This is a genomic window from Paenibacillus urinalis (genome assembly GCF_028747985.1).
GTDB classification, from domain to species: Bacteria; Bacillota; Bacilli; order Paenibacillales; family Paenibacillaceae; genus Paenibacillus; species Paenibacillus urinalis.
This window is the reverse complement of sequence record NZ_CP118108.1, coordinates 3,974,772-4,090,114: the sequence shown is the minus strand read 5'-3', so window position 1 is coordinate 4,090,114 and position 115,343 is coordinate 3,974,772. Positions and strand designations below refer to the sequence as shown.

Below are 115,343 nucleotides of genomic sequence, written 5' to 3'. Positions count from 1 at the left end.
CGGTCTTCTTTTTTTGCTATTTTCCGGTTCTACTTCTTCTTGAGAGTTCATAGTTTTGAAATATGAGAGATTACAAGACTCAAGCTGAATGGCTCGCGGAGGTGGAATAATCCCATTATGAATAAGATCCAAACCTGGAATGTTTCGAGAATGAGAGCACGAGTTCTTCGTATTTTGGCGACAGGGCGTGCACTATTGCTGCTTATACTGGTGTCTGCTTTATTTTTTGTTCTGCTTGGTTTGTCAGGGATGGCAGAGAGAAGACTGAATACTTCACCAGTCTCCTCCATGCAGGGCTTTGCCGGATCGATATCAAGCGGAATATTTATGGATGTGCTGGGTATGGAGATTCCGCATTTGGCCCAGGGCAAGCAGCAATCAACCTTAACTTCTGAACAGGTAACGTCCTTTGTGTTTGAACTGCTGACAGGTGTAGATCCGTTGAACCCCAAGAGCCTGATTGCAAGTCAGATTCCCGGTATGGCAAGCAATAAGCCGGTATTGCTGAGAAGCGGATCAGGTAATGAGATGGCGGAAGCTCCGCAGGATTATCAGCCGGACCCCGGTTTTGTCGCTTCTTCCGTTGAAGGAAGGGATGAAGAGACAGCCCCTGAACCAACAGAGAACGATACAGAGGAAGAATTGCCATCAGCAGAAGAAGATCCTCCGACGGAGGTGCCTGGTGAAGTCATTGATGAGCAAGATCCGGAGGAAGCTCTCAAAAAAACAGTACTCATCTATCATTCGCATCCACATGAAGCTTATAATCCCCTGCTCGGCACGGACAGCACGAATCCTTCGTCCGGTAAAGCCAGTGCTAATGTGTTCAGGGTAGGTTCCTTTGTCAGCAAACAGCTTGAGAAGCAGGGGGTAGGTGCGGTTCACGCACAGGAAGACTATGTAACCACTCAGGAGGACTATAACTGGAACTATTCCTATAAATATTCAAGAGAAACCGTGAAGTCTGCAATGGCGGAGAATGATGAGCTGACGTATCTGATTGACATTCATCGCGACTCTCAGCGTAAGAGCAAGACAACGGCGAAGATTGATGGAGTCACTTATGCCAAAGTGTATTTCATCATCGGTCATGACAACCCTAACTGGGAGAAAAATGAGGCTTACGCTGCACAGCTGCACAAGAAAATGGAGAAGAGGTATCCCGGAGTATCGAGAGGCGTATGGGGCAAGGACGGCGGGGGAGGAAATAACGGCGAGTATAACCAGTCCTTGTCGGATAACAGTATTTTGGTTGAAATCGGCGGCATCGATAACACGGAAGAGGAGCTGAAGCGCACATCGGAAGCTCTGGCAGATATCATTGCTGAAGTGTACATGGAAGATCAGAATGTGGAGAAGGCGAGCACCGACGATTCCTCATCGGCAAATAAAGGATAAGTGAGCTATGAATGGATTCAGGCAAATAGGCTCCAAGGGGCAAATTTGATATTGGGGGAAGAATAATGGCCGCATTTGGAAAAAGGCTGATTATATTCGCAATTCTGCTCATTCTGGGAATGCTGATGGGAATGCAGATCGCGGGTAGTGGGTTTTCAATTGAGGAGCAGCAAGGTCAGGGTGTGGCCCTGCAGCAGCAACTGCAGCAGGAATATCAGCAGGAACAGGCTGCACAGTCCGGTGATTTGGAGCAGACGGTATCTGCTTCCCTGCCTGAAGCACAGCCTCAGATTGTCACCCCGAGGGATGTACTTACTACAGAGCCTGCTAAAGCTTCTGCCGTTGATGTCCTTGCCGAAAAAACAGCCGGTCTGCTCCAGCAGGTATCGCAGAGCGGCATCCGCTGGGTCGTTTCCCTTTTTAACGGTGTAACGGAATAGCTGATCCAAATATTGAAGGCTGTACCTCTAACTGCTATAATGAGATGATTGACATTAGGCTGTTTGTGGGGGTAAGGCATGACAGACATTCAGGCAAGACAAAAGAAAATTAGAAATTTCAGTATCATTGCACATATAGACCACGGTAAGTCTACATTGGCAGACCGTATTCTGGAGTATACCGGTGCGCTGACATCACGCGAGATGCAGGAGCAGGTGCTTGACCAAATGGAGCTGGAGCGTGAGCGCGGAATTACGATCAAGCTTCAGGCCGTACGTTTGACGTACAAGGCTGATAACGGTGAAGAGTACATCCTGAACCTGATTGATACGCCGGGACACGTCGATTTTACGTATGAGGTATCCCGAAGTCTGGCCGCCTGTGAAGGTGCGCTGCTGGTGGTGGATGCTGCTCAGGGGATCGAAGCTCAGACGCTTGCGAACGTGTACCTTGCGCTCGATAACGATCTTGAGATTTTGCCGGTTATTAACAAAATCGATCTCCCAAGCGCAGATCCTGAACGTGTGAAGCAGGAGATTGAGGATGTTATCGGTCTGGATGCCAGTGAAGCTGTACTTGCTTCCGCCAAAGCAGGCATCGGGATTAAAGAAATTTTGGAGCAGGTTGTAACAGGCGTGCCTGCACCTACAGGTGATCCGGACAATCCGCTGAAGGCACTTATTTTTGATTCACACTATGACCCTTATAAAGGAGTTATTGTATACATTCGTGTTGTCGACGGGAAGATCAAGGCCGGCTCGAAGATCAAGATGATGGCAACGAACAAATCGTTTGAAGTTATCGAGGTCGGTGCGTTCATGCCGCGAATGACGATTGTGGACGAGCTGAACGTCGGCGATGTAGGCTTTGTCGTAGCCGGGATCAAGCATGTCGGCGACACCCGGGTCGGGGATACGATTACCGATGCGAAGAATCCGACTCTGGAACCGCTGCCGGGTTATCGTAAGATTAATCCAATGGTATACTGCGGACTCTATCCGATTGATACGTCCGATTACAATGACCTGCGTGAGGCGCTTGAGAAGCTGCAGCTGAACGATGCTTCACTGAGCTTTGAGCCGGAGACATCCAGTGCGCTTGGCTTTGGATTCCGCTGCGGATTCCTTGGACTTCTGCACATGGATGTTATTCAGGAACGGATTGAACGTGAATTTAATATCCCGCTCATTACTACAGCGCCAAGCGTTATCTACCGTGTTAACCTGACGAACGGAGAAGTTCTGGAGATCGACAACCCGTCGAACTACCCGGAGGTTGGACGGATTGATAACGTAGAGGAGCCATACGTCAAAGCTGACATCATCGTACCGAATGATTATGTTGGAACGGTAATGGAGCTGTGTCAGACCAAGCGCGGAGAATATTTGAATATGGAATATATTGATTCCAACCGGGTAACGATTACCTATGAAATTCCACTTGCAGAGATCGTGTACGACTTCTTTGACCAGCTGAAGTCCAGTACTAAGGGCTATGCGTCTTATGACTATGAGATTTCCGGCTATCGCCAGTCTAATTTGGTGAAGATGGATATTTTGCTGAATGGTGAGCAGGTCGATGCACTCTCCTTCATCGTACACCGCGAGCGTGCGTATCATCGCGGCCGAATCATTTGCGAGAAGCTGCGTGAGCTCATTCCACGCCAAATGTTCGAGGTGCCGATTCAAGCGTCTGTCGGAACGAAGGTGGTTGCCCGTGAAACGATTAAGGCGATGCGTAAGAACGTACTCTCCAAATGCTACGGCGGTGACATCTCACGTAAGCGGAAGCTGCTGGAGAAGCAAAAAGAAGGTAAGAAGCGGATGAAGCAGGTTGGTAATGTAGAAGTGCCGCAGGAAGCGTTTATGGCGGTACTGAAGATTGACGATAATTAATGTACAGAATAAGGGAAGCCGTGTCGGCTTTCCTTTTTTCTTCATTAACGATACAATGGCTTCTTGTAAGCGATGAATGATCATGCATATTTTTGCAGGTTGAATCAATTTCATAGCATCTAAAGGTATTATGAAATTGATTCTATCAACTTATATTAGAGGGGGTATACCCGCATGGCAGCAGAGATGCCGAAATTGATTAACAACGCACCCGAAGCGGTGTATATTCATATTCCCTTTTGCACCAATAAATGTTTCTACTGTGATTTTAATTCCTATGTGCTGAAGGATCAGCCGGTCATGAAATATTTAGAAGCGCTGGAGCGGGAAATGGAGTACACCGTCAAGAAGACACCTCCAGGTAAAATTAAGACCATTTTCGTTGGCGGAGGCACACCTACCGTATTGAAGCCGGATGAGATGGATTACTTTCTGAGATCGGTTCGGACTTACTTCCCAGACTGGGCAGATGATATCGAATTCTCCATGGAGGCGAATCCAGGGACAACGGATCTGGAGAAGCTGTCCGTAATGAAAGAGGGAGGCGTCAACCGGGTCAGCTTCGGGGTACAGGCTTTTCAGAATGAGCTGCTGACCGGCATCGGCCGTATTCATAATACAGATGATGTATATCGCAGCCTGGAAAACGCGCGCAAAGCGGGCCTGACCAATCTATCTATTGATTTGATGTTTGGTTTGCCAAACCAGACGGTTGATATGCTCTCGGAGAGTGTGAATAGAGCGCTGGAGCTTGATCTGCCTCACTACTCGATCTATGGACTTAAGGTAGAAGAGAATACACTCTTCCATACGCTGTTCCAGAAGAATCAGCTGCCTCTCCCGGATGAGGACCATGAGCTGGAGATGTATAAGCATCTGATGCAGAGAATGAAGGATGCTGGATATATCCAATATGAGATCAGCAATTTTGCGAAGCCTGGAATGCAAAGCCGTCACAATATGACGTATTGGAGAAATGAAGATTATTACGGCCTCGGTGCCGGAGCGCATGGATATGTGGGACGTGAACGCCACATGAATGTCAAAGGTGTGAATCCTTATATAGAGAAGGCAGAACAAGGTCTTCCGAGACTCGAAACGGCTCAGATCACAAGAGAAGAGGCGATGGAAGACTTCATGATGGTGGGGCTGCGCATGCTGGATGGGGTATCGAGCAGCCGCTTTGAAGCACAATTCGGTGAAAAAATCGAAGACATATTTGCTGGACCGCTGCATAAAATGGTGCATGCAGGTCTCCTTGATGCCACAGGTGACGGATACCGTTTGAGCAGTCAGGGAGTCCTGTACGGGAATGAAGTTTTTGCTGAATTTATTGGTGCGCTGACCGTTAAATAATCGCTTGAACTTTTATACGCTCTGATGTATATTTATACACATGTTACTTTTTGTCAGGGCGTAAGGAGGAGAGGCGGTCATGGCTGCGGTTTGCAGAAAGGCATCTCATGAGGATGTCGAGACATTGTACGAGATGATCAAGGGTTATGCAGAGAGAGGGATTATGCTCCCTCGTTCAAGAGACGTACTGTATAGGCAGATTGATCTCTTCGTCGTCGCAGAAGTCGATGGAAATGTAGTGGGATGCGGTTCTTTATGCAAGCTGGGCAAGGATCTGGTCGAGATCCGGTCTCTAGGCATATCCGATGGTCATAAAGGACAGGGGATCGGGTCGCTGCTTCTGGACAAGCTGGTTGAAGAGGCAAGAGAACAGGAAATTCCGAAGGTCATGGCACTAACCTACGAAGTATCCTTCTTTGTGAAGAATGGATTCTCCGTTGTAAATAAAGAGATTTTTCCGGAAAAAGTATGGACCGATTGCGTGAACTGCAGTAAGCAGCATGCATGTGATGAAATCGCCGTTCTTAAGATACTGAACTGACTTGACAATGCTCAGGTCAGTTTGGTATTTTTGTATTACTGGTTAGCACTCGTCTGTTGTGAGTGCTAATGATGAAAACATCTTTTAGGGAGGGAGACACGTATGTTAACCGAGCGTCAAAGACTGATACTGAATGCTATTGTTGATGATTATATCCGTTCGGCAGAACCCGTTGGATCCCGCAGCATTTCGAAGAGAGGTGATGTCGGCTATAGTCCGGCAACGATTCGTAACGAGATGGCCGACCTGGAGGACATGGGATATTTGGAACAGCCGCATACCTCGGCAGGCCGAATCCCTTCACATAAAGGGTACAGGTATTATGTAGACCATCTGGTTCCTTTCAAGTTTACCGAGACATCGGAGCTCAAGGAGCTCAAATTGCTGCTCGCTGAGAAATTAAACGCGATGGAGCAGGTTATACAGCATACCTCTACCATTTTGTCGCATATGACGAACTATACTTCCATCCTGCTTGGACCTGAAGTTTTTCATACGTCGCTCCGTCATTTTCAACTGCTCCCGCTTGGAGAGAATATGGCCGTGGCGATCATAGTAACGAGCACAGGTCAGGTAGAGAATAAGACGGTCAGCTTGCCGGCAAATGTCTCGTTGTCTGAGATGGAGAGAGTCGTTAATCTGCTGAATACGAGGCTCGTAGGAGTACCTCTCTATAAGCTGAAGGCCAGACTATATTCAGAGATCGCCAAGGAAATGGAGCGAAATGTTTCTGAGTACGAGGCGTTCATGAAAATATTGGATACTGCCTTTGATGGGGAGCCTGATCATCGATTGTATCTCAGCGGTACGACGAATATGCTGTCCCAGCCGGAATTCAAGGATGTCGACAAGGTCAAGGATATTTTTGATTTACTTGAAGAGACATCGACCATAATGAAGATTATGACACCTTCTATTGGAGGTACCGGAGTACAGGTGAAGATCGGAACCGAGAACGATCATGAGGCTTTTGCTAATTGCAGTCTTATTACCGCCTCCTATTCAGTTGAAGGAGAAGCACTGGGTACAATTGGAATCTTGGGGCCAACAAGAATGGAATATGGCAAAGTGATCAGCATCTTGAACATGCTGTCTAAGAATTTGACCACCATGCTGACACATCGTTACAAATAAATAAGATTTATCCGTATAATCCACTGCCCATCAAGGACAAGGATCATGTTAAAGTTTAAGATGGGCGGTTTAAGCTTAATAATGAATTCCAGGTGCAACAAAGGGCTGGACCTTATGAATGTTGAATGATACTTAAGGGAACGTTGGGAACAGGAAGCTTTGGCTAAGTATAAGTTCTGTTTAAGGAGGTGAACATCTTGAAAGATGAACAAACAATAGAGAATACAGAAGAGAACACTCCGCAGGAGGACATGGTGAATGAGGCTGCACAAGCCGAGTCCACTGAAGCGCAGGAAGCAGCCGTGAACGATACGGAAACTGCCGGTGCTGAGACTCTTGCTTCTACTGATGAATTAGACAGACTGAAGGCACTTGCTGAAGAGAATGAGAAGCGCTACTTGCGTGCCCAGGCTGATTTTGATAACTTCCGCCGCCGTACTCAGAAGGAGAAGGAAGATCTGGCGAAATATGCATCGATGAAGCTGATTACAGAGCTAGTGCCTGTAATTGATAACTTCGAGCGTGCCATTGCGACAGCTCCGGCGAACACCGAATCCGATTCCTTTGCCAAGGGCGTAGGGATGATCTTCCGTCAGCTGGAAAGCGTGCTTCAGGCTGAAGGTCTTACAGCGATGCAAACCGTTGGTGAGGCGTTTAACCCTGAATTCCATCAAGCGATCATGCAAGTTGAGAGCGACGAGCATGAAGAAGGCGTTGTTGTGGAAGAGGTACAGAAAGGGTACATGCTGAAAGACAAGGTACTCCGTCCTGCGATGGTTAAGGTAAGTATGTAACGTAAGGATTTTGCATAATAACTCGAAGAACTTTTTGTTCATACCGAATTGTGCATAAATTCCGAACATAAGGAACACTACGTTTTTTCTACATGATATCAGATGAATTTAGAACAGGCCTTGTGCCTTGCATAGATTAAGAAGGAGGAAATTTTCCATGAGTAAAGTTATCGGTATTGACCTTGGTACTACAAACTCTTGCGTTGCCGTAATGGAAGGCGGCGAAGCAGTGGTTATTCCGAATCCGGAAGGTGCGCGTACAACCCCTTCGGTTGTCGGCTTCAAAAAAGACGGTGAGCGTATCGTAGGTGAAACAGCAAAACGCCAAGCGATCACGAACCCTGACCGTACTATTATCTCTATCAAACGTCATATGGGTACGAACCATAAAGAAAACATTGACGGGAAGGATTATTCTGCACAAGAAATTTCAGCTATGATTCTGCAAAAGCTGAAATCCGATGCAGAGGCTTATCTCGGACAAACTGTCACTCAAGCTGTTATTACGGTTCCGGCTTACTTCAATGACAGTCAGCGTCAAGCAACGAAGGATGCGGGTAAAATCGCAGGCCTGGAAGTGCTGCGTATCGTCAACGAGCCGACTGCAGCAGCTCTTGCCTATGGTCTTGAGAAATCCGAAGATCAAACGATCCTCGTATATGACCTTGGCGGCGGTACTTTTGACGTATCTATCCTTGAGCTTGGCGACGGCTTCTTCGAAGTAAAAGCGACAAGCGGAGACAACAGCCTTGGTGGAGACGATTTTGACCAAGTTATTATTGATTACCTTGTAAATGAATTCAAGAAAGAGCAAGGCATTGACCTCAGCAAAGACAAAGCCGCTGTTCAGCGTCTGAAGGATGCAGCGGAAAAAGCGAAAAAAGAATTGTCCGGCGTACTGACTACGACAATCTCTCTTCCGTTTATCACGGTTGCTGATGGCGTTCCACAGCACTTGGAAGTGAACCTGACTCGTGCGAAATTCGAAGAGATCTCTGCTCAGCTGGTTGAGCGCACATTGGGTCCTACTCGTCAAGCGCTTAGCGATTCTGGTCTGACAGCAAACGATATCGACAAGATTGTTCTGGTCGGTGGTTCTACTCGTATTCCTGCCGTTCAGGAAGCGATCAAGAAATTGACTGGCAAAGAACCTCATAAAGGCGTTAACCCAGATGAAGTAGTAGCACTTGGTGCTGCAGTACAAGCGGGTGTCTTGACAGGTGATGTGAAAGACGTCGTTCTTCTTGACGTAACGCCATTGTCCCTGGGTATTGAAACTGCAGGCGGCGTATTCACGAAGATGATCGATCGCAATACAACGATCCCTACAAGCAAGTCTCAAGTATTCTCGACTTATGCGGATAACCAGCCTAGCGTTGAGATCCACGTACTGCAAGGGGAGCGCGAGATGGCTGCGGGCAACAAAACGCTTGGACGTTTCATGCTTGGTGATATTCCTCCAGCTCCACGCGGCGTACCGCAAATCGAAGTTACATTTGACATCGATGCTAACGGTATCGTTAACGTATCTGCAACGGATAAAGGGACGAACAAATCCCAAAAAATCACGATTACTTCTTCAAGCGGTTTAAGCGAAGAGGAAATCGAGAAAATGATGAAGGATGCAGAGCTGCATGCGGAGGAAGATAAGAAACGCAAAGAGCTTGTTGAAGTGAGAAATGCAGCTGACCAGTTGATCTACACTGTGGATAAGACAGTTAAAGATCTTGGCGACAAGGTCGATGCAGGTGAAGTAGAGAAAGCGAATGCTGCAAAAGAAAAATTGCAAAAAACGCTGGAATCTGACAACGTGGAAGACATCAAGTCTGCTACGGAAGAGCTTACCGAAATCGTTCAACAGCTGTCTGTTAAACTGTATGAGCAGGCTGCACAGGATGCACAGGCGCAAGGCGGAGACGATGCGAACGCAGGTGCGGGTGCAGGCGGACGCGACAATGTCGTAGATGCCGACTACGAAGTGGTTGACGAGGACAAAAAAGATAAATAAGCCTTGAAGTCCTTAATAAAGGATGACAGGATGTTATAAGCCTTACAAGTGACAAGCATGGGAAGGTCAGAGCCGGAGTTCTTCGCGCTTTGATCCTTCCTTTTGTCACGTATATGCGGTATTGTTATAAAGTTATGGGGGTGGAAGAGTGGCAGATAAGCGCGATTATTATGAGGTGCTTGGTGTTGGCAAAAGTGCCGGCGAAGATGAGATCAAGAAGGCTTACCGTAAGCTTGCGCGGCAATATCATCCGGACGTCAACAAGGAAGCAGATGCGGAAGCCAAGTTCAAAGAGGTTAAAGAGGCATATGACGTTCTGAGTGATGGGCAGAAGCGTGCCCGCTACGATCAATATGGTCATGTGGATCCGAACCAAGGAATGGGCGGCGGCTTTGGCGGTCAGGATTTCGGCGGCTTCGGCGACATTTTCGATATGTTCTTCGGCGGTGGCGGAGGTCGGCGTGATCCCAATGCTCCGCAGCGGGGGAATGACCTTCAATATACGATGACCATTGAATTCAAGGAAGCGGTATTCGGCAAAGAGACGGATATCACCATTCCACGCACAGAGAGCTGTGATACTTGCCATGGTTCAGGAGCGAAACCAGGAACTCATCCGGAAACCTGTACTGTCTGCCGTGGCAGCGGTCAGGAAGAAGTGGTGCAGAATACCCCGTTTGGCCGTATGGTTAACCGTCGTGCCTGCTCCAACTGCGGTGGTTCAGGCAAGACGATTAAGGATAAGTGCAGAACTTGTCAAGGCAGCGGCAAAGTTCGTAAACAGCGTAAGATCAATGTCCGGATTCCGGCAGGAGTGGATGATGGTGCACAGCTGCGTATGAGCGGTGAAGGCGAAGGCGGACTCCGCGGAGGACCAGCAGGGGACTTGTTCATTGTTATCCGTGTGAAATCGCATGATTTCTTTGACCGGGAAGGCAATGACATTTATTGTGAAGTACCGCTTACTTTTGCACAAGCAGCACTTGGTGATGAGATTGAGATCCCGACGCTTCGCGAGAAAGTAAAGCTTAAAATCCCGGCAGGTACCCAGACAGGAACCTATTTCCGTCTGAAGGGCAAGGGAGTTCCGCATTTAAGAGGCACTGGTCAGGGAGACCAGCATGTTAAAGTGGTCGTCGTTACACCGACCAAATTAAACGATGAGCAGAAGGATCTGCTTCGGGAGTTTGCTGCGCTCGGCGGAGAACAGATGGATGAGCACGAGCAATCATTCTTTGATCGGGTTAAACGTGCTTTTAGAGGTGACTGATATAAGCAAGAAGGATTGTCCATGGTTCATGGGCAGTCCTTTTTTTTGCGTTGTCTTCTGTATAGCTCTCATCCATTTGCGGCACTCTATATTATGGCTCGAACATCAGCTTCGAGCTGCGGCGATTTCATTTAATGTGAAGTGACTAAAGGCGGTGTTTTCTTATGGATAAAAACATTCTTGCATATTTCAATACCCCGGAGCAGGCACAGCAGGTTGCAGCCAAGCTGAGCAGCTTGAAGCTGGAGAGTATGTCAATTGATCGTTTCAGCCGCTATCCAGGCGAAGGAAGCAATGAGCCCATATTAAACAGTGCAATGGACAGTTTGTCCTCTGCGACACTGCACGGCTCCTTTACAAGTGCATCTTCCGGAATACTGGCTGCTGCAGACCCATCGGCCAGCGGTATGAGTGATGGAGGTGCAGGTGGTCCGACAGGCAAGGACATTCTGCTCACTGTCGTTGTAGATGAATCCGTGCATCATGAGGCGCTGCGAATTATTGAGGAATACGGTGGTCTTATTTAATTCAGTAATTAAGGAGGAATAAAGAAATGTCTTCTAATCGCAGAAAAGATAGAGTGTTAAAAAAATCCGAGAAGATCAGTGAGCTTGCTTCCGCAAAGAATGAGGATGTTGAATTCAGTAGTGCAGAGGCCGATCAAGAGGATATAGAAGCTCTTCGCCGCAGTGAGGCGGCAGATCAGCGGCAGACAAAAAAGCTGGACGATTACAGATATGAATAATGCATGAAAGCATCGGAGTCTCGGGTAGAGAGCTCCGATGCTTTTTTGTGTGCTTTTGCGCAGAGGAGCACTATATTTTCGTTGGAAAATGGAAATAACTGTGGAGAAATAAGGATGAGTGTACTCTCGTTCTTTGTGCTCGCTATTGTTTGTATAGTACAATAGAGGGTATGAATACAGGGGAGGAAGCAGCAAATTATGATATGGAATGAAATAACAATACATACAACGGAAATAGCGCAGGAGATGATCTCGAACTTCTTGCATGAAGCAGGTGCAGGCGGAGTAGCCATTGAAGAATCAGGCACGCTGGACAAGATCAGAACGACAAAGTATGGGGAATGGTATGAATACCCTCTAAATGATATTCCCAAGGGCGAAGCCATTATCCAAGGGTATTTTGCCGATACGACGGATATGAATGCCGTGATTGCTGAGATTGAGCCGAGAATCAAAGAGCTTGCGGATTATGGAATTGATGCAGGCAAGGCTGAGATTACCGTGAAGCAAGTGGATGAAGAGAGCTGGGCTACAGCGTGGAAGCAGTATTTTAAACCGCTTAGAGTATCTGAGACGCTTACGATCAAACCGTCCTGGGAAGAGTATACGCCCGAAAGCGCTGCGGAGAAATTAATTGAAATTGACCCTGGGATGGCATTTGGTACTGGAACGCATCCTACCACCTCTCTATGCCTTCGTACACTGGAAAAATATGTGCAAGGCGGAGAAGAGATCATTGATGTAGGAACAGGCTCGGGTATTCTGGCCATCGGCGCCATGAAGCTGGGGGCGAAGCACGTGCTTGCACTTGATCTCGATCCTGTGGCGGTGTCTAGCGCGAGAGAGAATAGTGCTCTAAATGGTCTATCTGATCACATTACGGTATACGAGAGTGACCTTCTGTCCATTTTGAACAAGCAGGATGGTTCCCTTGGTGTTACATTACCTGTTCATATCGTTGTCGCGAATATCTTGGCAGAGGTTATCCTTCTCTTCATTAATGATGTTTACGAAGCGCTTCAGCCGGGCGGCCTGTATATTGCTTCAGGCATCTGGAAGAACAAAGAAGAAGCTGTTCTTACCGCACTGCGGGAAGCAGACTTTGAGATTATTGATATTCAGCGCGACGAAGACTGGCTAGCGATTGTTTCGAGGAAATAAGGGATGAGTATGGATCAGTTTTTCTTTTATCCGCTAGAACAGCTGCCCTTTTTTATTCTGACGATTCTTATTGCGTTTACGGTGCATGAATTTGCTCATGCTTACTTTGCCAATAAATTCGGTGATCCTACAGCGAAAATGCTGGGGAGAATGACCTTGAATCCGGCGGTGCATTTCGATTTCTTCGGCTTGCTGCTGCTTGTAATCGCCGGCTTCGGCTGGGCAAGGCCGATTCCGGTGAACCGGGATAATTTTGACCGAAGACGGATGATGAGTGTGGTCGTCTCTGCGGCAGGGCCCGTGAGCAATTTGCTGCTTGCCGTGATCGGTACCATTATTTATGCGCTCTTGATCCAGTTCGGAGTCATGGATTCCATTGAGAATCAGCGTTTAGTGTTTGCCATCTCGACCTTCTTTTCTATTTTTAACGTAACGAACTTTTTCTTATTTTTCTTTAATCTCGTACCTTTGCCACCACTCGACGGATATCGAATTGTAGAGGAGCTTGTGCCGACACGTATTCGAATCAAGCTGCAGTCGCTGGAGCAATGGTCAATTCTTATATTTCTCATTATCGTCATTACGCCGCTGAACCGATGGACCATAACGCCTCTATATGAATTGTCGATGAGCTGGTATACAGGTATAGCCCAGATGGTGATGACCTTGTTTGGCGGGTAGTCAGCGACGATAAAAAGTTGTAAGATGTTATGTGGTTATTTTCTAGTTTTTGAGAATGATAGTTGGTTAAGCAGGGGGCCTAACGATCCATGCAGCGTTATTTTATTGAACAGGATCAATTCGACGGACAGACAGTCACCATTCAGGGAGATGATGCCCGTCATATTACCAAGGTGATGCGGGGCAAAGCCGGGGACAAGCTCATTGTGAGTGACGGAGTTTCCCGTGAAGCTATGGTCCAGATCACACACATAGAGGCTTCAGAGGTGCAGGCAGAGGTCGTGGAGTGGCTCCCTATGGACCACGAACCGCGAGTATCAGTCACCATTGCACAAAGCTTGCCGAAGGGCGACAAGATGGAGCTCGTTATTCAAAAATGTACGGAAATCGGTGCAGTCAGTTTTATCCCTTTCTTATCCGAACGGACCATCGTCCAATACGACGCTAAAAAAGAAGGGAAACGCCTGGAGCGCTGGCGCAAAATAGCGAAGGAAGCGGCTGAACAGAGCCACCGCAATCGCATCCCGGCCGTATACGAATCGAGGTCGTGGAAAGAGCTGCTTGCTTCTTTTGACAGCTATGATCTCGTCTGCTATTGCTATGAGAAAGAAGACGGCTTGCAGCTGAGAGATGTAATTAAGCCGTTAGCAGCCGGATTGTCTGCGGATGAGAGTGCCTCTGTACTTGTTGTTGTGGGTCCGGAAGGTGGATTTACGACAGGGGAGGTACAGGCGGCAGAGACCGCAGGAGCGAGATCCGTCGGTCTTGGCAAACGTATTCTTCGTGCCGAAACAGCAGGCATGGTCGCTTTGACTTGTATTTTATATGAAACTGATGAAATGGGAGGAATGTAATTATGCCATCCGTGGCGTTTTACACCTTGGGATGTAAAGTAAACTTCTACGATACTGAAGCCATTTGGCAGCAATTTAAAGAACAAGGATATGAGCAGGTGGACTTTGATTCACAGACGGCTGATGTGTACCTGATCAACACCTGTACCGTTACCAATACGGGAGACAAGAAGAGTCGTCAAATTATACGGCGTGCGGTTCGCAAGAATCCGGATGCGATCGTGGCAGTAACAGGCTGCTATGCACAGACTTCACCGGCAGAGATTATGGACATTCCTGGTGTCGATCTCGTTGTAGGTAATCAGGATCGGGACAAAATCATTCCTTTTGTCAATCAGATCAAAGAAACACGCGAGCCGGTAAATGCAGTACGAAATATTATGAAGAACCGTGTATTTGAAGAGATGGACGTACCCGATTTTGCCGATCGCACGCGTGCTTTTCTTAAAATCCAGGACGGGTGCAACAATTTCTGTACCTTCTGCATCATTCCATGGGCGCGCGGACTGTCTCGCAGCCGGGATTCAAGAAGCATTATTACGCAGGCGCATCAGCTGGTAGAAGCAGGGTACAAGGAGATTGTCCTGACAGGAATTCATACCGGCGGCTACGGTGATGATCTGGATAACTATGATTTGTCGAGTCTTCTGTGGGATCTGGATAAAGTGGATGGGCTGGAGAGAATCCGCATCAGCTCCATCGAAGCCAGCCAAATTGATGAGCGGATGCTGGATGTGTTGAACCGTTCCTCGAAGATGTGCCGTCACTTCCATATCCCGCTTCAAGCGGGAGACGATGCAGTTCTTAAGCGTATGCGCCGCAAGTATACGACTGAGCAGTTCTATAATAAAATGGGGCTGATTCGTCAAGCGATGCCGGATGTGGCCATTACAACCGATGTGATCGTCGGCTTCCCTGGAGAGACTCATGAGATGTATCGTAACGGCTATGACCTTATGAAGGCCATTAATTTCTCGGAAATGCATGTCTTCCCTTACTCCAAGCGGACAGGGACTCCCGCAGCACGCATGGAGGATCAGGTCGATGATCAAGTGAAGAACGAGCGTGTAACAGAGCTCTTGGCGTTGTCAGATCAAATGAAGCTCAGCTATGCTGAGAAATTTGTTGGACAAGTGCTGGAGGTTATACCGGAAGGAAGAGGAGACCTGGCAGAAGGTCATCTTCATGGGTATAGCGATAACTATATCCAGCTTGAATTTGAAGGTGCCGATCATCTCGTTGGTGAGGTGTGCCGTGTGAAGATGACGAAGGCCGGACTTCATTCAAGTGAAGGTCAGCTTGTTCGGGTTATGGAAAATGGGCCACAAAAAGCAGCCCTCTAAGTTAATACGGACAGCATTGGATCACGGAGACGAACAAGGATTTCGTTTTCTTTTGAAGGGCTATTGGATGAGGTTCCCTGAGGAAAGAATTCGGAATCCTTGTTGTTCAAGGAGAGGAGCTAAGTTTCAGATGGCAAGAAAAGAGATTTCCGCCGGCGGCGTCGTATTCCGGCATATGGGTGATGAGCTTCAGATTCAGCTTATTACGGACCGCTATGCTAGAATATCTCTTCCAAAAGGCAAGATGGAGCCGGGTGAAACGGTTGAACAAACGGCGCTTCGTGAAATTGAAGAGGAAACAGGACTTAAGGGAAGAATCGTTGCACCTGTGGACATTATAAAATATACCTATCATCATGCTGTACACGGCAAAGTAGATAAAGAAGTGCATTACTATCTGGTTGAAGCTGTGGGCGGGAAGCACAGAGCACAGATTGAGGAGATCAAAGCAGTTGCATGGTATGCTCCCCTTGAAGCATGGAGCAGACAGCAGCATCAAGGCTACGATAACAATGATCGAATACTGCAGAGAGCTCTGAGGCAGCTCGGTATTCAGGTTTAGCGCTAGGACTTAGGCTCCAGCCGTTTCCAAATCTTAAGGTAGCATAACGGGAGAGCCAGTAAGGAACAGACAATATTAAAAATCGTCTGCGCATGTGCGATTTGTGCGCCTGGTTCAGTCGTGAACAAGGCAGCTGCCTGGTAGAGTAGTGAGATCAGAGGAGCGAACAGCAGAGCTCCTGCAACATTCAGAATAATGTGGGACCATGCTACGAATTGACCTGCCTTGCTGCCTCCTATGGCGGCCATCCAAGCGGTAACACAGGTGCCGACATTGGAGCCGAGTACAATAGCAATTCCGACCTCGGGAGGCAGGGTGCCGGTGGCAGCAAGGCCGATGGCCATGCCGATAACGGCAGCACTGCTGTGCACGAGCGCAGTCAGGCATGCACCAGCAGCCATTCCCCACCATACACTGTGGCTGGCCTGCTGGACAAACCATGGGAATAACCCGCCTTGCTCTAGGGCGGGCCCGATTCGCTGCATCATGACGATACCGAGCATAACCATGGAGAATCCGGCTCCAGCGAGACTGATATATCCAGCTGTATGTACGGCATGGGAATGCCGGCTGTGTACGACCGATTTTAATTCGCCGAGGATGACACAGATGATCCAGCAGCTAATGAAGAAGAGCAGCATGGGTAATGCATACTTGCCAATCTTTAGACTGAGCAGCTCGGTCGTTACCGTAGTCCCGACATTGCTGCCCAGAATGATACCGAGGGTACGAGCATATCCAAGCAAATTTGCATTTACGAGGCCGATGGTCAGTACGGTGACCGCTGTGCTGCTCTGCAGCAGGGCGGTTATTCCTGTGCTGAAGAGCATGCCTTTTAACGGAGTTGCGGTGGCCCGGTCAAGCGAGCTTGATAGTAGCGGGCCGCTGAGCTTATAGAGTGAAGCCTCCATCAGCTTCATGCCTAGAAAGAATATGGTTAATCCATATAATAGAGGAAACACAATAGAATGTAACATGATATTACAAGGGCACCTTCTCTCTAATCATGACTTTGTCTACTGTCCATCTTATGTTTGTAGCAGGACAACCATGACTTTCTTGTGTGAGTGAGGGGTTACTTGATGATAAAAGGAGTTGTAGGCATTTTGGCATCGGTTATTCTTACAAAGAGCCGTAAAAAAAGAGTAGAGCAGGGGCATCCCTGGATCTACAAAAATGAAATTGAGTCGGTAGAGGCAAGTGCGGAGCCAGGACAATTGGTTGAGGTGAAGAATCATCAAGGCCGTTACTTGGCAACAGGGTATTATAATCCGGCATCCCAAATTACTGTACGGGTCGTTTCCTATGAACCGGTCACGACGATGGACAAGGCCTTCTTTGTCCGTAAATTTGATCAAGCGCTGCAGCATCGTGACCGCTTTGTTACCGGGGGTGATGCTTATCGTCTCATCTATGGAGAGGCAGATTATGTTCCCGGGCTTGTGGTGGATCGATTCGGTGACGTGCTTGTCGTTCAGATCCTGACTCTAGGTATGGATCTGTGCCGTGAGGCGATCGTCGAGGCTTTGGTCGAGGTTGTACAGCCGAAGGGCATCTATGAGCGAAGCGATGTCAGTGTAAGAGAGCTGGAGGGGCTTGAACAGGTCAAAGGTCTGCTCTATGGAGAATGCCCAAGACATGTAACCGTTACGGAGAACGGACTTAAGATAAAGGTTGATATCGAGCAGGGACAGAAGACCGGTTATTTCTTCGATCAACGGGAGAACCGCGCAGCCATTGAACCGCTGATGACAGGCTGGGGTGGCAGAAGTGGAATTACAATTCAAGAGGTAGAACAAGATGGGGTGAAGACCCTCGCTCCAATCAACAAGAGCGGTAAAGTCGTAACCTTCCCTTATTGGGACGGTGCAAATGTGCTTGAATGCTTCTCGCATACAGGCAGCTTTACACTGAATGCCTGCAAATTCGGAGCTAAGCGGGTAACCTGTCTTGATATTTCGGAGCATGCGATTGAAAGTGCCAGAGATAACGTGAAGCTGAATGGCTTTGAGGATCGTGTTGAATTTGTAGTTGATGACGCTTTTCAGTATTTAAGAAATCAGGTTAAAGGTTTGGAGGAGCGTGCTGCAAGGGCAAAAGCTGACAAAAAGGTAGATACGTCGCTTGCCATGACGGCAGGAGGTGGACGTACCTTTGATGTAGTCATCCTCGACCCTCCTGCTTTTGCCAAGACAAGAGGGGCAGTCAAAGGCGCGGTTCGGGGCTACAAGGATATCAATCTGCATGGCATGAAGCTCGTTAATGAAGGCGGCTATCTTGTAACAGCAAGCTGCTCCTACCATATGCGTCCCGATTTGTTCCTTGAAACGATTCAGGATGCAGCTGCCGATGCAGGCAAAATATTAAGACTTGTAGATTGGCGTGCTGCGGGTAAAGACCATCCTCAAATTTTGGGCGTAGAAGAGGGGCATTATTTAAAATTTGCTATCTTCGAGGTTCGATCGAAAACGCCATCCGGCATAAATTAATCATAGAAGAAGCATCCTTATTCTCTTTGTAGAAAGAGTGTTCGGATGCTTTTTTTTACTGTACGTATGTTGATGTAACGACGATAAATTGAAAGTTTGTAGGAACTTATGCATGTGCTTCGATTGGAAGAAATTTAGCATGGTTTGACTTACTAGAATTACCAAACGCATGTTCCTGTTGAGTGAGATATGTTATACTTGTGCTTAGACTTTATAAGGTTTTTGGTCTCTTTTAGTTAAATATTTAGGGTGCAAAAAGGCTGATAGCAAATACATACATGTCAGTATGCTGATGATGTAGTTTCAAATATAGCTTCGAATATAGAAAGGGAGGAATTCAATAAATGCCGCTTCATATGATGATTGGACGAGCCGGCAGTGGAAAAAGCACGGCCATTATGAATCAAATTACGGCTCAGCTGCATGAGAACCCTGCAGGAAATCCTATAATCCTTATCGTTCCGGAACAGGCTTCCTTCCAGGCAGAATCCGAAATGATTCGTTCTCAAGGCGTGAACGGCTCCGTCCGAGCCCAAGTGCTTGATTTTCGCAGGCTCAGCTTGAGAGTAATGCAGGAAACGGGAGGCTCGGCTCTTATTCCGATTCGGGCCGAAGGCAAGAAAATGCTGCTCTACAAAATTATGCAAAAGCGCAAGGATGAGCTTAAAATATTCTCTGCATCGGGTACACAAATGGGATTTGCCCATCAACTAAGTTCCCTGTATGCGGAAATGAAGCGATACGGAACTCAGGAACAATCTTTGAAGGAAGAGCTTGAGCGAGTAATGGAGGTGCCTTTCGCAGGTGCGATTCTGCATCACAAGATTCATGATATTTTAACCGTATACCGGGACTTCGAGGAAGAAGTATCCCGATTATACATGGATGAAGAAGATACACTGGACAAATTGGCAGAGCGAATCCCGTCCTCGGATTATGTGAAGCAGGCTGATGTTTGGATTGACGGCTTCCGCAGCTTTACTCCGCAGGAGCTCTCCGTTATCAGACAATTACTGCTGAATGCGAACTCCGTAACCATATCGCTGACTCTGGACAAGCCTTATGATGCGATGAATATGCCGAATGAAATGAACTTGTTCTACTCTGCAGGCATGTCTTACGTCAAACTGAAAGGAATCGCTGAAGATACAGCAATAGAATGTACTACAGATCACTTACCGACCGATCCCTCTCCCTCGCCTCGTTATGCAGCTTCGGCGCTTGCGCATCTGGAAGCAGGCTTCGAGGGCCGCCGCGTCCGTATGAAGGATGCAGGTCATGAAGGAATTCATGTTTTTGCGGCCGAGAACAGAAGAGCTGAGGTCGAAGGCGTCCTGCGAGAAATCAGACGATTGGCAAGAGAAGAAGGAGTTCGTTACCGGGATATGGCAGTCCTTGTCCGCAATCTCGGTGATTATGGGCATATCGTCGCACCCTTGTTCAAGGATTACGATGTTCCCTATTTCCTGGACGAGCGCAGAGATGAGCTGCATCATCCGCTTGCCGAGTTGATCAGGTCCGCTCTGGATGTCATCAATAGACGATGGAAGTATGAGGACGTATTCCGGGCGGTGAAGACGGATCTGCTGCTGCCTCTCGATGGGTCCGTTAGTCGATACGATATGGATATGCTGGAGAACTACGTGCTGGCATCCGGAATTTCCGGCTATAGATGGACAGACGGCAAGCCGTGGAAGGGAGTGCCGAGTTTGTCCCTCGAAGAAGATGGGCCAGCTGGTTCTGAGCTTAATCGCAGCCGGTTCCTGTACTTAATGGAGAAATGTCGTGAGACGATTGTATCCCCATTGTTTACCTTTGAGAAGAGGTTCAAAAAAGCGAAGACGGCCAAGGAGCAATGTATCGCTCTATTCAAGCTGCTAGAGGATGCAGACATCGCTCGTAAACTGGATGCACTGAGCAGCAAGGCGCTGGAGGAAGGAAGTCCTGAGCAGGCTCGGGAGCATCGGGGGATCTGGACCGCGGTTCTGGATTTGCTGGATCAAGTCGTGGAAATGATGGGCACCGAGCATTTGGATGCCGAGCTGTTTGCAGGAGTCATAGAGACAGGACTGGCTGAGCTGAAGCTGGGACTGATTCCTCCTGCACTGGATCAAGTGCTTGTCGGAAGTCTGGATCGATCTCGGACAGGTAAGGTCAGTCATGTATTTATTCTTGGTGCAACAGACGGTGTCATGCCGCAAATCCAGCAGGAGGAAGGAGTTCTAACGGCTTCGGAAAGATCCGTGCTTACGGAGTATGGCATGCAGCTAGGTCCTGACGTGACACGCAAAATGCTGGATGAACGCTTCTTAATCTATGCTGCGTTTACCCAAGCGAGCCACAGTCTATGGATCAGCTATCCTCTTGCAGATGAAGACGGCAAGTCCCTCCACCCTTCAGAAATGATTCGTCATTTGAAGCGGATGTTTCCTGGGCTGGAGGAGCGTCCGCTGCTCTCCCGGCCGGGACAAGCACCCGAATGGAAGGAGCAAGCAGGCTTCCTGCTTCGTCCCGACCTAACAATGTCCTATCTGATGGGTGAGCTTCGGGAATGGCGAAGAGGAAAGAACATCGAGGAGTCCTGGTGGGAGGTATATAACTGGTACCTCGCACATCCGGAAATGCAGGTTCGACTTGAACGAATGCTCGAATCTGTATTTTATAAGAACCGTACTCGCACGCTCACGAAGGAGACGAGCTTCAAGCTGTACGGAACACAGCTCAAGACCAGTGTATCTCGTATGGAACGGTTTGCCTTATGCCCTTTCTCTCATTTTGTCTCGTTCGGTCTGAAGCTGAAGGAGAGACAAGTGTATCGTCTTAAGGCCCCTGATATCGGACAGCTGTTTCATGCGGCACTCAGCAAAATGGCGATGAAGCTGAAGGAGCAGAACTTAAGCTGGGCGAACCTCAGCCGTGAGGAGTGCGTTTCCTATGCAGAGGAGACCGTGGATGTACTAGCACCTCAGCTGCAAGGTGAAATTTTGCTGAGTACACAGCGTTATGGATATATTTTTCGCAAGCTCAAAAATATCGTAAGCCGAGCTTCCATTATACTGGGTGAGCAGTCTAGAAGGGGCAGCTTTGAACCCTTGGCACTGGAGCTTGATTTTGGTCCGGACAAGCCGCTGCCCCCGCTGACATTTACATTAGATAATGGCGTTGTCATGCAAATTGTAGGCCGAATTGACCGGGTAGATGTAGCCGAAGGAGAAGATGGCGAAATTTTACTTCGGGTTATTGATTATAAATCCAGCCAGACCGATCTGAAGCTGCATGAGGTGTTTTACGGTCTGTCGCTGCAGATGCTCACATATCTGGATGTATTGCTGACTTACGCGGAGGAGTGGATCGGAACAGAGGCTCATCCTGCGGGCGTGCTCTATTTCCATGTGCATAATCCTCTCCTTCAATCTGCCAATGGCATGGGCTCCGAGCAAGCTGAACAGGAGCTGCTCAAGCGATTTAAGATGAAGGGATTATTGCTCGCGGATCGGGAAGTGATCGGGAAGATGGATACCTCTCTGGAGAAAGGATACTCTTCAATCCTTCCGGTCGCCGTAAAAACGGATGGTGGATTCTACAGCAGCTCGTCAGTTGCGACAGAGGAGCAGTGGGATATGCTGCTGAGCTCGGTACGCGGGACGATTCAAGATATCGGAACACGAATAACGAATGGAGATGTGTCGATATCTCCTTATCGCATGCAGCAGCAAAGTGCCTGTACGTTCTGTCCGTTGAAATCGGTATGCCAGTTTGATGAGAGCATGCCAGGCAGTGAGTACAATTTACTCAAGAGACCGGACAAGAAGCAGGCTTGGGATTTATTTAACAGGGAAGGAGGAGAACAAGCATATGAACATGATTCCTAAGCCGGAAGGAAGCTTCTGGAGCGACGACCAATGGAAGGCGATTGCTTCTTCTGGAGAAGACATGCTCGTGGCTGCGGCTGCGGGCTCAGGGAAGACCGCTGTACTGGTCGAGCGGATCATTCGTAAAATATCAGATCCTGAAGCAGGGTACAGCGTGGACAGGCTGCTCATTGCGACTTTTACCAAGGCAGCAGCTTCGGAGATGCGGGAGAGGATTCGTGAAGCACTGGAAGCAGCGCAGGAGCAGAGCCCAGGAAGCGAGCATCTAGCCAGACAGCTGACGCTGCTTGGCAGAGCTCCAATTACTACGCTTCATTCCTTCTGTATGGAGATCATTCGGCGATATTATCAGCTGATTCCTCTGGATCCCTCATTCCGAATTCTGAACGAATACGAAGCAGAGCTTATGCGTCAGGAGCTGCTGATGGAGCTGTTTGAAGAAAAGTACGGAGAGGAAAGCGAAGGAAGCGATTTTCGCAGGCTTGTGGATTGGTTCAGTGGAGAGCGCAGCGATGACGCCATGTATGGACTTGTCCAGAGGCTGTATGATTTTGCCCGCAGTCATTCATGGCCCGAACACTGGCTCTCCGAGATGGCAGCCGCATTTGAGGTGCAATCATTGGATGAGCTGAGCAATACGGAGTGGGTAGCAAGCATTATGAGAGATGCAGAGCTGGCTCTGGGCGGAGCATCAGATCAGCTCAAGCAGGCACTTGCTATTGCACAGGAGCCGGAGGGTCCGGCAGCTTATGCGGAGACCTTTACCGAGGATCTGGAGATGGTGGAGCGGCTGCTGAATCAGGTTCGGAGCGGATCATGGTCCGAACTGTATGATGTGTTCAACAGCGCAGCCTTTGGCAAGCTCAAATCGGTACGTAAAGGTCAGGCTGATCCGGGTCTTCAGGAGAGAGCGAAGGATCTGAGAGAATCGGTGAAGAAGACCGTGACGGAGCTGAAATCGGTCATGTTCGGCAGAACACCGGAGCAGTTTCTGATCGAGCTGTCGAAGATTGCACCACTGATGAAAAAGCTTGCCGAGATCGTCATCCTATTCGGAGAACGATTTACTCGAGAGAAGCAATCCAAAGGGGTCGTTGATTTCAGCGATTTGGAGCATTATGCGCTCCAGATCCTGCGTCATACCGATTCCACTCCTGAACAGTCGTATCCTTCGGATGCAGCAATAGAATACAGGCAGCAGTTTGACGAAGTACTCCTGGATGAATATCAGGATACCAATACGGTTCAGGAGGATATTGTGAGCCTCATCTCCCGTGAGCATCCCGGGAACAGGTTCATGGTTGGTGATGTCAAGCAGAGCATATACCGCTTCCGTCTAGCTGAGCCCGGCTTATTCCTGGACAAATACAGAAGGTATGACCATGACGGAGGCGGAGAAGGTCTGCGTATTGATCTGGCACGCAATTTTAGAAGCCGCAAGGAAGTCGTCGATGCGGTCAACATGCTGTTTAGACAGATTATGAATGCCGGTGTGGCAGAGATTGAATACGATGACGCTGCCGCACTGACCTTTGGTGCCTCATTCCCAGAGACATCCGAATCGTTAGAAGAAGAGTATACACCGGAGCTTGTACTCATTGATCGTGCCGGAACAGGCTCTCTGGAAGAGGCCGAGACGATAGAAAGCGATACAGCAGATGCCTCGTCTGAGCAAGTTGAACAGCTGGAGATGGAAACGGCGGAGCTGGAGGCGTCCTATATAGCGGCCCGCATTCACCAGATGGTCGGCAATACGGGAGAAGCAGCGCAAATCTATGACAAGCATACCAAACTCATGAGACCGGCGAAGTATGGAGATATCGTTATTTTGCTTCGATCAGCCAGAATATGGACGCCTCTGATGATGGAGGTGCTGAAACGGGAAGGAATACCGGTTACCGGTGATCAGAGCAAGGGATTTTTTGAAGCTACGGAAGTAGAAATTATGCTGTCTCTTCTGCAAATTGTGGATAATCCCCAGCAGGATATTCCGCTGGCTTCGGTGCTTCGGTCTCCAATTGTAGGGCTGGATGAAGAGGAGCTTGCTCTGGTTCGTCTGTCTGGCAAAAATATATCGTTCTATGATGCGATGATGAAGACCATTGCAGACGCAGGAAATTCAGGTGTAGCTCAGGCGAACGATAATACGATAACCGAGATTCGCGAGAACAGTGAACGACAGACAGCACAGCTGGAAATGGAATTCGCTCTCAGAGAGGCTGGTGCAGCGACAGAGGCGATAGATATTTCAGTAGATCGTAAGGAAGATCGTGCAGATGGATTTATTGAAGAACCGTCAACAGAACGATTCGTAAATGAACAGGCAGCTGCGCTGCTGGATACAACGAAAGCTGGGGAAGAGGCTGAAGATAGTCCTCCTCTGCATGAACGTACGCCTGCAGCTGGTGTCGCGCTAGTAGACAAGCTTCGGGAATTTAGCGAATCGCTTGAGCAATGGAGGAATGATGCACGTAATGGGAGCTTGAGTGAGCTGATCTGGCGGATTTATCAGGACACGGGTTATCTGGACTGGGTCGTGGGTCTGCCTGGCGGGATGCAGCGCAGCCGCAATCTGCAGGCACTGTATGACCGGGCCAAGCAGTACGAGAGCTCGACTTCCAATCGGGGCCTATTTCGGTTTCTCACGTTCGTTGCCAGACTGAAGGACCACGGCGGTGATCTCGGTACAGTCAGTGGATCAGGGGATACAGAGCAAGCAGTTCGCATTATGACGATCCATCGAAGCAAAGGCCTCGAGTTTCCGATCGTTTTTGTAGCAGGAATGTCCAAAATGTTCAATCAGCAAGATCTGAACTCTCCATTCATGATGCATAAGGAACTGGGCTTTGGTCCGAGATTCATTGATGAGGATAATCGGGTCGGCTATCCAACGCTCGCTAATCTGGCGATCCGGAGGCGTGCACATGCTGAGCTGCTGGCCGAGGAGATGCGGGTGCTGTACGTGGCGCTCACTCGTCCTAAGGAAAAGATGATTCTGATCGGAACAGTCAAGGATGCAGCTGCCCGGGCACTTGCCTGGTCGCAGATCAAGGATCTGCCAACGATGCTCCTGCCGGAAACTCTTCTTGCTTCGGGAAGAAGCTATATGGACTGGGTAGGTCCGGCATTGTTCCGTCATCCGGACGGGAAGCCGCTTCGGGACATGGCTGGGATGGAGAATATGGAGAATATGCCACATCGGATCTTCGGCGAGGATGCAGCGCATTGGATCGTTTCCATTGTGCCCAGCCAATCGGTTCAAGGCTTAGCCAGTGGAGTGCTGCCTGATGAAGAAGGAATCGATGAGGAGCGGATGCTTCGCACAGCCGCACTTTTGGAGCGCAGACCTGTGTTGACTAAGCTGGAGGAGAAGGAAGACACAGCTCAGATGATCGATCATGCTCTCTCCTGGACGTATCCATACATGGCAGCAGCGAGGACTCCGGCCAGTACTTCTGTTACCGAGATGAAGGCACTTCTGGCATCACAGGACCGCCCTTCATTGGAGTGGATGGACGAGCTGGAGCTCCATGGTGCTCGCGCGGAGTCCAGAGAGACACTCCATCTGCGGCGGCCGAAATTTATGAGCGAGGCTTTGCTCACACCAACCGAAAGAGGTACGGTCTATCACACGATTATGCAACACATGCCGATGATCTCAGAAATGAATCTTGATCTGATTAAGGAGACCATCGGAAGGTTGATAGAGATCAATATTTTGCTGCCCCATCAAGCAGAAGCCGTTGAGCCGGAACAAATATTCAGGTTCTACGAGAGTGAGCCTGGACAACAGCTGACAAGAGCGGCATGGATTAGAAGAGAGATGCCGTTCAGCTACGGGCTTCCGGCAGATGAGACAGATGAAGGTCTATTCATGCCTTCCTCTCATGAGGAGGCTTCAAGGCTGCAGAGTGAGCTAGGTCAAGAGACGGTTCTGATCCGCGGTATTGTGGATTGCTTGTATGAGGTGGATGGCAAACGTGTGCTGCTGGATTATAAGACAGACAAGGTGCTCGAGCATAAGGGCGGTGTTGCCCAGCTGGCGCATGGCTACCGATTCCAGCTTGATCTCTATGCACGAGCGTTAAAGGATATTTTAGATTATGAAATTGATGAAAAATGGCTTTATTTCTTTGATGCGGATACGGCAGTGAAGCTCTAGAAATGCGGCGTAAAGGAGTGAGAGAGACAATATGCGGATATTGCATACGGGGGATTGGCATTTCGGTAAGACGCTGGAAGGCAGAAGCAGGCTTAAAGAGCAGGAAGCATTTGTGGACGAGCTGGTTACTCTTGCGGATGAGGAACAGGCAGACGTCATCCTAATGGCAGGTGATGTATATGATTCCGTCAATCCGCCTGCGGCGGCAGAGCAGCTCTTCTACGACGCCTGTGCCCGTCTTACGTCAGGAGGAAGACCTCTTGTGGTCATCGCAGGGAACCACGATCAGCCGGAGCGTGTCGCTTCGGTCTCTCCTCTAGTAAACAATCGAGGCATTACTCTGGTTGGGATGCCAACCTCCGAGATTATAACGGTTAATGCCGCGCGAACGGGGGAAGTCGCAAGAGTCGCGGCACTTCCTTATCCTTCGGAGTCGAGGCTAAACGAGCTGCTCACAGATGACGCTGAAGAGCAGGGAATGCGTAAGGCATATAGTGAACGCGTCGGTGAGCTGATGCGGCATCTGGGCAGTTCTTTTCGGCAGGATACTGTTAATTTAGCGATGAGCCACATCTATGTCCTTGGCGGTCTTGAATCCGACTCCGAAAGACCTATTCAGGTAGGCGGTGCGTACACGGTGGATCCTTCGGCACTGGCCATAGGCGCACAATATACTGCGCTCGGACACCTGCATAGGCCGCAAATGGTCAAAGGTGAAGGGATGATGCGTTACAGCGGATCTCCACTTGCGTACAGCTTCTCCGAATCCGGACAGACCAAATCGGTTGTTATGGTTGATGTTGCACCCGGAGGTATACCTGCAGCAAGTGAGGTATATCTGAGCAGCGGCAAGCCGCTTGTACGGTGGAAGGCTCAGGAAGGTCTCGCTCAGGTATATCATTGGCTGGAAGAGGGCAGAGACGCAAATGCCTATATTGATCTGGAGATTTCGCTGAGTGAGGCGATGTCTCTCGGAGAGATTCAGAAGCTTCGCAAGGCCCGTGAGGGGATTATTCACATCCGTCCGGTATACCCCGAAATGCTGACAGAGGAGCTGCGTTCAGTTCGTTCCGAGCTGCCTGTGCATGAGGTGTTCCGCCGATTTTACCAGCGGCAAACCGGGGGGGCCGTGCCCGATGACAGTCTGGTTCGACTATTCCTTGAACTGGTCCATGAGGAGGAGTCGTCAGCAGAAGGGGAAGAGGGTGCCGTGTTATGAGACCTGTCAAATTGAAGCTGTCTGGTTTGCAGAGCTATCGTGAAGTGCAGGAAATTGACTTTAGAACATTGACAGAAACGGGGCTGTTCGGCATATTCGGTCCGACGGGAAGCGGTAAATCCACCATTCTTGATGCGATCACCCTTGCGATGTACGGTAAAGTGGAACGGGCGGTGAACGGAACACAGGGAATTATGAATCAGGCGGAGGACACACTATTTGTCTCCTTCAGTTTTGAACTGCAGTCTGAGAAGGGCATACAGCATTTCCGTGTAGAACGAAGGTTCAAGCGGACGGGGGACGTCTCGATCAGCAATACCGTGAGCCGTTTTGTTGCTGTTACGGAGGAAGGCGAGGAAGTACTGGCAGATAAGCTTGCGGAGGTCAATCGAGCGGTAGAAGAGATGATTGGGCTGAAAATGGATGATTTTACACGGGCTGTAGTTCTTCCTCAGGGCAAGTTTGCAGAATTTCTATCCCTTAAAGGAGCGGAGCGCAGGCAAATGCTGCAGCGCCTGTTTCATCTGGAGAAGTATGGAGATCAGCTTGCGATCAAGCTGAGCCGCAAGGTAAAAGAGAATGACAGTGCACGAAAAACGCTTGAAGCGGAGCAGCAAGGACTGGGTCTTGCAAGCAGGGAGGCGGTGGAAGAGGCGGAGCGCAGGCTCAGCGAATCTGTACTCCTGGCCGAGAATGCCCGCAAACAGCTGGAAGAGCTGACCACAGCGACTGAAGGTATGGGCAAAGTAAGAGAGCAAATGCTGGAGCGCACTAAATATCGGCAGCTTCTTGATGGGATGTCTCAGCAGGAGGCTCATATTACAGAGCTTGAGAAACAGCTTGATCTGTCTTCCAAAGCCTCAGTGCTTATTCCCATCCTGGAGGAGCTTGAGAAGACACAGGCCGAATCGGTTAAACGTCAAGCAGCTGCGGAGGCAGCCAAGTTGCAGCTTGACCAGTGTGAGCAGGCTGTCTTGGAATGTTCGAACGCAGAGGAGCAGGCAGCGAGGGACTTGGCTGAAGAAGAGCCCAAGCTGCTGGTTCGACTGGAGCAGCTTGAACAAGCACAGGAGCTGGAGCGGGAAACAGACGCGGCCAAGAAATTATTGGCACAGCTTGAGCAGCAGAGAAATGCAGAGGAAGCATTATATGAACAGACCCGTCAGGCATTTGTAAAAGAGCAGGACCTTCATACACGTGGACAGCAGAGACGAAAGGAACTGCAGGACGGACTTGCCTCCTGTGAAGTGAAAGCACAGGAGAGAAAGGAAGTATTAGGGGCCGTATCCGCGAAGCATAAGCTCGATACGGCTGCCGAGAGGCTGAATGAATCGCGTGCGCAGGGACAGCAGGCTGACCATAAGCTGACCACCGCAAAAGATGAGCTGGAACAGACGGCTGCTGAGGAAGTGAGGCTTGCTGAAGAGCAAGCACAGCTGACTATTCAGCTGCGTGAGACTCAAGAAGCGCTTGCTCTAAGCGGGCAACAGCTTGATTGGGATGTTGAGGAGCTCGGTAAGCTTGAAGAACGACTGCGAAATGAACTGAAGGAGAATGAGCGGAGAAATCTGTCCGCCCGTCTGGCAGCTGAACTGACGGATGGCGTGCCGTGCTCGGTCTGCGGTTCGGTCCATCACCCGAACCCGCAGGAGCTTGTTCACGAGCCGGGAGATGCTCGTGAAGAGGACCTCGCGCAGCTGCGCGCCATCTCGGCTGAGCTCTACGAGCTCCGCCTCGGCCTGCGCCAGCAGCTGCATGAGCTGCGCGGACTCCTCGCGCAGCTAGACCCCGGGACCGCGGACATGGACGCGGTCCCTGCCCCGCAGGCGGAAGCCGCGCCTGCGGCAGAGATCGCCGCAGCGGAGCTTGCTGCTGCGGCGCCGGAGGCGGTGGTGCGCGGCTATGCTGCACGCACCCGCACTTACCGCGAGGCGGCGGATCACTTCGCCGCCTCCCTGACCGCGCTGCGCACAGAAGCCGCGCAGCAGGAGACGCGCGCTGCCACGGCACGGCAGCGCAAATGGCTGGCGCAAGCGGCATATGACGCTTGCATCAGCCAGCAGGCGGAGGCAGCAGCACGCATCGAGCTGCACACCGCCGAATACGAGGCCATTCGCGCAGATTGGGCGCGTGAATGGCCTGGCATCGCACCAGAGGAAGCGATAGAGAGGTATGAATTGCTTCAGGAGAGGGATGCTGCCGCAGAGGAGATCAAGCTCAGACTGGATAAGAGTGTCTCCTTCCTTGAAGAGAAGGCATCTGCCATGAACGAGCTTCAGCAGCAGCTGGCCTCCATTGACAAACGGCGCGCGCAGCTCGAGGCCGAATGGCAGGGCAAGAAGGAGCTGCTCACCGAACGGGAAACGCGTCTCCGCCATTTAGTGCAGGAGGAACGCGCAGAGTCCCTTCTTAAGGCAGCGGCAGCAAGGCTGACTGCCATACGCGAGGCTGCCAAATCCGCCAAATCCGCGCTTGTCACAGCAGAGCTTAAGAAGCAGGATGCGATGAAGCAGGCGGTCATGTCCCGACAGGCAGCAGACTCCGTTCAGGAGCAGCTGGCAGTTGTTTCAGGGAGGTACGAAACGGAGCTTGGCCGTTCGCCATTTACAGTAGACAGGGACGTAAGATCAGCTTACATGTTGCTGGAGACGGTTCAAAAAACTGAAGCTGCCGTTCAGGAATTCCGTGAACGGGAGAAAGAATTGACCTTACGACTGAAGGATCTTGAGCATAAGCTGCAAGGTGCCATGCTGACAGAAGAAGAGTGGCTGTCCATGAGTGAGCAGCTTCGCTTTGCCAAAGCTCAAGATGAAGAAGCGATGCGAGTAAAAGCCAGGGCAGAGCGGGATCTTGAGGATATTACTCGTCGTCATACGCGCTGGATGGAGCTTGAAGAAGGGCGTAGTGAGCTGGATCAGTACGGCGAGCAGCTGTCCAAGCTGCAATCGGTATTCCGGGGGAATACTTTCGTGGAATATGTTGCCGAGGAACAGCTGATACAGGTCAGCAGAGATGCGTCCGCAAGGCTGCGCTATTTGACCAAACAGCGTTATGCGCTTGAAGTGGATTCAGGCGGCGGCTTCGTCATTGTGGATGATGCCAATGGCGGTGTGAAGCGTCCGGTCTCCACCTTGTCTGGAGGAGAGACGTTCCTGACCGCTCTATCTTTAGCTCTTGCACTGTCCGCACAGATCCAGCTTCGCGGACAATATCCGCTCCAATTCTTTTTCCTCGATGAAGGATTTGGAACGTTGGACTCCGAGCTGCTCGATACGGTGATTACCTCTCTTGAGAAGCTTCATAATGATCAGCTTGCGGTCGGCGTTATCAGCCACGTCCCTGAGCTTCGGGCAAGACTAGCCAGGAAGCTGATTGTGATTCCGGCAGAAGAGGCATGCAGCGGCTCCAAAGTGGCTATTGAACAGCTGTAATCTGACCATCATGGGTTAAGCATGAATTAATGGATGTAAAATGTCTATTCTTCTCCTTAAACAGTGGCAACTCGCCCAGCTCTGAATATGTTATGGGTAAGAGTCCATTGTTTATAAGGAGGAGTGTTAGTCTCATGGAGAAACAAGACAAGAAGAAAATGTGTTCCGATCATCTATATCGTTATGTGTCGGTGTGGATGGAGGATGGAACTGTGCATGACGGCATCGTGGAAAGTGTGGACGAAGAAAATGTATATTTGGCCGTGCCGATGACTTGTGATACTTATCAGCAAGCACCTGCTCACGGAATGCATGCGTATTGTGGATGTATGCCTTCCCCGTGCGGTGATTACAGAGGATTTTTTCCATACGGTGGTGGATATGGTTACGGCAGACGCCGCCGCTTCAATCGGCTGATCCTTCCACTATTTGCACTGACTGCTATTTCTTTACTGCCTTATTACTAAAAGCTCTCATCATTTGCTACAGCTTGTATACAGACAAAGAGCCCTCTGCTTATGCAGGGGGTTTTTCTATTCATGAAGACGCGTTGATGACGGACTCGAATTGGGACGGTTTGTGCTTCTCTCAATTCTTGAAACGAGAGGCACGAACTTGTATGATAAACTTGTCTATTAGATAGAATGAACTAATGAGTCCTTGCACTATGCCCTAAGCTCGGCTCAATATCGAGTGTTAATGGACAATTCGATAGTTCATTCTAACTTGCATACATATGGCTGTACCTAGATTGAAATGACCCGCTCAGCTAGATGACAGGTGGTGAGATCCGCTGCAATTGGTACGGCTTTATACCGTTCAAGCCTGTGGGTTATATAAGTCCACATTACTTGTACTTGTGGTTAACGGGCTTTCTCATCGTCCAATTCAAAATTATAGATGGAGGTAACTATTATGGACTGTTTATTTTGCAAAATCGTTGAAGGCACAATTCCGTCAAATAAAGTACTGGAGAATGAGCAGGTAGTTGTATTCCACGACATCCAGCCTGCAGCACCGACACATGTGCTTGTCATTCCGAAGAAGCATATCGCTTCCATGAATGAGGTGGAAGGGGAAGACTTTGCTCTGATCGGAGAGATCCACAAAGCAGCTCAAGAAGCGGCAAAGCAGCTGGGCATTGCGGAATCAGGTTATCGCCTGATCAACAACTGCGGCCAGGATGGTGAGCAGACCGTTCATCATCTGCATTATCATGTGCTTGGCGGTGCACGTCTCGGGGCGCTTACAGGTATTTCTAAATCACACAGCTAATTCTAACGTGGATTTGAAGGATTTGATTATTCCTGAATCTAGACTTAATGTAGATATATAGATGCAAATCGACATTGTTTGTCTATATATAGTCTTGAAACCATTGTTTTAATCCATCGAGAAATGGCCTCATTAAGCCAAAAAAACTACTTTTTCAGCGTGTATTCTTATAGAGGTTGACACACTAACGAATTTTCACCTATAATTAAGTTTGATGAACCGTGTTATATGCTCTTGGACGGTCTGGTCGGAGGGAGGGAAAACTGGTGTCTGAAACTAAAGTTCGCAAAAACGAGACAATTGATGCTGCACTTCGTCGCTTTAAACGTTCCATCGCTAAAGATGGTGTTTTAGCTGAGGTGAAGAAACGCAAGCATTATGAAAAGCCAAGCGTAAAGCGCAAGAAAAAGTCCGAGGCTGCTCGTAAGAGAAAGTTTTAGGAGGAATTAGAACAACATGAATCTTAGCGAACGATTGAACGAAGATATGAAGCAAGCGATGAAGAGTCAGGACAAGTTCACACTCTCCACCATTCGATTGGTTCGTTCGACGATTAAGAATCTTGAAATAGATTTGAAAAGAACTTTGGATGACAACGAAGTGCTTGATATCCTCAGTCGTGAAATCAAACAGCGCAAAGATGCCCTCCAAGAATTTGATAAAGCGGGTCGCACAGAACTTGCGGAGAATGCCAAAGCGGAAATTGATATAATCAGCAAGTATCTACCCTCACAGCTTACCGAAGAAGAAATTAAAGTCATTGTACAGCAGACCATCCAGGAAACCGGTGCTTCTTCGAAAGCCGAGATGGGTAAAGTGATGTCAGCCCTTTTGCCTAAGGTTAAAGGCAAAGCGGATGGCAAGCTGGTGAGCCAAGCAGTTCAACAATTTCTGCAATAACATAACCGTAAACACTCCCTGTTTCAGGGAGTGTTTTTTCTTTTTTTGAAACGTAACACTTGCATGAAGCGTAATATACGACATATGGTGACATTATAGACTTATACAGGAGGGAGGTTATAAATTTGGCAGTCACTTTGAAAAAGTGGAATTTCTCTGTTGTCATGATGGCTGTTGTATTGCTTGCTATGTTTTCCGCTCTATTCTTGGCTCCAACTGCACAGGCTGCGAAATCGGGAGCCGTGTATGTGATACCGGTTGATCAGCCTATTGAACGCGGGCTCCACAAGTTTATGGAACGTGGGTTCAAGGAAGCTGGGGAGATGGAGGCAGGTCTTATTGTACTGCAGATTAATACGCCGGGCGGATTGGTTCAGACGACGAAAGAGATCGGTGATATGATTCAGAACAGCAGTATCCCGGTGGCGGCTTTTATACATGGTGATGCGGCATCGGCAGGCAGCTATATTGCATTAACGGCGGATCATATCGCAATGTCACCTGGCAGCACAATCGGTGCAGCAGCACTTGTGGATGCCAGCAATAACTATATCGAGGATCCGAAAGCAGTCGCTACATGGAAGGCTAATATGCAGGCAGCTGCGGAGAAGAACGATCGGAACGGAGAAATCGCACAAGGCATGACAGACCTTAACATGGTCGTTGAAATGCCGGAGATTAACAAGACGAAGCAGCAAGGACAGGTTATTTCTCTGACCGCAAATGAGGCACTTAAGGTAGGATATGCAGATAAGATTGCTTCGACCCCTGCTGAGGTTGCTGCATGGCTTGAATATTCCTCGGATAATCTATTTGTAATGGAGCAGACCACGTTTGAGAAGATATCTACTTTCCTTACACATCCGGTGGTATCGACCATTCTGTTGTTCCTCGGTATCGCGGGTATACTGATCGAATTGTTTGTTCCTGGATTCGGTGTTCCAGGTATTGTGGGCGTTATTAGCTTTGCACTGTACTTCGGAGGCAGCTACGTAGCGGGCATCGGTGGATCGGAGACCTGGTTCCTCTTTATCATCGGTCTGGCATTGCTCATCGCTGAATTGTTTGTTCCAAGCTTCGGTATCCTGGGCATATTAGGCTCTGTAAGCTTGATTGCAGGTGTCGTTCGAGCCGCGTACGATACGGGTACGGCTTTGTTCTCCCTTGGGATTGCTGCAGCGGCCGCGATAGCGGTTGTTATTATTGTCGCAATTATATTCAAGGAACGCGGGATATGGAACCGATTTATTCTCAGAGACAGCATGACAGCAGAGCAAGGCTACTCTTCTATTCGGACTAGAGAAGATTTGATCGGCAAGAACGGAATAAGTTTGACAACACTTCGTCCTGCCGGCACAGCTGTCATTGATGGGGAGAATGTAGATGTGGTCACTGAAGGCAGCTTTATTGCAGCGAATGAACAGATAACCGTTCACAAAGTAGAAGGAACAAGGGTTGTCGTTAAGCGCATAAACCTTTAATTATGGGGCCGCCTTGATAACCATGCAAAAGGTAATATAGTAAAGTCAAAAATAATATGTTTGTGGAGGAATTTAATCAATGATGGATTCAGGTATCGTACCTATTCTTCTGATCGCGGTTGTCGTGATCATCGTTCTGAGTGTATTCTTCAGCTTCTTCCCGGTTATGCTCTGGATTTCGGCTCTTGCATCCGGCGTTCGTATCAGTATTATCACGCTTGTAGCCATGAGACTTAGACGGGTAACGCCGAGCCGGATCGTAAATCCAATGATTAAGGCAACCAAAGCGGGTCTGGGACTCAATATTAATCAGCTGGAGAGCCATTACTTGGCCGGAGGTAACGTAGACCGTGTCGTGAACTCCCTTATTGCTGCTCAGCGTGCGAACATTCCGCTAGAATTTGAACGTGCTGCAGCGATTGACCTTGCAGGACGTGACGTTCTGCAGGCGGTTCAAATGAGCGTTAACCCGCGTGTTATCGAGACACCGGTCGTTTCTGCCGTAGCAAAAGACGGGATCGAAGTGAAGGTTAAAGCACGTGTTACCGTTCGTGCGAACATTGACAGACTCGTCGGTGGTGCGGGTGAAGAAACAATTATCGCCCGTGTAGGGGAAGGGATCGTAAGTACGAATGGTTCCTCAGACTCTCACAAAGATGTGCTGGAGCATCCGGACCGGATCTCTCGTACTGTGCTTGAAAAAGGACTTGATGCGGGTACTGCGTTCGAGATCCTATCTATCGATATTGCTGATGTCAGCGTAGGAAATAACATTGGTGCGGATCTGCAAACGGAGCAAGCTGAGGCTGACAAGCGGATTGCCCAGGCAAAAGCAGAAGAGCGTCGTGCCATGGCCGTTGCTCAAGAGCAAGAGATGAAGGCTCGCGTCGTAGAGATGAGAGCGCGCGTTGTTGAATCCGAGTCTCAAGTACCGCTTGCGATGGCTGAGGCTTTCCGTAATGGCCAGATCGGTGTAATGGATTATATGAACTACCGCAACATTGAAGCAGATACTCAAATGCGCGGCTCCATCGCAAGACCTGAGGATCGCCAGGGAGATAACGACGAATCAAACCCTAATAAATAAGGTGGTGGATGTAAATGAACCTTATCGAATGGGTGATGAATAACTTCATTTTTGTGCTGGGTGCTATATTCGCATTGGTATCCTTTATAGGAAAGAGTAAGAAGCCGAATGACGAACAGCATCCTTCTCAGAGGGCTCCACGTCCCCATCCTGCTCAGGACACTCGTCAGCAGCAACATCAGTCTGATTCCAGGTATGAGGAAGACGATGAAGAAGATGAGGATGAGGCTTACGAGGATGATTCGTCTCCTTATTCCAATCAGCCTCAGCCTGCATATGCTGCAGCTCAGAATGAGGCGCTTGAGAGTAAGCTGCGAGAGCTTGAAGTCGAGAAGATGCGTATGGAGCGTGCCAGGCTGAAGCTGGAGCATAAGGCTCAGCGTCAGTCTCAGCGTCAGGGTGCCTCCAGGACGCAGGCTGCTGCGCCGGCAACAGAGTCTAATAAGAACGATGCCCCTTTAAGCTCAGATGAGATCCGTAAAGGAATCATATGGGCAGAGATCTTAGGGCCGCCGCGTGCTAAGCAGTCCTTTACGAGGCAGCGGAAATAAGGCAGATTAAGCCGTTTTTTCTCTTATGAGAAAAGACGGCTTTTTTGTGTTTCGATGCTTTCATAAAACAGAAATTCACTGCATATGGTTTAGAGTACAGGAAGGGGGAAGACCAGCCCAATGACCCGAATCAGCCGCAATTTGCGCAAATGGACCAGCGAAGTACTCGATTTGCCGCAGGATGTTCTTTTTGATACGCCCAGGCTAACCCTGATTGGAAGTAATCAGCTATACATAGAGAATCATCGCGGTGTGGTTCACTTCTCTGAAGAACGGCTCGTGCTGGATTTATCAAGCGGGAGGCTTGAGATCAGCGGGAATAATCTGTTGATTCGCACCATTCTCCCGGAAGAAGTAGCAGTGGAAGGGCGAATTACGAATATACAGTACCTGGGAACGGGGGATGAAAAATGAAGACGCCGAGTCTAGCTAACTTAAGAGGAAGTGTTCATATTGTTCTCCTGGGTGGAGACCTTGAAGCGATGATTAACCAGATGGCTGTCAGAGGTCTTCAGGTTTGGGAGATTCGTTCGATAGGTGAGAGCAGCGCCAGCATGAATATTCTACTTCGGGATTTCTTTAAGCTGCGCCCGCTTTTACGGCGGACAGGCTGCCGTGTTCGTGTGAAGAAGCGTATCGGCTTTCCTTTTTTCCTGGCTCGATTACTTAGAAGAAAGATGTTTGTTGCGGGGGCCTTTCTGTTCTTTGCCATCTTGTTCTCGATGTCATCGCTTGTATGGGATGTAGAGGTGAAGGGGAATGTGAAAATAACGGAGGAAGAGATTCTGGCTGCAGCCAAACAAGAGGGGCTGTATCCGTTTCAGTGGTCCTTTCGGCTCCCGACGCAGGACAAGCTGGCTAGAGATCTGATCAAGCAGCTGCCGGCTGCGGCATGGATCGGAGTGGACCGGGAAGGGACCAAATTCACCATACAAGTTGTCGAGGCAGACGAGCCTGAGAAGCAGCCCTTGTTAAGTCCCAGGCATATTGTGAGCAAAGCAGATGCGGTAATTACAGAAATTTATGCTGAGCAGGGTCGGCCTGTAGTACAGAAGAATACACGTGTTAAAAAAGGGGCTGTTCTCATCTCCGGCATTCTGGGTGACGAAGAGAACAGTGAATTGGTTGTAGCCAAAGGTGATGTGAAGGGACTCGTATGGCACGAATATAACATTGAGGTACCGCTCGTTCAGAAGCAGGTCACTTATTCAGGTGAATCCAAGGAGCGGAGATATATCGTCATTGGCGACTGGGCGATTCAGTATTGGGGGTATGATAAAACCCCGTACAGTAAATACGAGACGATCACGGATGTTGAGGCGCTTACGTGGAGGTCGTTCAAGCTGCCGATTGGCTGGATGACGGAGACCGACAGGGAGACGAATTATAGAGAGCTTACTCCGAGTGAGGAAGAGGCTAAACAATATGGAATCACAGCGGCAAAAAACGATATTTTAGCGAAAAATGGGAAAGGAACGAAGGTGATAAGCGAAAAAATTTTGCATGAGAAGAAAGAGAATGGTAAAGTTTATATGAAAGTGCTTTTCGAAGTAGAAGAAAGTATAGCGGAAGAGCTTCCGCTCGTTCATAACCCAAGTCCAAGTCAAGGAGAATGAGGCTATTTGTCAGTAAATAATTACAGCATTCGAATCTCGCTTCAGAACGCGGGAGAAGGGCAGTCGTTATTTGGACCACAGGACGCTTTTCTTAAGATGATGGAATCGCAGATTCCGGCGACTGTCGACTCCCGGGAAGCAGAAATAACAATTAGAGGCAAGGAACAAGAAGTAGAGATCATGGGACAGCTGTTTGAGGTGCTGCTTGCGTTGATCCGGAATGGCCACATCTTATCCGAAAGAGATGTCCAGTACGCCATTGAACTTGCTAAGGATATGCGGGCAGATCAGCTTCTTGATCTATTTAAAGGTGAGATTACGAATACATATCGCGGCAAGCCGATTCGAGTAAAGACGATTGGCCAGAAGCATTATGTAACGACGATCAAAAAACGTGATATCGTGTTCGGCATTGGCCCGGCAGGTACAGGTAAAACGTATCTTGCTGTTGTTCTAGCGGTTGCAGCGCTGAAGGAAGGCTCTGTCAAAAGGATTGTGCTGACGCGTCCTGCCGTGGAGGCGGGCGAGAACCTCGGCTTCCTGCCAGGTGATCTGCAGGAGAAGGTGGATCCTTACCTTAGACCCTTGTACGATGCTTTGTATGACGTTATGGGACCCGATCAGACAGCCAAAGCGCTTGAACGCGGATTGATCGAGATCGCTCCGCTTGCTTACATGCGTGGACGAACACTTGATGATTCATTCATTATTCTCGATGAGGCGCAGAATACAACGCCGGAACAGATGAAGATGTTTTTGACACGGCTTGGTTTTGGATCAAAGATGGTCATTACTGGTGATGTGACGCAAATCGACCTTCCCCGCGGGAAAAAATCAGGACTCATTGATGCTAAGGCAATTCTCGAAGGTGTAGAAGAGATCGGTTTTGTCTATTTTACTGAGCAGGATGTCGTGCGGCACACACTTGTACAAAAAATTATTACTGCATATGACCGAGCCGCCGAAAATCAAGAATAGGAAGGGATTGTCGTGGGATGACCCTTAAGGAATTGTCGAAGGACAAATCTTTTCAGAATAGAAAGCTTGGATGGAAGAATAGCAGAGGGATCCGCTATCTTCTGTTTTTGTTTCTGATGATTCTGTTTTACGTCAGTCTGGCTCCTGGTCTTCTGCCTGAAAGATACGATATTGCGCAGGGAACTCGCAGCGAGAAGGAAATTAAGGCTCCGATGCAGATCCAGGATAATCAGGCAAGAGCGATTGCAGCTGAGGAAGCGGCAGAAGCCGTTCAGCCGGTTTATCAGATTGTATCCTTACGAAATGAGAACTTAGTGACCTCCATATTGGACCGGATTGACAGGCTCAATCAGGATGATATTTCCCGAGAAGATAAAATTGGGATCTATAAGGATGAAATTCCCCAAAGACTTAGTGATTCGATTACGAATTATATCAACAACAACCGGGGAACAGGCACTTATTCGGATGCACTTCTTGATGAGATTCATAGAGTAACTCAGGAGCAGTCCTACCGGATACCGGAGGAAACGTATATCAAGATTGCCCGGCTGTCCTCGGAACAGATTCAGGAAATGAAGCCTGTTGCCCGTGAGCTCGTATCGAGATTGATGGTTGATCAGATTACGGATGCTTCAACTCCGAGAGCCAAGGTAGCTGAGATGGTGAATACCAGCTCCTTGACGGATAGAACTGCACGTGAGGTCGTACAGGAGCTTACTCGGTTTGTTATAACGGCAAACAAGTTCTATGATGAAGAAGCAACGAAGGAAGCCAAGGCAAGGGCAAGAGAGAACACACCTCAGGTCTTCATTGAAGAGGGCGAAACACTTGTAGCCAAAGGTGAGATTATTACCGAAGAAGTGTACAAGCTATTGGAAGACAACAAGCTGCTTCGCGACGAAGTCAACTATTGGCCTCAGCTTGGATTGCTGCTCTTATCGTTTGGTTTGTCACTTGGAATTATGATCTACATGAAACAAATCAGCAGTCCAGAATTCAAATACAATAACGCTCAGCTTCTGATGCTGTTCTGCATCTTCGCAATTACGATCGGGTGCATGCACATCGTCAGCTTCTTACAAAATGATAACCGTGCCTATGTCGGCTATTTGGCTCCCGTAGGGATTGGTGTCATGTTGATTACGCTGCTGCTGGATATTCCGCTCGCTTACGTGTGTGCTATTATTTTCGGCATACTGAGCAGCATTATTCTGAATACACAGCTGAACGAGAATTTTGATTTTAATTTTGGGATGTTTACGATTATTATCAGCTTTGCAGCTATATTTGCAACGGATAAGGCGAGTCAGCGCTCGACCCTGCTCAAGAGCGGTATCATCGTTTCACTCATCGGCTCGCTCGTTGTGTTCATGCTGGCCATCCTTGGTAATGCAGAATGGGATCGTACGGCAGCGATGTACAGTGTAGGCTTTGCTTTTGCTGGCGGTATTCTGATGGCTGTCCTTGCCATCGGACTGATGCCATTCTTCGAATCTTTATTCGGCATTTTGTCAGCGCTGAAGCTGGTGGAGCTGTCGAACCCGAACCATCCGCTGCTGCGTAAGCTGCTGACAGAAACTCCAGGAACCTATCATCATAGTGTAATGGTCGGTAATTTATCAGAGGCTGCTGCAGAAGCGATTGGTGCAGACGGGCTGCTATGCAGAGTCGGTTCGTATTATCATGATATTGGCAAAACGAAGAGACCGATTTATTTTATCGAGAATCAGAATAATATGGAGAACCCGCATGATACGCTGGATCCGAAGCTTAGCAAGTCCATTATCATTTCGCATGCTAGAGACGGTGTGGAGATGCAGAAGGATTACAAGCTTCCTAAACGAATAAGAGATATTGCGGAGCAGCACCATGGGACAACGTTCCTCCATTATTTCTATCATAAGGCGCTGAAGCAGGCCGAAGAAGCTGGCGTAGAGCCGGATTTTACGGAAGAAGATTTCAGATACCCGGGACCTAAGGCTCAGTCCAAAGAAGCGGCCATTGTAGGCATCGCTGACAGTGTGGAGGCTGCAGTAAGGTCACTTCGGAAACCTACGGTCGATCAGGTTGAATCCATGATCGAGAAGATTGTTAAGAGTCGATTGGACGATCATCAGCTTAACGACTGTGACCTTACCATGAGGGAGCTTGATATTATTTCCAGGACGCTGAAAGAGACGGTCATGGGGATTTTTCATTCGAGAATTGAGTATCCTGAAGAGATTAAGAAGCCAAAAGAAAGTTAATACACATCGAATCCATTTCATAATACCTTTAGCTCTGCAGTTATGAAATGGATTCAATCATTCATTGAAACAAAGGAGCATGCCATATGAGTGTGCAGCTTGCATGGGATAATAATCAAGAACAATATAATATCAGTGACGAGCTGATCTCCCTTCTCACTCAGCTGCTTGAAAAAGCAGCCGAGATGGAAGGGGTAGATGAAGGTGAGGTTGCCCTTACCTTCGTCGATGATGAGGAAATTCATGAGCTGAATAAGGAGTACCGTGGAATTGACCGTCCTACCGATGTGCTTTCATTTGCGATGAATGAAACGCTGGATGAAGAGCTTGATATTGTATACGAGCTCGAGGAAGGCGAATCAATGGACGTTCCAGATGTACTTGGCGATATCATCATTTCAGTCCCTACGGCCATCGCGCAGAGTGAGGAATACGGTCATTCTGTGGAAAGAGAGCTTGGATTTTTATTCGTGCATGGCTTTCTTCACCTGCTCGGGTATGATCATCAGGATGAAACGAGCGAAGCGGAAATGATGGGTAAACAAGAAGCTGTCTTGGCAAGTGTCGGGTTGACACGCTAATGAAGCAACGGTCCATAGTGGATGTATTCCGAAATGCGATGGAAGGGCTGATGTATGGTTTTAGAACCCAAAGGAACCTGCGGGTTCATGCGGTTCTTGCTCTCATCGCCGTTACTGCCGGATGGCTTCTGGATATTTCACGTACGGATTGGATGTTCGTTTGTATGGCAATAGGTTTTGTAATGGTGACCGAGCTGCTCAACACAGCGATTGAGCTCGTTGTTGACCTTGCATCCCCTGAGATTCACCCGCTGGCCAAAGCCGCCAAAGATACCGCTGCCGGAGCTGTACTGCTGGCGGCGGTTTTTGCCGTCATTATCGGATTTTTTGTTTACCTTAAACCCTTCTTCAGATGGATTATGTAATTCATATCTATCGTCATATAAGTCCACAATAATCGAAAAGAGGTACAAATATGGATGCACATCAGCTCATGCAGGAAGCGATTGAAGCACGAAAGAAAGCTTATATTCCCTATTCCCAATTTGGCGTAGGTGCTGCGCTATTAGGAGAAGATGGGTATATATATCATGGATGTAATATTGAAAATGCAGCTTATAGTCCGAGCAATTGTGCAGAGCGTACCGCACTGTTCAGTGCGATTGCGAATGGTCATGTTCCCCGCAAGTTCAAAGCACTGGCTGTCGTAGGCGACACGGAAGGCCCTATTGCACCTTGCGGGGTATGCCGGCAGGTTATACTGGAACTGTGTGACAGCAATATGCCTGTATACCTGGGTAACCTCAAGGGCGAAATTCAGGAGACCACGATTAGCGAGCTGCTGCCCGGCGCTTTTGGACCGGAAGCTCTGGAGAAAGCATAAAAAGGATAAGGGTATTGACCCTTTTTGGAGGAAAATATGTCTAAAACCGCTTTTAAATCCGGATTTGTTGCCATCATTGGCAGACCCAATGTAGGAAAATCCACGCTGATGAATCAAGTCATCGGGCAAAAAATAGCCATTATGTCGGATAAGCCTCAAACTACGCGTAACAAAATTCACGGGGTATATACGGCAGAGGATAACCAGATCGTATTTTTGGATACACCCGGAATTCATAAACGTCAGTCCAAGCTGGGAGATTTCATGAATCAAACGGCATTTAATACGTTCTCCGAAGTAGAGGCCGTATTATTTCTGGTCGATGCTTCTGAAGGCATGGGCGGCGGGGACCGCTTTATTGCCGAACAGCTCAAAAATGTCCGGACGCCTGTGTTCCTCGTACTGAACAAGATTGATCAGGTAGAGCCTGAAGCACTGCTACCTCTCATTGATCAATATCGCAATCTGCTTGATTTTGCAGAAATTGTGCCGATCTCAGCCAAATTCGGAAATAATGTCAATACACTAATGGATCAGATCAAAAAGTATTTGCCTGAAGGTCCGAAGTATTATCCTGACGATCAGATTACAGATCACCCGGAGCAATTTGTCATTGCAGAGCTCATTCGTGAAAAAATTCTGCATATGACTCGTGAGGAAGTGCCGCATTCCATTGCCGTCACCATTGAGGATATGCGCGTGCAAGAGAATGGAACGGTGCAGGTATCTGCTGTCATTTTCGTAGAGCGCGATTCGCAAAAAGGAATTATTATCGGCAAGCAGGGCTCACTGCTCAAAGAGGTCGGAAAGCGTTCCAGACAAGATATTGAAAGACTGCTCGGTTCCAAAATATTTTTGGAGCTGTGGGTAAAGGTGAAGAAGGATTGGCGTAATCAAGAGCGTGTACTTAAAGATTTAGGTTTCCATCGGGACGCATAATTTCGGTCATCATGCATGTCAGCCCAGCCTCTCGTCAGCAAGCAATTCCAGTTAATGTATCGCATAGAAACAACAGCCCTGCACATCCTATTCGTAGATGCTTATCACGTCATTTCCGAAGAGAGGATGAATACTTGTGCGAGATTTTTCGTGGACGTATTTTGCAAAGACTGGAGATGTCGATGCCTATCTGCTATACAAGGAATCCTGTGCATGCACGGGGGAAGCAGGGGCAGAAGCTGACGCAGAGGGAGAGGCTTATGATGAATTACAGACCGAATCTTAAAAGAGTACAGCATGACTTTCTATTGGGGGATGAGACATGCTATATAGGCTGGAAGGCATCGTCATCCGCAGTATGGACTACGGTGAGGGGAACAAAATTATTACGCTTTGCACCGAAAGTGGAGGCAAAATAGGTGTTCTGGTTCGTGGAGCCAAGAAACCGAAAAGCCGACATGCCGCGTTGACACAGGTCTTCACTCACGGAGAATATGTATTTTTTCGCAATCACGGGCTCGGAACGTTAAACCAAGGTGAGATTATTGAATCTCACCATTTGCTGCGTGAAGATATCGTCAAAGCTGCCTATGCTTCTTATGCTTGTGAGCTGCTCGATCGTGTGCTGCAGGATGAGGAGACGGGAAGCTTTTGGTTTAAGCAATTAAAGGCATGCCTTACGGCACTGAATGAGGATAAAGATCCCGCTGTTATTATATCTCTTTATGAAATGAAAATATTGCAATCCGCTGGTTATGCGCCTGAATTAACGGCCTGCATATCCTGCGGAAGAGAAAGACCGGACGAGGAATACTTTATAAGTCCAGGCCTCGGGGGCACACTGTGCAGAGCGTGCAAGCATTTCGATCCGCCTGCAATGTCCATTTCACCAAGGGCGCTGAAGCTGCTTCGATTATTTGCCTTGGTCGATCTGCAGCGTCTGGGTAACGTCTCTGTTCGCGATGAGACCAAGCTGGAGATAAAGAAGATTATGCGAGCTTTCATGGATCAGCAGCTTGGACTCAATCTGAAATCCCGTAATTTTCTCGATCAAATGGACAAATACGGCTTCTAATGGTGTAATACCGTTGTGCCCAGCTTGACAACGACCTGACATATAAGCTATTATTCATAGTAATATCTCTTTACGAGACATGTGTTGATCGAGAAAGTACTAGATAAAGGGCCTTTGGCTAATGAGCGAGTCGGAGATGGTGGAAGTCCGGCAGGTCTGGTTTAGGAAATGGCACTCGTGAGCATGAAATGGATACGGAAAAGTGGATTGTGCTCGACAGAGTGCAGTCAAGTAGGGTGGAACCGCGGGAGTAGCTCTCGTCCCTATGTCTGAACATCAGGCGTAGGACGGGGGCTTTTTGCTGTCCTTGCGCTTCTTGTAATCATTCACCTTGCAAAGGAGAGAAATGAAATGAACTTTCAGCAAATGATATTGACGCTGCAAGATTTCTGGGCACAGCATAATTGTATTATTGTCCAGCCTTATGACACGGAAAAAGGCGCCGGAACGATGAATCCGATGACTTTCCTGCGTTCGATCGGTCCTGAGCCTTGGAAGGTAGCTTATGTAGAGCCTTCTAGACGGCCGTCGGATGGCCGGTATGGAGAGAACCCGAATCGACTGTACCAGCATCATCAGTTCCAGGTGATCATCAAGCCTTCACCAGATAATATCCAGGAGATCTACCTGGAGAGCCTTCAGGCTCTTGGCATTGACGCTAAGAAGCACGATATCCGGTTTGTTGAGGACAATTGGGAGAACCCTTCACTTGGCTGTGCAGGACTAGGCTGGGAAGTATGGCTGGATGGAATGGAGATCACTCAATTCACTTATTTCCAGCAGGTAGGCGGTATTGAAACGCATCCAGTTTCCGTCGAAATTACGTACGGTATGGAGCGTCTTGCCTCTTATATTCAAGATAAAGACAACGTATTTGATCTAGAATGGGTTGATGGCATTACATACGGCGACGTATTTAAGCACCCGGAATTTGAACATTCCAAGTATACCTTTGAGGTATCCGATGTGCGCATGCTGTTCACGCTGTTCAATATGTACGAGGAAGAAGCCAAAAAAGCGATGGATCAGCATTTGGTATTCCCAGCTTACGATTATGTTCTTAAATGTTCCCACACGTTTAACCTTCTTGATGCACGAGGGGCAATCAGTGTTACTGAACGCACAGGATATATTACCAGAGTGCGGAATTTGGCTAGACAAGTAGCGGCTACCTATCTGGAGGAACGCGAGAAGCTTGGATTCCCGCTGCTCAAACAAGGAGGTGCACAATAATGTCTAGAGATTTATTGTTTGAGATCGGTCTTGAGGAAGTGCCTGCACGTTTTGTTCGGGGAGCAATTGATCAGCTCGAAGACAGGCTTGTTAAATGGCTGGACAGTGTAAGAGTTACTCATGGAGAAGTTCTGGCTTATGCCACTCCACGTCGTTTGGCTGTTATCATCAAAGACGTTATTGAGAAGCAGGAGGATGTAGAGGAAGAAGTTAAAGGTCCTTCCCGTAAAATTGCGCTCGATGACAGCGGAAACTGGAGTAAAGCTGCACTTGGTTTTGCAAGAAGCCAAGGTGTAGATCCGGAGCAGTTTACATTCAAAGAACTGGGCGGCGTAGAATATATCTATGCTACGAAGAGCAGTAAAGGTATCCAGACTTCAGAGGTGCTTGCTGACGGACTGCTTCAGGTGCTGCATGCGATGACCTTCCCTAAATTTATGCGCTGGGCTTCGTATGACTTGAAATTTGTTAGACCTATTCGCTGGATCGTGGCGATGTTCGGTTCGGATGTTGTCGACATTGAGATTGCAGGTGTGAAGTCAGGGAATGTATCGAGAGGACATCGTTTCCTTGGTTCCGACACGACGATCTCAGAGCCGTCTGCCTATGCAGAGGCCCTTCGTGAACAGCATGTCATTGTTGACATTGAAGAGCGTCGTGCCCTTATAGTGAGTCAGATCGAAGCTTTGGCCGCTAAGAAGAATTGGACGATTGCGATTAAAGAAGATTTGCTGGAAGAAGTACTGTTTCTCGTTGAAACTCCGACTGTGCTCTATGGATCATTTGAAGCATCGTTCCTGGATATTCCTCAGGATGTGCTCATTACTTCGATGAGAGAGCATCAGCGTTACTTCCCGGTTCTGGACGAGAACAGCAAATTGCTGCCGTATTTTGTTGCAGTTCGCAATGGGGGAGCAGAATCCCTTGACGTCATTGCAAGAGGGAACGAAAAAGTATTGCGTGCCCGTCTGTCTGATGCGAAGTTCTTCTACGAGGAAGATCAGAAGCTGCAGATCAAGGATGCACTCTCCAAGCTTGAAAGCATCGTATTCCAAGAGGAGATCGGTACGGTCGGAGACAAGGTGCGCCGCATTCGCAAGATCGCTGATACGCTTGCAGCCAAGCTTCAGGTGTCTGCGGATCAAGTCGAGCTGGTTAGCCGGGCAGCGGATATTTGCAAATTCGATCTTGTCACACAGATGGTGTATGAATTCCCTGAACTGCAAGGTGTCATGGGTGAAGATTATGCACTGCGTGCTGGCGAACGCCCTGAAGTAGCTAAAGCGGTATTTGAGCATTACCAGCCAAGAAGCGCTTCTGATACTGTCCCTGCTTCTGTTGTAGGTTCAATTGTAAGCATAGCGGATAAAATAGATACGATTGTGGGATGCTTCTCTATCGGCATTATTCCTACCGGTTCTCAGGATCCGTATGCACTGCGTCGTCAAGCCGCAGGTATTGTACAGATCGCCTTGGATCATAGGCTGCCGATTACACTTGATGAGATTTTTGAGATCGGAATCGAAATTCATGAGAACATGCGAGTAATGAAGCGTTCCAAGGATGATATCCATAAGGATCTGCAGGAGTTCTTCGCCCTTCGAGTTAAGAAGCTCCTGTCTGAAACGATGCGCTATGATGTAGTAGATGCAGTGATCAGCGCGGGGTATGACGATATCGTATCTGTCGTAAACCGTGGTACGGCACTGACGAATACGGTGGAGACAGCTGCTGAATTTAAAACGACCGTAGATTCGTTTAACCGTGTAGGCAACCTTGCAGCCAAGGCATCCAATGCCTCTGTGACGGAGGAGGTTTTTGTCGAAGCAGGTGAACGTACATTGTATGAAGCATGGAGCTCCACAGCGCAGGCTTATCGCGAGGCTTTGGCTGCGAGAGATGCAGAGAAGGCGCTGAGCATTGCAGCTGAATGGAGAGAGCCGATCACTTCCTTCTTCGACTCTGTTATGGTTATGGCTGAAGATGAAGCCATTCGAGCCAATCGATTGGGTCTTCTTGCATCCATTGACAAAGACTTGAAGTCCTTTGCGGATTTTTCTAAGCTCGTCTGGTAATTAAATTCCTGATATTAGCTTAAAAAGGTAATGCGGTAAGAAATAAATATACGGAACGGGGGATAGGCTCCGTTCCGTATTTGTCCTTTATTTTCCATGTGGAGATTAGAGCAGGAATTACGATGCACGAAGGCGTATATAATAATATCCCGGACAGGTGATGAATATTGCATAGGAAAATTGTGGTGGACGCGGATGCATGTCCCGTAAAACGTGAAATTCAGACTGCCGCAGCATCATTTCAGATTCATGTGCTTATGGTGTCCTCCTACGACCATCGGCTCGAAGGCGGGGAAGGAACTACGATCGTACATGTTGACCGGAGTGACCAAAGTGCTGACCTGTATATTGCTAATCATATCAAGGCACAAGATATTGTTGTAACCCAGGATTATGGACTTGCTGCCTTAGCTCTGGCCAAATCCTGCAGCGTAATCACATTCCGAGGCAGAATAATCGACGATCAGGATATTGATTTTTTGCTCGATACTCGGCATTCGCACGCGAAGGCTAGGAAGAGAGGCCAGTATGGCAAGGGTCCAAGGCCTATGACAGATGAGGACAGGAAGTTATTTCAACATAAACTGACAAATCTTTTGAAGGATTTGCAGGAGATTGTGTAAGTTTAGCGAATAATTATTTACGTGTTAAAGAGATGAAGGTGGTTAAGATGAGTGCCGGACAGGGTAACATACCGGAAAGTGTTATCGAATCAGTGCTGAGTCAACATGATATCGTCGACACGGTAAGTAAGTTTGTACATCTGACCAAGCAAGGTAAGTATATGAAAGGGCTTTGTCCATTTCATTCAGAGAATACCCCTTCCTTTACGGTTACACCAGAACGCCAAATCTTCTATTGCTACGGCTGCGGCAAGGGAGGCAACGCCATCAAATTCAGGATGGAAATCGAAGGATTAACCTTTCCCGAGGCTGTTAAGACGATGGCAGAAGAGAGCCATATTCCTCTTGGGGAGTGGCAAGGGCGTGATGTCGCACATCATAATCCTGAAACAGAACGATTGCTGCAGGCTTATGAGCTTACTGCTAAATTATACCATTATTTATTGAAGAATACGGAGTACGGTAAGGCAGCAATTGAATATTTGCGTAATCGGGGTATGAATGACAAAGCGATTGACCATTTTCAGATTGGCTATGCTCCGGCCGGTTGGAATACACTTGTGCAGTTTCTAACGAAACGAGAGTTTCCGCTTGCTGAAATGGAGAAGGGCGGATTAATATCAGCCCGTAATGAAGGCGAAGGGTATGTAGATCGGTTTCGAGACCGTGTCATGTTCCCGATTAAGAACAGCAGTGGCAAAATCATTGCCTTTGCAGGCCGAATCATGGGTGATGGTCAGCCGAAGTATCTTAATTCGCCGGAGACGAGGCTCTTTAATAAGAGTCGTGTCCTCTACAATATGGATCATGCGAAGGCTTCGATCCGCAAGAAAGGACAAGCTATACTGTTCGAAGGCTACGGCGATGTGATCTCTGCTTGGGAGCATGGAATCCAGAATGGGGTTGCCGGAATGGGGACTGCCCTGACGGAAAATCAAGCCCGTATGCTTAAATCTCTCAGTGATGAGGTAATTATCTGTTATGACGGTGATCGCGCCGGTCAAGCTGCCGCACTCAAGAATTTACCGATCCTGGAGTCGGCAGGGATTCAAGCAAAGGTTGCGCTCCTGACAGATGGTTTAGACCCTGATGAATTTATTCGCAAGCATGGTGGAGACCGCTTCACTCATCAGATCATTGAAGGTGCTGTTCCACCGATAAAATTTAGACTTATAAACTTGAAAAAAAACCATATACTGCTAGAAGAAGGTGGCCGAATTGCTTATTCGCGTGAAGCCATCAAGCTGATTGCTCCACTCTCTTCTCCCACAGAGAGAGAGGTGTATTTGCGGGAGCTTGCTTCCGAAGTGCATGTGGATTTTGAGACATTGAAGCAGGAATGCAATCTCGAAAGGCAGCAAATGCAAAAAAACGAGCATTATGGGGATAATAACGACAAAAGGTGGAATAATGGTAGGCAACAAAATAGGCAGATTCCTACACCTAATTTACTTCCTGCCTATCATACGGCCGAACGAAGGCTTCTGTCCTGGATGCTTCAAGATGATGAGGCGGCCAGATATGTTGGTGAACGTCTTGGTGAAGCCTTTAACATTAGCGATCATGCAGCTATCGCTGCTTATCTATATGCTTATTACGCGCAAGGCAAACCGCCGGATTTAAGGATGTTTATGTTATCTCTTCAAGACGATCGTCTTGAGAAAACGGTAAGCTCCATTTCCATGATGGATGCGCCTGAGCAGTGGGATCACGGAGCACTGGATGATTGTATTAAAGAGGTATTAAAGTATCCGGTATTACAGCAGATCGATTCTAAAAAAGAGGAAATGATTGCTGCCGAACGATCCGGAGACTTTTTGCGTGCAGCACAAATCGCAAGTGAGATTATAACCCTAGAGAGACAATGATTGTAATTATCATACCATGTTTCTAGGGAGGAGGGAGTCGAAGTATGGCGAATGATCAGCATGCTGAACTAGAAACAGAATTGACGCTGGATCAAGTGAAAGACCAGCTGATTGAACAGGGCAAAAAGAGGTCGTCTTTGAATTACAAAGAGATTATGGAGAAGCTGTCTCCATTCGATCAAGACCCTGAGCAAATGGATGAGTTCTATGAACAGCTTAGTGATTTAGGAATTGATGTGGTAAATGAGAGTGATGATGATAACCCACTACGGCCTAATGATGACTCTGAGGATAAAGAAGGTGATGATTTTCATTTTGATGATGATCTGAGTCTTCCTCCTGGTATCAAAATTAATGACCCAGTCCGCATGTACTTGAAGGAAATCGGACGTGTTCCGTTGCTGTCGGCAGACGATGAAGTTGAACTCGCTAAGCGAATTATGAATGGAGATGAGGAAGCGAAACGTCGACTGGCTGAAGCCAACTTACGTCTCGTTGTCAGCATCGCCAAGCGTTATGTAGGCCGCGGCATGCTCTTCCTTGACCTGATTCAGGAAGGGAATATGGGTCTGATTAAAGCGGTGGAGAAGTTCGACCACAATAAAGGCTTTAAATTTAGTACCTATGCAACTTGGTGGATTCGTCAAGCGATTACTCGTGCAATTGCTGACCAGGCTCGTACCATTCGGATTCCTGTTCATATGGTGGAGACCATTAACAAATTGATTCGAGTGTCCAGACAACTGCTGCAAGAGCTAGGGCGCGAACCGACACCGGAGGAAATCGCGGCTGAGATGGACCTAAGTGTGGAAAAGGTACGGGAAATTACGAAAATTGCGCAAGAGCCTGTGTCGCTTGAAACACCGATCGGTGAAGAAGACGACTCTCATCTCGGAGATTTTATTGAGGACCAGGAAGCACTTGCTCCGGCTGATGCTGCTGCGTATGAATTGCTGAAGGAGCAATTAGAGGATGTACTTGATACACTCACTGAACGTGAAGAGAACGTCCTGCGTCTCCGTTTCGGGCTTGATGACGGGCGTACACGTACACTTGAAGAGGTAGGTAAAGTGTTTGGTGTAACGAGAGAACGGATTCGTCAGATTGAAGCGAAGGCACTTCGTAAATTGCGCCATCCAAGCCGCAGCAAACGGCTTAAAGATTTCCTTGAATAGTTAGATTAAGGGCCTTCTGCTGTGCTTGCGGCAGGAGGTCTTTTTGTTTAGATCAAGGAGTTTTTTTCTTTTTTTTGGATATATTTCCTTCGATTTCTTATTACCCATTATTTTAGCTTTTTTTGATGATGATTGCAAACATCGAAACGTGGCATTGCCTGATTGGTGCGCGAAGTCACCGTTAGGTTTGCAATAATTACATTTAGTATAGAGTTGGGCGGTGCAATGCATGTTGAAATTGTCGAAAAGATTGCAGCTATTACATGATCTAATGGATCCGGGACGGAATCTTGCCGATATCGGTTCAGACCATGCTCTCTTGCCAGTCGCTTGTATTCAAAGCGGTCAGGCAGCCACAGCCATTGCCGGAGAGCTGAATGAAGGCCCATACGAGGCAGCGAAGAGACAAGTGGCAAGCAGCGGTTTACAAGCCAAAATCGAAGTCAGACGGGGAGACGGTCTGGATGTGATTGAGGCCGGCGAAGTGGATACAATCACGATCGCAGGGATGGGCGGCGCACTGATCGCTAATATCCTGGAACGCGGCAAGCCTAAGCTTAAGGGAGTCACACGTCTTATTTTGCAGCCTAATGTTGGTGAAGATATTTTGCGAAGATGGCTGTTCGATAATGACTACGTCATTGAAGCAGAACGAATTATTGAGGAAGACGGCAAAATCTATGAAGTCATTGCAGCTGTACCCGGGTATTTCAGCCACATCTCAAATGATGAAGTATATGAGCCGAAGCTGATCGGAACAGCTGACCATGAGATTGAGCTGACTTCAAACGAACTGCTCAAGATGGGGCCATTCCTGGTAGAGCAAGGTGGATCTGTATTCGTTAAAAAATGGGAGCTCGAAATAGATAAGATCCAAAAGGTGCTGACTTCCTTATCTAAATCTGATCTTCCTGAAGCAAAAGAGAAGGCAGAGGAGCTCCAGCAGGAATTGAAACGAATTGAGGAGGTGCTCACATGTATGCAAAAGGACAAACCGTAATCTCTTATATGGAGGAGCTTGCTCCTAAGCATCTAGCCGTTCCTGATGACCGTATCGGTCTTCAGCTCGGAACGCTGGCAAAAGAAATCAAGAAAGTGCTGGTTGCACTTGATGTGACAGATGAGGTCGTTGAAGAAGCGATCCGTTTGGAAGCAGATCTTATTATCGCACACCATGCCATCATCTTCAGACCACTCAAATCGCTGAATACCGATTCGCCGATGGGCAAGCTGTATGAGAAACTGATCAAGCATGATATCGCCGTTTATATTAGTCATACGAACCTAGACGTAGCAGAGGGCGGCATCAACGATTGGATGGCAGAAGCGATTGGTATACAGGATGTCGCACCACTAGAAGATCTGCACACGGATCATTTGTACAAGCTGGTTGTATTCGTACCAAAGTCTCATCACCAAAAGGTGCTTGATGCCATACTAGGCGCGGGTGCGGGGGCAATCGGGGACTACAGTCATTGCAGCTTCAATATTGACGGATATGGCACTTTTGTTCCGGGTGATGCTACGAAGCCATTTATCGGCAAGCAAGGGCAAATGGAGCGGGTAGAAGAGGTTAGAATTGAAACGATTGTTCCGCATAGCATTTGGAATAAAGTCGTGCAGGCGATGCTTAAGGCTCATCCCTATGAAGAAGTGGCTTATGATCTGTACCATATGGATATGAAGGGCAGAACACTTGGGTTGGGACGGGTCGGCAAGCTGTCTGAGCCTGTTCTGCTTAAGGAGCTAGTGGATATCGTGAAGAAGCAGTTCGAAGTGAAGCAAGTACGAGTTGTGGGCGATCTGAATCGTCAGATTAAGAAGGCCGCTGTGCTTGGCGGCTCCGGCAGCCGATATGTGAATCATGCGCTGTTTAGAGGCGCGGATGTCATAGTTACAGGCGATATTGACTATCATACGGCTCAGGATGCGCTGATGGCGGGGATAGCTATTATAGACCCCGGTCATAATATCGAAAAGATCATGAAGCCGAACACGGTGAAATGGCTTAAAGAGAAGCTGGAGAAGGGCCGTTATGCAACAGAGGTGCATGCATCTGAGATGAATACAGAGCCTTTCCAATTTGTATAGTCGATCCCAGTAATTTCACTTGAATGATAAAGCGAGTCCTAGTATAATATGAATGTTGTCGGAAAGTTTGACAGACAATCGCTGGTGGCCTTGTTGCCACGAGAGGAAAGTCCGGGCTCCACAGGGCAGGATGCTGGATAACGTCCAGTCAGCGCGAGTTGAAGGATAGTGCCACAGAAATGGACCGCCGATGGCTGGCTATATGGCTAGCACAGGCAAGGATGGAACCGAGGTGTAAGAGACCCCGAGGAACGCTGGTGACTTCGTTCCTGGTAAACCCCATCTGGAGCAAGACCTAAAGAGACACTGTCTTCCGTAAGGAAGGCAGCCTTAGCCCGAGGTGTGTCTAGGTTGGTCGCTTGAGCTGTTCAGCAATGAATGGCCTAGATAGATGATTGTCGCTTGTGGTGGGAGGGTAGTTCCCGTTATGACCACGAAGAGCACAGAACCCGGCTTACGTAAAACTTTCCAAACTGCAACACAGCATATGCGATGATATAACGGTAATTTGCCTGCCTAGTGCAGGACATATTACCGTTTTTTGTTATGTAGCAGCTCGCCTTTTTCTATGCCAATATGAACGAATAGACGTTTTTCTTAATTATTTGACCTATGGACGAACATCCAAGCCATTAAGGGAGTGAGGAATAGATTATACTATCACTTGAAAAGGAGTTGTTCAATATGTCTCAACGTAGTGGTCATCACATGAAAAAATGTTTCCCTCCTCTTAAGCCTATCGTTTGTGATCCTGTAAATGTAGTGAAAAATCATTATCATCCTCAAATCCAGCCTGTAATTCACCCTGTACAAATCATTAACAAACATCATCCGGTACCAGTTCCAGTTCATGAGTGGGTCGTTGCTGAAACTGAAGAAGTGGTAGGCGGCATGAGCACAGGCATGAATGGTATGAATGGTGTTGCTGGAACAAGCACAATGAACGGTGTAGGCGGCATGAGCACAATGAATCACGGCATGGGTGGCATGCATGGCAAGGGCTGTCATCATGACCGCAACAGAAGAGGCCGTAGATAATTAAACAACGCAAAGAGCAGACGAGATGAATGAAGTGCCCCCTGTCAAGTGGACAGTGTAAAAAAACAAAAATAGTTTATCTAGATCCCTCAGTTTGTTTAACGGAACTGAGGGATCTTCCTTATGCAACTCGCCTGTATTCGTTGGGTGACAGACCCTCTAAACGTTCTGTATAGCGATGGTTATTGTAATAGCGAATATAATTGCTAACATCTTTCAGGACGTCTTCATAGGTATCATGCTTTGTAAGATAATAACTTTCCGATTTATAAGTACCCCAAAAGCGCTCAATAGGTTGGTTGTCCAAGCATCGGCTCACACGAGACATGCTTTTCATAAATCCATACTTTAGTTGGAGCCGATTATACTCGTGGGACGTGTACTGGAAACCTCTGTCGCTGTGTAGGAGTGGGGTTACACCGGGATTCTTCTCATAAGCCTGCTTCAGCGTATCCACCACGAGTTTAGTGTTGTTGGAATGGCTTAATACCCATGAAACAATGGAGTTATCATATACATCGATAATGGCGCTTAAATAGGCTTTGCGGCCATTTCCATACTTCAGTTCTGTCACATCTGTACACCACTTTGTATTTGGAGACTGGGCCTCAAAGTTACGATTCATTACATTTTCAACGACATGGGTCTCTGGGGCTTTCATATAGCTTGGTCGTTTCTTACGAATGACTGCTTTGAGGCCAAGCGCACGCATAATTCGGTAATAGCGCTTTTTGTTGTACTGCTTTTTGAGCTTTCGGTTTAATTGAGTACGCATTTGGCGGTAGCCAAGTATTCCGTTTCGCTTGTCATAACGAAGCTTTACTTCTTTGGCTAGCACTTGAATTTCAAGTTCCTTGGTAGATGGCGTCCAACCTAACCACTTGTAATAGGCAGATCGAGCAACCCCTGCTAACGCACACAACTTCTTAATTGCGTAACCTTTTTCTTTGTTCAGTTCTTGAATCGCTTGATACAAGTTTACTTGTCGAACAAGGGTTAGCGTGTATTTCGTCGCTTGATCTCCGCCAACTTTTTTGCGAAGGCATTCTCCATCTCCAGGTATTCGTTTCGAGCTTCTAATTCCTTGATCCGCAGCTTGAGACGTTCATGCTCATCCAGTTCCTCTACAGGCTTCTTTCGACCGCGATTGTCCTTAAGAGCATCTTCACTGCCTGCTTGATACTTCCGAACCCAGGCATACACTTGCTGATAAGATACACCGTACTTTTCGATGGCTTTCTGATAATCCAAACCATTAGCGATTGTATATTGCGCAATTTCAATACGTTCCTCGTAAGTTGTTTTACGTCCTTTGTTCATTTGAGATAGTCCTCTTCCTTTAAGAGTAGGTTTTAATTCTATCTCCTTAGTATACTTGTTAATCCATTTCCGCAACACACTGTTGCTGGAAATACGATGCTTCCTTGTCGCCTCTTCAAGGGAGCAATGTCCAGATAACACATCCTGAACAGCAGCAATTTTCAATTCCCTTGAATACGTTTTCCATGTTCTCGATTCCCCCAATCCATCCAAACCATCTGCTCTGTATTTTCTTATCCACTCTCTAACTGTGTGGGAACTAACCCCTAGTTGTCTCGCTTCATAGTTTGGATTTGACCTGTGCTCCAGGCATCGCTGTATGGCATGCAGTTTCGTTTCAATTGAAGTTGAACTTCTTCTAGACATAGAAATACTCCCATCGTTGTAGTAGTAGAAGTTTTTATTTTTTCTACTGTCTACTATGATGGGAGCATATCAGAACTCGCCTGCTCTTTTTGTTTATTACTTCATAAATCTGTTGATTGTATCCTCAAGCTTGTCGCGAACATTCTGAGGCCATAACTGAAGGGGGGCCTGCTCTCCAGATGCTCCTGCAGCTTCCAGCGCCTTGTACACATCGATTTGACCGTAGCCAAAGTATTTATCGTATCCCGGGTCTCCCAGGTCGATGACACTGCTGCGCATCAGATCCATTACTTCTTCGTTAGACAGATCAGGATTATAGGAACGGATTAATCCCGCCAGTGCGGCAACATGAGGGCTTGCCATCGACGTTCCTGACAGGGCAGCATACTGATTGCCCGGATAGGTGCTGGCAATGCTTGCCCCGGGTGCCATGACATCCACGTAATCACCATAATTTGAGAAGTCCGCCCGGTTCATAGATGCATCCGTGGCAGAAACAGCAAATACTTCGGGATAGGCGGCCGGATAGCCAGGCCGTTCGGTATTGTCATTACCCGTCGCTGCAATCAGGACGACATCATGGTCATAAGCGTATTTGATCGCATCATGCAGGAATTCAGCATCTGCATAATTACCAAGGCTCATATTAATCACTTTTGCACCGTGATCGGTCGCCCAGATGATTCCCTCAGCTACGGCATAGCTTGTGCCCGACCCGGATTGGTCGAGTACTTTAACTGGCATGATTTTGTTATACCAGGTCATGCCTGCAACACCTTCATTATTATTCACCTTGGCAGATACGATTCCTGCAACATGGGTACCATGTCCGACATCATCGTAAGGCTCTGCTTCCCCATCAATAACGTTGTATCCCTCGACCAGCTGCCCTTCCAGATCAGGATGATCAAGATCTACGCCTGTATCAATAACAGCAACAATGACATCCTCACTGCCTTTGGACAATGTCCATCCCTTGTTTGTTTCGGTCGCAGGCAGGTTCCATTGATAACGAGAGAACAACAGGTCGTTCGGAATATTGTCAGCCAGCTCATTTTCAGGTACCGTTTCGTTGGTTAAATATAAATAGTGGGGCTCGGAATATACGGGATTCCATTTGTTCTTAAAATAAGCCTGCAACTTAGCAAAATCCATCTTTTTAGATCGAAAAACATACGCCTGGCCAACTTGATGCGTATGATCCAGATCAATATCTTTCTCGATCTGTTTAAGCTTCTCTGATGTCAATTTCTCATTGAATCTAACGACGATCTCATCTTCATAATAATGACTTGCGTTCTGATTATCGTGTCCTGTCTTGACGGTGATATCCTTTAAGGTGTTAGGAAGAACAGATTCTACGCTGTATTTGCCTTCTTTGGGATAAGGGATCATCCTTAGGTTCCGGCGCTGATGCTCTTCCACATCATTCAGGATATGCTGACTCATAACTGCGATAACCGCATGCTTGCCGTCAGAAGATGGTTCGCCAAGAACAAAATACTTATCCTTATTGAGCGTAAGCGAAGTGGATTCATACGATTTATGCTTCTGAAGAGCTTGCTTGGCGGAGTCAATACTTGCTTGAAGCTGTTTATTCTTCTGTAATGAATCCGTATTCTTCTGAATACTGAAGGATTGCTGCTTGTTTTGCTCCAGATCCATCCAGAGCAAGGTATGAATGTGACTATGAGTTTTTTCCAATTGATCCATATAAGCTGACAGTTCTTTACGATCTGAAGCCTTTAATTCCTCCAGCATTTTTTGAAGATGCATTTGGGCATCCATCCGGGATAAACGGTCAGTTGCTTGAACGTCCTGTGCTTTGATTCGTTGTTTGAGCAGCTGCTCCTGCTGTGGCTCATTAGGGGTCTGCTGCTGTTCAGCGGTATTCTCTTCCCCGGGAAGTAACAGGGTGGTCATCACCAGAACGGCAGCGGCGGCGCCAATCGCCCAATATGTCCAATTGCTTCTAGCCATTATTTTAGTACTCCTCCTGCTGTCTAATAGTAGTTATAGCGTGAGAAGATGAGGCAGTTTTTATACGAAATGATTTGCAGCTCTGACGAAAATGAACTGGGGAATGGAAATCGCAGTTATAGGGGTTATTTAAGTACCGCTCGTCACATTTTTATGGTAGGATAGTAGCTGAGAAATAATGGTCAGTAGATGCAGTTAAATCTTGGCCGGTCATAAGAAGTCTATATGAGGGACTTATTCTTTAAGGGGGAACTACCTTTATGTCAGCAAATGTGCAGAAGTTGTGTGAATCGGCACGAGAGAAATTGAAACCCGCAATTGAAAAACTGGAAACATTTCTAAACGAGAACTCACTTGCTCAGCTTGCCGCTGACCAGGATCAGGAGACGATTCCATTTTACAAAGGATTTCTTTCCGACCTTCGGCACCTGCTCGTCTTTTCTGAGGTATCGTATGAGAAGCTCGGAACAGCACTCCGTCGTGCGAATTTTGACGTTGATTTTGCGGAAAAAGCATTGTATAACCTTTATCATCAGGGAATTAACAGCTTCTTCTATCCAAAGAATGAATGCTACTCTGAGGATGGACGTTACGCATATACAGGTCAAGACGCCATTCGTTTTCGGATTAAGCCGGTAAGACCTGCTCGCGATATCATCATGGAAATTACGAAGACTTATGAAGAGCTGCGTGATGACCTGAACTATTACGAAAGTGATTATCTGACTCAGCGCAGAATGAAGAGCAGAGCTTAAGCGCTGCTGAGTCGATTTTTGAATACAAGTTATACCTTAGGGCCGTGTACACTACACGGCTTTTTTCATTTGCAAGCAAAAGGCAGCGTTGCATGATAATGCTGGAGTATAAGGGTCAGGCGATGAGGGTACCATACCATTTGAGGTGATAATAATGACTATACCCATCGTAAAATGCAGCGTATCAAACTGCAGTTATTGGGGAGAACAAAATGTTTGCAAAGCAGATCTGATTATGATTGACATTGATGCGCATGCCAGAAACCATCTCAAGGAAGAGTATGCTGGAGAAACATTTGATTCCGAACATCAAGATTATGCAAGCACTTCTTCAGCGACTTGTTGTCACACGTTTAAACCCAAGGCATAGTCAACCGAATCTTTGCGGCTTCATAACCTGACAGGCTTCTAATGCTTCGGAGGTGCGAAAAAATGGACAAACCGAACCAGGAAAACAAAGGAAAGGGAAATCGAGATCGTATCGATTTTCCTCGCAAAGAGCATCATGACCATCAGGAGGAGTACGCAGCTGAGATCAGCCCATCAGTAAGGGTTGATTCCACCGGGGAGACTTCTAGGGCTCGTGAGCGAGATGAAGACACAACGTCTAAACGAATAGGATATCTGGCTCTTGCCGTATCCATTGTGTCCTTGTTTTTATGGTCTTATGTGGTAGGTGTCATAGGTATCGTTCTCGGGTATTATGCCTTCAGCAAAGGGAGACGTACAGCTGGCGGCTGGGCAATGGGCATCGGGATTGCGGCTCTGGTGAGCTATGCGTTCCTAGTGATGTTCACTTACTATTAGAAAAGTAATGCAGGCAGCTCTTCGATTCATGCGGGGCTGCCTGATTAGTTTATTCACATGAGGAAAAACAAGACTTGGCATGCAGGATGGCAATTGTTACAATAGATCAATGGATAATGAATGAATTTTATTAAAATTTAGATATGGGTAGATAGTATATTGGAGGCCTGTTTACATATGCAAATCGATCCTGTAGGAAAATCGCTGTGGTATGATGTTTCCTTTTCTTCAGGAACCAATTCCAAATTGGCAGATTCTTCTGCAACTTCTGCGCCTGAATTCGCTGAGATATGGGCTGAAATTAAACGAGATCCATCAACGGATCGTCAAGAAGACAACAGCACTAACAGCTCTTATATGTCGTCAACGGACGGACTGCTGTGGATTAACCTCAGAACGGGTAAAGTATCCGGCGGTTCAAGCGATATGAATACAAACACGAATGTAAATGCAAGTGCCGTATCCGCTTCGAATTTAGGCATCGCATCTTCTTCATCGGATCAGCCTTCACAGCTTGGAAGAACGGCCTATGAGTCATTGATCAAGGAAGCCAGCGCTAAATACGGCGTACCTGTGTCCCTCATTAAAGCAGTTATTGATACAGAGTCCGGATTTAATTCGAACGCGGTATCGGGAGCCGGAGCTAAGGGCCTGATGCAGCTCATGGATGGAACCGCAGCAGGATTGGGTGTAACGAATCCATTCGATCCAGCACAAAATATCGATGCTGGAACAAGATATCTGTCATACCAGCTAGAACGGTTTGACGGTCAAGTGAAGCTTGCTCTCGCTGCTTACAATGCGGGCCCAGGCCGGGTAGGCCAGCTGCAGGTTAACACGGATGAGCAGCTGATGAATGTACTCCATTTATTGCCTAAGGAAACGCAGGACTATGTTGCTAAAATAGAAAAAGCAGAAGCAGGATACAGAGCATAAGCTGCTATTTATTTCAGTCCTTCTGCTTCATTAAAGTTATCGGATCTGAACAAAAGATCAACTTGGACAGTCGGTATGAGGCTTCGACTGGCTTGTCCATTTTTGATCTTTTTCACGTTTAAGAAAGGAGGCAGGTTGACAAAATATGCAATACTTTGATTATGCGGCTTCAGCTCCGCCATATGAAGATGTAATTCGAACCGTGTCAGAGGTAATGAAGCTGCATTATGGGAATGCCTCCTCAATTCATGCTTACGGAGAAAATGCAGGGCGACTATTGAATAAATCTCGTTTTGTTTGTGCTGAGACTTTGAATGTAAAACCGGATGAAATTATATTCACATCTGGTGCTACGGAGAGCAATAACCTTGCCATAAAAGGAGCGGCGCTGCGATACCAATCCAGAGGACGTCATATCATTACGACCAGGACGGAGCATGCCTCTGTGTATGAAAGCATCAGGTTTTTGTCCGAAATCGGGTATGATATTACTTATGTGCCGGTTGATGCGCTTGGCAGAGTAAAGACGGAGGATGTATTAAATGCGATCAGCAAAGAAACGATTCTGGTAAGTCTGATGCATGTCAATAATGAGACGGGAGCCGTGCATCCTGTCGTTGAAATTGGGCGGGCTCTTAAGCAGAACCACCCGAAAATTGTGTTCCATGTGGATGGGGTACAGGCTTATGGTAAAATCCCTGTTCAGTTAGCAGAGACGGGCATTGATCTGTACAGTATCTCGGGACATAAAATCCGTGGACCTAAAGGTGTGGGACTCTTATATATTCGGTCTGGACTGGAGCTGACGTCCTTAATGTCAGGCGGTTCTCAGGAGCAGGGGATGCGCGCAGGAACCGAGAACATTCCGCTGATCGTAGGCATGTCCAAAGCCATACGTCTTGCCGGGGAACGTCAATCCGAGCTGAAGGCACAATTGGAAAGACTGCAGCTCCTGCTTCTTGAAGAAATCAGACAGCATCCGGAGTGGGTACTCAACAGCTCGGAAGAAGGGGCCCCGCATATTGTGCATTTCTCTTATCCTGGCAAGAAGGCCGAAGTGATGCTGCACATGTTAGAGCAGCTGAATGTCATTGTTTCCACGCAATCGGCATGCTCGTCCAAACAAGCCATTCCAAGCCGGGTGCTGCTCGGTATGGGCAAGTCAGAGGAGATTGCTGACAGCGGAATTCGAATTAGTCTGGGAGATGAACACACAGAGCAAGATATATTACAGCTGATTCAAGCGATGAGACAGATGAAGGAAAGGCTTGCTTCTTTTGAAGGGTGGAATAGGTAAACCGATGAAATATGATATGCTATTGCTCCGTTTTGGAGAGTTTACACTGAAAGGTAAGAACCGAAAGCGGTTTGAGAGAACTGTTATTAAACATGTAAAGTCCAAATTAAAGGCCTATCCGGGAACCTCAATAATTGAGGAATATGGGAGAATGTACGTAGACCTGGGTGGGAATGATCATCATGCTATAACAGATAGTTTACGCAAAGTATTCGGAATTGTCTCCATTAGTCCGGTTAAGGTAACCCCTTCTGTAGCAGATGAGATCGTGGCAGCCTCCCTTGGTTTTATGGAGGAGCTCAATCCGCAGCAAGGAACGACCTTCAAGGTAAATGCGAGAAGGGTCTGGAAAGCGTTCGAGCATTCTTCTCATGAAACGAACCATTTGGTGGGAGCTCCGATCTTAAGACAATTCAGTGCACTTAAAGTGGATGTGAGAAATCCGGATATTGAGCTTAAGGTTGAGATTCGCGAGGCAAGAACTTATTTGTATTATGAATCCGTTCCTGCCGTCGGAGGTTTCCCTCGCGGTTCTAATGGCAAAGCCATGATGCTGCTATCAGGGGGAATTGATTCACCTGTTGCCGCCTGGTCTTCCATGCGCCGGGGACTAGAGCTGGAGATGGTTCATTTCTTCAGCTTCCCGTTTACAAGTCAAAAAGCAAAAGATAAAGTTATCGAGCTGGCAAGGATTCTAGCTGATCATGCCGGTGAAGTGAAGCTTCATCTGGTTCCTTTTACTGAGGTTCAAACCTCCTTTACGAAAACGGGGCAGGATAATTTGATGATTACGCTAATGCGCCGTTCCATGCTTCGAATCGCAACTCAGCTGGCCGAACGGGAAGGGGCACTCGCTATTGTAAGTGGAGATAGTCTTGGACAGGTAGCGAGCCAGACGCTTGGAAGCATGAATGTCATTGGGAGAGCGACTGATCTACCATTGTTAAGACCGCTTGTCATGATGGATAAGAGTGAAATTGTAAAGATTGCTGAGGACATTGGTACGTACGCAACTTCCATTTTACCTTATGAAGATTGCTGCACCTTGTTTGTACCCAAGTCACCGACAACGAACCCGAATTTGCGGATTGTCGAAAAGATTGAAGCGTCTATTCCGGAGCTTCCTGAATTCATTGCGAGGGCAGTGGAGCAGACTGAGACACTGGTACTGCGCAGTAACGACGACACAGCTATGCCTGATTCGATACAGGAAGACTGGTTCTAAGGGTCCTCAAGTTCTAAGATAAGGTGTAATATCAATAATAAAACGAAAAGGCTTATCGCTGATATTATCAGTGATAAGCCTTTTTTTGTTCTTGCGATTCCCTTTGATGATAGAAGCTTGTCCAGAACTAATGTCTTCTGTTATCTTTGCTTGTTCTCATCTTATGAATAGGAATGTTCTCTCTTCATATTCTGCTGTTTCCGATAACCAGCGAACAGAACACCGCCGATGACAAGAACAATAAATAGGATCCGCAGAACGGGATGAGAGATAAAGAAGGTCTCAAATCTTCGTTCTTCTGTAATCATATTCGAGGCGGTATAAGCGAGTACAGCAGCGCCTATATACATGACCCAAGGGAAACGATCAATGAGCTTGATAAACAAGGTGCTGCCCCATACGATGACAGGAACACTGATCAGCAGACCCAAAATAACGAGAATCAGATTCTGCTCTGCTGCCCCAGCAACAGCGATTACATTATCAATCCCCATGGCCGCATCAGCGATGATAATGGTACGTACAGCCGACCATAACGAGCTGCCGGCTTTGATATCACTATGTTCATCGGCACCTTGATCAGCCAAAAGCTTGTAGGCAATGCCCACGAGCAGCAGCCCGGCAACCAGCAGCAGCCATGGAATTTGCAGCAGCCACAGCACGATGATTGTCGCCAAGATCCGAATCAGAACCGCGCCGCCAGTACCATAGACAATGGCTTTCTTCTGTACACTTTGCGGCAAATTACGGGCAGCGAGTCCAATGACGATTGCATTATCCCCCGCAAGGATTAAATCGATAAAAACAATTTGTAGCAAGCTGATTAAAAACTGACCGATATCCAATTCTTGTCACTCCTTTACTCTAACCATGATTCCGAATCCTCCGATTGCATAAATCGGAGTTCATTATATTCCTCTGATATCGCAGCGTCAAGCATAGCTCGGACAACCTGGGCATACATCTAGTGTATGGAGGTGTTTACCCTGTTCATGGACGATGTTTGGCTTATACTGCAGATACTGATGATTAACCTTGTTTTAAGCGGCGATAACGCAGTTGTCATTGCAATGGCCAGCCGCAATTTGCCTGAGCAGAGCCGGAATCGAGCAGTATGGTGGGGAGCATTTGGTGCGGTTTTGTTAAGATGTATTTTAACCTTTATCGCGGTGCTCATACTCGGCATTCCGTTTATACAAGCGGCTGGCGGACTTATGCTACTGTATATTGCGTTTAAATTGTTGTCTGAAGAAGACGGGAATGTGAACGTCAAACAATCTACAACCTTATGGAGTGCGGTATATACGATACTCGTTGCAGACTTTGTCATGAGTCTAGACAATGTGCTGGCCATAGCTGCAATCGCAGACGGTGATCTGGCGCTCATCGTGATCGGTATCGCGATCAGCATCCCTATTGTTGTATGGGGCAGCGGAATTATTGTTAAGCTGCTTCACCGCTTTCCGATATTGGTCTTTGCCGGTTCAGCTATTTTAGCTTATACCTCCGGAGAGATGGTCCTTCGTGATCCGAAGCTGGGGTTATGGCTGCAGGAGATTTTTGCAGGCTATGAGGCCTTGCTGCCCGCACTGTGTGTTATTTTGGTTATGCTCGGAGGTGCATTTCTCAAAGTGTTAAGATATCGGATAGATACATAAATGAATGATAAAAGAATGACGAACCGGCAATCGCGATGGACTGCCGGTTTTTTGTATTGTTAAGAGAAAGTGTGGAAGAGGCTGGAAATGTAATGTTCTTATCAAATATGAAGCATGACAGTAGTTTTTTGCAAAAACATCGGATAAACTAGAAATATATACGCTAATACAGTTCCTAGTGAACGTAGATCTTGAACTACCTTGGATAGAAGCAGAGATCATCATACAAACGGGGTGAAGTGTGAAGTGAAAGGAAGAAACGAAAGGTTGGTTGGCATCTTTATCGTCATTGCCGGTCTTGTCATCTTACTTGGTCAATTGGGCTTTTTCAGCTTTCTTGGACGAAATTTCTGGCCGCTGATTTTAATCATTCCAGGAATCCTTCTCCATCTTTTTTACTTCTTCAGAAATACGAGTGCCGTTATTTTGGTGCCGGCAGGAATTTTGACGGTGTATGGTATTTTCTTCCTTATATGCAGCATTTGGGGATGGCATTTGACCGCATCTCTATGGCCTGTCTTTATAACAGGGGTTGCGCTGGGATTGTTCGAATATGCTTTATTTGAATACCCGCGGCCTGCAGTGATCTACCGGACATCCATTATTTTGCTTGCTGTATCGATCGTGCTCTTGTTCATAACCATGCTCACAACCGGATTTATATATGTCATTGCTGCTATACTGATCTTCGTGGGAATTTGGCTAATCTTCGGAAGACCTAAACCGACCCGGCGGCGCTTTAGATAAGCTACTTGATTTTTAACATTTTTCGTCTATAATATAAGGGATATATGTGCGTCGGAGTTATCACCCGGCGCTTCTTTTGTGAGTAGGTCGTTATATATGACAAGAATCAAACTTCATGGCTACATTATCATGAACTTGATTCAAGAATCAAACTTCATGACTTCATAACATGAATTTTGATTCGAGAATCAAACCTCATGGCTTTGCACCATGAATTTGATTCAAATAGAAATGATTTTGGAAAGGATATGGATATAAACCATGCATGTAAGAGAGAATATTCGCAATATTGCGATCATTGCCCACGTTGACCACGGCAAAACAACACTTGTAGACAAACTGCTTCAACAATCCGGAACCTTCCGCGAACATGAGGCCGTACAAGAACGCGCCATGGACTCCAATGATCTGGAACGTGAACGCGGGATTACGATCCTTGCCAAAAATACTGCGATCAATTATAAAGATTTCCTTATCAACATTGTGGATACACCAGGACACGCCGACTTTGGCGGCGAAGTAGAACGGATTATGAAAATGGTTGACGGCGTATTGCTCGTTGTTGATGCGTATGAAGGCTGCATGCCGCAAACTAAGTTTGTATTGCGCAAAGCTCTGGAGCATAACCTGACGCCAATCGTTGTTGTTAACAAAATTGACCGCCCGGCAGCTCGTCCGGCTGAGGTTATTGATGAAGTGCTTGACCTGTTCATCGAGCTTGGCGCTAATGATGAGCAGCTTGACTTCCCGGTTGTATATGCTTCTGCACTTAACGGTACTTCAAGCATGGATCCTGAGAAACAAGATGATAACATGATGAGTCTGTATGAGACGATTGTAGAACACATTCCTCATCCGACAGAAAGTGTTGACGAGCCGCTGCAGTTCCTCGTAACACTGATGGATTACAATGAATATCTAGGTCGTATTGCCATTGGACGCGTAAACAGAGGCGTTATTCGTCAAGGACAGGCTGTAACAGTTATCCAACGTGATGGATCCTTTAAATCTGCACGCATTGAGAAATTATTCGGATTCCAAGGGCTGAAGCGCGTAGAAGTAGCTGAGGCGGGTGCAGGCGATATCGTTGCTATTGCAGGTATTAAGGATATTAATATTGGTGAAACGATTGCGGATCCAGCTAACCCTGAAGCGCTGCCGGTTCTTAAGATTGATGAGCCAACGCTTCAAATGACTTTCCTTGTGAATAACAGTCCTTTTGCTGGACGCGAAGGTAAATGGGTAACGTCCCGTAGACTTCGTGACCGTCTGTTCAAAGAGCTTGAAACGGACGTAAGTCTTCGCGTCGAAGAAACAGACAGCCCGGATGCTTATGTTGTATCTGGCCGTGGTGAGCTTCACCTAGGTATCTTGATTGAGAACATGCGCCGTGAAGGCTATGAGCTTGCGGTATCCAAACCGGAAGTTATCATTAAAGAGATTGATGGTAAGAAAATGGAGCCGATTGAGCGCCTAATGATCGATATTCCTGAAGAGAGCATGGGTGCGGTCATGGAGAGCCTGGGTTCCCGTAAAGCCGAAATGGTCAATATGATCAATTCTGGTAACGGCCAGGTTCGTCTTGAGTTCCTGATCCCTGCACGCGGCTTGATTGGATATCGTACGAACTTCTTGACACTTACTCGCGGCTATGGCGTAATGAACAATGCATTTGACAGCTATGGTCCACTCGTAGGCGGCCAAGTTGGCGGACGTCATCAGGGCGTTCTCGTATCCAGTGAGAATGGTACATCAACCTTCTATGGTATGATTGGTGTTGAAGACCGCGGTATGTTATTCCTTGATGTGGGTACGGAAGTTTATGAAGGAATGATCGTTGGTGAACACAATCGTGACAATGACATCGTTGTAAACATCTGTAAGGAGAAACAATTGACTAACGTTCGTTCCGCAACCAAGGACGATACAGTGAAGATGAAGACTCCTATAATCTTCTCCTTGGAGCAAGCTCTGGAGTACTTAAATGATGATGAACTGTGTGAGATCACACCGAAGTCCGTTCGTCTTCGTAAGAAGCTCCTGAATAAGAGTGAGCGTGAGCGTGCAGAGAAGCATCGCAAAATGTCCCAAGCTAATCTATAATATGTAAATAATACGCTTGGAAAAGAGAGCATGAACTTGAAAGGAGCTGAACGCCGCCATGCAGGCATGGTTTGCGTCACACCCGATCGTAAGTTATGTGGTTATATTTGTACTGATTACTTATGTCTACAATAAGGTATTTCGCCCGCAGCAGAAAATGCCATTACTCAAGGAGATATTACTGTACATTTTGATGGCCATCGGCTCCTTCATGCTGCTCGTTTTCCAAATTGATAAATTGCCGATTATTCAATGCTTGCTTGTCGCAGTAGCACTGATGCTGCTGGTCAGAATCCGTTATTTTGTGGAAGCAAGGCAGAAGAAAAAAGCGGAGTCTTCTGGAGAGACTAGTAAGATGTAGCTTTAGTAAAGACAACTTCATATGCGCACATTAGAGAGACCGCCCTAATCAGCGGTCTTTCCGTTCTTCTTGGAGCTGTAAAACATATTGTCATTTTGGATGATATGTCCAGATTTGAAATGCGCCAGCGGTGGCGGTAATATGTAAGAGCAACCATAGAAATGTATAAAGGTGTTGAGTTTATAATATGAGTATGGGATCTAATGGATTGCCTCCACGGAATAGAGGCGGCAAGAACAACGAGAACAATGCAGCGCAGACAACGCCCAAGCAGAAAGTGAAAGTGAAGAAGAAGAGTCCAGTAAAGACATTTATGAAGTTGGTATTATCCCTCATTGTTATAGGATTGATCGCAGGTATAGGCTATTTGTACATGGTATTTAATGATGTGATCGACACAGGGAACAACGACCCCGTAGCAGCTGAAGATTCAGCCAAGGTGAAGCCGCAGACGATGCTGATCTTAGGAACAGACTATCGAGAGGAGACAGGTACTCATCTGTCTGACGTGGTGATGGTAGCCTCACTGCATCCGGAGACGAAATCTGCGACCATAGTATCACTGCCGCGTGACACGCTGGTTCAGCTCGAAGGTTATACGGAGAGGAAGCTGAATGAGTTCTATCCTCGCTTTAGAGCTGCGGCGAATGAATCAGGTATTTCAGCTGAGGAAGAAATGCGGGTTATGCTCGGCAAATACTTGGATGTGGACATTAATTACGTCACCGTGCTGAACTTCAAGGCGTTTGAAGAGATCGTGGATGCCTTGGGCGGAGTCGATGTGAATGTGAATCAGAACATGTGCTATAGGGATACCGCGGATGATACCGATATTAATCTCACTGCGGGTCAACAGACCTTGAACGGAGAAGATGCACTAGGCTATGTACGCTACCGTAAATCAAACTGTGATCCCAAAACGCCGGCTTCCGACGATTTCTCCCGTAACCAGCGTCAAAGCGAAGTTCTTCACTCGCTGATGGATCAAATGAAGTCTCTTGGCGGTGTCACGAAGATTGGTAAAGTCGTGGGTGCTGTCGATGACAATATGACGACAACGGTAGAAAGTGATCAGGTTAAGAATTTCATTTCAACCTATTGGAACCTTCCAAAAGAAAGTGTAAACTTTGTGCCGGTGACAGGAACATGGAACAGCCCCTATGTATATATTAATCAAGGGGAGTTAGACCAAGCGAAGCAAGCACTAGCCAAAGAGCTGGCAGGCGAGCATACATCTGCAGCTGCTGAAGCTTCGGAGAAATAAAGCATCTGCAAAATATCTGTTCAAACCATGGAGAAGTAGTGATATAATGTGGATGTATCCCATAGATGGAAATTCATTAGCGGAGGTCCTGTCTATGTCCAATTATGCTAATCGAATGGAATATCGCTCTCTTCATATGAATATGCTGACAAATGCACTGTTTTGTCATGAATACAAGCCCGGTGAACGCTGTTCACTGGGCTTTTTGTATTTCATGTGATGAACGATCATATTCCACGGATATTTTCAGGAAATTGTACAATTATTTGCTCCCGGTCGAATACATTTAGATATGGGATACACGATTGTCCTTATCGCTGCCCATAGCTTGCCCTAGCTGTGCTTAAAAGACGCCGCCTTGGAGGGGATACCAATGAAAAAAATTTTTGTGTTGGATACGAATGTGCTGCTTCATGATCCGGGCGCCATTTATGCTTTTGACGAGCATGAAGTTGTCATTCCTGCCGTAGTGCTGGAGGAAATCGACTCCAAAAAGCGTAATGCAGATGAAATAGGGAGAAATGCGAGATATGTCTCGCGTTCATTAGATGGATTAAGGGAGCAGGGACATTTGCACAGCGGAGTACCATTACCGAATGGCGGAAACTTAAAGGTTGAACTAAATCACCGCAGTTTCATAAGAGTACAGGAGATGTTTGGCGAAGTAACGAATGACAATCGTATACTGGCCGTTGCACTCAATTATCAGCTGGAGCAGGAGGATAAGGAGGAGCCGCGGGATATTGTATTAGTTAGCAAGGATGTACTCGTTCGTATCAAGGCAGATGTACTAGGCCTCAATACACAGGATTATTTGTCTGATCGTACTGCAGATCCAAGTGAATTATATCCGGGGTATACTGCGATTAGAGTCCATCCTTCCGTAATTGATGAATTTTATACGTATCGTTTTCTGCCAATTAAGCCATTGCAGCTAACCTATAATCTGTATCCGCACGAATTTATTATATTAAAGGACGAGATGGGCACGGGAAAATCAGCCCTCCTTAAGGTGAATCAGGAGGCTACCAAGCTGGAGCCTCTATATCTCAGCAATGATCCGGTCTGGGGGATTGTCGCACGTAATGCACAACAGAGAATGGCATTAGAGCTGCTCTTAAATGATGATATACCCTTGGTGACAATTACAGGTAAAGCCGGGACAGGGAAAACACTGCTTGCCCTTGCCGCAGGACTTCTAAAGGTTGAGGATGAGCATAAATACAAAAAGCTTCTTATAGCAAGACCCGTGGTTCCGATGGGTAAGGACATTGGTTACCTTCCAGGAGAAAAAGAAGAGAAGCTTCGCCCTTGGATGCAGCCGATCTATGATAATCTGGAATTTTTGTTCGATACAAAAAAAGCGGGGGACATCGATAAAATACTCATGGGACTCGGCAGTATTCAAGTAGAAGCACTCACTTATATCCGGGGCAGATCGATTCCTGGACAGTTTATCATTATTGATGAGGCTCAGAATCTATCGAAGCATGAAGTAAAGACCATTGTCTCTCGTGTAGGTGAAGGAAGCAAGATCATTCTGATGGGTGATCCAGAGCAAATAGACCATCCATATCTTGACTCAGCAAGCAACGGCTTAACATATATTGTGGAGCGATTCCGTCAGGAAGGGATCAGCGGACACATTATGCTGGAAAAAGGCGAACGCTCCAAGCTCGCTCAACTGGCAGCAGATCTTTTGTAGGCCATTTATTTCCCGGAAAATGAAAAAAAGCGAAAAAGAACCGGATGCTATGGTCATAACCCTGTCAAGTAGACAAGAAAAAAGAGACACTATTATGCTGCGACCGTTTCTCGGTATTCCACCGGGGAACGGTCGTTTAGTTTCTTCTGAAAGCGTTCGTGGTTATAAAATGAAACGTATTCTTGGATAGCCTGTTCCAAGTCAGAAACCGATTCTAGATGTGTTAAATATATTTTTTCGGTTTTCAGATGTGAAAAGAACGATTCAATACAGGCATTGTCAAAGCAGTTTCCACGTCTAGAATGGCTGCCGACGATTCCCAGCTTGGTAAGTTTACTGTTAAACGGCTTTGAGGTGTATTGAAATCCCTGATCAGAATGCAGGAGGACACCTGTTAGATCTGTTTTCTCACAGAGCATGTCTACTGTTTTTGTGACAAGCAAGAGATCATTTCGCTCGGACAGATGCCAAGCCACAACCTCGTTGTTAAATAAATCCTGGATTGCGGAGAGATACACAAAACGCTCTCCCACACGAATGTATGTAATGTCAGTGACTAGTTTACGTAGCGGTGCCTCAGCATGGAATTGACGTTCCAGCCGATTGGGATGAACCACCGAAGCTTGCTTGCCGAAAAAGCGTCGTTTCTTCCGGATCACAGAGCGAATCCCCAGCTTCTTCATAAGTCGGTAAACGCGTTTGTGGTTAACGTGTAGCCCTTCTCGTTTCAAAGCCACCGTCATACGCAAGTAGCCAAAATACGGGTGCAGTCGGTGTATGGCCATGATATGCTCTTCCAGCAACTTCTCTTGCAGCATAAGGGATTTCAAATGGCTTCCCCTTTTACGCCATTTGTAGTAGCCTGCGCGTGAGACTTCCGCTAATTTTAGGAGCCATCCTAATGGATATTTCAGCCGCATCTCCTCAACGATTTCATACCGACTCGATTTACTCGTCACTCCCCGTGTAGATTTGGATACCGCTTTTTTAAGTACTCGATCTCAGCTCTCAAATATGCCATTTCTTCTTCTATTGCTTGTAAACTTCGATTTCGGTCGTCCTTTACGAGGTGCCTCTTGCTTAAATGGCTGGCCTTCACGGTACCGCTTTACCCACACTACTACCTGTGACTTATTTCGAATTCCAAGTTGTCTGGCCACCTCTCTGTACGATATATTTCCCTCGGTAACCAGTCTAACGGCTTGCATTTTTAACTCTTCAGGATAACTGTTATTAATACGGCCTGTTTTCCCCACAAAAAATCCCCTCCGGTCTCCAACGTTTAAGTCCATCTTACCAGATGTCTTTTTTACGTTGTCTACCATGAGGGGATAATACCAGCTATTCCGGTTCTTTTCTTTGACTAGCTAATCACTAGATTGAAATGAGAGAGAAGTTAATAGGACAAGCGGACTATACATTTGGTACAATAATGGGGTGAGGTTGGATATGTCTAGGGGAGGTACAGAAGCTGTGAAGCGAAGAAACCACTGGATACTATTTGTTATATTATTGCTGTCATTAACCATATTGTCGCCAAGCCTTGATATATCACGAGACCCGGTAACGGATGAGAACGATCAGAGCACAGATCCGTTATATCGTCCAGCTCCACCAGATCCACAGGAGCAGCAGCCATTGAAGATCGCAGTATCGATGCAGGAGCAGGAGTTTGCCGTTTTTCAGCGCCTCGCTGTAGAGATCGGAAATAGGATTGGCAGCGATATCGAAGTACATAACATGGAAGAAACAGATGCAAGCGAGGAGTATGAAGCGATCCGCAAAAGCTTTGTGTTAGGTGATAGTGCAGACATTACCTTGTTGAATAATCGTTATGTTCGACTGTTTGCCATGCAAGGCTATTTGAGACCGATTACAGGGAATGATCTGAACGGAATGGCAGCCGATCCTTTCCCACAGGTAATGACGGTGAATGAATGGAATGGGTATCGCTGGGCTGTTCCTCTCGATATAGATCCATATCTCTATGCTGAGGCCCGCAGCGACAACGCGACGTCACCGCCATTGCAATCAATGAGCACAGATGAGGATTGGATGAACCGAATGACAACTTGGGCTGAAACGGACGATAAGCCATTCTTCTTGGATGTGGAGGATCCGCTGGCGTTTGCCTCCTGGCTTGAATTTCGCGGAATTATTCGTCAAACGGAGGAGCTCTTCAATGCTGCTGAGCAGAACGAACAGCTGCAGTCTAGGATGCAGGAGCTGGAGATCCTGCTTCCGTATATTGAGACAGACTTCAAGGACTCCGCCTCCGGTCAACTGAACTGGACGTCTGGAATTGTGAAGCTGTCTGATATGCTGCCGGAGTATCGTGGAGAACTCACCGAGTACATTAACAATGATGTGGAAACTCAGGCACTTACCGTGACGGGTCGCAGCTTCGCCCTCTCCTCTCGAACAGGACAAACAGAACTGGCTACGGAATGGATTAAGGCAATGACATCCCCTGAATCTGTACAAGACTGGTTTGAAGAAACAGGGAATCTGCCTATATATAGATCGCTTTATGATGAGCTGGAGATGCGGGACATTACAAGAGCGGTTCCTGTTCAGGCTCTGGAACAAAGTCTCGAGGCTGCTTATCGTGATAACTCGCTGGATGGGGATATGCTGAATCGTGCACAGCCTCTAATCACACAGTTTTTGCGTGGTGATATTTCGGCTGAAGCTTATTATTCGCGTGTTCAATCCTTCATCTCAGAGCAGGAGGGCGAAGCGGTGCCAAAATGAGTCTGTGCAGAATCCGCAGTAATGATAGGTGCATGTTATCTCAGGGCTAACTCCAGCGTTACTTCCAGCGTCTGATCCTCTGTCGAGACATCGGTTGCCTTAATGAAAGACATTAGCTTTTGCGGGTAAAATCCGAGATCAAATTCCTGCTGAAGCATGCTCCGTGTTGTATCCGGAAGTTCAAATCCGTTAAATACGAGCTTGTCTACATGAAACAGAAGGGCGTTAGCCGGCTCATCAATGACGGTGTAATGACCTTGTACTGCAAGCTCAAGATTGTCTCTTTTCCCACTGGCAATAATATAATCATCCGTAAATTCAAAAGCAAAATCGTTGAAAATTTCATTCTCTGATCTCAGAAAATCGTTCAATTGCTCTTCACTAATCCTGATCGAATAGGTTCGGCCATTGGTCGATAGAATGCCCTTCTCCTGCTGAACAAATGAGGGCAGATTATTCATAGCGGAGGCAAGTGCGCCGAAGTAACGTTTCACCTCATGAATGCCTACATTGCTCCAGTAAGTATTCAGCTCCTCAATCAGCTTCTCCATCAGTTCCCGATTATCACTGCTTGCCAGTGTATTCTCAACCTCCTGCTCCAGCGTAAGCACTCTCTCCCGTTGATCCTGCAAATTTTGTTTAAGCAGGCTTAGCTCCGCATCATTCTGATTCAATCTAACTGTCATTTCCTCAAATTCCTGCTGTCTCGAATGATATGCATGAAGTACTTCTTGATCTCTGCCTATTATAATTTCATAATAGCTTGCCAGAATTTGAATAGAGCGCAGCGACTTTGCCTTCAAAAAAACTTGCAGCAGTTGATCACGTTCCCCCATATAATAGGATCTCACAATAGAGGCTGCACGGTCCTGATGAGCTTCCATTTCTTCCTTATGTACAGACATTTGGGCTTCTAATGACACCCTGCTGTCTTCAATTTGCTGTTGCTGCACTTCTATGCGCTCAATTTCGTGATCAATTTCGACGATAGACAGGCTGTTCTGCAGAACATCTCTCGTAGTCTCGTCCATAGCAGGTTCAGCATGAATAGGGGAGATATGGAGCAAGATCAGTAGAATAGAGCAGCAGACGATCACATAATATGTAGAACGATTTCTCATCTCATATATTTCCTCCCTATAGCTTGTACTAGTAAATTGGAACTGAATAACGACAAACTTCCTATATCATATACTTAAAACATACATATGAAAAAGAAAACAAATAAAGAACGGACCAGCTAACATCGCTGATCCGTTCTTTATTTGCTATAAGATGCGTTATAGAGGTTTGCCCATTTCGAATACAGTCCAGTAGCTGAAGCCTGAAAAGGTGATAATCATGTAAGCCCAGAACAATAAAATATAGGTTCTCTCCGTGAATTTCAAATAACCGAGAATGACGAAAAAAGCGGTTTGAAGGAAAAATAACAAAGCCATCTCCAACATATCACCTGCAAAGGCCATAAGACCAATCGTTAGAGTGAAAAATCCCAGTACACGAAACATGCGCGCCACGATGACTTACCCCCTCTCTTAGGAACGCTCGTCTATTTGCTAAGTAACATTATAGCGGTTAAGGAAAATGATGTAAATAAAAATTGGATATGAAAGCGAAATCTTTTAGGGTATGTCCAGGGAGCAATTTGGAAATACATTTTAGTATGAAATAGATTCTATGAACTCTATGAAGGGCATAAGAATGATTAAAGCTGAATTTTTATAACCGGCTTCTCATCTCATAGCTTGTTGATGCTGAGAGGTGAGGCTGTGATTATGGATGTCGTTAGGAGGTTTATAGCATGACTGCTGTTAGACAGGATGCATGGAGCGCGGAGGATGATTTGATCCTGGCTGATGTTACGCTTCGCCATATCCGGGAAGGAAGCACTCAGCTGGCCGCTTTTGAGGAAGTAGGTGAAAAAATCGGTAGAACTTCGGCCGCGTGCGGTTTTCGCTGGAACAGTTTCGTTCGTAAAAAGTACGATGAAGCGATAGGCATTGCTAAGGCGCAGCGCCAAAAACGAAGCTATTCGAAAAGACATGCTGCAGTTCAGCCTCAAGTTGCAGCATTATCGGTAACGGAGACCGATGAGCTTATGTACAGAACAGAGGGATTCTCTGAGGAAACCTTGTCTATTGACGCTGTGATCCGCTTCTTAAGGCAGTGGAAGGGAATGGTTCAAGAGAATTCTAGACAACTGAAGCTTATCGAGAAGGAACTGCGTGAAAAAGAGGAAGAATTGAACGAGCTTCGATTCGAGAATGATCGCTTATCCAAGCAAGTGAATGAAGTACAAACCGATTATCGGGTAGTTAACGATGATTATAAAGCGCTCATTCAAATTATGGATCGTGCCAGAAGACTCGCCTTTTTATCTGAGGAAGAAGAAGAGAAAACTCGGTTCAAAATGGATGCTAACGGCAACCTAGAGCGAATTGAATAAACTTGGATTTGCTGTAGCAATTCTAGAAATGAGATTGTGGAACTCGGAGCCTGTTTGACTGCGTAATGCGTGGTCAAACAGGCTTTTGTCATATGCTCCTAACTAATATATAGTAAGAGAGAAAGGTTTATTGGAGGTGTACATAATTTGATTATTGATGTCATCGGTGCGGGATCGCTTGGTCTAATGTATGGAGGGGCCCTCATATATGCTGGAGAAGAAGTAAGGTTTTGGACTAGAACAAGTGCACAGGCTGTACAATTACTTGAAACGGGGATGAAGATAAATCAGCCCGATGGACAAGTATGGAGGGTACAAGCGGGAAGTTTTGAAGCGAGAGAAATTGCATCCCTGCCAGAAGTATGGAACAAGAAGCCTGGACATATGATCCTGCTTATGACTAAGCAAGGGGGCCTGCAGGAAACAATGCAGATCCTGACAAAGGTCAGCAAGCTGGATACGGCTTTATTTTGCTTTCAGAATGGAACAGGCCATATCCCTCTCATTGCCAAATCGCTCCCGTCTGCCCGGGTATATGCTGCCATTACAACAGAAGGAGCTAAACGAACGGACAAGGCTGAAGTGACGAGGGCTGGTTACGGAGAGACGCAGATCGGCTGGTCGAATCACCCAGGAATGCCTATCGAATCAGAAGTGGACACGCTAGTCGATAAACTGATGAAAGCAGGATTTGACACACAATCGTCGAATGAAATCGATAGATTGATCTATCGGAAATTAGTCATTAATGCGGTAATTAATCCACTGACCGCTCTTTGGAGAATACCGAATGGGGAATTACTGACAAACCAAGAGAGAAGGGAAGCAATGAAGCAGCTCTACAGTGAGGCTGTGGCTGTCTATGATGCTCATCAGATTGAATATGATACGAATCTATGGGAACAAGTTGTTGCTGTTTGTCAATCGACCTCGAGCAACTGGTCTTCCATGTGTATGGATGTTCTCCATGGCAGGCCGACGGAGATCGCTGCTATAAATGGCAGTATTGTTGCTATGGCCAGAGAGGCGGGAATGCGTGCGGAAGTCCATCAGCTTGTATGTTCACTTATTGAGGGGATGCCACTAGGGGAGGAGTAAAGGAATTGAACGCTATCGGATCATTTCTTATTGTACTTAGCATGCTTCCGTTTTTTCCTTTTTTGATCGTGTACTATGGGATGGTTTATTTCAAGAAGCCGAAGAAGACGGCTCTTCATATGGCAATGGATGTGACGACCATCTTTTTGATTGCAGCAGTTGCTGCTCTTTTTAACAGCACCTTTAATTTGAATTTTGGTGTTTATCTAATCTTGCTGGTGATGCTGATCGCCTTGGGTTTAATTGGAAGTGCACAAACTCGTTTAAAAGGGAAGATTAACTACAGAAGAATGATAAGAGCCGTTTGGCGCATGGCTTTTGTCGTAATGGGATTCAGCTACATAGTACTTTTAGCCTTTGGATTATTCAGCTACATAATAGATTTCATGTAAGAAAACATAACGTAAATTGTGTGCAAATTGTGTCGAATGTGTCGAATGGTGAAAAAAAGTAGTGTTTCAGAAAAAGTTATGTAGATTTTTTTGACCGCTGGTTGTATAATCTATAAACATATATACCACATCATCTTTTTAGGGGGAAATGCTTGATGAAAAGGAAGAGTTTGTTAGTCCTTTTGACGCTAGTTCTTGCATTTGGTTCCGTACTTGCAGCGTGCGGTTCTGACAATAGCAATGAAGGCAGTCAATCTGGTGAAGGTAATGCACCAGCAGAACAGGTTTTGAACATTAATTTGAGTGCTGAACCGCCGACTTTCGACCCGGCACAGGCTCAAGACAGCCAGACTAACACGGTATTGAAGCTTATGTATGAAGGCCTAGTTCGTATGGGCGAAGATGGTAACCCGGTTCCAGGTGTTGCGGAATCTTGGGAAATTTCTGAAGATGGCAAAGAATACGTCTTCACACTTCGTGAAGATGCGAAATGGAGCAATGGCGATGCAGTAACAGCAAACGATTTCGTGTTCGCTTGGAAGCGCGTCCTTGATCCAGCTTCTACACCAGCTCCACCTTATGCTTATCAGCTGTACTACATCGAGAATGCAGAACAATTCAACACTGGCGAGATCACAGATTTCTCCCAAGTCGGCGTTGAAGCAGTAGACGAGAAGACTTTGAAAGTAAAATTGGTTAACCCAACTCCTTACTTCCTGGGTCTGACTTCCTTCTACACTTACTACCCAGTTCATTCCTCTGTTGATGGCAATGACAAATGGGCGACGAACAAAGATTCGATGGTTGTTAACGGACCATTCACACTTACTGAATGGACTACAGGACAAAAGATCCAAGTTACGAAGAATGAACAATACTGGGACAAAGCAAGCATTAACCTTGCTCGCGTAGATATGTCCTTGACAAACAGCGGTGCGACAGAACTTTCTTCTTATAGAAATGGTGAAATCGATTACGCTGGTGCACCTAACGGTGAGATCCCTACGGATCAAATTAAAGGTGTTCAAAGTGAACTTCCTGACGAATTTAATGTAAAAGGTATCGCTAGTACGTACTACTATATGTTTAACGTAACAGCTGAGCCTTTCCAAAATGCTAAAATCCGTAAAGCCTTTGCAATGTCTATCAATCGTCAAGCGATCGTTGACAACGTAACTCTTGGCGGACAGCTGCCAGCATTTGGATTTGTACCTCCAGGTATCAAAGGTGCTTCTGAAGAATTCCGTACTGAAGTTGAAGATGCATACTTTGAGGAGAATGCAGAAGAAGCAAAACGCTTGCTTGAAGAAGGTATGAAGGAAGAGGGCTACACTACACTTCCTAAAGTTACGCTGATCTACAACTCCAGTGAAGCTCACCAAAAATTGGCTGTAGCTGTAGCGGATATGTGGAAAAATGTTCTTGGAGTAGAAGTTGCCACTCAGAACCAAGAGTGGGGTGTGTTCCTTGAAACTCGTAAGAACCTGAACTATCAAGTAGCACGTGCTGGCTGGTCTGCTGACTACAATGATCCGATGACATTCATGGATATGTGGACTACTGGCAATGGTAACAATGATTCCGGTTATGCAAACCCTGAGTACGATGCGCTTATCAAACAAGCCGCTGTAGAGCAAGATACAGCTAAACGTAATGATCTCTTTGCTCAAGCTGAGAAAATGCTCGTTGAAGAGGACATGGTCATTGCACCGTTGTACTACTATACAAATGTTTCTTTAACTAAGCCTTACCTTAAAGGCGTTAGCCTTGATTTCAGTGGAGCCATTGACTTCACTAGAGCTTCTGTTGAGGGTAAGTAAGGATATAACTGTATAGAAGCTTCGGGATATATATGCGGGCTAACCCTTATATATCCCGATTTTTTTGTATGTCGTTCATATTTGGTAAGTAATAGTAAAATTCGCAAATAACTAGAATAGATTTAATTCTCTAGTTTCTATAAAATTGTACTAGTACGACTGTTATTTTAATTTGCGGGGGGTGTCCATGATCATGATAAGATACGTGATCAATAGGCTGATTTTCATGCTGATATCTCTATTTATTCTCATCTCCGCTACGTTCTTCCTGATGAAGGCGATTCCGGGTAACCCGTTTATGAGTGAGAAGGCGACATCACCTGAAATTCAAGCCAGACTTATGGAGCAATATGGTCTCGATAAGCCAGTGTTCGTGCAATATATTGATTATTTAGGAAATATCATTACAGGAGATTTGGGGATCTCCATGAAGCGACTAAATCAAGATGTGGCCGATATTATTGGTCAAACCTTTGGCGTTTCACTCAAGCTTGGACTTGTTGCTATCGTTGTCGCTGTCGTTGTAGGTATTCTGCTTGGAATGGTGGCAGCAATGAACCATCGCAAGCTGATCGACAACGTAGCTATGGTGCTTGCGGTTATTGGAATCGCGGTTCCGAGCTTCGTGCTGGCATCACTCCTGCAATTTTATCTGGCCCAAGAGCTTGGGTTGTTCAAAGTAATGGGGCTTAACGGTCCGCTCGATTATGTTCTGCCGGTTGCGGCGCTCTCAGCCCAGCCTATTGCATATATCGCGCGTTTGACACGCTCCAACATGCTTGAAGTATTGCACGCTGATTATATCAAAACGGCCAAAGCCAAAGGCTTAAACAGCTTCACCATTATGTTCAGACACATTATTCGTAATGCGATCATGCCAGTTGTAACTTATATTGGCCCAATGACGGCTAACGTAGTTACAGGTTCTGTCGTGATCGAGCGCGTATTCGGTATCGGCGGTATCGGTAAGGTATTCGTTGAGAGTATTACGACGCGTGATTATACCATGATTATGGGGATTACCATATTCTATGGCGTTATTCTAATGCTGGCTCGTTTCCTGACGGACATTGCATATGTTCTTATCGATCCACGCATCAAACTTTCGAATGGAAAGGAGGGCTAGGTAGTGTCTGCAAATCAATCTAGCATCGATCCAAACAACACTCAGCTTACACCTGAAGATTTTAGAAGAATCGGGACGGATGAGAAGCAAGCAGAGGTCATTCAGCGTCAAAGTGTGTCGGCTATGCGCGATGCATGGGAGCGGCTTCTTAAAAACAAGCTCGCAATGACCAGCCTAGTCATCCTCGTTGTCATTATTATTATGTCGATTGTTGCACCATTGATGTCCAGCTACGACTATCAAACCAATGATCTGATGAATGCCAATCAGCCTCCTTCCAAAGAGCATTGGTTCGGAACAGACGATCTTGGCCGCGATATGTGGGTACGTACCTGGTCAGGTGCGCAGATCTCGCTCATTATCGGTTTTGCAGCTGCCTTGATTGACCTTTGTATTGGGGTTATCTACGGTGGAATCATGGGCTTCTATGGTGGACGTGTCGGAGAAATCATGAATAAATTCTCTGAAATTCTGTATGCCATTCCTTACCTGCTCGTTACTATTTTGCTGCTGGTCGTATTGGAACCAAGCGTTGCCACGATTATTATAGCCCTATGTATAACCGGCTGGATTAACATGGCCTGGATCGTACGGGGCGAAATTATGCAGCTCAAGAACAGAGAGTTCGTACTTGCTTCCAAATCCATGGGTGCAAACTCGTCTCGCCTTATCTTCAAACACCTGCTGCCCAATGCAGTAGGACCAATCATCGTAACACTGACTCTGTCTGTACCGAGTGCGATCTTCAGTGAGGCGTTCCTCAGCTTCCTTGGTCTGGGTGTACAAGCGCCTAGAGCGTCCCTGGGTTCCATGATCGAGAACGCACTTACAGGATGGATGTATTACCCTTGGCGGATGTTGTTCCCGGCAGGTCTGATCAGCTTAATCATGTTAGCGTTCAACCTCTTCGGTGACGGACTCCGTGACGCACTTGATCCAAAACTGAAAAAATAGGAGGTGGACATAATGGATCCGTTGTTGCAGGTTAAAGATCTTAACGTTTCATTTAAAGTAAGAGACGGCGAGGTAAAGGCCGTACGCGGCATGAATTTTGAAATCGGCAAGGGTGAGACGGTTGCGATTGTCGGTGAATCCGGTAGTGGTAAGAGTGTAACAGCCCAAACCATTATGCGTTTGATTCCTTCTCCACCGTCCATCATTAATAAAGGTGAGATTATTTTCCAAGGACAGGATTTGCTGAAGAAGACCAACAAGCAAATGGAATCCATTCGTGGTAAAGATATCGGCATGATCTTCCAAGATCCGATGACATCCCTGAACCCTACCATCAAGATCGGTAAACAGATTACTGAGGTATTGATTAAGCATCAGAACATGTCCAAAGATGCTGCGGCTAAAGAAGCGGTCAAAATGCTCAAGATGGTCGGCATCAAAAATGCGGAAGAGCGCTTTAATCAATATCCACATGAATTCTCAGGCGGTATGCGTCAGCGTGCGATGATCGCGATTGCACTCGCTTGTAAGCCGGCCCTGCTGATTGCCGATGAGCCGACAACGGCTCTAGACGTAACAATCCAGGCTCAAATTATGGATGTTATGAAGGATATGCAGGAGCAGCTTGGAACTTCAATTATCCTGATCACGCATGACCTTGGCGTAGTAGCCGGTATTGCAGACCGCGTTATCGTTATGTATGCTGGAGAAGTGGTAGAAACAGGTACGAAATACGAGATTTTCAAAAATCCGCAGCATCCATATACAAAAGGTTTGATGCGTTCCATGCCTCGTCTTGATCAGAAGAAGGACGAGCCGCTCATTCCGATCGTAGGTACACCGCCGGATCTGATCAAGCCGCCGCTCGGCTGCCCGTTTGCAGCACGTTGTGATCGTGCAATGAGCATCTGCGAGCGTATTGATCCGGGTGCTACGGTATTCAGCGACACGCATATGGCGCGTTGCTGGGAGCTGCATCCTATGGCGAAGGAGGTACATTCTTCATGAGCAAGAACTTGATTGAGGTTGAAGGTCTTAAGAAATACTTTAATGTAGGGAAGAATCGTACGCTCAAAGCCGTAGATAATCTTAACTTTTATATTCGTGAAGGTGAGACACTCGGAATGGTAGGAGAATCCGGCTGTGGTAAATCTACGGCTGGACGTACAATCCTTCGCTTGTATGAGCCTACAGCAGGCAGTGTGCGCTTTAACGGCACAGATATCTACAAGCTCTCACCAAATAAGATGAAGGCGATGCGCCGGGACATGCAGATGATCTTCCAAGATCCTTATGCATCACTCAATCCGCGCTTCACTGTATCTGATATTATTGGTGAGGCTCTGGATATTCACAAGATGGCTGGAAGCAGCTTGGAGCGCAAGAAACGGATCGAGGAGCTGCTTGATCTCGTTGGTCTGAACGCAGACCATGCGAACCGTTATCCGCATGAATTCTCCGGCGGACAGCGTCAGCGGATCGGGATTGCCCGCGCACTTGCGGTAAATCCTAAATTCATCATTTGTGATGAGCCGATTTCAGCACTTGACGTATCTATTCAAGCGCAGGTAGTTAACCTTCTGAAGGATCTTCAGAATCGTTTGGGCCTGACGTACTTGTTCATTGCCCATGACCTTTCCATGGTTAAGCACATCAGTGACCGGGTTGCTGTTATGTACATGGGTAAAATGGTAGAGCTTGCGGACAGCGAAGAGCTATATGCAAACCCAATCCATCCTTACACCAAAATGCTTCTATCCGCAATTCCGATTCCGGATCCGGACATCGAAGCAAATAAAAAGCGCATTATTATGCCTGAGGACAATTCGGGTCCAATCAGTTCAGGCAATGAAGGAGAGGCAGCGAAGAGTGCCTTTAACCTGGATAATGCGAAGCTGATCGAAGTATCCAAAGGCCATTTTGTGGCTGAGCCATACGCTTGATCTAAAAAAATATGTAGTTTAGTGCCGCCGATGTGATCATCGGCGGTTTTTTGATTCAGAATCAAATTCAAGTTAGAGGTGTAGTGTAATTCATACCAGAATGAATTCCACCACCTAGAGGTGTAATGTAATTCATACTAAGTATATAATTATTACTTTGACGGAATATAAACCATTCGGTACAATCGAATAAGGCTTTAAATGAATAGGAGGATGACCTCATGAATCTAATTCCTGAGGCGCTGCGTAGTGGATCACCTCTGGCGGAACATTATTTGCGTTACGATGAAGCCGTGCATCATTTGTACGAGTATAATTTTCGCGACGTTTCCAGCTACATAGCGCGTGCCGAGTGGCTTGATCGAACCGGAGACACACGAGTAGACCGACAGGCAATTGTTAATTGCCTGCGTATATATAATGAAAGTCGAAATCCGCACCCTGCAGTGAAGGCATCTCTCACCCGGCTGGCACAGGAGAATGCTTTGGTCGTAACCGGCGGACAGCAGAGTGGATTGTTCACCGGGTCTTTGCTTGTCATATACAAGGCAGCAACGATTATTAAAGAGGCCAAGATGGCAGAAGAGAAGCTTGGACGTCCTGTCGTGCCCATATTCTGGATTGCCGGCGAGGACCACGATTGGGATGAGGTAGATCATACTTACTTGATGAGTTCAGATCTCTCGGTAACCAAAGTCAAAATGCCCGGCAAATATGAAGGGCGTTCTTCCGTGAGCGATGTTGCCGTAGAGAAGGAGCACTGGATTGCCGCTATTCAGGAGCTGGAAGAGCTGCTGCCTGATTCGGAGAACAAACCGGAACTCATCGCTTCTATTAAAGAAGCAGTTCAGGACGAATATACTAGCTTGAGTGATGTGTTTGCCAAATTGCTCGGGCAATTATTCGGTTCGTATGGACTTGTACTTATGGACTCGGCAGATCCAGAGCTAAGAAAGCTCGAAGTGCCTGTATTCGAACGTATTATCGAAGATAACGACATGCTTGAGCAGTGTTACCACGAGTCTTCCGGCCGGGTTGTAACCAGCGGCTTCACAATGCAGGCTGATGTTGCCTCCGGAGGAGCAAATTTATTTTATATCCATGAGGGCTCGAGATTGCTGCTATTCAAGGAAGACGGTAGATTTGTTGATCGCAAAGGGTATGTCTCTTTTTCCAAAACAGAGCTGCTTGAAATTCTTCATCAGCATCCGGAGCGATTCAGCAACAATGTTCTGACCCGGCCCCTAATGCAGGATTCATTATTCCCGGTGCTGTCTACGATACTTGGACATGCCGAGATTGCTTACTGGGCGCTGACCAAAGATGCCTTTCACCGAATGGGCCTTCGTATGCCAATACTTATGCCGCGTTTGTCATATACGATTTTGGATCATCATATACAGAAGCTGATGGATAAATACGATTTGAATTTTGCAGATATCCAGTTCACTTTTGATGAGAAGAAAGAAGCCTGGCTGCTCAGCTTGGATGAATTTGATGTTAACGGACAGTTTGAGGATCTAAAGACTTCTTTCCGCAAGCTGTATGCGCCTTTAATTGAACAGCTCGGTCAGCTGGAGTCGGGACTTGGACGACTGGGATTAACCAACAGCGAGAAAATAGAAGAGCAGATTGAATATATGCAAAAGAGAACGAAGCAGGCCATTGCACAGCGACATGATGCTTCACTTAAGCAATGGGATTGTATAGAAAGATCACTGTTCCCTTCAAAACGACCGCAGGAAAGAGTCTACAATGCTTACTATTACCTTAACCGGTATGGAACGGGCTGGTTGAAGGAATTAATGGAGGTTCCTGCTGATATGAGCGGTAACCATCATATTTTGTATATATAATTGGAGGAACAAGATGAGCACGGATGTGATTAAGAACAGTATCGTTGCAGATATGAACCTGGCCCCTGAAGGACATCTGAAGATTGATTGGGTGGAGGCTCATATGCCGGTATTGAACCGGGTGCGTAAGGAGTTTGAAGCAGATCTGCCCTTTAAGGGACTTAAAGTGACGATTTGCCTTCACTTAGAAGCTAAAACAGCGTATCTTGCGAAGGTTATACAGGCGGGCGGTGCTGAAGTAACGATTACGGGAAGCAATCCACTGTCTACTCAGGATGATGTATGTGCAGCATTGGTGGAGGACGGTATCACGGTGTTTGCCAAATATAATCCTGATCCGGTGGAATATAAGAATTTGATCCTGAAATCACTGGAGACGAAGCCTGACTTCATTATTGATGATGGTGGAGATCTTGTAACCATTCTGCATTCCGAGCGTCCGGATCTGCTGGAGACGATTCGCGGGGGAGCAGAAGAAACGACAACGGGTATTATTAAGCTGAAAGCCCTCGAAAAACAGAAGGTGTTAAACTTGCCGATGGTGGCTGTAAATGACGCATATTGCAAACACTTATTCGACAATCGTTATGGGACAGGGCAATCTGCCTTTGATGGAATAATCCGGACTACAAATCTTGTCGTTGCCGGAAGTACTGTCGTAGTCGTCGGATATGGCTGGTGCGGTAAGGGCGTTGCGATGCGTGCCAAGGGACTTGGTGCGAATGTTATCGTAACTGAAGTGGATGCCATCAAGGCTGTTGAAGCTCATATGGATGGATTCCGTGTCATGCCGATGGTCGAGGCAGCTAAGCTGGGTGATTTCTTCATCACGGTAACCGGAAACAAGGCTGTTATTACAGGTGAGCATTTTGATGTCATGAAGGATGGTGCCGTGCTGGCGAATGCGGGACATTTTGATGTGGAAGTGAGCATACCTGAGCTGAAGAAGCGTTCTACATCAGTACGGACGGTGCGGAAAAACATTGAGGAATACCAGTTTGCAGATGGGCGCAAAATGTATCTGTTAGCAGAAGGACGTCTCGTGAACCTGGCTGCGGCAGATGGGCATCCGGCTGAGATCATGGACACGACTTTTGCCCTACAAGCACTGGGGCTCCGGTATGTAAGGGAAAATTATGAAACTCTCGAACCGGCAGTAATTAACGTCCCTTATGAGATTGATGAGAAGGTAGCCAGGTACAAGCTGGAGAGCCTGAACATCGAGCTAGACACATTGACCGATGAACAAGTTCAATACTTGGACAGCTGGAACGTCTAACCTATGAAATGCTGAGCTGGGAATGCTTGGTACATGAAATATGGAATTGGAACGCCAAAGAGTGATGCTTATAAAAGCCGTATCCGGCTTTTGGCATCGCTCTTTTTTGCTATGAGCGAACCTGATTTTTCAACCTGAGTCAAGGTAGCTTTCTAACATCTCTTCCAAAAAGTTTCATATGCAGAGAAGGGTTTTGATTTTTCAAAGCGAATCAATTATGCTTAAGTGGTGGAAAGTGGAGCAAAGTGGTGAGCAGGAGCTAAGGAGTGGTAGACAATGTTTATGGGGGAGTTCCAGCATAGCATTGACGATAAAGGCCGAATGATTATTCCGGCCAAATTCCGTGACGCTCTCGGCCCGAGCTTTGTTGTCACTCGCGGATTGGACCAGTGTTTGTTCGTATATCCAATGAATGAATGGTCCATTCTGGAGCAGAAGCTGAAGGCTCTGCCGCTAATGAAATCCGATGCGCGTGCTTTTACCCGGTTTTTTTTCTCAGGAGCGACTGAATGCGAGCTTGATAAACAGGGCAGGGTAAATTTACCGATGAATTTACGCGATTACGCCAAGATGGACAAGGAATGCGTCGTACTCGGTGTATCCAATCGGGTAGAGATCTGGAGCAAAGGCATATGGGAACAATATTACAGCCAATCTGAAGAAACGTTTAACGACATTGCCGAAAAGCTGGTCGATTTCAATTTTGAGTTTTAGGATTTATGAACAATCCGTAATTACAAAAATGTCTGGAGGACAAACAAGTGTTTCACCACATTACCGTACTCAAAGAAGAAGCAACCGAAGGCCTTAACATCAAGCAGGACGGGATTTACGTGGACTGCACATTAGGCGGGGCAGGACATAGCTCGCTGATTGCCTCACGACTGGGACCCGAGGGACGACTGATCGCCTTCGATCAGGATGACTGGGCACTTGAAAATGCAAAAGAAAGACTCGGAGAATTTGGGTCCAAGGTTACACTTGTTAAGACCAATTTCAGAGACCTCACTGCGGTATTAAGTGAACTGGATGTTCCGATGACTGAAGGAATTCCTCAAGTCGATGGCATTCTGTACGATCTGGGAGTATCTTCTCCACAGTTTGATGAAGGCGAGCGGGGATTCAGCTACAATCACGATGCGCCGCTTGATATGCGTATGGATCAGTCAGGTGATCTAACAGCAAGAGACATTATAAACGAGTGGTCTGAAGAAGAAATTGCTCGAATTTTGTATGTTTATGGCGAAGAAAAGTTTTCAAGACGGATTTCAAGGGTAATAGTTGAAAAAAGGCAATCTGCAGCTATTGAAACTACGGGCGAATTAGTCGATATCATTAAAGAAGGTATTCCGGCAGCTGCCAGAAGAACGGGCGGACATCCTGCCAAACGGAGCTTCCAAGCTTTGCGAATCGCCGTGAATGATGAGCTCGGTGCGTTTGAGGAGGCTTTGCATCAAGCAGTTCGCTGCTTGAAACCAGGCGGCAGAGTATCTGTTATTACGTTTCATTCCCTGGAAGACAGGATATGCAAACAGATTTTTAGCAGTTATTTGGAGAAATGTACATGCCCACCTGACTTCCCGTTATGTGTATGCGGCGGTAAAGGGACGCTCAAGCTCGTTAATCGCAAGCCGATTGTGCCGAGCGAGGCGGAACTTGCGCAGAACCCCAGAGCGCGTTCAGCTAAGCTGCGTGTAGCGGAGAAATTGTAATTAGAAACGTAAGGAGAGTCGAATATGGCCTATACACGTGGCAACCTGGCAGTTAAGGAAAGAGTGCAGGAGCAGCAAGCACAGCCCCAGCGGTATAAAGAGACGACAAAAGTCGTTACTCGAAGGACAGGTCTGCCGACAAGAGAGAAGCTGCTGTATCTGATATCTGTGATCGTATGTGTCGTTGTTGTCAGTGTTATGGTTGGCAGATACGTGAACATCTATGACCTCAACAAGCAGACGCATACTGTCGAACAAGCAACGGTATTAGCCAATAAAGAAATTGCTGTTCTGGACGTTCATAAGGAGAAGCTGGAGAACGAGATCGTAGCGAAAGCGCGCGAGCTTGGTTACGTGGAGCAAACTTCGGATCGTGACGTGATTCGAGTGCCGAGAACTGCAGTTAGTCCGACTTCATCTGAACAAGGCTCTTCAGACGGCAAGTAAGAAATGTGAGGTTTTGGACTATGGGGAAAATCAATAAAAGAATAAAACTTCGCACGTTACTCATTGGAGGGATCATCACCCTCTTTTTTCTTGTACTTATGGGCAGAGTCTTCTGGATTCAAGTGGTCAACGCAGGCGTCTGGCAGGACTATGCCGCTCAATTGATAGAGAATTCCAAGACGATCCCGGCAAAGAGGGGGACAATTACAGACCGCAATGACAATGTTCTGGCCACGGATGCGCCTGCCTATACAGTAGCGGTAAATCCGGAGCTCATTCATGAGAAGGAGATTGAAGACGTAGTCGTCGAGGGTCTGCATGAATTACTGGGCAAGGATGAAGCAGGACTGAGGGAGGATATCACGGCTACAAGAGAAAACGGCAGCCTCAGGCCGCATAGAGAAGTACGCAGCGAGGGTTATAAGATTGATCAGGAGTTAAAGGAAAAAATCGATGAATTCCGGAATAAGCTGGACAAGGAATACGGTGCGAAGAATGCCATCGTCTTAATGGATGAGTCCAAGCGTTTCTATCCTGAGAATAATCTGGCGTCCCATGTGCTTGGTTACTTGAATAAAGAGGGAGACCCAGTTTATGGGCTCGAATTGTACTACGATGAGGAGCTCAAAGGAACCGATGGCAAGCTTCTATATCAGAAGGATGGTAAGGGCCTTGAGCTGACGAACTCGGACAGTGCCTATACAGCACCGCAGAATGGTAAAAAGTTAAAGCTGACCATTGATGATACGATACAGTACTACATCGAAGAAGCGATGAAGGAAGCTTATGATAAATATGATCCGATTAGTATGACCGTCATTGCGGCCGATCCGAATACGATGGAGATTCTGGGCATGGCAAATCTGCCGAATTATAATCCGAACTCCTATTGGGAAACACCAGACAATTATTACAATCATGCAATTCAATCCATCTATGAGCCGGGATCTACGTTTAAGATCGTGACACTGGCTGCTGCGGTTGAGGAGAAATTGTTTAATCCGAATGCGACCTTTGAATCAGGTAGTATTCAGGTTGGCGGCAGAAATATTAGTGATATTAGTCGCAATTGGGGGATAATCAGTTATTTAGAGGGTGTAAAACGCTCCAGTAACGTCGCCTTTGTCAACCTTGGTTACAAAATGCTCGGTGGAGAGAAGCTTCGCGATTATATTGATAAATTTGGTTTTGGTGTGAAGACCGGCATTGATCTTCCAACGGAGTCCGCTTCGCCGATCAGAGAGCTGGTATATGCTGCAGATATTGCGGCTGCATCCTATGGTCATGGGCTTGTACAGGTAACCCCTATTCAGCAGGTAGCTGCTATTTCGGCTATAGCTAATGGTGGTAAGCTGCTTGAGCCGCATCTGGTGAAAGAAATATCAGATCCAAACAACGGTGAGGTAGAGTCAATTCAGCCAAAAGAAATACGTCAGGTGATATCACCGGAAACAGCAAGAACTGTCGGTAGTTACTTGGAGCAGGTTGTTGCCGATCAGGATCATGGATCAGGCCGTTATGCCTACATTGATGGCTACCGTGTAGCCGGCAAAACAGGGACAGCGATTAAATACATTAACGGAGAATACGATCATACGAAGTCCGTCGTTTCCTTTATCGGCTACGCACCTGTGGATGATCCTAAAATCGCAATGCTGGTTATGATTGACGAACCTAACGATCCAAACCTGGGAGGCGGTTCAGGAGCGGCTCCAATATTCAAAGAAATCATGTCTAAATCACTCACTTATCTCGGTGTTTCGAAGGAAGCCGTAACCAGCGAGGATGGAGCAGAGAGCACACAGCAGCTGGTACGCAAAAAAGCGCCTGATCTGGTGGGCAAATCCGGTAAGGATGCTCGGGCACAGCTCTTGGAAGAGGGGATTGCCTATGAGACGCTCGGCAAGGGGAGCAAAGTGATCCAGCAGTATCCAAAGGCGGGAGCCGAGCTTACTGCTGGACAGCGAATCTACCTGCTTACTGAGCAGAGCGACACCATGGAAATTCCGGATTTGACAGGTGAATCTTTACGTGATGCGCTGGAAGTCCTAACCTTGCTTAAGGTGGGAGTCAGAGTTGAGGGTGAAGGTTATGTCACCAAGCAAAAAGTGGAAGTGACAGGAGAAAATCGTACGGCAGTACTTACACTGCAGACAGCGAAGGATGCTGTAACTGGTGAATCCACGGAGGGATCGGCAGATGAGGAAGGAAGCGCAGCCGATGAACAGGCGGCTGATCCCGATAACTCAGAGCCTGACAATTCCGATGCCGAAGATGCGGATACATCGAACACAGCTGCAGGCAGTCCAGAAGAATGAGACGGTAACGTAAGAGAATAAAGCTTGTTCTATTCCCTGGTTGTCCCGAATATTCATGATTAAGCATGTCATTGTGAATACGAAAGACAAGTAGGGGGGAGATACATATGGCCAAAGTATCCAGCGTGACGCTTCGCCGCCGCTTGCTGTGGTGCATGCTGATACTGCTCATTCTTTTTGCGGCGCTTGCAATTCGTCTAGCTTATGTGCAGCTTGCCAAAGGACCGGAATTGGCGGAGGAAGCCGAGAATCTGTGGCGGAGACAAATTCCATATACTGCTAAGCGTGGAGAAATTCTTGACCGTAACGGCACAGCACTTGCTTATAATATTACGACACCGACCGTTATGGCTATTCCGGTTCAGGTGAAGGAAAAGGAAAAAACGGCTGAAGCCCTAGCGCCGCTTCTTGGGATGACGCAGGAGAAGGTGCTCGGCATCATTTCCAAGACCGAAAGAATAGTCGAGATAAAGCCCGGTGGCCGAAAAATTACGATGGAGAAAGCACAGGAAATTCGTGATTTGGAGCTTCCGGGCATTGTTGTTGCTGAGGACAATAAGCGGTTTTATCCTTACGGCGATTTGGCGGCACATATTCTCGGGTTCACAGGAATTGATAATCAAGGGTTAACCGGGATTGAGAAGAAGTACGATGATAACCTTAAGGGCATCGGAGGAGGAATTGAATATTTGTCGGATGCAGCAGGCAGGCTGATGCCAGGATCATCCGATGAATATGTCGCACCAAAGGACGGGCTCAACCTTCAGCTGACTATTGATCAGCCGATCCAATCCATTATCGAACGTGAGCTGGATCAGGCGATGGTCAAATTTGAGGCGAATTCTGCCCTTGCGATTGCCATGAATCCGAAGACCGGAGAAATTCTTGGCATGTCGAGTCGTCCAAGCTATGAGCCGGGTAATTATCAGGAATATCCTGCAGAAATATATAACCGAAATTTACCTGTATGGATGACCTATGAGCCGGGTTCTACCTTCAAGATTATTACCCTCGCTGCTGCACTGGAAGAGAAGAAGGTGGATCTTGTTAACGATCATTTCTTCGATCCAGGCTACGTTGAGGTTGGCGGAGCCCGACTTCGCTGCTGGAAAAAGGGCGGACACGGCAGCCAGACCTTTTTACAGGTTGTGGAAAACTCATGTAATCCGGGGTTTGTTGCTTTAGGGAACAAGCTTGGCAAAGAGACGCTTTTCGAGTATATTAAAAACTTCGGTTTCGGTGCAAAGACAGGAATAGACCTGAGTGGAGAAGCTTCTGGAATACTATTCAAGCTATCCCAGGTTGGACCTGTCGAGCTTGCGACGACTGCCTTTGGTCAGGGTGTTTCAGTAACTCCGATTCAGCAGATCACCGCAGTCTCTGCTGCGATCAACGGCGGAAAATTATACAAACCGTTTGTTGCCAAAGCATGGGTCGATCCCGTCACGGGCGAAGTTGTTGATGAAACCGAGCCGGAGATGGTAAGACAGGTGATCTCGGAGGAGACGTCCAAACAGGTTCGTGAAGCGCTCGAAAGTGTGGTTGCGAAGGGGACCGGACGCCCTGCCTTTATCGACGGTTATCGAGTTGGAGGCAAGACAGGTACTGCTCAGAAAGTCATTAACGGTCGTTATTCAACAACCGAACATATCGTTTCGTTTATCGGTTTTGCACCAGCGGATGATCCTCAGATTGTGGTATATACCGCGGTAGACAATCCGAAGGGGATTCAATTCGGGGGCGTAGTTGCAGCTCCGATCGTCCAGAACATATTAGAGGATTCATTACATTATTTGCAGGTTCCGCAGCGGAAGGATCAGCTTGAGAAGAATTACAAGTATGGGGAAACACCGATTGTAACCGTACCAGACCTTACAGGAGCAACGGTACAGGATCTGTATGAAGATCTGAATATGAACTTTATGCTCGTCAAATCAGGAACTGGCAATACGGTCATCAGTCAGGCACCAAAACCAGGAGCCAGGGTCGAAAGAGGCTCGACCATACGAATTTATATGGGAAGTCATCCGGAAGATGCTCACGAGCATGACACCAATACATCCTCTGGCAATGAAAAAGAAGGAAGTTGATGTTTTTACTTCGCTTCCTATGGACCATAATGCTAGGTAACGGATACAATAGGGAAGGATGACGTTTTAATTTAGGGAAAGAAGGAATACATGTGCTTTTAAAACAATTTGCTTCCTTGCTGCAGACAAGTAAAGTCACAGGCAACGGGGATACGGAGATTACAGGAATACAAACAGATTCTAGAAAAGTAACTGCAGGAGATCTGTTTATTTGTCTGCCTGGTCACACGGTGGATGGGCATGATTACGCTCAGACAGCGGTGGATCAAGGGGCTACTGCGCTTGTTGTTGAACGGGAGCTCGAGGCTCGTGTTCCCCAAATTATAGTAAATAGCAGCCGTTTAGCGATGGCCGTTTTTTCTAATCATTTCTTTGAATCGCCAAGCCAGCGCTTGAACATGATCGGGGTAACCGGTACGAATGGCAAGACGACAACGTCTTATCTCATTGAGAAAATACTAAACGATGCAGGTCAAAGTACAGGTCTCATCGGTACAATACAAATGCGGTACGCAGGTAAAGAGTTCCCTATGTCAGGAACGACACCGGAGGCACTGGAATTGCAGCGCAGCCTGCATCATATGGTGCAGGAAGGGGTCGAGAACTGTGTCATGGAGGTCTCCTCACATGCGCTGGAACAGGGACGTGTTAAAGGGACCGACTTCCGTACGGCGGTGTTCACGAATCTTACACAGGACCATCTGGATTACCATCTCACGATGGAATCCTATCGAAGTGCCAAAGGTCTGTTGTTTGCTAGAATGGGCAACGCGTATACAGAGGAGCTCTCGAAACGTAAATATGCAGTCTTGAATGCCGATGATGAGGCATCCAAGTATTTTGCCAGCCTGACAGCAACGGAAGTCGTGACTTACGGTATTGATACAGAAGCGGATGTGAAAGCGTCCAATATCAGGATTACAGCACAAGGTACTTTCTTCCATGTAGATACATTTAAAGGCAGCGCTGATATTGAGCTCCGCATGGTAGGTAAATTCAACGTATACAATGCGCTGGCCGCAGCCACGGCTGCACTACTGGAGGGGATTTCCCTCGAAGCCATTAAGCAGAGTCTTGAATCCATTCCTGGCGTGGACGGGCGGGTTGAAGCCGTTGCTTGTGGTCAGGACTTTGCCGTAATCGTTGACTATGCCCATACACCAGACGGACTCGAAAATGTGCTTCGAACGGTTAATGAATTCGCGGAGCGCAGGGTACTCTGTGTCTTTGGCTGCGGGGGAGACCGCGACCGCACTAAGCGTCCCATTATGGGGCAGATTGCTGCTAAATACAGTGACAAGGTATTTATTACGTCCGATAATCCCCGTACAGAGAATCCGGATGCCATTCTTGAAGATATTAAACAGGGACTTGTCGATATGGGGACCGAGCCTGACAAATACGAACTTATCGTGGATCGGAAGGCGGCAATTCATCGTGCTATTGAGCAGGCAAGCTCTGGCGATGTAGTATTGATTGCGGGTAAGGGTCATGAGACGTATCAAATTCTTGGTACGACAAAAACAGATTTTGATGATCGTCTTGTGGCGAAAGAAGCGATAAGGGGCATAGCAAAGTGATAAAAAGAACGTTATATCAAATTGCACAGATGTGCGGCGGCACACTCTTGAGAGATCAAGACAGTGAATTAAATATAAATGGTGTGTATACAGATTCACGCAAGACTGTTGAAGGACGGCTGTTTGTCCCTTTGGCTGGTGAGCGTTTTGATGGACATGAATATGCTGCAGAGTGTCTGGCTGCCGGTGCAGCCGGTATTATGTGGCAGAACGATCATGGTACACCTCCCGAAGGACCGGTTATTCTCGTAGAGGATACCCTTCTGGCATTGCAGGAGTTATCTGCGGCTTATTTAAGGGAGAGTGGAGCATCCGTAGTAGCCATTACGGGAAGCAATGGCAAGACAACGACCAAGGATATGGTGTATTCGCTGTTATCCACCACCTTTAAGGTGCATAAGACGCAGGGGAATTTCAACAATCATATAGGTCTGCCGTTAACGATCCTTGATATGCCTCAAGATACGCAGATTGCGATTCTGGAGATGGGCATGAGCGGCCGGCATGAAATTGAGCGACTGGCGGAAATTGCACGTCCGGATGTTGCCGTCATTACGAACATTGGAGAAGCTCATTTGCTGCAGCTCGGTTCCAGAGAGGAAATTGCACGTGCCAAGCTCGAAATCGTAAGCGGGCTGAAGAACGATGGCCTGCTCATCTACAATGGTGATGATTCACTAGCAGATCGTGTTCTTGCCGAGCCGTCTACGAAGAAGCCGAAGGAGTTCAAACGATTTACCTTTGGAATGAATCAGACCAATAATGATTTCCCGACGGGAATTACGAATCATGCGGGCGGGATGATCTTTACTTCGGTTTCCTTGGGCGAAGAGGCAATGCAAATTCCTCTTATTGGCCAGCACAATGTGATTAACTCACTCGCTGCGCTTGCCGTCGCAAGGCATTATGGTGTATCCCATGATGACATGCACAAAGGCTTGGCTGAAGTGAAGCTGACGGGAATGCGCATCGAAGTTATGAAGGGCGTCAGTGGAATTACCGTGCTGAATGATGCATACAATGCGAGCCCGACTGCGATGAAGGCAGCGGTTGATGCCCTGAGCGGTCTTGCAGGCTATGAACGCAAAGCGGCAGTCCTTGGAGATATGCTGGAGCTTGGACCAAGAGAAGAAGAGCTTCATGAGGAGATTGGACACTATCTGACACCGGCCAAGCTTGATCTGGTATTCACATATGGTTCCTTGTCTTCGAACATCGCAAAAGGCGCGTTACGGAATATGCCGAGCCATGCGGTGCATGCTTTTGAGGATAAGGCTGCTTTAATTGCCCATTTGAAGGCAACAATGACACCTAGGGATGTTGTTCTTGTCAAGGCTTCCAGGGGCATGAAGCTGGAGGAAGTTGCTAACGCACTAATCAATGAACCATTACAGATCGAAGTTGACTAGAGAGGTGTTATCATGGATTTTCAATTAATGCTGCTAACGATCGGTGTGTCATTCATCCTGGCGGTGATTGCTGCACCGATTCTGATACCACTCCTGCGCCGCATGAAATTCGGGCAGCAGGTAAGAGAAGATGGACCTCAGAGCCATCTTAAGAAATCGGGAACGCCGACGATGGGCGGTGTCGTCATCGTGCTTGCCTTTACGCTTGCCTTCCTAAAGTTTGCACCTGCGAAGAACACGGATTTTTATGTGCTGATCGTGGCAACTTTAGGGTTTGGCCTGATCGGTTTCCTGGACGACTATATTAAAATTGTATTTAAACGTTCACTCGGTCTAACAGCAAGACAGAAGCTATTTGGGCAGCTGCTATTTTCTGCAATTATGTGCTTCCTGCTTATCCAGAATGGTCACAGCACGGAGATTGCATTGCCCGGAACATCATGGGCATTCGACCTTGGACCATGGTTCTACTATCCATTCATTGTTATCATGATGCTTGCTATAAGTAATGCTGTGAATTTCACGGATGGTCTGGACGGATTATTATCCGGCGTAAGTGCCATAGCTTTTGGTGCATTTGCCATTGTAGCGATGCAGGCAACTTCACTTCCGGCTGCCGTTTGCGCAGCAGCGATGATTGGAGCCGTACTTGGATTCCTTGTCTACAATGCGCACCCAGCCAAAGTATTTATGGGGGATACCGGCTCGCTTGCGATCGGGGGAGCCATCGGAGCTATTGCCATCGTCACAAAGACAGAGCTCTTATTCCTCGTGATCGGCGGTATCTTCGTCATTGAGATGCTGTCTGTCGTTATTCAGGTCGTATCTTTCAAGACAAGAGGCAAACGTGTGTTTAAAATGAGCCCGATTCATCACCATTTTGAATTGTCGGGATGGTCTGAATGGCGTGTAGTAATTACTTTTTGGGCCGTAGGACTGCTGCTCGCTGGTCTCGGACTTTATATCAACAAGGGGTTGTAATTCATGAAGCATCCGGAGAGTTATAAAGGAATGGACGTCGTTGTTCTTGGCCTGGCCAAGAGCGGCGTACAGGTGGCTAAGGTGCTGCATCAGGCTGGTGCCCATGTGATTGTTAACGATCAAAAGGACAGAGCACAGTGTCCCGAAGCATCCGAACTGGAGGCTTTGGGAATTTCTGTTATATGCGGAGGGCATCCGGATGATCTGATTCATCCTGGAGTGCAGCTTCTGGTCAAGAACCCGGGGATCCCATATAAGATTGCGCCGATTCAAAAAGCGCTGGAGCTGGGCATCGAAGTCGTCACTGAGGTTGAAGTGGCTTATCATATTTGCAAAGCTCCCATCATTGGAATTACAGGCTCTAATGGTAAAACAACAACAACAACCTGGGTAGGTCTTTTGCTCGAGAATGCAGGCTTGTCGCCGATTGTGGCGGGCAATATTGGTACTCCGTTATCCGAGGCAGCACAGGCGGCCAAAAAAGAGGATATCATGGTCGTGGAGCTTAGCAGCTTCCAGCTCAAGGGAACGACGGATTTTCGTCCTGCCGTCAGCTGCCTGCTGAACGTTTCGGAGACGCATCTTGATTACCACGGCGGGATGGAGGACTATATTACTTCCAAAGCCAAACTGTTTAACAATCAAACACAAGAGGATTATGCGGTTATCAACTGGGATGATCCCGTATGCAGACAGCTTGTGCCCTACATCAAAGGGAGAATCCTGCCATTCTCACTGACAGAAACACTGCAAGTCGGTGTATACGCAGACCCTCCCTACATACCGGATGTTGAAGATGATATTGAGAGAACCATCATGTACCGTGATTTTGATGGTGGAATCCATCCGATTATTTCTGTTGATGAGATCAAACTGCCGGGCCGTTTCAACGTTGCCAATGCACTGGCCGCTTGTGCTATAGCCATCGCAGCGGGTGCGGCTCCTACAGCACTATCTGCTCCTCTCTCAACTTTCCGCGGTGTGGAGCACCGAATGGAATATGTACAGAATCATGCAGGTGCAGATTACTATAACAATTCCAAGGCGACGAATGCGAAGGCAACACTTAATGCGCTTACCTCTTTCAAAGAGCCCATCGTGCTGATTGCAGGTGGCCTTGACCGTGGATCCGATTATATGGATATGCTGGAAGTGTTCAAAGAGAGAGTGAAGGCTGTCGTTTTGCTGGGGCAAACGAAGGAGAAGCTGGCTGAAGTTGCGAAACTTGCCGGTCTAAAGGATATTCGGATTGTCGATAATGGAGAGGATGCCGCCGCAGCGCTTGTCGAAGCGGTTAAAAATGCTTCCGAGCTGGCACAATCAGGTGATGTTGTTTTATTGTCGCCTGCATGCGCGAGCTGGGATATGTTTAGCTCCTATGAAGAGCGTGGACGCATTTTTAAAGAGGCGGTGCATAATCTGTAAGTAGGGGGGTGGATAAGCCCCTACTACTTATGTAAGAGGTGGCCTCCTAATGAAACAGACCCGACCGGCGCCTGATTTGTGGCTCGTTATCTGCATTGTGTCGCTGCTCTCCATCGGAATTGTGATGGTATACAGTGCAGGTGCCGTCCTTGCCTTTCGTGAACACGGCGACTCTTTCTACTTTGTAAAGAGGCAGCTGCTGTTCGCGGGGCTTGGGCTACTCGCCATGTTCTTTACGGCAAATGTGGATTACCGGATATGGCGCAACTACGCAAAGTATGTACTCATCCTCTGCTTTATTCTACTCATTATCGTACTGATTCCGGGCATCGGCGTCGTTCGCGGCGGCGCAAGAAGCTGGCTGGGTATCAGTTCGTTCGGTATTCAGCCCTCAGAGTTTATGAAGCTTGGCATGATTCTGTTCCTGGCCAAATGGCTCAGCAAGGATCCTGCCGCAATTAAGAACTTCACTACCGGCTTACTTCCTCCATTAGGTCTTATTGGTCTTGCTTTTGGCCTTATAATGCTTCAGCCGGACCTCGGAACGGGCGCGGTTATGCTTGGTGCATCGATGTTGATCATCTTTACGGCAGGGGCGAGGATGAAGCATCTGATGTTCCTGGCGCTTGGCGGTGTACTTGGTTTTGCCGGATTGATTCTCGCAGCCCCTTATCGCTTAAGACGGATTACCGGGTTTCTGGACCCTTGGTCTGATCCGCTCGGTACAGGCTATCAAATTATTCAATCGTTATATGCGATCGGCCCAGGGGGACTTGGAGGGCTTGGTCTTGGTATGAGCAGGCAGAAATACAGCTATGTTCCTGAGCCGCAGACCGATTTTATATTTTCCATATTGGCTGAAGAGCTCGGCTTTATTGGCGGATTAATTGTACTGCTGCTCTTCCTGCTGCTGGTATGGAGAGGAATGCGGGTAGCGATGACCGTCCCGGATGCGTTTGGAAGCTTGCTGGGTGTAGGGATTGTCGGTATGGTTGCTGTACAGGTTGTTATTAACATTGGAGTTGTTATCGGTCTGATGCCGGTGACGGGAATTACACTTCCCTTAATCAGTTATGGGGGTTCATCTCTGACGCTGATGCTTACAGCACTGGGAATACTACTTAATTTATCACGTTATGCGAGGTGACTTATATGCGCGTTGTACTTACAGGCGGCGGGACAGGCGGACATATCTATCCGGCTGTCGCTGTCGCAAGGCAGCTGGAGTCTGAGGACAAGAACGCTGAATTTTTATATATAGGGGGAAAAAGAGGGCTGGAAAGCAAGCTCGTTCCCGAGGAAAATCTTCGGTTTGAATCTATTGATATTACGGGGTTTCGTCGTAAGCTGTCGGTGGACAATGTTAAAACCATCCTCCGCTTTTTGCAGGGAGTCCGCACATCCAAGAAACTGCTGCGAGAGTTTAAACCCGATGTGGTGATAGGCACAGGTGGATATGTGTGTGGTCCTGTCGTTTACGCCGCAGCTAAACTCGGCATTCCGAGCATTATTCATGAACAAAATGCAATTCCTGGTTTGACCAATAAATTTCTGAGCCGTTATGTGGATACCGTAGCCGTAAGCTTTGAAGGCTCGGAGAAGCATTTTCCCGGCGTGAAAAATGTTCTCTACACCGGCAATCCGCGTGCGACTACCGTGCAACATGCGAGCCGCGAACGCGGATTTGCTTCGCTTGGAGTACCAATGGGCAGCAAGGTCGTGCTTGTCGTAGGCGGAAGCCGGGGAGCGAAGGCGATCAATGACGCAATGATCGACATGAGTGAACGCGTAGCAGCACTTAAGGATGTCCATATGGTATATGTTACGGGGGATTCCTATTACGAATCTACACTTCAGGCTGTAAAAGAGCGGCTGGGCAACATTCCAAGTCATATGCATATTTTGCCGTATGTAAATAATATGCCTGAGGTGCTTGCAGCGACCTCGCTGATTGTGAATCGGGCAGGGGCTTCCTTCCTCGCCGAGATTACATCCCTTGGTATTCCGGCTATCCTGATCCCGTCCCCGAACGTAACAAATAATCATCAGGAGGCCAATGCAAGGGCGTTAGAGAAGGCTGGGGCGGCGCATGTGCTTCTGGAGAAGGATATGAACGGAAATACCCTGTTCCAATCGATTGAGGCTGTTATCGGCGATGAGGACCGCAAGCGTTCAATGTCCAGCATCTCTAAGCAGCTTGGAAAGCCGGATTCAGCGGCCGTACTTGTCGCTGAGATGAGACGGATTGCGAAGAAATAAATCTAACAAGATTAGATCACGGATACGTAAGAAACAGTCCAGTAGGCGATTGTCACACACAGAGGCCTCTTTACATAAGATACCTTATCAAATGTGACAATCACTCTGGGCTAACAAAAGTCCATAGTGTGTTACAACAAATTTTTTTATCCGCTTAAGGACGTTCATTCCCTATGACTGCCTATTCAAAACGCATATACATCGGACGGTATGCGCTGGAGACGATTCATGGGCGTTAATAGTCAAGGGGGGCGGTAAACTCGGAGGTGATACACTTGGACAAATTGGTGATTGAAGGCGGGAAACCCCTATCAGGATCCATACGTATCCACGGAGCGAAGAATGCTGCATTGCCCATCATGGCGGCAAGCCTGCTGGCGGAAGGGAACACTGAGCTTCATAATGTTCCTCACTTGCTCGACATTGAAGTGATGCTGCACATCCTTGAAAGGCTCGGCTGTAATACGAGACATGAACAAGGCGTCGTAACGCTCGATACTTCTTTGGTTAGCTCATCAAGAGTTCCGGAAGATTTAATGAACAAGATGCGCTCATCCATTTTTCTGATGGGTCCGCTGCTGGCGAGATTTGGCGAAGTATCCATTTATCAGCCAGGCGGCTGCGCTATTGGGGAACGTAAGATTGATCTCCATTTGAGGGGACTCGAAGCACTTGGGGCGGTTATTGAGGAGAAGGATTCGCAGATTACTTGTCGGGCGAAGAAGCTGATCGGTGCAGATATCCAGCTTGATTTTCCAAGCGTAGGTGCTACAGAAAATATCATGATGGCAGCAGTAACGGCTTCTGGAACAACGACGATCACAAATGCGGCTAGAGAGCCCGAAATCCAGGATCTTCAAAATTTCCTCAATGCGATGGGCGCTCATATTATTGGAGCAGGCACGAGCACAATTACGATTCATGGTGTTGATCGGCTGACTTCCTGCACGTATGAGATTATTCCCGATCGAATCGTGGCAGGCACTGTGCTGATTGCTGCAGCTGCTACACGTGGGAATGTTACGTTAACGCGCAGTAATCCAGCACATCTCACTTCACTTATACACGTGCTGAAGCGTGCCGGTGTTCAAACAAGTGTATGCAATGATATAATAACCGTGAGCTGTATGGGAAGACCCAAGGCAGTCGATCGTATTGTTACATCACCATATCCGTCATTTCCTACAGATCTTCAATCACAGGTTATGGTTCTGCTCAGTTTGGCTGATGGATTCAGTATTATGAAGGAAACGGTCTTTGAAGCCAGATTTAAGCATGTGGATGAACTCAACGTGATGGGAGCCGATATTTCAGTGGATTTGAATACCGCATTCATCCGCGGCGTACCTCGTTTATATGGGGCAACGGTTGAGGCTACGGATTTGCGGGCAGGTGCGGCACTGGTTATTGCAGGACTCGCAGCGCAGGGCAAAACAGTGGTGGAGCAGGTGCATCATATCGATCGCGGTTACGACCGGATTGAACAATTATTTCAGTCCCTGGGTGCTTCGGTTGAACGACAGCCTGTAAGTTTTGTTGCACCGTAAATTCGAATACCTTCATGGTCATTATATTCAAGTATATTCATGCTACATCAGATTTAAGCACAATATTGCCCTGAAAGTCCCCTCTTTTTGGAGGGGACCTTAAGGCTTTTATGGAGCGGACGTCAATGCCAAAAGGTCAAATTCCTGCTCTCAAAAAAGAGAGCACCCCAAAAATGAAAACAAGCCGGAAAATTATCTTTATTTTGGTGTTGTTATTTATCGTTATTTTTGCAGTGATCTTCTTTAGATCTCCCGTAAGCAAAATTTCCCAGGTTCAGATAGAAGGAAATGTGTTTAGTACTAGAGAAGAAATTTTATCTAAGAGCGGTCTAGCGGTAGGAAGTCCTTTTTTCGGAGCCAATGCATCGGATATTGAAGGGGTGCTGGAGGACAGTCCTCTTATTTCTGAAGCAACGGTGGACAAGCAGTTCCCTGGAATTCTTATCATACACGTCAAAGAGTATGAGACTGTCGCCTACGAATTAGGTTCGGATGGTCAGATTCAAGCCATATTATCCAGCGGTGCCAGCGTCAATCTGGAGGGAAGAGGCATTGCAGTAGAAAAACCGATTCTTACTCAGTGGAAAGCAGACGATCCGCTGAAGACCGAGCTCTCGAATGTGCTCAAAGAAATACCAAATGAGCTGACAACCGATATTTCGGAGATTTTGCCATCGCCGACACCTTCGTTTCCCGACCGGATCAAGCTGTATACCAAATCACAGTTTGAGGTCATCACAACCATTTCTTTGCTTGGAGATAAGGTGAGTTATCTAAACCAAGTCATTGAAACAGAAGAGCCCGGTCTTATCACCATGCTGGAGGCTGATTCCTATGAGCCCTTTCAGCCGGATGAAGAGGACACCGGGGAAGGCGAAGCGGGAAGCACATCCTGAAATAATGGAATCAGCAGCCTATGAAGATAGCACTTTCTGATTGATTAAAAAAATGTTACACTTTAAGCTATGTGCATCTTACTAACGCATCCTTCTTTTTTCTTCAGAATTTAATAGAATCATCGAGGCGGTTCAAACCGTTAATAGACATAGACATACAGCAGAGTGAATCATGCAGCTATTAGGCTTGGAATCAAGCGTAAAGTTCATAATTACACCTAAGATGGTGGCACCTAAAAAATTTGTAGAAAAAAGAGGGAAAGCCTTAAACGTGTTGAATATGTAGAGAGTGTTGTAACTTGAGAACGTATATTACTATCGGAGTCAGGAGGTGCCACAGACTTGAGCAACAATGACATCATTGTTAGTTTGGACATCGGTACATCCAAAGTTCGAGCTATTATTGGGGAAATTAACAATGGAACCTTTAATATTATTGGAGTTGGATCTGCCGACTCAGAGGGAATTCGTAAGGGATCAATTGTAGACATTGACCAGACTGTACAATCTATCCGCAATGCAGTAGATCATGCGGAGCGTATGGTTGGTATTCAAATATCCGAAGTATATGTCGGTATCTCCGGAAATCATATCGGACTTATGACAAGTCACGGCGTTGTGGCAGTATCGAATGAAGACCGTGAGATCGGTGAAGAAGACATGGAACGGGTGTTGAAAGCGGCAGAAGTGATTGCTATTCCGCCGGAACGTGAGATCATCGATGTAGTGGCAAGACAGTACGTAGTGGACGGTCTTGAGGGCATTCAGGATCCACGCGGCATGATCGGTGTAAGACTTGAGGTTGAAGCGACGATTATTACGGGTGCCAAGACTTCCATACATAACTTGCTTCGCTGCGTAGAGAAGTCGGGTCTGAAAGTGAAGGATCTTGTACTAATGTCTCTCGGAGCAGGGCTGCTGTCTCTGTCCAAGGATGAAAAGGGTATGGGATCTGCATTGATCGATATTGGTGCAGGCTCGACCACGATTGCTGTGTTTGAGGAAGGCTCAATTGTCGCCACTTCTACACTTCCGATCGGCGGAGAGTTTGTTACCAATGATATTGCATATGGTCTCCGTACTTTGACTGAACAAGCAGAGAAAGTAAAACTGAAGTATGGATGTGCTTGGCTTGATGATGCAGCCAGAGATGTCGTATTCAAAGTCACTCGTATCGGCAGCAATGTGGATAAGGAGTTTACTCAAGAGGATCTGGCAGCCATCATTGAACCTCGTGTGCAGGAGATATTCCAGATGATTCATCAGGAAATGAAGAGACTCGGTTACACGGAGCTTCCCGGAGGTTATATATTAACGGGCGGCACGGCAGCTATGCCGGGTGTCTTGCAAGTTGCTAGGCATGAGCTTGCGGCTTCAGTAAGAGTGGCCGTACCAGACTTTATCGGGGTGCGTGACCCGGGCTATACTAGCGGTGTGGGTATCTTGCATAACGTGATCCGCAGTGCTAAAATCAGACCCGCAGCACCAACGAGCGGCGGAGGAAGCAATAACAAGAAACCTACGAATCGTGTTAAGCCGAATCCGGCTCCGGAAGAAGAACATAAACCGGGGTTTTTCGAACGCATAAAAAATATGTTCAGTGAATTGATTTAGAACCGATATATGAAATGGACAGAATTCATTTTTGATAAGTGGACGAGCCATCCATGCACACATGAGGGGGAGATGGGAAAGTATGTTGGAATTTGATTTCGAGATGGAGAGCTTGGCTCAGATAAAAGTAATAGGTGTCGGTGGCGGCGGAAGCAACGCTGTGAACCGAATGATTGAGAACGGTGTGCAGGGAGTCGAATTCATTACGGTCAACACAGATGCTCAAGCATTGCATCTTGCCCGTTCTGAACACAAACTGCAAATCGGCGATAAGCTGACAAGAGGGCTTGGTGCGGGTGCTAATCCTGAAGTTGGTAAGAAGGCAGCCGAGGAATCTCGTGACCTTATCGCTAACACGCTCAAAGGCGCGGATATGGTATTCGTGACAGCAGGTATGGGCGGAGGCACAGGAACGGGTGCAGCTCCTGTGATCGCTGAGATCGCCAAAGAATGTGGAGCACTAACTGTGGGTGTCGTTACTCGCCCGTTTACGTTTGAAGGACGCAAGCGTTCGAATCAAGCAGAGCACGGTATAGAGGCGTTGAAAGAAAAAGTAGACACACTGATCGTTATTCCTAATGATCGTTTGCTCGAAATTGTGGATAAGAAGACTCCGATGCTGGAAGCCTTCCGTGAAGCAGACAACGTTCTTCGTCAAGCGGTACAAGGTATTTCCGACCTTATCGCTGTTCCTGGATTGATTAACCTTGACTTTGCTGACGTGAAGACGATTATGACGGAGCGCGGTTCCGCCTTGATGGGGATCGGGATGGCAACAGGTGAGAACAGAGCAGCTGAGGCTGCCCGTAAAGCCATCATGAGTCCGCTGCTTGAAACTTCCATTGAAGGAGCTCGCGGTGTAATCATGAACATAACAGGTGGTGCTAACCTGTCACTATACGAAGTGAATGAAGCAGCTGAGATTGTAACCTCTGCATCAGACCCAGAAGTGAACATGATTTTTGGTGCCATTATTGATGAGAATTTGAAGGAAGAAATTAAGGTTACGGTGATTGCGACAGGATTCGAGAATAAGCCTGCTGCAACTGCACCACCGGTACGCAAGCCTGCTCAACCGGAAGTGCAGGAGAATCGTTCTTCTAACCTGAAGCCATTTGGCAATCAGCCTAGCTCTGATCAATTGGATATTCCGACGTTCTTGCGGAATCGCACCAGAAACAACGGCAATAATAACGAATAAATTTTATTCAAAAATGCAGCCTGCACAAGGCTGCATTTTTTGTTTTCCTCTCAATCCACGCCTTAATTTAGGTGAAAAATCCGACAAAAAAAGTTACAATCCTCCTCCCAAGTTTAGACAGACTTTGAAAGTCTCCCTCCTTATACTGGTTATATTCTTTGATTCGATGATACAAGGGTGGTGAGAAAAACTGGTTGTATACATCGACTTGATTTTTCTGACCAACCTGCTGATTGACTGGGTCTTGTTATTCTTAACAGCTTGGATGCAGCGCCAGAGGCCAAAGTGGTGGCGAATGGTTATTGCAGCGGTTATTGGAGCGTTATATGTGGTCATGATGTTCGTACCCGAACTTACCTTTTTGTACACCTTTCTCATCAAGTTCGGCTTGTCATTATTGATGATTTGGACCGCCTTCGGATTTCATAGCCTGCAGAGCTTTATGAAGACGATCGGCTCCTTTTACGTCATCAATTTTGTGGCTGCAGGCGGTATACTCGGAGTGCATTATTTACTCCAAAGCTCAGGTGAGTTGTTCAACGGAATATTATTCACAACAACGGGAGGCGTGTCGTTTGAACTGCAAGTAGGGTTCTGGTTTATGTTTATTGTCTTCTTTAGTGTTCTATTCATCTTTAGAGCGGTTCATAAGAACAAGAGGAAAGCAGATCAAATGACAGCGTTCTTCGGTGAAGTGAGCGTACGTATTGGAGAAGTGGAAGTGAGCTGCACTGGACTAGTGGATACAGGCAACCAGCTCACAGATCCGTTGACCCGCACGCCAGTCATGGTCATGGAAGCCGCATTATGGGATTCCTACCTGCCTGAGAACTGGAAAGGAAGGATCTCTCAGGTACCCGCTGATCAGCTTGTTATGGAGCTTAGCGATGGCTTCCAATGGCAGGATCGATTAAGGCTTGTCCCCTTCCGGGGAATCAACAAAGGAACGTCGTTTATGCTTGCATTGAAACCCGACTCGGTCATGATCAAGATGAATGGGACGTGCTATACGCCGGCTCGCACATTGATCGGTCTTGATGGAGGAACGCTCTCATCTGAAGGGAAATACAGGGCGATCATTCATCCGGAATATGTGCAGGACCCCATTATCAAACCATCAGCCAGTCAATCAGAAAAGCCGCTGAACGTGGTATAGGAGGAAGTATACATGCTTGTGAAATGGAAGCTCGCCGCACAGCTGCAGTATTACCGGTTCCTGTTTTTGTTCGGGCTGAAGAGTGAGGAGATTTATTATATTGGGGGGAGTGAAGCACTCCCGCCGCCGCTTACCCGGGAAGAAGAAGACTATTTGCTGCAAAAGCTAAAGACAGGTGACCCAGCCATCCGGGCGATGCTAATCGAGCGCAACATTCGGCTTGTCGTCTATATTGCCCGCAAATTCGAGAACACGGGCATTAACATCGAAGATCTGATCTCCATTGGCGCCATCGGTTTAATTAAAGCCGTGAACACGTTTGATCCGGAGAAAAAAATCAAGCTGGCTACCTATGCGTCCCGTTGTATCGAGAATGAAATCCTGATGTATCTTCGCCGCAACAGCAAAATACGAACCGAGGTTTCTTTTGATGAGCCGCTGAACATTGATTGGGATGGCAATGAGCTGCTCTTGTCCGACGTGCTTGGTACGGAGAATGATACGATCTATCGCAACATTGAAGAACAGGTCGATCGCAAGCTGCTGCACAAAGCATTAGACAAGCTGACGGATCGGGAACGGATGATCATGGAGCTTCGTTTCGGTCTTCAGGATGGGGAAGAGAAGACGCAAAAAGATGTCGCGGACATGCTGGGTATCTCCCAGTCTTACATCTCCAGACTAGAGAAGCGTATCATCAAGCGACTGCGCAAGGAGTTCAACAAAATGGTGTAAAATCAAGTCTTGGGTATAACTGGTAAGCGGCTCTAATTGGAATAAAAATACCTCTCCCGGAGATAATGTACATTAATGTTTCTCCTTGGGAGGTAAATCACGATGACCCGTAATAAAGTCGAGATTTGTGGCGTGGATACGTCGAAACTGCCGGTCCTAACCAACGTAGAAATGCGTGAGTTATTTACGAATCTTCAGCAAAATAATGAGCGCTCAGCTAGAGAGAAATTAGTGAATGGGAACCTGCGCCTCGTGCTCAGCGTCATTCAACGTTTCAATAACCGGGGAGAATTCGTTGACGATTTGTTCCAGGTTGGCTGTATTGGCCTCATGAAAGCCATTGATAACTTTGATTTGTCTCAGAATGTGAAGTTCTCCACCTATGCAGTACCGATGATTATCGGTGAAATTCGAAGATACCTGCGGGATAACAACCCGATTCGAGTTTCCAGATCCCTCCGGGATATTGCATATAAAGCATTGCAGGTCAGGGATGCGCTGACCAATATGAACTCTCGCGAGCCGACCATCTTTGAGATTTCCGAAGTGCTTAATGTGCCTAAAGAGGATGTTGTATTCGCGCTTGACGCGATTCAGGACCCCGTGTCCTTGTTTGAGCCGATATATCATGACGGCGGTGACCCGATCTACGTGATGGACCAGATCAGTGATGATAAGAACAAGGATGTGTCGTGGATTGAGGAGATCGCACTTAGAGAAGCAATGCAGCGGCTTGGGCAGCGAGAAAAAATGATTCTATCCATGCGCTTTTTTGAAGGAAAGACCCAGATGGAAGTGGCTGATGAGATCGGTATTTCCCAGGCGCAGGTATCGAGACTTGAGAAATCAGCCATTCAGCAAATGCAAAAGCATGTTAAAACCTAATCGCAACAATAAGAGCTTGATTTAAAAAAGAATCGTATTGCATTATTCTTCAAACTAACCTCCACTTTCGCGTATGCAGCGCGGAGCTGGAGGTTTTATTATTGCCCCAAGCCGACCAAGCCTGAATAAAAAAAAGGACATTTTGGGCGTTCCAAACATATATTGATATAAGGATTCAATTTATAAGAGCGGGATGTGAGGATAAGATGAGCTCAGGAGATCTGACGGTGAGAGCGATGAAAATTTCGGATTTTCAAACCAAGGATGTCATTAATATTGTGGATGGAAAAAGACTGGGCCAAATTAGTGATCTGGAGCTGGACCTGCGGCAGGGACGCATTGAGTCCATCGTTGTACCCAGCTATAGCCGATTCATGGGGCTGTTCGGTGGAGGGGCAGATCTGATTATTCCTTGGCGAAATATTGTTAAGATCGGTTCGGACGTCGTGCTTGTGAAGATGGATGAAGTGAAGGAAGCGAAGCCTGAGGATGCCTATAATGAACGTACAGAGCGGCGCGAAGGGGAACGAAAGGGATTCTAGAAGGAGTCTAGTCTTCCCTAAAGAGACATGAGGGATGATTTTTTGGTACACTGGTATATAGATGTTCCTAAAGAAGAACGAGGTGATATACAAGCATGGAACCTTTTGTGTTGAATAATAAGGACAGTGGACCGAAGCTGTTTGCAATAGAGCCCTGGAATTCCTATTCAAGAAGTAACGGGCTTATTACGGGATATACAAGCCGTGCCGGAGGTGTCGGTACTGAACCATACAGCAGTCTCAACTGTGCTTATCATGTAGGAGACAACCCTGAGGATGTCATTGAGAACCGCAGGCGCATCGCTGAAGAGATTGGAATACCGGCAGAGGCGTGGACATGCGGTGAGCAAGTACATAAGAGTGAAATTGCCATCGTAACCGAAGCAGATCGAGGCAGGGGCTTCTTGAATCGGGAGTCGGCGATTCAGGATACGGACGGATTACTGACGAACGTCCGGGGTGTGCTGCTGACTTCATTTTATGCGGATTGTGTTCCGCTCTATTTCTATGATCCGGTCAACGAAGTGGTCGGTCTCGCCCATGCTGGATGGAAGGGGACGGTTCAGAAGATTGCAGAACGTATGATTGAACGGATGGAAGAGCATTATGGAAGTAAGCGAGCAGATATTCGGACGGCCATTGGCCCGTCGATCGGAAGCTGCTGCTATGAGGTTGATGATTATGTCATGGACCGGGTGAAGGTTTTGTACGAACTTGAACAGGGTAAAGATGAATATGAGGATTCTGCATACAGGAAGGCACATCAGCCTGCACCTGAAGGAAAAAGCATGCTTGACTTGAAAGAAGTCAATCGACACATTATGATGAAAGCAGGAATATTGCCGGATCATATCGAATGTACATCATGGTGTACAAGCTGCCACCCTGAGCTATTCTTCAGTTATCGTAAGGAAGGCGGCATTACAGGCAGAATGGCAAGCTGGATTGGATTGGAAGAGAGGTGACCCTCCTTGTCACTGGAGGAGAGAATACAGCATGTGGATGAACGCATCCAAGCTGCTTGTGAGGCAAGCGGACGTAATAGAGAAAGTGTGAATGTAATCGCGGTAACTAAGTATGTATCTGCCGAGATGACAGAGAAAGTGCTTGGCAGCGGACTGGTACATATTGGCGAGAACCGATGGCAAAATGCCGAGGAGAAATGGAATACGCTCGGCCATCGGGGGATATGGCATTTTATCGGACATCTTCAGACAAATAAAGTGAAGGATGTAATTGGCAAATTCCCATATATCCATTCATTAGACCGATTGTCTCTCGCTCGTGAGATCGAGAAGAAGGCAGCGCAGCTGGATATTAAAGTACAGTGTATGCTGCAGGTGAATATCTCAGGTGAGGAGTCGAAATATGGTCTTCAGCCGGAGCAAGCCGTCCCACTGCTCAGAGAAATACGTGAATTTAATCATATTCAAGTCGCCGGACTTATGACAATGGCCCCCTTCGAAGAAGAATCGGAACGGACACGTCCCGTATTTCGTGGACTTCGTGAACTTAGAGACGACTTGAATAGACAAGCCTTGACCCATGAACCGTTGACCGATTTGTCGATGGGAATGTCCAATGATTTTGAGATAGCGATTCAGGAAGGTGCAACGTGGGTGAGACTGGGAAGTGTTCTCGTAGGTAAAGAGGAGGGCTAAAGGAGATGAGTGTAGTGAATAAATTTATGAATTTTTTCGGTCTTCAGGAAGAAGAAGAGGTTGTAGAGCGTGAGCAGGTCAATACGCGTGTAGAGGAACCTGATCAAGAAGTTGAAACGCCGAGCTTTGATAAACGTAGAAACCAGAAGGGCAATAATGTCGTAAGCATTCATTCCCAAAAAAATGTAAAGGTCGTTCTGTACGAGCCGCGTAGTTACGATGAAGCACAGGAGATCGCCGATCATATCAAATCCCATCGGACCGTTGTTGTCAATTTGCAGCGTGTGCGTAAGGATCAGGCTCTTCGCATTATTGATTTTCTAAGCGGAACCGTTTATGCGCTTGGCGGAGGCATTTCCAAAATCGGCGGAAACATTTTTCTCTGTACACCCGACACCGTTGAAATACAAGGAACCATCGCGGAAATACTTACAGATCACGACAGCGAAGTAGATTACAACAGAATGAGGTGACAGGTTTTTGGAATTCGTATTTCAATTTGTTAACAGCTTAGTTAACATTTATTATTGGATGATCATTATTTACATCCTAATGTCTTGGCTGCCTAACGCGAGAGAGTCTAAGTTCGGAGAAATATTAGGCAAGCTTGTAGAGCCGTATCTAGCTCCTTTCCGTAGATTCATACCGCCTATTTTCGGGATGCTCGACATTTCGCCGATCATAGCCATCATTGCGCTGAGATATGCTGCAACAGGACTGTTAGCTATATTACAAGGAATATTTGCTTAGATCAGTTTTAAATGAATAGACAGGGTGATTATGAAATGCGTACAGACATTTATGAACATTTTCACCCCGATGAACGGGATTTTGTAGACAAGGCCTGGGAGTGGGTGGAACGTGCCGGACAGTATCATGAGATGAAGCTGACGGACTTTCTAGACCCGCGCCAGGCCTATATTTTGGATACGCTGGCGAATCGCAGAGGAGATGTACAAGTGCGTATGGAAGGCGGCTCTGCTAATGCGGAGCGTCAAAGAGCACTGATTGCTCCTGACTATGCTTATCTAGATGGTGAGGATATGGGACTTGTCGTTCTAAGCATTACTTCGGCGGATCAAAAATTTCTGCAGCTCGATCACGGGGATTATATGGGGGCGCTGCTGAGCCTTGGGCTCAAACGTGGAAAGCTCGGTGACATTCACGTCCTGGATGACGGATGCCACACCGTTGTTGCCAGGGAGATTGCAGACTATTTCTCGCTTCACCTGCACCAGGTGCATCGGATGAATGTATTTACGGACATACTGCCGATAGATCAGCTTCGGACGAGTGATGTTGCTCTCCAGATGATGGATCTGACGGTGGCTTCTTTGCGTTTGGACGGGATAGCAAGCGATGTGTATAGACTGAGCCGGAGCAAGATTCTTACACCGATTAAGGCAGGACGCTGCAAAGTGAACTGGAAGGTGGCAGAAGATCCATCCAAAATGCTGCAGGCAGGGGACGTCGTATCTGTCCAAGGCTTGGGGCGCTTTAAAGTGATGGAAACCGATGGAATGACCAAGAAAGGTCGGTTCCGTGTGAAAGTGGGTAAATTTGTGTAAATATATTTGCAGGAATTCTTGTTTTCTTGTCGAAATCTTTAGGTCAGAGTTTATGAAATGATGTGCTGGACCGATAAATAAAATGAAGTTCAATGCCTCTCTAATCAAGAGGTTAATACTATAGGAGGTGGACAGCATGCCACTAACGCCGCTGGACATACATAATAAGGAGTTTGCCCGCCGTATTCGTGGTTATGATGAGGATGAGGTCAATGAGTTTTTGGATCAAGTAATCAAAGACTACGAGGCTGTTATCCGTGAGAACAAGGAGCTAAGCACACAGTTGCTGTCCGTGCAGGAGAAGCTGGATCATTTTGCTAATATTGAGGAAACGCTCAGCAAGACTATTATTGTTGCGCAGGAAGCTGCTGATGAAGTGAAGAATAATTCGAAGAAGGAAGCTCAGCTCATTGTGAAGGAAGCAGAGAAGAATGCAGACCGGATCGTGAACGAAGCTTTATCTAAGTCACGCAAAATTTCGCTTGAAGTTGAGGAGCTCAAGAAGCAGGCTTCCATTTACCGTGCTCGTTTCCGCACACTTGTTGAGGCTCAGCTGGAGCTGTTGAGTGTGGATGGCTGGGAAGCTCTGGAGAACCGGGAGCAGGAAGTTCGTGAGCGTGAGCGCGAAATGAAGGAAATTTACTAATACCAAATACACAGGTCATCTGTCAGGTTGACTTTTTGCTGTAAAGAGGCTATAAATATTGTTATATGTAAATTATAATAAAGGTTTGATGATGGGAACCAGTAAGCTCATGAGTTATTCGTTTACAGAGAGTTGGCGGTAGGTGCGAGCCAATGAAGCGGACCATGGCTGAATATCATCCCGGAGAAGTGAAGCCGAAAGCATGCTGCAGCAGCTGCGATTAAGCCGAACCGTATGCCGAACGTTACATCGGCTCCTTATGGCAGTCGCATAAGGATTAGAGCGCCGTTTATTTGTCACATGCAGACAGATGACGGAACTAGGGTGGTAACGCGAGAACAGTCTCGTCCCTTTTTGGGGCGGGGCTTTTTTATTTTTCTTGGAGTAGTATTACACCATAGGTAACTGATGAAAGGAAGAGATGGATGAAACGAGTTGACGTCAAGGAGAAGGCTCGCGCACGTGAGCAGCGAATCCTGGGAAAATGGCAGACGGAAGATACATTTAAGAAATCAATCGAGAATCGTGAAGGCAGACCTAATTATGTCTTCTATGAAGGACCGCCTACAGCGAATGGAGCACCACATATCGGTCACGTGCTGGGCCGTGTAATTAAGGACTTTGTCGGCCGCTACCAAACGATGAACGGATACCGGGTTGTCCGCAAGGCAGGCTGGGATACGCATGGTCTTCCGGTGGAGCTCGGTGTAGAGAAACAGCTGGGAATCAGCGGAAAACAAGAAATTGAGAATTATGGTGTTGAAGAATTCATTAAGAAATGTAAAGCGAGCGTATTCGAGTATGAGCATAAATGGCGTGAGCTGACGGAAGCGATCGGATACTGGACAGATCTGGATCATCCTTATGTAACACTGGATAACACCTACATCGAGAGTGTATGGAACATCCTGGCTACGATTCATGACAAAGGTCTGCTCTATCGGGGCCACCGGGTAAGTCCTTATTGCCCGTGCTGCCAGACGACACTCAGCTCTCACGAAGTGGCACAAGGCTATGAGGATGTGAAGGACCTTAGTGCAACAGCGAAATTCAAGCTTCATGACCGTGATGAGTATATCCTGGCTTGGACAACGACGCCTTGGACACTCCCGTCTCATGTTGCGCTTGCTGTTAACCCGGAGATGGAATACGCACGTGTTAAGCAGGAAGACGGAATTTATATCGTAGCAAAAAATCTCGTCGAGAAAGTGATGAAGGGTGACTACGAGGTGCTGTCTACCTTGCAAGGCTCTGAGCTTGTCGGCTTGACTTATACTCCTCCGTTCAACTATATTTCAGCCGAAAAAGCGAATATCGTGGTTGGAGCAAGCTTTGTTACGGATGCCAGCGGCACAGGAATTGTTCATATGGCTCCCGCTCATGGTGAGGATGACTACAAGACTTGCCGTGAGAATGGAATCAGCTTTGTCAGTGTGGTGAATTCGGAAGGGAAGTATACCGAGGA

General features: G+C 47.1%; 102 protein-coding genes, 1 other RNA gene, 1 pseudogene and 1 other annotated feature (1 of these 105 only partly in view). Of the genes and pseudogenes, 96 read left to right on the top strand and 8 right to left on the bottom strand.

The window, feature by feature from the left end; translation table 11 throughout:
• Positions 1-117 precede the first annotated feature (117 nt).
• The 16 genes from PUW25_RS18915 to PUW25_RS18840 all read left to right on the top strand — a co-directional run bounded on the left by PUW25_RS18915 (position 118) and on the right by PUW25_RS18840 (position 16,183).
• Positions 118-1,398: a stage II sporulation protein P gene (locus PUW25_RS18915; RefSeq protein ID WP_047910796.1), complete on the top strand. Its 1,281-nt coding sequence runs from the start codon at positions 118-120 to the stop codon at positions 1,396-1,398.
• Between the two features lie 65 nt (positions 1,399-1,463).
• Entirely contained in the window at positions 1,464-1,838 is a 375-nt protein-coding gene (locus tag PUW25_RS18910) for a DUF3679 domain-containing protein (protein ID WP_052511802.1), read from the top strand.
• A 78-nt stretch (positions 1,839-1,916) separates the two neighbouring features.
• The gene (gene lepA, locus PUW25_RS18905) at positions 1,917-3,734 is read left to right on the top strand and encodes a translation elongation factor 4 (RefSeq protein WP_205052575.1); all 1,818 of its coding nucleotides are present in this window, start codon (positions 1,917-1,919) and stop codon (positions 3,732-3,734) included.
• A gap of 174 nt (positions 3,735-3,908) precedes the next feature.
• Positions 3,909-5,090, top strand: a complete 1,182-nt coding sequence (gene hemW / locus PUW25_RS18900; protein ID WP_274337373.1) for a radical SAM family heme chaperone HemW — start codon at positions 3,909-3,911, stop codon at positions 5,088-5,090.
• Between the two features lie 79 nt (positions 5,091-5,169).
• Positions 5,170-5,631, top strand: a complete 462-nt coding sequence (locus PUW25_RS18895; RefSeq protein ID WP_047910799.1) for an N-acetyltransferase — start codon at positions 5,170-5,172, stop codon at positions 5,629-5,631.
• 102 nt (positions 5,632-5,733) lie between these two features.
• On the top strand, positions 5,734-6,765 hold the full coding sequence (gene hrcA, locus PUW25_RS18890) for a heat-inducible transcriptional repressor HrcA (protein ID WP_205052576.1): 1,032 nt from the start codon (positions 5,734-5,736) through the stop codon (positions 6,763-6,765).
• Between the two features lie 197 nt (positions 6,766-6,962).
• Positions 6,963-7,559, top strand: a complete 597-nt coding sequence (gene grpE / locus PUW25_RS18885; protein WP_205052577.1) for a nucleotide exchange factor GrpE — start codon at positions 6,963-6,965, stop codon at positions 7,557-7,559.
• 157 nt (positions 7,560-7,716) lie between these two features.
• Positions 7,717-9,567 carry a molecular chaperone DnaK gene (dnaK, locus tag PUW25_RS18880; RefSeq protein WP_205052578.1) on the top strand — a complete coding sequence of 617 codons (1,851 nt, stop codon included), beginning with the start codon at positions 7,717-7,719 and terminating at the stop codon, positions 9,565-9,567.
• A gap of 148 nt (positions 9,568-9,715) precedes the next feature.
• On the top strand, positions 9,716-10,837 hold the full coding sequence (gene dnaJ, locus PUW25_RS18875) for a molecular chaperone DnaJ (RefSeq protein ID WP_205052579.1): 1,122 nt from the start codon (positions 9,716-9,718) through the stop codon (positions 10,835-10,837).
• Between the two features lie 164 nt (positions 10,838-11,001).
• On the top strand, positions 11,002-11,364 hold the full coding sequence (locus PUW25_RS18870) for a hypothetical protein (RefSeq protein WP_205052580.1): 363 nt from the start codon (positions 11,002-11,004) through the stop codon (positions 11,362-11,364).
• Between the two features lie 26 nt (positions 11,365-11,390).
• The gene (locus tag PUW25_RS18865) at positions 11,391-11,582 is read left to right on the top strand and encodes a YfhD family protein (protein WP_047910805.1); all 192 of its coding nucleotides are present in this window, start codon (positions 11,391-11,393) and stop codon (positions 11,580-11,582) included.
• A gap of 198 nt (positions 11,583-11,780) precedes the next feature.
• A complete protein-coding gene (prmA, locus tag PUW25_RS18860) occupies positions 11,781-12,743 on the top strand; it encodes a 50S ribosomal protein L11 methyltransferase (RefSeq protein ID WP_205052581.1) in 963 nt (320 codons plus the stop codon).
• Between the two features lie 3 nt (positions 12,744-12,746).
• Complete coding sequence (locus PUW25_RS18855) at positions 12,747-13,424, top strand: site-2 protease family protein (RefSeq protein WP_052511804.1); 678 nt, start codon at positions 12,747-12,749, stop codon at positions 13,422-13,424.
• Positions 13,425-13,513: 89 nt separating this feature from the next.
• The gene (locus PUW25_RS18850) at positions 13,514-14,278 is read left to right on the top strand and encodes a 16S rRNA (uracil(1498)-N(3))-methyltransferase (protein ID WP_205052582.1); all 765 of its coding nucleotides are present in this window, start codon (positions 13,514-13,516) and stop codon (positions 14,276-14,278) included.
• A gap of 2 nt (positions 14,279-14,280) precedes the next feature.
• Complete coding sequence (gene mtaB / locus PUW25_RS18845; protein WP_047910808.1) at positions 14,281-15,621, top strand: tRNA (N(6)-L-threonylcarbamoyladenosine(37)-C(2))-methylthiotransferase MtaB; 1,341 nt, start codon at positions 14,281-14,283, stop codon at positions 15,619-15,621.
• 130 nt (positions 15,622-15,751) lie between these two features.
• Positions 15,752-16,183: an NUDIX hydrolase gene (locus tag PUW25_RS18840; RefSeq protein WP_047910809.1), complete on the top strand. Its 432-nt coding sequence runs from the start codon at positions 15,752-15,754 to the stop codon at positions 16,181-16,183.
• Positions 16,184-16,185: 2 nt separating this feature from the next.
• Here PUW25_RS18840 and PUW25_RS18835 read toward each other — a convergent pair whose 3' ends face one another.
• Entirely contained in the window at positions 16,186-17,160 is a 975-nt protein-coding gene (locus PUW25_RS18835; RefSeq protein WP_047910810.1) for a Na/Pi cotransporter family protein, read from the bottom strand.
• A 129-nt stretch (positions 17,161-17,289) separates the two neighbouring features.
• Between PUW25_RS18835 and PUW25_RS18830 the strand changes: the two genes are divergently transcribed.
• From PUW25_RS18830 to PUW25_RS18680, 31 genes are all read left to right on the top strand, one after another.
• A complete protein-coding gene (locus PUW25_RS18830) occupies positions 17,290-18,672 on the top strand; it encodes a class I SAM-dependent rRNA methyltransferase (protein ID WP_047911212.1) in 1,383 nt (460 codons plus the stop codon).
• 344 nt (positions 18,673-19,016) lie between these two features.
• A complete protein-coding gene (gene addB / locus PUW25_RS18825; RefSeq protein ID WP_047910811.1) occupies positions 19,017-22,544 on the top strand; it encodes a helicase-exonuclease AddAB subunit AddB in 3,528 nt (1,175 codons plus the stop codon).
• Positions 22,528-26,706, top strand: coding sequence for a helicase-exonuclease AddAB subunit AddA (gene addA, locus PUW25_RS18820; protein ID WP_205052583.1), 4,179 nt, complete (start codon positions 22,528-22,530; stop codon positions 26,704-26,706). Before addB ends, addA begins: the two co-directional genes overlap by 17 nt.
• A gap of 31 nt (positions 26,707-26,737) precedes the next feature.
• Positions 26,738-27,925, top strand: a complete 1,188-nt coding sequence (locus tag PUW25_RS18815; protein WP_274337372.1) for an exonuclease SbcCD subunit D — start codon at positions 26,738-26,740, stop codon at positions 27,923-27,925.
• Entirely contained in the window at positions 27,922-31,356 is a 3,435-nt protein-coding gene (locus PUW25_RS18810) for an AAA family ATPase (protein WP_274337371.1), read from the top strand. The genes PUW25_RS18815 and PUW25_RS18810 overlap by 4 nt, the downstream gene beginning before the upstream one ends.
• A 134-nt stretch (positions 31,357-31,490) precedes the next feature.
• A complete protein-coding gene (locus tag PUW25_RS18805; RefSeq protein ID WP_047910815.1) occupies positions 31,491-31,823 on the top strand; it encodes a hypothetical protein in 333 nt (110 codons plus the stop codon).
• A 448-nt stretch (positions 31,824-32,271) separates the two neighbouring features.
• A complete protein-coding gene (locus PUW25_RS18800) occupies positions 32,272-32,631 on the top strand; it encodes a histidine triad nucleotide-binding protein (RefSeq protein ID WP_047910816.1) in 360 nt (119 codons plus the stop codon).
• Between the two features lie 266 nt (positions 32,632-32,897).
• A complete protein-coding gene (gene rpsU, locus PUW25_RS18795; protein ID WP_005547957.1) occupies positions 32,898-33,071 on the top strand; it encodes a 30S ribosomal protein S21 in 174 nt (57 codons plus the stop codon).
• 16 nt (positions 33,072-33,087) lie between these two features.
• Positions 33,088-33,531 carry a GatB/YqeY domain-containing protein gene (locus tag PUW25_RS18790; protein WP_047910817.1) on the top strand — a complete coding sequence of 148 codons (444 nt, stop codon included), beginning with the start codon at positions 33,088-33,090 and terminating at the stop codon, positions 33,529-33,531.
• A gap of 164 nt (positions 33,532-33,695) precedes the next feature.
• On the top strand, positions 33,696-35,012 hold the full coding sequence (locus PUW25_RS18785) for an NfeD family protein (RefSeq protein ID WP_274338318.1): 1,317 nt from the start codon (positions 33,696-33,698) through the stop codon (positions 35,010-35,012).
• Positions 35,013-35,091: 79 nt separating this feature from the next.
• The gene (floA, locus tag PUW25_RS18780; RefSeq protein WP_274337365.1) at positions 35,092-36,099 is read left to right on the top strand and encodes a flotillin-like protein FloA; all 1,008 of its coding nucleotides are present in this window, start codon (positions 35,092-35,094) and stop codon (positions 36,097-36,099) included.
• A 14-nt stretch (positions 36,100-36,113) separates the two neighbouring features.
• Positions 36,114-36,650 (top strand): hypothetical protein, encoded by a 537-nt coding sequence (locus PUW25_RS18775; protein WP_274337364.1) that lies wholly within the window; start codon positions 36,114-36,116, stop codon positions 36,648-36,650.
• A 120-nt stretch (positions 36,651-36,770) separates the two neighbouring features.
• Positions 36,771-37,064, top strand: a complete 294-nt coding sequence (gene yqfC / locus PUW25_RS18770; RefSeq protein ID WP_274337363.1) for a sporulation protein YqfC — start codon at positions 36,771-36,773, stop codon at positions 37,062-37,064.
• Complete coding sequence (gene yqfD / locus PUW25_RS18765) at positions 37,061-38,266, top strand: sporulation protein YqfD (RefSeq protein ID WP_274337362.1); 1,206 nt, start codon at positions 37,061-37,063, stop codon at positions 38,264-38,266. The genes yqfC and yqfD overlap by 4 nt, the downstream gene beginning before the upstream one ends.
• Before the next feature lie 6 nt (positions 38,267-38,272).
• A complete protein-coding gene (locus tag PUW25_RS18760) occupies positions 38,273-39,244 on the top strand; it encodes a PhoH family protein (RefSeq protein WP_047910822.1) in 972 nt (323 codons plus the stop codon).
• A 17-nt stretch (positions 39,245-39,261) separates the two neighbouring features.
• Positions 39,262-41,493 carry an HD family phosphohydrolase gene (locus PUW25_RS18755; protein ID WP_047910823.1) on the top strand — a complete coding sequence of 744 codons (2,232 nt, stop codon included), beginning with the start codon at positions 39,262-39,264 and terminating at the stop codon, positions 41,491-41,493.
• Between the two features lie 86 nt (positions 41,494-41,579).
• Positions 41,580-42,074, top strand: coding sequence for an rRNA maturation RNase YbeY (ybeY, locus tag PUW25_RS18750; protein WP_047910824.1), 495 nt, complete (start codon positions 41,580-41,582; stop codon positions 42,072-42,074).
• Entirely contained in the window at positions 42,074-42,439 is a 366-nt protein-coding gene (locus PUW25_RS18745) for a diacylglycerol kinase family protein (protein WP_047910825.1), read from the top strand. Before ybeY ends, PUW25_RS18745 begins: the two co-directional genes overlap by 1 nt.
• A 50-nt stretch (positions 42,440-42,489) precedes the next feature.
• Positions 42,490-42,897, top strand: coding sequence for a cytidine deaminase (locus tag PUW25_RS18740; protein ID WP_047910826.1), 408 nt, complete (start codon positions 42,490-42,492; stop codon positions 42,895-42,897).
• 36 nt (positions 42,898-42,933) lie between these two features.
• Positions 42,934-43,836 carry a GTPase Era gene (gene era, locus PUW25_RS18735; protein WP_047910827.1) on the top strand — a complete coding sequence of 301 codons (903 nt, stop codon included), beginning with the start codon at positions 42,934-42,936 and terminating at the stop codon, positions 43,834-43,836.
• Positions 43,837-43,972: 136 nt separating this feature from the next.
• Positions 43,973-44,122, top strand: a complete 150-nt coding sequence (locus PUW25_RS18730; RefSeq protein ID WP_205052584.1) for a YqzL family protein — start codon at positions 43,973-43,975, stop codon at positions 44,120-44,122.
• Between the two features lie 36 nt (positions 44,123-44,158).
• Positions 44,159-44,911 (top strand): DNA repair protein RecO, encoded by a 753-nt coding sequence (recO, locus tag PUW25_RS18725; RefSeq protein ID WP_047910828.1) that lies wholly within the window; start codon positions 44,159-44,161, stop codon positions 44,909-44,911.
• Between the two features lie 351 nt (positions 44,912-45,262).
• Positions 45,263-46,144 carry a glycine--tRNA ligase subunit alpha gene (gene glyQ, locus PUW25_RS18720; protein WP_047910829.1) on the top strand — a complete coding sequence of 294 codons (882 nt, stop codon included), beginning with the start codon at positions 45,263-45,265 and terminating at the stop codon, positions 46,142-46,144.
• A complete protein-coding gene (gene glyS / locus PUW25_RS18715) occupies positions 46,144-48,219 on the top strand; it encodes a glycine--tRNA ligase subunit beta (protein WP_274337361.1) in 2,076 nt (691 codons plus the stop codon). Before glyQ ends, glyS begins: the two co-directional genes overlap by 1 nt.
• Before the next feature lie 164 nt (positions 48,220-48,383).
• The gene (locus tag PUW25_RS18710) at positions 48,384-48,842 is read left to right on the top strand and encodes a YaiI/YqxD family protein (protein ID WP_047910831.1); all 459 of its coding nucleotides are present in this window, start codon (positions 48,384-48,386) and stop codon (positions 48,840-48,842) included.
• A 47-nt stretch (positions 48,843-48,889) separates the two neighbouring features.
• Complete coding sequence (gene dnaG, locus PUW25_RS18705) at positions 48,890-50,710, top strand: DNA primase (RefSeq protein WP_047910832.1); 1,821 nt, start codon at positions 48,890-48,892, stop codon at positions 50,708-50,710.
• A 44-nt stretch (positions 50,711-50,754) separates the two neighbouring features.
• Entirely contained in the window at positions 50,755-51,885 is a 1,131-nt protein-coding gene (rpoD, locus tag PUW25_RS18700) for an RNA polymerase sigma factor RpoD (RefSeq protein WP_047910833.1), read from the top strand.
• A gap of 229 nt (positions 51,886-52,114) precedes the next feature.
• On the top strand, positions 52,115-52,885 hold the full coding sequence (locus tag PUW25_RS18695; RefSeq protein WP_337999880.1) for a tRNA (adenine(22)-N(1))-methyltransferase: 771 nt from the start codon (positions 52,115-52,117) through the stop codon (positions 52,883-52,885).
• Positions 52,861-53,976, top strand: coding sequence for a Nif3-like dinuclear metal center hexameric protein (locus tag PUW25_RS18690; RefSeq protein WP_205052585.1), 1,116 nt, complete (start codon positions 52,861-52,863; stop codon positions 53,974-53,976). The genes PUW25_RS18695 and PUW25_RS18690 overlap by 25 nt, the downstream gene beginning before the upstream one ends.
• 62 nt (positions 53,977-54,038) lie before the next feature.
• Positions 54,039-54,448, top strand: an RNA gene (gene rnpB / locus PUW25_RS18685) — RNase P RNA component class A.
• Between the two features lie 212 nt (positions 54,449-54,660).
• Positions 54,661-55,014 (top strand): hypothetical protein, encoded by a 354-nt coding sequence (locus PUW25_RS18680; RefSeq protein ID WP_047910835.1) that lies wholly within the window; start codon positions 54,661-54,663, stop codon positions 55,012-55,014.
• Between the two features lie 121 nt (positions 55,015-55,135).
• Here PUW25_RS18680 and PUW25_RS18675 read toward each other — a convergent pair whose 3' ends face one another.
• The 3 genes from PUW25_RS18675 to PUW25_RS18665 all read right to left on the bottom strand — a co-directional run bounded on the left by PUW25_RS18675 (position 55,136) and on the right by PUW25_RS18665 (position 58,680).
• Positions 55,136-55,990: an IS3 family transposase gene (locus tag PUW25_RS18675; RefSeq protein ID WP_081872853.1), complete on the bottom strand. Its 855-nt coding sequence runs from the start codon at positions 55,988-55,990 to the stop codon at positions 55,136-55,138.
• A 20-nt stretch (positions 55,991-56,010) separates the two neighbouring features.
• Positions 56,011-56,700: a helix-turn-helix domain-containing protein gene (locus PUW25_RS18670; RefSeq protein WP_047914513.1), complete on the bottom strand. Its 690-nt coding sequence runs from the start codon at positions 56,698-56,700 to the stop codon at positions 56,011-56,013.
• Between the two features lie 96 nt (positions 56,701-56,796).
• Positions 56,797-58,680, bottom strand: a complete 1,884-nt coding sequence (locus PUW25_RS18665; RefSeq protein WP_047910836.1) for a S8 family peptidase — start codon at positions 58,678-58,680, stop codon at positions 56,797-56,799.
• A gap of 260 nt (positions 58,681-58,940) precedes the next feature.
• On the opposite strand from PUW25_RS18665, the gene PUW25_RS18660 reads away from it, so the two are divergent.
• From PUW25_RS18660 to thiI, 6 genes are all read left to right on the top strand, one after another.
• A complete protein-coding gene (locus PUW25_RS18660) occupies positions 58,941-59,435 on the top strand; it encodes a YpuI family protein (RefSeq protein WP_047910837.1) in 495 nt (164 codons plus the stop codon).
• A gap of 154 nt (positions 59,436-59,589) precedes the next feature.
• The gene (locus PUW25_RS18655; RefSeq protein WP_081872296.1) at positions 59,590-59,805 is read left to right on the top strand and encodes a DUF1540 domain-containing protein; all 216 of its coding nucleotides are present in this window, start codon (positions 59,590-59,592) and stop codon (positions 59,803-59,805) included.
• Between the two features lie 62 nt (positions 59,806-59,867).
• The gene (locus PUW25_RS18650) at positions 59,868-60,242 is read left to right on the top strand and encodes a protein-disulfide reductase DsbD (RefSeq protein WP_047910838.1); all 375 of its coding nucleotides are present in this window, start codon (positions 59,868-59,870) and stop codon (positions 60,240-60,242) included.
• A 177-nt stretch (positions 60,243-60,419) separates the two neighbouring features.
• Positions 60,420-61,178, top strand: a complete 759-nt coding sequence (locus PUW25_RS18645; RefSeq protein ID WP_047910839.1) for a lytic transglycosylase domain-containing protein — start codon at positions 60,420-60,422, stop codon at positions 61,176-61,178.
• A gap of 145 nt (positions 61,179-61,323) precedes the next feature.
• Entirely contained in the window at positions 61,324-62,475 is a 1,152-nt protein-coding gene (locus tag PUW25_RS18640) for a cysteine desulfurase family protein (RefSeq protein ID WP_047910840.1), read from the top strand.
• 4 nt (positions 62,476-62,479) lie between these two features.
• On the top strand, positions 62,480-63,700 hold the full coding sequence (gene thiI, locus PUW25_RS18635; RefSeq protein WP_047910841.1) for a tRNA uracil 4-sulfurtransferase ThiI: 1,221 nt from the start codon (positions 62,480-62,482) through the stop codon (positions 63,698-63,700).
• A 161-nt stretch (positions 63,701-63,861) separates the two neighbouring features.
• On the opposite strand, the gene PUW25_RS18630 is transcribed toward thiI, so the two are convergent.
• Complete coding sequence (locus tag PUW25_RS18630) at positions 63,862-64,545, bottom strand: TerC family protein (protein WP_047910842.1); 684 nt, start codon at positions 64,543-64,545, stop codon at positions 63,862-63,864.
• A gap of 147 nt (positions 64,546-64,692) precedes the next feature.
• Here PUW25_RS18630 and PUW25_RS18625 point away from each other — a divergent pair, with 147 nt between their 5' ends.
• The 6 genes from PUW25_RS18625 to PUW25_RS18600 all read left to right on the top strand — a co-directional run bounded on the left by PUW25_RS18625 (position 64,693) and on the right by PUW25_RS18600 (position 71,538).
• A complete protein-coding gene (locus PUW25_RS18625; protein WP_047910843.1) occupies positions 64,693-65,358 on the top strand; it encodes a TerC family protein in 666 nt (221 codons plus the stop codon).
• Between the two features lie 246 nt (positions 65,359-65,604).
• Positions 65,605-66,105: a LiaI-LiaF-like domain-containing protein gene (locus PUW25_RS18620; protein ID WP_047910844.1), complete on the top strand. Its 501-nt coding sequence runs from the start codon at positions 65,605-65,607 to the stop codon at positions 66,103-66,105.
• Positions 66,106-66,366: 261 nt separating this feature from the next.
• Positions 66,367-68,208: a translational GTPase TypA gene (gene typA, locus PUW25_RS18615; protein ID WP_047910845.1), complete on the top strand. Its 1,842-nt coding sequence runs from the start codon at positions 66,367-66,369 to the stop codon at positions 68,206-68,208.
• 58 nt (positions 68,209-68,266) lie between these two features.
• Positions 68,267-68,569 carry a YlaH-like family protein gene (locus PUW25_RS18610; protein WP_047910846.1) on the top strand — a complete coding sequence of 101 codons (303 nt, stop codon included), beginning with the start codon at positions 68,267-68,269 and terminating at the stop codon, positions 68,567-68,569.
• Between the two features lie 187 nt (positions 68,570-68,756).
• The gene (locus tag PUW25_RS18605) at positions 68,757-69,833 is read left to right on the top strand and encodes an LCP family protein (protein ID WP_047910847.1); all 1,077 of its coding nucleotides are present in this window, start codon (positions 68,757-68,759) and stop codon (positions 69,831-69,833) included.
• Positions 69,834-70,206: 373 nt separating this feature from the next.
• Entirely contained in the window at positions 70,207-71,538 is a 1,332-nt protein-coding gene (locus tag PUW25_RS18600) for a PhoH family protein (protein ID WP_047910848.1), read from the top strand.
• A gap of 92 nt (positions 71,539-71,630) precedes the next feature.
• Here the strand turns inward: PUW25_RS18600 and PUW25_RS18595 are convergent.
• Positions 71,631-72,794, bottom strand: a pseudogene (locus tag PUW25_RS18595) (IS3 family transposase).
• A gap of 217 nt (positions 72,795-73,011) precedes the next feature.
• Between PUW25_RS18595 and PUW25_RS18590 the strand changes: the two are divergent.
• On the top strand, positions 73,012-74,292 hold the full coding sequence (locus PUW25_RS18590; protein ID WP_047910850.1) for a type 2 periplasmic-binding domain-containing protein: 1,281 nt from the start codon (positions 73,012-73,014) through the stop codon (positions 74,290-74,292).
• A gap of 35 nt (positions 74,293-74,327) precedes the next feature.
• Here the strand turns inward: PUW25_RS18590 and PUW25_RS18585 are convergent, their stop codons facing one another.
• Together PUW25_RS18585 and PUW25_RS18580 are read right to left on the bottom strand one after the other, a co-directional pair.
• Positions 74,328-75,413 carry a hypothetical protein gene (locus PUW25_RS18585; protein WP_274338427.1) on the bottom strand — a complete coding sequence of 362 codons (1,086 nt, stop codon included), beginning with the start codon at positions 75,411-75,413 and terminating at the stop codon, positions 74,328-74,330.
• Between the two features lie 159 nt (positions 75,414-75,572).
• Positions 75,573-75,809 (bottom strand): DUF2626 domain-containing protein, encoded by a 237-nt coding sequence (locus PUW25_RS18580; RefSeq protein ID WP_047910852.1) that lies wholly within the window; start codon positions 75,807-75,809, stop codon positions 75,573-75,575.
• A gap of 284 nt (positions 75,810-76,093) precedes the next feature.
• On the opposite strand from PUW25_RS18580, the gene PUW25_RS18575 reads away from it, so the two are divergent.
• The 36 genes from PUW25_RS18575 to ileS form a co-directional block, all read left to right on the top strand.
• Positions 76,094-76,738, top strand: coding sequence for an RsfA family transcriptional regulator (locus PUW25_RS18575; RefSeq protein ID WP_047910853.1), 645 nt, complete (start codon positions 76,094-76,096; stop codon positions 76,736-76,738).
• A 147-nt stretch (positions 76,739-76,885) separates the two neighbouring features.
• The gene (locus PUW25_RS18570; protein ID WP_052511806.1) at positions 76,886-77,836 is read left to right on the top strand and encodes a ketopantoate reductase family protein; all 951 of its coding nucleotides are present in this window, start codon (positions 76,886-76,888) and stop codon (positions 77,834-77,836) included.
• Positions 77,837-77,841: 5 nt separating this feature from the next.
• Positions 77,842-78,228: a DUF3397 domain-containing protein gene (locus PUW25_RS18565; RefSeq protein WP_238546315.1), complete on the top strand. Its 387-nt coding sequence runs from the start codon at positions 77,842-77,844 to the stop codon at positions 78,226-78,228.
• Between the two features lie 155 nt (positions 78,229-78,383).
• Entirely contained in the window at positions 78,384-80,048 is a 1,665-nt protein-coding gene (locus tag PUW25_RS18560; protein ID WP_047910854.1) for a peptide ABC transporter substrate-binding protein, read from the top strand.
• Positions 80,049-80,241: 193 nt separating this feature from the next.
• A complete protein-coding gene (locus PUW25_RS18555; protein ID WP_047911217.1) occupies positions 80,242-81,174 on the top strand; it encodes an ABC transporter permease in 933 nt (310 codons plus the stop codon).
• 3 nt (positions 81,175-81,177) lie between these two features.
• Positions 81,178-82,128, top strand: coding sequence for an ABC transporter permease (locus PUW25_RS18550; RefSeq protein WP_047910855.1), 951 nt, complete (start codon positions 81,178-81,180; stop codon positions 82,126-82,128).
• 12 nt (positions 82,129-82,140) lie between these two features.
• Positions 82,141-83,136 carry an ABC transporter ATP-binding protein gene (locus tag PUW25_RS18545; RefSeq protein WP_047910856.1) on the top strand — a complete coding sequence of 332 codons (996 nt, stop codon included), beginning with the start codon at positions 82,141-82,143 and terminating at the stop codon, positions 83,134-83,136.
• Positions 83,133-84,071 (top strand): ABC transporter ATP-binding protein, encoded by a 939-nt coding sequence (locus PUW25_RS18540; protein WP_047910857.1) that lies wholly within the window; start codon positions 83,133-83,135, stop codon positions 84,069-84,071. Before PUW25_RS18545 ends, PUW25_RS18540 begins: the two co-directional genes overlap by 4 nt.
• A gap of 221 nt (positions 84,072-84,292) precedes the next feature.
• Positions 84,293-85,927, top strand: coding sequence for a bacillithiol biosynthesis cysteine-adding enzyme BshC (gene bshC / locus PUW25_RS18535; RefSeq protein ID WP_047910858.1), 1,635 nt, complete (start codon positions 84,293-84,295; stop codon positions 85,925-85,927).
• 13 nt (positions 85,928-85,940) lie between these two features.
• A complete protein-coding gene (locus tag PUW25_RS18530; RefSeq protein WP_047910859.1) occupies positions 85,941-87,206 on the top strand; it encodes an adenosylhomocysteinase in 1,266 nt (421 codons plus the stop codon).
• Positions 87,207-87,482: 276 nt separating this feature from the next.
• Positions 87,483-87,920 (top strand): division/cell wall cluster transcriptional repressor MraZ, encoded by a 438-nt coding sequence (mraZ, locus tag PUW25_RS18525; protein WP_047910860.1) that lies wholly within the window; start codon positions 87,483-87,485, stop codon positions 87,918-87,920.
• 47 nt (positions 87,921-87,967) lie between these two features.
• Entirely contained in the window at positions 87,968-88,918 is a 951-nt protein-coding gene (gene rsmH, locus PUW25_RS18520; protein WP_047910861.1) for a 16S rRNA (cytosine(1402)-N(4))-methyltransferase RsmH, read from the top strand.
• 24 nt (positions 88,919-88,942) lie between these two features.
• Positions 88,943-89,365: a hypothetical protein gene (locus tag PUW25_RS18515; protein ID WP_047910862.1), complete on the top strand. Its 423-nt coding sequence runs from the start codon at positions 88,943-88,945 to the stop codon at positions 89,363-89,365.
• Positions 89,366-89,385: 20 nt separating this feature from the next.
• Positions 89,386-91,683 (top strand): penicillin-binding transpeptidase domain-containing protein, encoded by a 2,298-nt coding sequence (locus PUW25_RS18510; RefSeq protein ID WP_377783805.1) that lies wholly within the window; start codon positions 89,386-89,388, stop codon positions 91,681-91,683.
• 107 nt (positions 91,684-91,790) lie between these two features.
• The gene (locus PUW25_RS18505) at positions 91,791-93,773 is read left to right on the top strand and encodes a stage V sporulation protein D (protein WP_047910863.1); all 1,983 of its coding nucleotides are present in this window, start codon (positions 91,791-91,793) and stop codon (positions 93,771-93,773) included.
• A 92-nt stretch (positions 93,774-93,865) separates the two neighbouring features.
• On the top strand, positions 93,866-95,353 hold the full coding sequence (locus PUW25_RS18500) for a UDP-N-acetylmuramoyl-L-alanyl-D-glutamate--2,6-diaminopimelate ligase (RefSeq protein WP_205052589.1): 1,488 nt from the start codon (positions 93,866-93,868) through the stop codon (positions 95,351-95,353).
• A complete protein-coding gene (locus PUW25_RS18495; RefSeq protein WP_274338316.1) occupies positions 95,353-96,762 on the top strand; it encodes a UDP-N-acetylmuramoyl-tripeptide--D-alanyl-D-alanine ligase in 1,410 nt (469 codons plus the stop codon). The genes PUW25_RS18500 and PUW25_RS18495 overlap by 1 nt, the downstream gene beginning before the upstream one ends.
• 12 nt (positions 96,763-96,774) lie before the next feature.
• The gene (gene mraY / locus PUW25_RS18490; protein WP_205052591.1) at positions 96,775-97,743 is read left to right on the top strand and encodes a phospho-N-acetylmuramoyl-pentapeptide-transferase; all 969 of its coding nucleotides are present in this window, start codon (positions 96,775-96,777) and stop codon (positions 97,741-97,743) included.
• A gap of 3 nt (positions 97,744-97,746) precedes the next feature.
• Positions 97,747-99,168 carry a UDP-N-acetylmuramoyl-L-alanine--D-glutamate ligase gene (gene murD, locus PUW25_RS18485; RefSeq protein WP_205052592.1) on the top strand — a complete coding sequence of 474 codons (1,422 nt, stop codon included), beginning with the start codon at positions 97,747-97,749 and terminating at the stop codon, positions 99,166-99,168.
• Between the two features lie 49 nt (positions 99,169-99,217).
• A complete protein-coding gene (gene spoVE, locus PUW25_RS18480; RefSeq protein WP_047910867.1) occupies positions 99,218-100,315 on the top strand; it encodes a stage V sporulation protein E in 1,098 nt (365 codons plus the stop codon).
• 5 nt (positions 100,316-100,320) lie between these two features.
• Positions 100,321-101,427 carry an undecaprenyldiphospho-muramoylpentapeptide beta-N-acetylglucosaminyltransferase gene (gene murG / locus PUW25_RS18475; RefSeq protein WP_205052593.1) on the top strand — a complete coding sequence of 369 codons (1,107 nt, stop codon included), beginning with the start codon at positions 100,321-100,323 and terminating at the stop codon, positions 101,425-101,427.
• A 275-nt stretch (positions 101,428-101,702) separates the two neighbouring features.
• Positions 101,703-102,974 carry a UDP-N-acetylglucosamine 1-carboxyvinyltransferase gene (gene murA / locus PUW25_RS18470; protein ID WP_047910869.1) on the top strand — a complete coding sequence of 424 codons (1,272 nt, stop codon included), beginning with the start codon at positions 101,703-101,705 and terminating at the stop codon, positions 102,972-102,974.
• Between the two features lie 125 nt (positions 102,975-103,099).
• Positions 103,100-103,870 (top strand): cell division protein FtsQ/DivIB, encoded by a 771-nt coding sequence (locus PUW25_RS18465; RefSeq protein WP_205052594.1) that lies wholly within the window; start codon positions 103,100-103,102, stop codon positions 103,868-103,870.
• Between the two features lie 342 nt (positions 103,871-104,212).
• On the top strand, positions 104,213-105,484 hold the full coding sequence (gene ftsA / locus PUW25_RS18460) for a cell division protein FtsA (protein ID WP_205052595.1): 1,272 nt from the start codon (positions 104,213-104,215) through the stop codon (positions 105,482-105,484).
• 82 nt (positions 105,485-105,566) lie between these two features.
• Entirely contained in the window at positions 105,567-106,685 is a 1,119-nt protein-coding gene (gene ftsZ, locus PUW25_RS18455) for a cell division protein FtsZ (RefSeq protein WP_205052596.1), read from the top strand.
• Positions 106,686-106,875: 190 nt separating this feature from the next.
• Positions 106,876-107,841 (top strand): sigma-E processing peptidase SpoIIGA, encoded by a 966-nt coding sequence (gene spoIIGA / locus PUW25_RS18450; RefSeq protein ID WP_205053749.1) that lies wholly within the window; start codon positions 106,876-106,878, stop codon positions 107,839-107,841.
• A 12-nt stretch (positions 107,842-107,853) separates the two neighbouring features.
• The gene (sigE, locus tag PUW25_RS18445) at positions 107,854-108,576 is read left to right on the top strand and encodes an RNA polymerase sporulation sigma factor SigE (protein WP_047910874.1); all 723 of its coding nucleotides are present in this window, start codon (positions 107,854-107,856) and stop codon (positions 108,574-108,576) included.
• A gap of 102 nt (positions 108,577-108,678) precedes the next feature.
• A complete protein-coding gene (gene sigG, locus PUW25_RS18440; RefSeq protein WP_076313232.1) occupies positions 108,679-109,461 on the top strand; it encodes an RNA polymerase sporulation sigma factor SigG in 783 nt (260 codons plus the stop codon).
• 236 nt (positions 109,462-109,697) lie between these two features.
• On the top strand, positions 109,698-110,003 hold the full coding sequence (locus tag PUW25_RS18435) for a YlmC/YmxH family sporulation protein (RefSeq protein WP_256209778.1): 306 nt from the start codon (positions 109,698-109,700) through the stop codon (positions 110,001-110,003).
• 95 nt (positions 110,004-110,098) lie between these two features.
• A complete protein-coding gene (pgeF, locus tag PUW25_RS18430; protein WP_274337360.1) occupies positions 110,099-110,968 on the top strand; it encodes a peptidoglycan editing factor PgeF in 870 nt (289 codons plus the stop codon).
• Between the two features lie 6 nt (positions 110,969-110,974).
• Positions 110,975-111,664, top strand: a complete 690-nt coding sequence (locus PUW25_RS18425) for a YggS family pyridoxal phosphate-dependent enzyme (RefSeq protein ID WP_274337359.1) — start codon at positions 110,975-110,977, stop codon at positions 111,662-111,664.
• A gap of 5 nt (positions 111,665-111,669) precedes the next feature.
• Complete coding sequence (locus PUW25_RS18420) at positions 111,670-112,137, top strand: cell division protein SepF (protein ID WP_274337358.1); 468 nt, start codon at positions 111,670-111,672, stop codon at positions 112,135-112,137.
• A gap of 7 nt (positions 112,138-112,144) precedes the next feature.
• Positions 112,145-112,414 (top strand): YggT family protein, encoded by a 270-nt coding sequence (locus tag PUW25_RS18415; protein ID WP_081872297.1) that lies wholly within the window; start codon positions 112,145-112,147, stop codon positions 112,412-112,414.
• A gap of 35 nt (positions 112,415-112,449) precedes the next feature.
• Positions 112,450-113,232, top strand: a complete 783-nt coding sequence (locus tag PUW25_RS18410) for a YlmH family RNA-binding protein (RefSeq protein WP_274337357.1) — start codon at positions 112,450-112,452, stop codon at positions 113,230-113,232.
• A 136-nt stretch (positions 113,233-113,368) separates the two neighbouring features.
• Entirely contained in the window at positions 113,369-113,878 is a 510-nt protein-coding gene (locus PUW25_RS18405; protein WP_076313226.1) for a DivIVA domain-containing protein, read from the top strand.
• 79 nt (positions 113,879-113,957) lie between these two features.
• Positions 113,958-114,233, top strand: a binding site (T-box leader).
• 70 nt (positions 114,234-114,303) lie between these two features.
• Positions 114,304-115,343 carry the start of an isoleucine--tRNA ligase gene (gene ileS, locus PUW25_RS18400; RefSeq protein WP_274337356.1) on the top strand. 2,050 nt of this gene lie beyond the right edge of the window, so the window shows 1,040 of its 3,090 coding nt (coding positions 1-1,040); the start codon lies at positions 114,304-114,306; its stop codon lies beyond the right edge, outside the window.

Coding starts and splice junctions, on each gene's coding strand:
- PUW25_RS18915 (WP_047910796.1), top strand. CDS start 118: ATGAATAAGATCCAAACCTGGAATGTTTCGAGAATGAGAGCACGAGTT.
- PUW25_RS18910 (WP_052511802.1), top strand. CDS start 1,464: ATGGCCGCATTTGGAAAAAGGCTGATTATATTCGCAATTCTGCTCATT.
- lepA (WP_205052575.1), top strand. CDS start 1,917: ATGACAGACATTCAGGCAAGACAAAAGAAAATTAGAAATTTCAGTATC.
- hemW (WP_274337373.1), top strand. CDS start 3,909: ATGGCAGCAGAGATGCCGAAATTGATTAACAACGCACCCGAAGCGGTG.
- PUW25_RS18895 (WP_047910799.1), top strand. CDS start 5,170: ATGGCTGCGGTTTGCAGAAAGGCATCTCATGAGGATGTCGAGACATTG.
- hrcA (WP_205052576.1), top strand. CDS start 5,734: ATGTTAACCGAGCGTCAAAGACTGATACTGAATGCTATTGTTGATGAT.
- dnaK (WP_205052578.1), top strand. CDS start 7,717: ATGAGTAAAGTTATCGGTATTGACCTTGGTACTACAAACTCTTGCGTT.
- PUW25_RS18870 (WP_205052580.1), top strand. CDS start 11,002: ATGGATAAAAACATTCTTGCATATTTCAATACCCCGGAGCAGGCACAG.
- PUW25_RS18865 (WP_047910805.1), top strand. CDS start 11,391: ATGTCTTCTAATCGCAGAAAAGATAGAGTGTTAAAAAAATCCGAGAAG.
- prmA (WP_205052581.1), top strand. CDS start 11,781: ATGATATGGAATGAAATAACAATACATACAACGGAAATAGCGCAGGAG.
- PUW25_RS18855 (WP_052511804.1), top strand. CDS start 12,747: ATGAGTATGGATCAGTTTTTCTTTTATCCGCTAGAACAGCTGCCCTTT.
- PUW25_RS18850 (WP_205052582.1), top strand. CDS start 13,514: ATGCAGCGTTATTTTATTGAACAGGATCAATTCGACGGACAGACAGTC.
- mtaB (WP_047910808.1), top strand. CDS start 14,281: ATGCCATCCGTGGCGTTTTACACCTTGGGATGTAAAGTAAACTTCTAC.
- PUW25_RS18840 (WP_047910809.1), top strand. CDS start 15,752: ATGGCAAGAAAAGAGATTTCCGCCGGCGGCGTCGTATTCCGGCATATG.
- PUW25_RS18835 (WP_047910810.1), bottom strand. CDS start 17,160: ATGTTACATTCTATTGTGTTTCCTCTATTATATGGATTAACCATATTC.
- addB (WP_047910811.1), top strand. CDS start 19,017: ATGCCGCTTCATATGATGATTGGACGAGCCGGCAGTGGAAAAAGCACG.
- addA (WP_205052583.1), top strand. CDS start 22,528: ATGAACATGATTCCTAAGCCGGAAGGAAGCTTCTGGAGCGACGACCAA.
- PUW25_RS18815 (WP_274337372.1), top strand. CDS start 26,738: ATGCGGATATTGCATACGGGGGATTGGCATTTCGGTAAGACGCTGGAA.
- PUW25_RS18810 (WP_274337371.1), top strand. CDS start 27,922: ATGAGACCTGTCAAATTGAAGCTGTCTGGTTTGCAGAGCTATCGTGAA.
- PUW25_RS18805 (WP_047910815.1), top strand. CDS start 31,491: ATGGAGAAACAAGACAAGAAGAAAATGTGTTCCGATCATCTATATCGT.
- PUW25_RS18800 (WP_047910816.1), top strand. CDS start 32,272: ATGGACTGTTTATTTTGCAAAATCGTTGAAGGCACAATTCCGTCAAAT.
- PUW25_RS18790 (WP_047910817.1), top strand. CDS start 33,088: ATGAATCTTAGCGAACGATTGAACGAAGATATGAAGCAAGCGATGAAG.
- PUW25_RS18785 (WP_274338318.1), top strand. CDS start 33,696: ATGATGGCTGTTGTATTGCTTGCTATGTTTTCCGCTCTATTCTTGGCT.
- floA (WP_274337365.1), top strand. CDS start 35,092: ATGATGGATTCAGGTATCGTACCTATTCTTCTGATCGCGGTTGTCGTG.
- PUW25_RS18775 (WP_274337364.1), top strand. CDS start 36,114: ATGAACCTTATCGAATGGGTGATGAATAACTTCATTTTTGTGCTGGGT.
- yqfC (WP_274337363.1), top strand. CDS start 36,771: ATGACCCGAATCAGCCGCAATTTGCGCAAATGGACCAGCGAAGTACTC.
- yqfD (WP_274337362.1), top strand. CDS start 37,061: ATGAAGACGCCGAGTCTAGCTAACTTAAGAGGAAGTGTTCATATTGTT.
- PUW25_RS18755 (WP_047910823.1), top strand. CDS start 39,262: ATGACCCTTAAGGAATTGTCGAAGGACAAATCTTTTCAGAATAGAAAG.
- ybeY (WP_047910824.1), top strand. CDS start 41,580: ATGAGTGTGCAGCTTGCATGGGATAATAATCAAGAACAATATAATATC.
- PUW25_RS18745 (WP_047910825.1), top strand. CDS start 42,074: ATGAAGCAACGGTCCATAGTGGATGTATTCCGAAATGCGATGGAAGGG.
- PUW25_RS18740 (WP_047910826.1), top strand. CDS start 42,490: ATGGATGCACATCAGCTCATGCAGGAAGCGATTGAAGCACGAAAGAAA.
- era (WP_047910827.1), top strand. CDS start 42,934: ATGTCTAAAACCGCTTTTAAATCCGGATTTGTTGCCATCATTGGCAGA.
- recO (WP_047910828.1), top strand. CDS start 44,159: ATGCTATATAGGCTGGAAGGCATCGTCATCCGCAGTATGGACTACGGT.
- glyQ (WP_047910829.1), top strand. CDS start 45,263: ATGAACTTTCAGCAAATGATATTGACGCTGCAAGATTTCTGGGCACAG.
- glyS (WP_274337361.1), top strand. CDS start 46,144: ATGTCTAGAGATTTATTGTTTGAGATCGGTCTTGAGGAAGTGCCTGCA.
- dnaG (WP_047910832.1), top strand. CDS start 48,890: ATGAGTGCCGGACAGGGTAACATACCGGAAAGTGTTATCGAATCAGTG.
- rpoD (WP_047910833.1), top strand. CDS start 50,755: ATGGCGAATGATCAGCATGCTGAACTAGAAACAGAATTGACGCTGGAT.
- PUW25_RS18695 (WP_337999880.1), top strand. CDS start 52,115: ATGTTGAAATTGTCGAAAAGATTGCAGCTATTACATGATCTAATGGAT.
- PUW25_RS18690 (WP_205052585.1), top strand. CDS start 52,861: ATGTATGCAAAAGGACAAACCGTAATCTCTTATATGGAGGAGCTTGCT.
- PUW25_RS18680 (WP_047910835.1), top strand. CDS start 54,661: ATGTCTCAACGTAGTGGTCATCACATGAAAAAATGTTTCCCTCCTCTT.
- PUW25_RS18670 (WP_047914513.1), bottom strand. CDS start 56,700: ATGTCTAGAAGAAGTTCAACTTCAATTGAAACGAAACTGCATGCCATA.
- PUW25_RS18665 (WP_047910836.1), bottom strand. CDS start 58,680: ATGGCTAGAAGCAATTGGACATATTGGGCGATTGGCGCCGCCGCTGCC.
- PUW25_RS18660 (WP_047910837.1), top strand. CDS start 58,941: ATGTCAGCAAATGTGCAGAAGTTGTGTGAATCGGCACGAGAGAAATTG.
- PUW25_RS18655 (WP_081872296.1), top strand. CDS start 59,590: ATGACTATACCCATCGTAAAATGCAGCGTATCAAACTGCAGTTATTGG.
- PUW25_RS18650 (WP_047910838.1), top strand. CDS start 59,868: ATGGACAAACCGAACCAGGAAAACAAAGGAAAGGGAAATCGAGATCGT.
- PUW25_RS18645 (WP_047910839.1), top strand. CDS start 60,420: ATGCAAATCGATCCTGTAGGAAAATCGCTGTGGTATGATGTTTCCTTT.
- PUW25_RS18640 (WP_047910840.1), top strand. CDS start 61,324: ATGCAATACTTTGATTATGCGGCTTCAGCTCCGCCATATGAAGATGTA.
- thiI (WP_047910841.1), top strand. CDS start 62,480: ATGAAATATGATATGCTATTGCTCCGTTTTGGAGAGTTTACACTGAAA.
- PUW25_RS18625 (WP_047910843.1), top strand. CDS start 64,693: ATGGACGATGTTTGGCTTATACTGCAGATACTGATGATTAACCTTGTT.
- typA (WP_047910845.1), top strand. CDS start 66,367: ATGCATGTAAGAGAGAATATTCGCAATATTGCGATCATTGCCCACGTT.
- PUW25_RS18610 (WP_047910846.1), top strand. CDS start 68,267: ATGCAGGCATGGTTTGCGTCACACCCGATCGTAAGTTATGTGGTTATA.
- PUW25_RS18605 (WP_047910847.1), top strand. CDS start 68,757: ATGAGTATGGGATCTAATGGATTGCCTCCACGGAATAGAGGCGGCAAG.
- PUW25_RS18600 (WP_047910848.1), top strand. CDS start 70,207: ATGAAAAAAATTTTTGTGTTGGATACGAATGTGCTGCTTCATGATCCG.
- PUW25_RS18585 (WP_274338427.1), bottom strand. CDS start 75,413: ATGAGAAATCGTTCTACATATTATGTGATCGTCTGCTGCTCTATTCTA.
- PUW25_RS18575 (WP_047910853.1), top strand. CDS start 76,094: ATGACTGCTGTTAGACAGGATGCATGGAGCGCGGAGGATGATTTGATC.
- PUW25_RS18560 (WP_047910854.1), top strand. CDS start 78,384: ATGAAAAGGAAGAGTTTGTTAGTCCTTTTGACGCTAGTTCTTGCATTT.
- PUW25_RS18555 (WP_047911217.1), top strand. CDS start 80,242: ATGATAAGATACGTGATCAATAGGCTGATTTTCATGCTGATATCTCTA.
- PUW25_RS18545 (WP_047910856.1), top strand. CDS start 82,141: ATGGATCCGTTGTTGCAGGTTAAAGATCTTAACGTTTCATTTAAAGTA.
- PUW25_RS18540 (WP_047910857.1), top strand. CDS start 83,133: ATGAGCAAGAACTTGATTGAGGTTGAAGGTCTTAAGAAATACTTTAAT.
- bshC (WP_047910858.1), top strand. CDS start 84,293: ATGAATCTAATTCCTGAGGCGCTGCGTAGTGGATCACCTCTGGCGGAA.
- PUW25_RS18530 (WP_047910859.1), top strand. CDS start 85,941: ATGAGCACGGATGTGATTAAGAACAGTATCGTTGCAGATATGAACCTG.
- mraZ (WP_047910860.1), top strand. CDS start 87,483: ATGTTTATGGGGGAGTTCCAGCATAGCATTGACGATAAAGGCCGAATG.
- PUW25_RS18515 (WP_047910862.1), top strand. CDS start 88,943: ATGGCCTATACACGTGGCAACCTGGCAGTTAAGGAAAGAGTGCAGGAG.
- PUW25_RS18510 (WP_377783805.1), top strand. CDS start 89,386: ATGGGGAAAATCAATAAAAGAATAAAACTTCGCACGTTACTCATTGGA.
- PUW25_RS18505 (WP_047910863.1), top strand. CDS start 91,791: ATGGCCAAAGTATCCAGCGTGACGCTTCGCCGCCGCTTGCTGTGGTGC.
- mraY (WP_205052591.1), top strand. CDS start 96,775: ATGGATTTTCAATTAATGCTGCTAACGATCGGTGTGTCATTCATCCTG.
- murD (WP_205052592.1), top strand. CDS start 97,747: ATGAAGCATCCGGAGAGTTATAAAGGAATGGACGTCGTTGTTCTTGGC.
- spoVE (WP_047910867.1), top strand. CDS start 99,218: ATGAAACAGACCCGACCGGCGCCTGATTTGTGGCTCGTTATCTGCATT.
- murG (WP_205052593.1), top strand. CDS start 100,321: ATGCGCGTTGTACTTACAGGCGGCGGGACAGGCGGACATATCTATCCG.
- PUW25_RS18465 (WP_205052594.1), top strand. CDS start 103,100: ATGCCAAAAGGTCAAATTCCTGCTCTCAAAAAAGAGAGCACCCCAAAA.
- ftsZ (WP_205052596.1), top strand. CDS start 105,567: ATGTTGGAATTTGATTTCGAGATGGAGAGCTTGGCTCAGATAAAAGTA.
- sigE (WP_047910874.1), top strand. CDS start 107,854: ATGCTTGTGAAATGGAAGCTCGCCGCACAGCTGCAGTATTACCGGTTC.
- sigG (WP_076313232.1), top strand. CDS start 108,679: ATGACCCGTAATAAAGTCGAGATTTGTGGCGTGGATACGTCGAAACTG.
- PUW25_RS18435 (WP_256209778.1), top strand. CDS start 109,698: ATGAAAATTTCGGATTTTCAAACCAAGGATGTCATTAATATTGTGGAT.
- pgeF (WP_274337360.1), top strand. CDS start 110,099: ATGGAACCTTTTGTGTTGAATAATAAGGACAGTGGACCGAAGCTGTTT.
- PUW25_RS18420 (WP_274337358.1), top strand. CDS start 111,670: ATGAGTGTAGTGAATAAATTTATGAATTTTTTCGGTCTTCAGGAAGAA.
- PUW25_RS18410 (WP_274337357.1), top strand. CDS start 112,450: ATGCGTACAGACATTTATGAACATTTTCACCCCGATGAACGGGATTTT.
- PUW25_RS18405 (WP_076313226.1), top strand. CDS start 113,369: ATGCCACTAACGCCGCTGGACATACATAATAAGGAGTTTGCCCGCCGT.